The following is a 113297-nucleotide window of genomic DNA, read 5'->3' on the forward strand; positions in this document are numbered from 1 at the left end:
CCAGGCAGCAGCCGTTCCCACTCCGCGCGACGCGCCAGCAGCACCACCTGCAGCTTCTCCAGCCGCCCGGTGCGCTCCAGCGTGAAGGCGATGGGCTCCTCCGCGACGAGCGTGTCCAGCAGCGAGCGCTCCGCCAGGACGACGGAGACCTCCACCTTGCCGGCGATGAGGCCGCCGAGCAGCTCCGCCACCACGGCGTTGTCGACCTCGCCGCGCGCCTGCTTGATGGCCGCCTTGCGCTGGGTGCGCTCCTTGCGCGCCATGAACTCCGCCACCGTCATGCCGCTCTGGAGCACGCCGAAGGCATCCCCCAACGACAAGCTCGGCGTCTGGCCCATCAGCTCGTAGACCTGGTCGAAGCGCTTCGCCTCTTCGGCGTGCAGCTTGCGCCAGATGCGGGCCTTCATCTTCCCTTCCAGCTCCCCCTTGGCGATGCGCGCGGGCACATGCTCGCGCTGCGCCAGCGCGAGGATCTGCTCGGGCGTGGGCGGAGGCCGAGGCGTCGAGGAGCGGAAGCCCCCCGGCCGACCACCGAAGCCGCCCGGACGCGCGCCGGGTCCCCCCGGGCCTCCGGGTGCTCTCGGCGCCAGTGGACGGGCCCCCGGCGTCACGCTCGCCGGACGCGGCGAGGGTGCGGGTGCCGCGCCGGTGGGCCGGGGAGTGGGCAGGGGGGCGGCGGTCGTCGGCGCCGTCGCCGCGGGAGCGGCGGGGCGGGGCGAAGGACTCACCCCCGAGGGCCGAGGAACCGCCGGCGTGAGGGGGGGCGCCGTGCCGGCGGTGGGCCGGGGCGTGGGCGTGGGGCGCGGCGTGGGCGCCGGAGGGGCGGATTCCAAGGGGGACGGAGTCTGGGCGGCGCTGCCGGGCGTCGAGGCCGGCCGCCGGATGACTTCGACCGCGGGAACCACCCGCCGTGTCTTCCGATCGTTCACAGTCGTACGTTACCTGATGCGAGGAGCCCGAGCATGCCCGGCTTCACGGCTGGAGGGAGGCTGAGAGGTCCACTTTCCACCCAGACGGCTCTCGGACCATCCGGACCTCGTGGGTGCTGCCTGACGAGCGAACGAGCACGGTCGCCTCGTCGCCCGCCTCCCGGACCAGGGAGACCTCCGTAACATCCGGAGGAGGGGGGACATTCGCGAAGAAGAGGCCCAGGGGCTCGGGTTTCACCGCGCCCCCGGAGGCGTCACTCACCGCCTGGGCCCGCTTCGTCAGGGCCGTCTGGGTGGGCTGGGACAATGCGCCCCAGGCCGCGCGCAACTCGCCGCGCTTCACCAGACGGTGGAAGGACGTATACGCATCTTGCGGTGTGCCGAAGCGGGGCTGGTTGCAGCCGGCCACGCCCACCAGGAGCAGGGCCAGCAACCAGGGCATCGTCGCGGTCAGGCGCATGGACGTGGGGTTTAGGTCAAAGCGGCGCCGGGGGAAAGCCTTGGGTGCGTCCGTCTCACGGAACGTGTTGCTGGACACGGTTGCGCCCCGCTCCCTTGGCCGCGTAGAGCCCCGCATCCGCCGCGCGAAGAAGCTCCTCCGCGCTCCCCAGGTCTTCCGAGGGCACCGTCGCCACGCCGAGCGACGCCGTCAGGCGCACCTCCTGCCGCTTCCCGTCCACGCCCACGTGCTCCACCCGCAGGCCGGCGATGGCCTCGCGCACGCGCTCGCACACCTTGAGCGCGTCCGCCGTCGCCGTCTCTGGCAACAACGCGATGAACTCCTCCCCGCCATAACGCGCCAGCACGTCCACCTCGCGCAGCCGCGAGCGCGTCGTCTGCGCCACCGCCTTGAGCACCTGGTCCCCGAAGGGGTGGCCGAAGGTGTCGTTGATGCGCTTGAAGTGGTCGATGTCCAGCATCACCAGCGACAAGGGGGACTGGTAGCGCCGCGAGCGCGCGAACTCGTCGCTCAGGCGCTCCTCGAAGCAGCGCCGGTTGAACAGCCCCGTGAGCGCGTCGGTCCGGCTGAGCGCCAGGAGCTCCTCGCGCCGCCGCGCCAGCTCCTTGTTGGCCTTGTCCAGCTCCCGGTTCTTCTCCACCAGCGCGTCCTGGAGCGCCTTGAGCCGCAGCATCGACTTCACCCGCGCCGACAGCTCCAACATGTCGAAGGGCTTCACCAGGTAGTCGTCCGCCCCCAGCTCCAACCCCTCCACCTTTCCCGCCGCCTGCCGCGCCGTCATCAGAATCACCGGGATGAAGCCGAAGCCTTCCTCCCCGGAGTTCGCCTTGATGATGCGGCACACCTCCACGCCGCCCAGCCCCGGCATCTCCACGTCCATCAAGATGAGGTCCGGCCGCGCCTCGCGAATGGCCGACAGCGCCTGTGTGCCGTCATGGGCTTCCTTGAAGACGTACCCCCGCGGCGCCAGCCCCTCGCGCACATGTGCCACGTGCGATGGATCGTCATCGACGATGAGCACCGTCCGGCCGCTCAGCTCGCCGCCTGCCCCAGTCCGCCGGGCTACCTCCGGCGTCCTCTTCCTGTCACCCTCCGCCATGCGGTTGCGCCCCCAGTGCAATCATCCCGCGCTGCCAGAATGCCTGTGATTGTCTCCCGCCGACTCCAGGAAGCCAAGGGGTAGGGCAAGTCCCCGTCTTTCGGAGGCTCAGGCGGGTTTGACGAGGCGGGCCCGGTACACCGGCTCTCCCGAGGTGAGATACCGCCGCTCACGCGTCGAGGGCACCTCCTCCGGGTCATACGGATGGAAAACACCGGAACCCAAGGGGTTGTGGAAACCCACGGATTCCAGGATGGAGAGCATGTTGTGGGCGCGGTCCTCGACGTCGGTGCGCATGTCGAAGCGGCCGCCGGGGGCGAGCCTGGTGAGCAGGAGGGCGGCGAAATCCGGCTGCACGACGGCGCGCTTGGCGTGGGCGCGCTTCCACCAGGGGTCGGGGAACTGGAGGTGGATGGCGGAGAGCGAGCCGGCCGCGAAGATGCGGGGGACGGCGAAGCGGGCGTCGGACTCGACGACGCGCAGGTTCTTCATCCCGGCCTTCTGGGCGCGCTCCTGGGTGTCGCGCGCGTACTTCTTGCGCCACTCGAAGGCGACGAAGCGGATGGTGGGGTTGCGGCGGCAGTACTCCAGCGCGTGGCCCCCGGCGCCGGAGCCGATTTCGAGCTCCAGGGGGCCCGGGAAGCCGAACTCGGCGTCCCAGTCCGGAGGGGTCTCCTGGGCGATGAGGTGGAGGCCGACGGGGTCTGGCAGCAAGCGGGGGCGTGGCATGAGGAGGGCGCTCCAACCACGGCCGAGCGGGGTCTGGCCAGGGAAAAACACTGGTATAGGGGAGGGATGAAGGTCTTCCAGTCGGTGGCGGAGGCGGGCCGGGCGCTGATCGGCCGAGCGCTCGCCCTGGGCAACTTCGACGGGGTGCACGTGGGCCACCAGGCCCTCTTCGCGGAGGCGCGCAAGCACGCTTCCCCCGCGGCGTTCACCTTCAACCCCCACCCGGGCAAGGTGCTCCAGCCAGACCTGGCGCCCAAGCTGATTACCTTGCTGCCCCGCCGCCTGGAGCTGCTCGCCGACCTGGGGCTGGAGGCCACGGTGGTGCAGGCCTTCTCGCGTGACTATGCGCGCACGGGGCCCGCGGACTTCGAGGCCACGCTCTTCGACGCGCTCGGCGTGGCGCACGTAGTGGTGGGCAGCGACTTCACCTACGGCGTGGCGCGCGCGGGCAACGTGGAGACGCTGCGCGAGGCGGCGTCCCGGCGGGGCGCGCGCGTCCACGTGGTGACGCCCGTCACGGTGGACGGGGTGGTGGCCTCGTCCTCACGGGTGCGCGAGTACATCCTCGAGGGGCGCGTGTCCGCCGCGTGCCGGCTGTTGGGCCGCCCTTTCGATTTGGACGGCATGGTCGTGGCGGGGGCGGGGCGGGGGAGGACCATCGGCTTTCCCACCGCCAACGTGGACACCCAGAACGAGCTGCGGCCCGCGCCGGGCGTCTATGCCATCCGCGTGCGCTTCCTCACGGGGGAGGGCGTGGGCACCTGGCATGGGGGCGCCGCCAATATCGGCATCAAGCCCACCTTTGGCGGCACCGAGGTCACCATCGAGGCGCACCTGCTGGATTTCGCGGGGGATATCTACGGGCGGGAGCTGCGCGTGCAGTTCCTGGAGCGCCTTCGCCCCGAGCAGCGGTTCGGCTCCGTGGCGGAGCTGACCGGGCAGATCAAGCGCGACGTGGAGGCCGCTCGCACGGTGATTGCGCGGGCCGGGGAGTGACGCACGCACTTTTCCCGTGATTGTTCAACGGGTTGGCGAGTCCGGGCCCCCCAGAGGGCGCCTTGACGGATGTGCGCGGCTCCCCTCTAATTCGCTGTCAGGAACCGTGCCAAAGGTGCTGTGGGGCCCCGAGGCAACGCCCCTGTCTCCCAAGAGCGAGGCGGGCCCCCGCCCGTCTCATCCTTCTGTGCCACAAGGAAGAGGCTTCACGAATGTCCGGTCGATTGGGTGAACTGCTGGTCCGCGAGAATCTCATCTCCGTCCAGCAGCTGCGCAAGGCCCAGGAAGAACAGCAGAAGAGCGGCACGCGCATCGGCACCGCGCTCATCAAGACGGGCGCCATCGAGGAGTCGAAGCTCACCGACTTCCTCTCCAAGCAGTACGGCGTGCCGGCCATCAACCTGAAGGACTTCGACATCGACCCGGACATCATCAAGCTCGTGCCGAAGGAAGTGGCCGAGAAGCACCTGGTGATTCCCGTCAATCGCGCCGGTCCCTCGCTGATCGTCGCCATGTGCGACCCGTCCAACATCTTCGCGGTGGACGACCTGAAGTTCCTCACCGGCTACAACATCGAGACGGTGGTGGCCTCGGAGGTCTCCATCCGCGAGGCCATTGAGCGCTACTACGCGGAGAAGGGCCCCTCGATGGAGGAGATCGTCGGCGACGTCGACGACGAAGTCGAGCTGGCGAAGGAGGAGACGGAGAACATCGACGAGATGGCGAAGGCCGCGGATGACGCGCCCGTCGTCAAGCTGGTGAACCTCATCCTCATGGACGCCATCAAGAAGCGCGCGTCCGATATCCACATCGAACCGTATGAGCGCGACTTCCGCGTCCGCTTCCGGATCGACGGCGTGATGTACGAGGTCATGCGCCCGCCGATGAAGTTGCGCAACGCGATTACGTCGCGTCTGAAGATCATGGCCTCGCTGGACATCTCCGAGCGACGCCTGCCGCAGGACGGCCGCATCAAGATCAAGATTGGCGGCGGCAAGGAGATGGACTTCCGCGTGAGCGTGTGTCCCACGCTCTTCGGCGAGAAGGTCGTGATGCGTCTGCTCGACAAGAGCAACCTGCAGCTGGACATGACGAAGCTGGGCTTCGACGCGGAGCCCCTGGCCTGGTTCAAGGAAGCCATCGACCGTCCCTACGGCATGGTGCTGGTGACGGGCCCCACCGGTTCCGGCAAGACGACGACGCTGTACTCGGCGCTCTCCAGCCTCAACGACGTTGGCACCAACATCTGCACCGCCGAGGACCCGGTCGAATTCAACTTCGCCGGCATCAACCAGGTGCAGATGCATGAAGACATCGGCCTGAACTTCGCCGCGGGCCTGCGCTCGTTCCTCCGCCAGGACCCGGACATCATCATGATTGGTGAGATCCGCGACTTCGAGACGGCGGAAATCGGCGTCAAGGCCGCCCTCACCGGCCACCTGGTGCTCTCCACGCTGCACACCAACGACGCCCCTGGCACGGTGAGCCGTCTGCTCAACATGGGCATCGAGCCGTTCCTCGTGACGGCCTCGCTCAACCTCATCCTCGCCCAGCGTCTGGCGCGCCGCCTGTGCCCCGCCTGCAAGAAGCCGGCGGACAAGGTGGACGAGCAGGCCCTCATCGACGCCGGCATCCCCCCGGACAAGATGGGCACCTTCACCGTGTACGAGAAGGTCGGCTGCCGCGACTGCAATGACCGCGGCTACCGGGGTCGCGTGGCCATCTACGAGGTCATGCCCTTCTGGGACGGCCTCAAGGAGCTGGTCATCAACGGTGGGTCCGCCGCGGAGCTCAAGCAGGAGGCCATCCGTCTGGGCATGAGCAGCCTTCGCATGAGTGGCCTCAAGAAGGTGATGGACGGCTTCACCACTCTGGAAGAAGTGGTCGGCAACACCGCCCCGGACCGGTTCTAGTCACCCCCTCCCCCAGCCTCACCGAAGGACATCCCCACCGTGGCCAACCTGCACCAGCTCCTCAAGGCGATGGTCGAGAAGGGCGCTTCCGACCTCCACGTCACCACCGGCTCGCCGCCGCAATTGCGCGTGGACGGCGAGCTCGTCCCCTTGAAGACGGCGCCGCTGACGCCCGTGGAGACCAAGCAGCTCTGCTACTCCATCCTCACGGACGCCCAGAAGCACAAGTTCGAGGAGGACAACGAGCTGGACCTGTCCTTCGGCGTGAAGGGGCTGTCGCGCTTCCGCGCCAACATCTTCATGCAGCGTGGCGCGGTGGCCGGGGCGTTCCGCACCATTCCCTTCAAGATCCTGACCTTCCAGGAGCTGGGCCTGCCGCCCGTCGTGGCGGAGCTGGTGAAGAAGCCGCGCGGCCTCATCCTGGTGACGGGACCCACGGGCTCGGGCAAGTCCACCACGCTGGCCTCGATGATCGACAAGATCAACACCGAGCGTCATGAGCACATCATGACCATCGAGGACCCCATCGAGTACCTGCACCCGCACAAGAACTGCCTCGTCAATCAGCGCGAGGTGGGTGCGGACACGCGGAACTTCAAGACGGCCCTCAAGTACATCCTGCGTCAGGACCCGGACATCGTGCTGGTGGGCGAGTTGCGCGACCTGGAGACCATCGAGGCCGCGCTCACCATCGCCGAGACGGGCCACATCTGCTACGCGACGCTGCACACCAACAGCGCGGTGCAGACCATCAACCGCGTGCTGGACGTGTTCCCGCCGTACCAGCAGCCGCAGGTGCGCGCCCAGATGTCCTTCGTGCTGGAGGGCGTGATGAGCCAGGCGCTGGTGGCCAAGGCGGGCGCTCCGGGCCGCATCCTCGCCCTGGAGGTCATGATTCCCAACCCCGCCATCCGGAACCTCATCCGCGAGGACAAGGTCCACCAGATCTACTCCTCCATGCAGGTGGGTCAGGCCAAGTACGGCATGCAGACCTTCAATCAGGCCCTGGCGGCGCTGCTCCTGCGCCGGCTCATCACCCAGGACGAGGCCTTCGGTCGCTCCAGCGACCCGGACGAGCTGCGCAACATTCTTTCCACCGGGGGTGGCGGGCTCCCGGGTACCCAGCGACCAGCCGGAGGAGCGACGGGTCGTTAGTTCCTGGTTTCGAGATTCAGCGGTTAGACTCGCGCGGCGTTTGCGGAGGTCGAGCTCATGGCAGCACCGGCAGTCCAGAAGGCAACAGCTTCCAAGAAGAACACCGCCCAGTTCCTCTGGGAGGCGAAGACCAAGAGCGGGGAGACGAAGAAGGGCGAGATGGAGGCCTCGGACAGCGAGGCCGTCAACGCCCGGCTCAAGTCCCTGGGCCTCAATCCCGTCAAGGTGCGCAAGAAGAGCGCGCTGGACGGCGAAATCAGCCTCCCGGGCTTCGGCGGCGTCACGGGCAAGGACATCCTCGTCTTCACGCGTCAGTTCGCGACGATGATCGACGCGGGTCTGCCCCTGGTGCAGTGCTTGGACATCCTCGCCAACCAGATGGACAACCCCGCCTTCAAGAAGGTGGTGCTGGCCATCAAGGCGAAGGTGGAGCAGGGCAGCACCTTCGCGGATGCGCTCAAGGAGCACCCCAAGGTCTTTGACGAGCTCTACATCCAGCTCTGCGCGGCCGGTGAGGTCGGCGGTATCCTCGACACCATCCTCAACCGTCTGGCGGCCTACCGCGAGAAGGCGGAGAAGCTCAAGCGCAAGGTCAAGGGCGCGATGACCTACCCGGCCATCGTCATCCTCGTGGCCATTGGCGTGACGGCGCTGCTGCTGCTCAAGGTGACGCCCGTGTTCGCGGCCATGTTCGCGGACTTCGGCTCGGCGCTGCCCGCTCCCACCCAGTTCGTGGTGGATTTGTCCGCCTGGGCGGAAGCGTACTGGCTGCATGTGATCAGCATCATCACCGCGCTGGTCGTCTCCTTCACCTGGAGCTACAGGCAGCCCAGGGGCCGCAAGTTCTGGGACAAGGTCTTCCTGAAGTTGCCGCTGTTCGGCCCCGTGCTCCGCAAGGTGGCGGTGGCGCGCTTCACGCGCACGCTGGGCACGATGATCTCCTCGGGCGTGCCCATCCTCGACGCGCTCGACGTGACGGCGAAGACGGCCGGTAACCGCACGGTGGAAGAGGCCATCTACTACGTTCGCGGGAAGATCTCCGAAGGCAAGAACATCGCCGGTCCGCTGCTCGAGACGAAGGTGTTCCCGTCCATGGTGGTGCAGATGATTGGCGTCGGTGAAGCGACGGGCGCCATGGACACCATGCTCAACAAGATCGCCGACTTCTACGACGACGAAGTGGACACCGCCGTCAGCGCGCTGACGGCCATGATCGAGCCCCTGTTGATGGTGTTCCTCGGCGGCGTGGTCGGTGGCTTCCTCATCGCCATGTACCTGCCCATCTTCTCCATTGCCGGTGCCATCAAGTAGCTCCGCTGTCGCCAGGGCGCGCGCGGACGAGTCCGAGAGGCTCCGCGCGCGCCTGGTCTGGCTGGTGTTGTTCCGGACGGTGGCGGCGAGCCTGTCGCTCGTCATCACCGTGGGTCGCCTGCTGCTCCAGCCCCTCGAGGAGCCGAGCCGGGCAGACTCGCTCTCGCTCTCCGTCATTGTCGCCGCGTATGTCTCCACGGTGGTGGTGGGCATCCGGCTGCGGCGGGAGAAGGCCGGCCGGCTGGACGCGTGGGTGCAGGTGCTGGGCGACGTCGTCATCGCCACGGGCCTCGTGTTCCTGAGTGGTGGTTCCGACTCCCCGCTGACGTTCCTCTACAGCCTGGCCGTCATCGGCGCCGCAGTGGTGCTGGACTGGCGAGGGGCCCTCTGGGTGGCGGCGGCGGCGGCGCTGTCCTTCGCCGGGCTGGTGGGGGTGCTGCGGCTGTCGGACGTCGCGCCGCTGGGGCCGCTCTTGTCCAGCCGGGGCTTCTTCGTGCTGGGCAGCAATCTGCTCGCGCTGGCGCTCATCGCCGTGTTGGCGGGCTACCTGTCCCGGCAGCTCTCCGCGACGGGCGGCGCGCTGTCCGCGCGAGAGGCGGACCTGCGCAGGTTGGGAGGGCTCCAGCAGCAGATTCTCTCCTCCATGCCGTCGGGGCTCATCACCTGCGATGCCCAGAAGCGCGTTACATACGTCAACGCCGCCGCGCACGGCATCCTTCAGCTGGGGGACATGGTCAGCACCGGTCAGCCGCTGGAGTCGCTGCTCCCCGGAGTGTCGGGGCTCGCGCCCCGCTCGTCGCGCGGCGAGATGGTGGTGGGCACGGACGGGGGGCGTCGTCGCATCATCCTCGGGCTGTCGGTGACGCCGCTGGAGGGCGAGCCGGGGGCGCTGCTCATCGTCTTCCAGGATTTGACGGAGCTGCGGCGGATGGAGGAGGACCTGGAGCGCTCGGACCGGCTCGCGAGCCTGGGGGCGCTCTCCGCGCAGCTGGCGCACGAGCTGCGCAACCCGCTGGCGGCGATGCGGGGCTCCGCGCAGCTGCTGGCGCAGGAGTGCTCGCGGGACGTGGTGGTGCAGAAGCTCACCAACATCCTGGTGCGCGAGTCGGATCGGCTCGGGCGGCTGGTGGAGGACTTCCTGCGCTTCGCGCGTCCTCCGGAGCCCATGCGTCGCGAGGTGTCGCTGGACGCGCTCCTGGCGGAGACGGTGGACATGTTGCGGGCGGACCCCCTGGCGCGGGACGTGCGGGTGGAGGTGTCCGCGCAGGAGCGGCTGACGGCCGCGGTGGATCCGGACCAGCTGCGTCAGGTGCTCATCAACCTGGTGCGCAACGGGTTCCAGGCGGCGGGACCCAGGGGCGAGGTGCGGGTGGGGCTGGCGAGAAGCGAGAAGGAAGCGCAGATTCGGGTGTGGGACTCGGCGGGAAGCATCACCGAGGAGATGATGGGCCATCTGTTCGAGCCTTTCTTCACCACGCGGGACGGAGGCACGGGACTGGGGTTGTCCACCGCGCACTCCATCGTCCGCGCGCATGGCGGCTCCATCCGCGTGCGCTCGGACCCGGCCGAGGGAACGGAGTTCGTCGTGGGGTTGCCGCTGTGACGACCGCGCATGCAGCAGAGAGCGGAGTGAGAGGCCACATTCTCGTCGTGGACGACGAGCTGTCCATGCGGGAGTACCTGGAGCTGTTGCTGCACCGCGAGGGTTACGCGGTGACGAGCGTGCCCGGGGTGAAGCCCGCGTGCGAGGTGCTCGCGCGCGACGGGGTGGACCTGGTCATCTCCGACATGAAGCTGGGGACGGGCAGCGGCCTGGACGTGCTGCGCACGGCGCGGGCGCGCAAGGAGCCTCCGGAAGTCGTGCTGATTACGGCCTACGGGACGCCGTCCGCCGCCGTGGAGGCGATGCGCGAGGGGGCGTACGACTACATCTGCAAGCCCTTCGACAACGAGGAGCTGCGGCTGCTGGTGCAGAAGGCGCTGGAGAAGCGCACGTTGCGGCAGGAGAACATCACGCTGCGCGCGCGGCTGTTGCCCGGGCTGGGCGTGGCGGTGGGGCAGAGCGCGCGGATGCAGGCGGTGTGGTCCCTGGTGGAGAAGGTGGCGCCGGGGCGCAGCACGGTGCTGGTGACGGGGGAGAGCGGCACGGGCAAGGAGCTGGTGGCGCGTGGCATCCACATGCGCGGCAATCGGGCGGCCCAGCCCTTCCTGCCCTTCAACTGCGCGGCGCTCAACGAGGGCACGCTGGAGAGCGAGCTGTTCGGCCACGTGAAGGGGGCCTTCACGGGGGCGTTGCACGAGCGCGCGGGCCTGCTGGTGTCCGCGGGTGAGGGCACGGTGATGCTGGACGAAGTCGGCGAGATGCCGCTGGCCACGCAGGTGAAGCTCCTGCGGGTGCTCCAGGAGCGGAAGGTGAAGCCGGTGGGGAGCGCGGCGGAGGTGCCCTTCCAGGCGCGAGTCATCGCCGCGACGAACCGGCGGCTGGAGACGGAAGTGAAGGCGGGGCGCTTTCGCGAGGACCTCTTCTACCGACTCAATGTGATTACGCTGGAGCTGCCACCCCTGCGCGAGCGCGCGGGCGACATCTCGCTCCTGGCGGGCCACTTCCTGTCGAGGATGGCGGAGGAGCTGGGGCGGCCGGGCCTGCGCTTCGCGCCAGAGACGCTGGCGTTGCTCGAGCGCTACGCGTTCCCCGGCAACGTGCGGCAGCTGCAGAACATGGTGGAGCGCGCGGCCACGCTGTCCGACTCGGACCTGCTGGGGCCGTCCACGCTGCCGCCCGCGGTGCGCGGCGAGGCGGAGCCGGTGGCGCGTCCGGGCGAGGGCGGCGAGCCCCAGTTGAGCGGCGGCTTCAATCTGGAGCGCCACCTGGACGACAGCGAGCGGCGCTACCTGCTGGCGGCGCTGAAGCAGGCGGGTGGGGTGAAGACGCGCGCGGCGGACCTGCTCGGCCTGTCCTTCCGCTCGTTCCGCTACCGGCTGGCGAAGCACGGCCTCACGGACGAACTGGAGGACCCCGCGCCGGTGCGAAGCGGAGAGTGACGCTCCCCTCGCGGGCCCGGAGACCTAGAAGCCGAGCGCCGCCCTGGCGCCGTCCGCGGCCTCCAGGCCCATGCGCCAGTTGGCGTCCTGGCTGTTGTAGGAGAAGCGGCCGCCGCGGCCGATGGAACTCAGGCGCTCGAAGTTGTCGAGGTGCTCCTGGAGGGGCTGGAGGACGCGTTGGAAGCCGGGCTGGTACACCGGATAGCAGCGCGGCAGGCGCACCACGTGGAATCGCCCGACCGGGGCCGGTCCCAGCAGGCCCACGGACTCCAGCTCCTTCCTGGCGAGCGCCGCCATGGCTTCATCGGACTCGCTCCAGAGGGCCTCGTCCTGGGAGCACCAGTACTCCGCGCAGAGGATGGTGGAGCGCTCCGCGCCGTAGAGTCCGGGGACCCAGTTGCGGAAGTTGGTGACGCGGCAGGTCCTGACCGCGCGCGTGTGCATCTCCAGCCAGGACTCGGGGAACAGCCCCGTCTCGTGGACCTCCAGGTACACCAGGAGCGCGCTTCGGAAGGTGAGCACGTCGCGCGCCTCGGTGAGCGCCCGTTGCACCTCGGGGGGCTGGCCTGGAAGCTGTGCCACGAGCGGCACCAGCGGGGCGCTGGAGATGATGTAGTCGTAGGCCCGCGAGCCGTGGGAGGACTTCAGCCCCGTCACGCGGCGGCCCTCGACCTCCAGCGCCTCCACCCGGCTCTCCAGGAACACCTCGCCGCCGTGGTCGCGGACGAACTGGGCCATGCGCTCGTACACCTCTCCGGTGCCGCGCTGGGGGTAGGGGAACTGCTCGGTGACCTGCTTGACGGCGCGTGCCCGGGCGTTGCTCGCGCCCGTGCGCAAGGCGGCGAGCACGGTGTCGACCAGCGAGGCGTCCTTGGCCGCGGCGCCGGACACGCTGGCGTCCACCGCGGAGCAGGGCCGTCCGAAGAACTTCTCGTTGAAGTCTCGGAAGAACTGCTCGTAGACGCGGCGGCCAAAGTGCTGCACCAGCCAGTCCTCGAACGTTCGAACCTCCGGAAGCGGGCGCAGTTGCTGGCGCCCGTAGTCGAGCACGCACCGGATGGATTCGGTGAGGCCCACCTTGCGCACCACATCCACCACCTGGAGCGGGTAGCGCAGCACCTTCCCATCATTCCGGAAGACGCCGGGATGGGACTCGACGGTGGCCCAGTCCTCTCCCACCACGCTCTTCCAGAGCGAGTCGATGCGCGCATCCTGCGTGTGGAAGCGGTGCGGCCCCAGGTCCACCCGCTGGTTCCACAAGTCCAGGGTGCGTGACAGTCCGCCGACGACGCGGCTGCCCTCGTGGACCTCGACCTGGGCCCCGGCCTTCGCCAGGACATAGGCGGCGGTGAGGCCCGCGGGGCCGGCACCCACCACCGCGATGCGGGGACGGGGCGACAGGGGCGAGGGGGCGCTGGAGGCGGAAATGCTCATGGCGAGACGGGGCGCGGGGCGGAGCGGAAGTAGCGGGCGAAGGCGGGGTCCGCGTGTCGCGCGTGGACGTGCTCGGGGCGGTACACGCGCAACGTGTATTCGTAGAGGGGCCCCGCGGCATCCAGCTCCCAGAACCGACTCAGCTTGCCCACCACGAAGTCCAGCAGCGCGCCCGGCGGCTGATAGTACAGCTCGTCGCGCGTGTACTCGGGGTCGTGGAACGTGGTGAGGAAGTTCACCGAGAAGCCCTTCGTGCACAGCGCGTACATGGCGGCCAGCATGCCCTCGACGAAGCCGCGCCAGGCCTCGGGCGTGGCCGAGAGCCGGACGTTGAAGGTCCCCGACAGCGTCAGGTAGTCGTACCGTTCGGGCGGAAGGCTCGCGACGATGTCGCGCGTATGGAAGGTGCCCTGGGGAAACTTGCGCGCGCACGACTCCGTGAACGAGGGATGGACGTCGCTGCCGGAGTAGCGGGCCTCTGGGTGATGGTGCTGGAGGAACTCGCCGAAGTGCCCCATGCCGCACCCCACCTCGTGCACGGAGAAGGGGCCCGACGCGCCTTCGAAGAGTCGGGCCAGCCGGTGGAAGCGCTCGTATTGGGTGGCCTGGTCCCGGTGCGACAGGGCACGTGGGTCGTCTCCGTACTGGTCCAGGAGCGCGCCGTAGAAGGCGCGCTGCTCTTCAGCGATGTCCATGGAGGGTCTCCTGTCGCGCGGGCTCGGCCCGTGGCTCCGCGACGGCCAGCCTGGAGGTGCTTGTCGCCTGCCGCACCACCGCCTGGGGCTTCTGATTGATTTGGAGGAAGATGCGCGCCACGTACTCGGAGAGGATGCCCACGCCGAGCAACGTCACGCCCGAGGAGAACAGCACCGCCACGGCCAGCGAGGCCCAGCCAGGCACGGTGATGGTCCCGGTGATGCGCGAGAAGACCACCACTCCGCCCGCGATGGCGGACAGCACGGACAAGAGGAAGCCGCCGACGGAGGCGAGCCGGAGGGGGAAGGTGGCGTAGTTGAAGAGCAGGTTGAAGAACACCGTCACCAGGCGGCCCAGCGTGTACGAGCTGCGCAGCCCCTCGGGGTGCTCGTGGCGCACCTCGGCGGCGGTGATGCGGTCGGTGACCCAGGACAGGTAGATGTCGAGGATGATGTCGTGCCGCTCGCTGCGGGCGACCTCGGCGGCGACGCGCCCGGAGATGAGCCGGAAGGCGGAGATGTCGAAGGCCACCCGCATCACCCTGCGAGGGATGACCATGATGAGGCGCGAGGCCAGCGAGCGCCACCCGGGGCCCTGCCTCACGCGGGGCAGACCGTAGACGACGTCCGCGTCGGCCTGCTCGGCGCGGGCCAGCAGCGCGCCAATCTCCTCGGGCGGGTTCTGCAGGTCCTCGTCGAGCGTCACGACCCAGCGCCCACGGGCATGCCGGAAGCCGCACACCGTGGCGTTGTGTTGCCCGAAGTTGCGCATCAGCCGCACGCCCACGATGTGCTCATCCCCCTGCGCCAGCTTCTCGATGACGGCCCACAGCGCGGGCCTGGCGCTGTCGTCGACCAGGATGATTTCGAAGGGGGTGTGGCGGGCCTCCAACGTGCGGACCAGCCGCGCGCACAGCTCGGGGAGCGAGGACTCCCCACGGAAGCAGGGGACGACCACGGAGATGTCGACGACGGGTGGGCTCATGCGAAGGGGGGCGGGCGGGGGAGCCCAACGCTCGCGAATCCTACCGCGTTCCCTGGACCTGTCGCGCGGCGGAGTGCGCTCGCCTGGTCGCCGCGAGTCCCTGGGGCACCCCGAGCACGGTGTCCTCCGGGCGGGCGGGGGAGCCCCTCCGAGGCTCGAGCGGCTCCCGGAGCCCGGGAGGGTGCTGTAGCCTGGAGGCCCTCCCGCCTGCTTCATCGTGACGCCATGACCATTCCCTTCAATCGGCTGCAGATGCTCGGAGACGAGGCGAAGTACATCGAGCAGGCGCTGGCCAACAGCCACCTCATGGGAGATGGGGGGTTCACGCGCAAGTGCCATGCGCTGCTGGAGGAGCTGCTGGGCGTGAGGCGGGCGCTGCTGACCACGTCCTGCACCCACGCGCTGGAGATGGCCGGACTGCTGCTCGATTTGCAGCCGGGGGACGAGGTCATCGTCCCGTCCTTCACCTTCGTCTCCACCGCGAACGCCTTCGCGTTGCGGGGCGCGCGTCCCGTCTTCGCGGACGTGCGGCCCGACACGCTGAACCTGGATGAGCGCAAGCTGGAGGCGCTCATCACCGAGCGCACGCGCCTCATCGTCCCCGTCCACTACGCGGGCGTGGGCTGTGAGATGGACGCCATCATGGACATCGCCACGCGCCGAGGCGTGGCCGTGGTGGAGGACAACGCGCATGGCCTCTTTGGCCACTACCGGGGACGGGCCCTGGGCACCTTCGGGACCTTCTCCACGCTCAGCTTCCACGAGACGAAGAACGTGAGCTGTGGAGAGGGTGGGGCGCTGCTCATCAACGACGCGCACCATGCCGAGCGGGCGGAAATCATCCGCGAGAAGGGCACCAACCGCAGCCGTTTCTTCCGCGGCATGGTGGACAAGTACACGTGGGTGGACATCGGCTCCAGCTACGTCATGTCGGACTTGCTGGCGGCCTTCCTCTACGGGCAGCTGCGCGAGCATGAGCGCATCCAGGCGCGTCGCCGGGCGCTCTGGGACACGTACCACCGGGAGCTCTCCGCCTGGGCGACAGCCCAGGGCGTGGCCCAGCCCCACGTGCCCGCGCACTGCGAGCAGGCCTATCACATGTATTACCTGCTGATGCCGTCGCTGGAGGCCCGCACGCGCTTCATCCAGCAACTGCGTCAGCAGGGCATCAACGCCGTGTTCCACTACCTGCCGCTGCACAGCTCGGAGATGGGCCGGAAGTTTGGCGGAGAGGTGGGCGCCTGCCCGGTGACGGAGGACGTCAGCGACCGGCTGGTGCGGCTGCCGTTCTACAGCACGATGACGGAAGCGGAGCAGTCCACGGTGCTCTCCGCCGTGAGGGATTTTCGGTGCTAGCGGCCCGGCACTCCGTCGCCATCATCCAGTCCAACTACCTGCCCTGGAAGGGCTACTTCGACATCATTCACGATGTGGACACGTTCATCTTCTACGATGACGTGCAGTACACGCACCGCGACTGGCGCAACCGCAATCGCGTGAAGACGGCCCAGGGGCCGGTGTGGCTCACGGTGCCGGTGGGCTCCAGCACGGACCGGCTCATCTGCGACGTGCGAATCGAAGAGGGCACGTGGGCGCGCAAGCATTGGGAGACGCTGCGACACCAGTACGGCCGCGCGCCCCACTTCGAGCGCTATGCGCCGCTCTTGCGTGAGGTGTACCTGGAGCGGACGTGGACGCACCTGTCGGAGCTGAACCAGTTCCTGGTGCGCCGAATCGCCGAGGAGTGTCTGGGCATCCAGGTGCGCTTTCGCGACTCGCGCGAATGGACGCTCACCGGCGCGAAGCGGGAGCGGATCCTCGACCTGCTGCGGCACGCGGGCGCCACGCACTATGTTTCGGGCCCCGCGGCTCGCGACTACCTTCGACAGGAGGATTTCGACGCCGCGGGAATCCAGCTCACCTACAAGGACTACGCGGGGTACCCCACGTACCCCCAGCCCCATCCACCCTTCGAGCACGCGGTGACGGTGCTGGATGTGCTCTTCCACCTGGGGCCGGAAGCACCCGAGGCCATCTGGGGCTGGCGCCAGCGGGCTCGCTGAGGGGCTGCCTGCCCCCTGTTCGTCCTCGCGTCCGTGCTTGCGGCTTTGCCCGGCGCGCGAGGGGTGTGCTACCCCACGAGAGCGATGACTTCGGCTCGTGGCAGTACGGGATGGAACGCGGTGGCCCAGGGCGCCCTGGGGTGTTTTCTGGTGGCGGCCTTCTTCGGGTTGAAAGAGACCGCACCCGGGCTGACCGTCTCCTTCCGCATGCCCTTCAGCGCCAGCTCTTCCGGAGAGCTGTACCAGTGGCTGGGCCACGCGCTGTTGCTGGTGCCGGGAGGTGTCCTGCTGGGGCTGTCGCTCGTGCATGGGCTGTCGGCGCCAGCGGTCCGGATGTGGCGCCGACTGGAGGCGCTGAGCGCGCAGGAGCGGCGCGCTGGAGCCGTGTTGGTGGCGGTGGTGGCCTTCCTGCTCGCACGAGTCGGGCGCTTCGTGTTCCTGCTGGACCGTCCCATCACGGATGACGAGCAGGCGGCCCGCTTCGGTGGGCAGGTGCTCGCCAGCGGCAGGTTCCTGGTGAAGCTGACGGACCCGTTGGAGTCCTTCCCCACCATCTTCCTCTACGTGCGGGACGGCATGGGCTCCAGCTTCGAGTGGCTCGGGCTGCAGGTGGCGTGGGCGTTGGGGGAGCTGACGGGGACGGGCTCGCTCGTCTTCTCGCTGGCGGCGGCGGTGCCCGCGGTGGTGGTCGCCTGGGTGGCCACCCGGCGGCTGGGCCCGGCGTGGGGTGGGGTGGCCGCGCTGCTGGTGCTGCTGTCACCGATGTCCGCGCTGCTGTCGATGACCGCTCATGCGCACCTGCTGTCCCGCGCGGCCTTGTCGGTGGCGGTGGTGTGCTTCCTCCAGGCGGAGGAGAAGGGCGGGCGTTGGTGGACGTGGCTGGGGCTGGTGAGTGGTGTCTCCTTCCTGTGCCGGCCGTTCGAGACCCTCTTCTTCCTGGCGCCGTTCTACCTCTGGGTGCTCTGGCGGCTGGTGCGCCGGGAGCTGCCCGTGGGAGCGTGCCTGGGAGGGCTGGTGCTGGGCTGGTTGCCGGCGGTGGTGGCCTTCCTCGCCTTCAACCATGCGGTGACGGGGGACGCGTTGCTCCCCGCGCGCGTGTCCATGTACACCTTCCCGGCGAAGCTCTCCGCGCATGACGCCTCGATGCTGGAGCGCTTCGGCGCGAACACCAGCTACAACGCGTTGATGCTCGCGGTGTGGTTCCTCGGGCCGGTGGGGGTGCTCCTCGTGGGAGTCGGGGCGTCGTGGGACCGGCTGACGAAGCTGTTGCTCCTGTCGGTGCTGGCGCTGCTGGGGCTGGGGCTCTTCCACGACAACCACGGCATCCACTCGGTGGGTCCCATTCACTATTCGGAATGCGCGCCGGCGCTGGCGCTGGTGGCCGTGCATGGGCTGCGGAGGCTGGTGGATGTGGCCCGCCGGGCCGAGCTGCCGTCCGCGACAGTCATGGCGGGAGTGCTCGGTTCCCTGGTGGTCGGACTGGGCATCTTCGACATGCGCAACGCGCTGGCCCTGCGAGAGCAAGCCCTCATCCACGAGTCGATGGAGGCGTACCTGAATGACGCGAGGCTGGGGCGCGCGGTGGTGCTGGCGCCTCAGTACGCCGTGGCCTGGAATCAAGTGCCCGCGTTCCGGAAGGTGGGGAGCTTCGTCCTGGAGTGGCCGCCTCCGCACCCGGGCTACGAGGAGGACCTCATCGTCCTGCACGATGGGCCGGGCTTCGCGGAGAAGCTGCGACCGCGGTTCCCGGATCGCCGCTTCTTCCGAATGGTGCCCGGCAAGGCCCCGGACCCCTTCCGGCTGGAGCCCCTGGACGTCGGTGGCGCGCCTCCTCCCGCCTTGCCCGCGCCCACCGCGGAAACGGGCGGACGTTGATGCGCGTCATGCGAGCGCGCGAACGTGTGGGCGCCGCGAGTCCGTCCCTCGCGGCGTTTCAATCCGCCGTCATCCCGTCCTTCTGGCCCTGAGCTTTCGAGGCCCCTCATGGCAACCTCCGCCGCGCGCCCCAGCTCCCTCCGTCCTTCTCCGCACTCCCTCCTCGTCTTCGTCACGGCGCTGGCGGTGTATGCGGGGACGCTGCGCAACGGGCTCGTCTATGACGACATCCCGCTCGTGGTGCAGAACCCGTGGTTGCGCTCGCTGGACACGCTGGCCGAGGCTTTCCAGCGCCCGCTGTTCGCGTTCGACGACGAGCCCACCTCCCAGGTGGATCGCAGCCCCGCGGAGAGCTACTTCCGGCCGCTCGCCCACGTGCTGTTCTTCGCGCAACGCGCGCTCTTCGGCACCACGGCCTGGCCGCACCACCTGGTGCTGATGCTCCTGCATGGCCTGGCGTCGCTCCTGGTGGGATGGCTCCTGCGTGAGTGCCTCCGTCGCCCCGGGGAGAACCTCTCCGAGGCAGGAAGCTGGGCCGCGCTCGCCGGCGCGCTGCTCTTCGCCGTGCACCCCGTGCACACGGAGTCGGTGGCCTGGGTGAGTGGGTGCATGGACGTGGCGGCCACCCTGATGGTCCTGCTCTCGGTGCGCCTCATGGTGGGGAGCTCCGGCTCATGGCGATGGGGCGTGGGAGCGGGCCTGTTGTGGTTCGCGGGCCTGCTGTTCAAGGAAGTGGCGGTGGTGTTCCCCGTGGTGCTGTGGGCCACGGACCGTGCGGTGGGCACGCGTCCCGCCCGCCCGGGGCTTCGAGGGTGGGCGCTCCGATATGCCCCCCTGGGGCTGGGGCTGCTGGGGTACGCGGCCCTCCGGCTCAACGCGGTGGGCCTGTCTCTTCCCGTCCCCGTGGGGTCGGGGCGCACGGGGCTGTATCCCCTGCACATGCTGGCCCTGGCGGGGAAGCTGCTGGGCAAGCTGCTCTGGCCCCATCCGCTCGTGCTGACCATTCCCCTGCGTGTTCCGCCCGAGCCGACCCAGGTCGCCCTGGGCTCCGTGTTGCTCGTGGCCCTGCTCGGCCTGCTGTGGTGGAAGCGCCGCGACGCGGGGCCGGCCTTCGCTGGCGGCGTGTGGCTCCTGGCCCCGCTCCTGCCCGTCTTCTTCTTGCAGCTGAGGGGCGTGGAGGCCTACGCGGAGCGGTTCCTCTACCTGCCTTCCGTGGGCTTCTGCCTGTTGGCCGCAACGGGGCTGCGAGGCCTCCTGGAGCGATGGCGCGAGCATGCGCGAGCAGTGAAGCTCCTGGTGGGGGGTGTCGTCGTGGTGTGCTCCGTGCTGACGCTGGTGCGTGTGCCCGCCTGGCATGACGAGGTCTCGCTCTGGGAAGACACGGTGGCGATGACGCCTGGCCAGCCCATCCTCAGAGGCTATCTGGGCGGGGCCTATCTCAAGGCGCGTCGCCCCGAGCAGGCCCTGGCCGAGCTCCAGCTTGCCGCGGTGGAGCTGCCACGCAGCTATCAAATCCAGAGCGACCTGGCGGTGGCCTACGCGCTCCTGGGAAGGATGGACCTCGCCATCGTCCAGTTCGAGCGCATCCTCCAGCTTCGTCCTGGCGAGCCGGTGGTCATCCACAACCTCGGGCTCGCGTTGCGGCGGACGAAGCGGATGGAGGAGGCGGTTGCTCGCTTTCAGGAGGTCTTGCGGCTGGCTCCGCGTCGCGCGGATTCTCACCTGGAGCTCGGGCGTACGCTGCTGCAGATGGGACGCCCGGCGGAGGCCGTGGCTCCACTGGAGGAGGCCTTGCGCCTCCAGCCAGAGTCAGAGCCCGCTCGGCGAGGATTGCAGCAGGCCCGGATGGCCCTGGGCTCCCCGCCCTGATTCAGGTGACAGCGCGAGTGAGGGGCGGCCCATTCGGTCCGGCCCCACCTCGTCAGCGGAAGTCGCGCCGCTCGAAGATGAAGATGGCGGCGGCGGTGAAGAGCGCAGCCCAGCCCAGGCCGTAGCCCACGCCCGAGAGGAAGGTCGAGGTGTCGACGGGGAGGCCGTACGTCGCATAGGGGCGGAAGTTCATCCGCTCCAGGTTCGGCAGCAGGTAGTAGAGCGCCTTCGCGAAGGTCTTCACCGAGCCATCATCCAGTCGGTTCGCGATGTCGTAGAGGTCCGACGCCAGGTGGCCGGTGAAGTAGATGCCGGTGGTGGCGATGGCCGACACCGCGGGGCCCGTGAAGCTCGAGAAGAGGATTCCCGCGCTGGTCAGGACCAGCAGTTCGAACCAGAGACCCACCGCCGCGACGATTTGCGTGGAGTGGATGCTCACCTGGAACATCAGCAACTGGCTGGCGAAGATGAGCATCATCGCCCCCATCATCACCGCGAGCGTCAGCATGTTGCCCGCCAGCCGCGCCAGCAGGAACTGGGTGCGCGACACGGGCTTGCTCACGACGAGGAAGATGGTGCGCCGCTCGATTTCGCGGCTCAGCAGCCCACTCGACAGGAAGATGGTGAGGAAGACGAGGATGAGGCTCATCATTCCCAGGCCAAAGTCGGTGAGCACCCGGTCGAACGTGGCGACCGTCACCTCCGTAATCAACGTCGACGACAGCAGCACCACCGCCGCGAAGGCGCCGACCACCACCGTGACGCGGTTGCGGCGTGCCTCCCGGAACCCGTTCCAGACCATCGCGCCGAACGCGCTCATGTGTTGATCTCCCCGCCGACACTCGTCGTTCGTCCGGAATCCTTGAGGGCGTCCATGAAGAGCTGCTCCAGGGAGAACTGAGCCGCCTGGAGGCTGTTGACGCGTCCGCCGGCCGCCAGCACCTGGCTCAGCATCTTCTGGCTCTGGGCATCGGGCACCTGCACCCGCACACGCCCGTCCAGGGACTGGGTGGACTCCAGGGCCACGCCCAGGCTCTTCACCTGCTCCAGCGGCAGGCCTTCCACCACCATCTCCACGGTGGGCACCTGCGTGGAGAGCAGCTCCCTGACGCTGCCCTCGCGCACGCGACGGCCACCCACGAGCACGGCCAGCCTGTCACAGAGTGCTTCCACGTCCGGGATGATGTGGCTGCAGAACAGGACGGTGGTCCCCCGGTCTCTCTCGGCGAGGATGAGGTCGCGCATCTGCCGTCGTCCGACGGGGTCCAGACCGCTGGTGGGCTCGTCGAGGATGAGCATCTTCGGTCGGGCCACCAGCGCCTGCGCGAGCGCCACGCGCTGCACCATGCCCTTGGAGTAGCGCCGAATCTGGAGCTTCTCCGCGGCCCCCATCTCCACGGAGCCGAGGACCTCCGTCACGCGCACGTCGAGTTCGTGGCCGCTCATGCCGCACAGCTGGCCCGCGAGCGTCACGAACTCACGGCCCGTGAGGTACTCGTAGGGCGCGGGATTCTCTGGCAGGAAGCCCACGAGTCGCCGCGTGGCGGCCTTGTCCACGGGCTGGCCGAACAGCAACGCGTTGCCGCTGCTCGGCCGCACCAGGTTCATCAGAATCTTGATGGTGGTGGACTTGCCGGCGCCGTTGGGACCGAGCAGGCCGTAGATCTGCCCGGCGCCCACCTCGAGGTCCAGGCCCTGGAGGGCGCGAACGGTGCGGTTGAACCAGAAGCCTACCTTGTAGGTCTTCGAGAGTCCCCGGACTTGAATGGGAGGGGCGTCAGGGCTGAGGGGATTCATGGTTCTTCGCGTCCATGGGCTTTGGAACGAGGCGCTCCCCGTCCGACGTCTTCTCGTTGTAGATGATTCCCAGCCGGAACCGCGTCGCCGTGGAATAGGCGCGTCCGTCGTCACCCAGGAAGAGCTTGCCGCCCAGGGGATCGCCAGGAAGCTCGCTCAGGTCTCCTGCTGAGACGAGGGCTTCAAGGGAGCCGGGCAACTGGCCGGTGCGAGCCTTGTGGTGTTCGAGGGCCTCGTCGAGCTGCCGGAGAAGCCGCTCCTGGAGGATTTCATTCACGCGGCGCTCGTAATACGTGCGCGTCTCCTCGTCTTCGGCGCTGTCGCGCAACGTCTGCGCGAGACCCAGGCTGGTTTCGAACTCCCCGGCCTGGGCATACAACCGGGTCGCCAACCCCGAGTACCACTCCGGCGCGCCGGGCTCCCTCGCGAGCGCTTCGATGATGGCGGCCGCCTCTTGATAGCGGCGCTCGAAGAACATGAGGTTGTAGGCGAGCTGGAAGTGGATGCGCTTGTCCTCCGGCGTGTTGGCCATGCCCTTGCGGAGGATGGTCGAGGACTCCTTGACGTTCGCGTACTGCTCACGACCCATGTGGATGGGGATGGTGATTCCCGCGAACGTGTAGACCTTGGCGAACCGGGGGTCGAGGTCCGTCGTGAGGTCCGCGTAGTAGTAGACGTCGCGGTAATCAGACACAGACCTGGCCGAGCCGACCCGGTTGATCGTCAGAATCCAGAAGTAGTCGGTGACCAGGCCGAGCTGCGCCTTGAACAGTGCCTTGAGGAAACCGGGGCGCGGCAGGATGGGACGGTCACCCAGATGCGGAGGGGGGCGGGGCTGGCCAGAGAGGTAGACCACCAGAAGCAGTCCAGCAACCAGCAGCACGGTAGGCAGCTTGCGCATCATTCCCTTGAAGAAGCAGACACGGGACACCCGAGGAGCCCCGGATGTCCCGTTGATACAGCGCGGCGCTTCACCCAACCAGAGGTCCAGCGCCTACATGATTACGGGCAGCTCACGTCGTTGTACGCGTTACCCGGCTCGCCGCCACCGATCGTGCCCGGCGGGTCGATGCCGCACGTGTTGGTGAGCGCGGTGGACACCGTCGCGAGGGAGGTGATGCCCCAGGTGTCGCCGAACGCATCGTTGTCGACGTTACCGGCCGCCGTCGCGTAGAATTCGCAGTTCGGGCAGTTGCCGTCCACGCCGATCTTGCCCATGGGCGCCGCGACCGTGGGGGCCTGATTGAAGCGCGCCGAGTCCTGGCCGATGCAGCCGTTGAGATAGTCGCGCGCGTTCACGGCCTGCGCCGCCGGAGCGCAGCCCGCCTTGATGGCGTAGGTGAAGCGGTTGCCCGGCTCCGGATCAAAGCCAACGACCTTGAAGTCCGAAACGTACTTGTCCTTCTCGCCGAAGTACGCCTTCTGGGCCGTGAAGATGGCCTTCAGGTTCGTCTTGGCCTCGGACTGCTTGGACTTGGCCTGGAAGCGGATGAAGTTCGGGATGGCGATGGCGGCCAGGATGCCGATGATGGCGACCACGATCATCAGCTCGATGAGGGTGAAGCCACCCTTCTTCTTCAGGAGACGGTTCAGCATGTCGGGAGTGCTCCGCAGGTGCAGAGGGGGGTTGAACGACAGCCCGGATTCATAGCACGAACGGTGCCATGGCCAACAGTTGCCCCAACCCGGTGAATTCCCACAGCGGGGTGGGGCGGATCTCGCTCGCTCCTCGCCCGAGCTGCCAAAAATTGTCACCGCGCCTGCCGCAAATCGTCGATCCCCGATGCTGTCCTCCCTGGGCCGCGACGCTAGGATGCCCGACTCCGTGACGGACTCCTCACTCGTGCCAGGCTGGGCCGGGCCCCTCTTCACCGCCTTCCTCCTGGTCCTCGGCCTGTGTATCGGCAGCTTCCTCAATGTCGTCATCGCCCGTGTCCCTGAAGGACTGAGCATCGTCCGGCCGGGTTCGCGCTGCCCCAAGTGCGGGCATGTCCTGTCCTGGTACGAGAACATCCCCGTCCTCTCGTGGCTCGCGCTGAGGGCTCGGTGTCGTTCGTGTCACGCGCCCATCTCCCCGCGCTACGTGCTGGTGGAGCTGCTCACCGGACTGCTCTTCCTCGCGTGTTTGCGGAGGTTCGGGTGGACGTACGAGTTGTTCCCCGCGCTCGTGCTCGTGTCGTTGCTGATACCGCTCACCTTCATCGACCTGGCGCACTGGATCCTTCCGTTTTCGCTGACGGTTCCGGGCATCGCCGCGGGGCTGGTGCTCGCGGTGCCCCGAGGCGCGGACGCGGTGGTGGACGCCACGTTGGGAGCGGTCATCGGCTTCCTCGCCTTCCGCCTGATGGAGTACGTGGGCTGGAAGGTCTTCCGGAAGGAAGCGCTGGGCGGCGGTGACAAGTTCCTCGTCGCGCTCCTGGGGGCGTTTCTTTCCTGGCGAGCCCTGCTGGGCATCCTCTTCTTGTCATCGCTGCAAGGCGCGGTGGTGGGACTGGCCATGCTCGGACTCACCGGGCGCGCGGGGCCGTCGACACCTCCCGATGCCAGGCCCGTGACGCCTCCCGAGGGCGTCGCGCCACCTCCGGATGCCCCGAGCGTCAAGCCATCCGAAGGCGCGGCTTCCCCTTCCGAGGAGAAGCTCGTCTCGCACGCGACCGAGGGCGCCGCCCTGCCTCCCGGTACCGAGAGCGCGGCGCTTCCGCCTGTCGTTCCGACTGACGCGTCGTCTCCTGGCATCGGCGCGACGACGGCCGGGCCCGAGGGCACGAATGAGTCCGAGACCGAATCCACGATGACGTGGGAGTTCACCCGGCCGGGGATTCCGTTGTGGAAGCGCTTGTTGCTGGTGCCCTGGTGCCTGCTCTTCCAGCCGATTCCCGATGCGCCCATGGACGATGAAACGGGCGAGGAAGAGGAGTGGGTGCCCGGGCCCACCAACATTCCCTTCGGGCCGTGGCTCGCGCTGGCGGGCTTGGAGGTGATGCTGCTGGGGCCGTGGCTCGCGCGCGTGCTGCCGATGGACATCGCGATGTTGCTCGGGGGCGCGCCGTGAAGCGCGCGCACGCGCGATGAAGTGGCGCATCGCCAGCGTGGCGTTCCTGCTGAGCTCGCTCTGCACGGGACTCTCCTGGTTGTCGCTGCAGCCCGTCCTCATCCGGTTGTTGGAGCTGGGGCGCCGGCTCGTGTCGCCGGGGACACCGGACGCGGAGGTGCTGACGCAGGTGCGAGGCTTTCTGCCGCTCGCGCTGGGACTGGACCTGGTCGCGCTCACGTTGCTGTCGTACGTGGTGTTGGACCTGACGGTGGGCCGTCCGCTGCGCTCCGCCGAGGCCATGGTGGAACAGCTGGGGCGACTGGAACTGGACCCGCACCTGACACCCACGCAAGGCGGGCCGCTGCTGTCGAGGATGCAGCGCGCGTTGCAGCGGCTGGCGGAGGCGCTGCGTTCGGAGCAGGCCCTCACGCGCTCCCAGGTGGAGTCGCTGCGGGAGGCCAACACCCGTCTGGCGCGAGCCCAGACGGAGCTGGTCTCCGCCGAGCGGCTGGCCACGGTGGGCAGGCTCGCGGCGGGCGTGGCTCACGAGGTGGGAAACCCCCTGGCGGGCATCCTCGGGTACCTGTCGCTGGCGCGGATGAAGGCGCCCACGGAGGAGCTGAAGGACTACCTGGAGCGCATCGACCACGAGGTGCAGCGCATCGACCGCATCGTCCGGAGCCTGCTGGACCTGGGGCGTCCGGAGACGGCGTCCCCAGGACCGGTGGATGTCGGCTCGGTGGTGGAGACGTGTGTGCGGCTGGTCCGCGCCGCGCCCGAGCTCGCGGGTGTGTCGGTGGACCTGGCGCTGGAACCGGGGGTGTTCGCCCGGGCGGAGGCGGGCCCGCTGTCGCAGATCCTCATCAACCTCCTGCTCAACGCCGCGCAGGCCATGGGAGGGCAGGGGAGCGTCAGTGTGGTGACCCTTCGTGAAGAGGGAGAGGCCCGGCTGGTGGTGAGGGACCACGGCCCAGGCATTCCGCCCGAGGTCATGCCCCGGTTGTTCGAGCCCTTCTTCACCACGAAGGGGCGACAGGGCACGGGGCTGGGGCTGGCGGTGTCGCTGCGGCTGACGCAGGTCATGGGCGGGCGGCTGGGGGCGGAGAACCTGCCCGAAGGTGGCGCGCGCTTCACCGTGTCCCTGCCCGCCGTGTGAGCGGACGCTGTCCGGCCAGAAGCTATCTCCTGCCTCGGGACTGGGGGATGATGCCAGAAGGCCCCCATGTCCTTGTTCCGCACCATCCTCGTCGCCGATGACGAGCCCTCCATCCGGCACATCCTCACGTTGGTGCTCACCGACAAGGGCTACGACGTTCGCGCTGTCGCGGACGGGGAGGAGGCGCTGCGGGAGCTGGCCACGCGCGACTACGACGTCCTCGTCTCCGACGTGCGGATGCCTCGCAAGGATGGGCTCACGCTGCTGCGCGAGGCGCAGGCCGCGCACCCGGGGCTCACCGTGGTGGTGATGAGTGCCTACGGCTCGCAGGAGCAGGCCCTGGAGGCGGTGTCCGCCGGCGCGTACGACTACGTCCAGAAGCCCTTCAAGCCCGAGGAAATCGTCTTCGTCCTGCGCAAGGCCGAGGAGCGCGAGCGGTTGCTGCGCGAGAACCGGCGCCTCAAGCAGGGCGGTCTTCCCTCCGTGCCCCAGGGGCACATCCTCGGAGGGAGCGCGTCGCTGCATGCGGTGCTCAAGCAGGTGGCGCGCCTGGCACCGGTGGACACCACCGTGCTCATCAGCGGGGAGAGCGGTACGGGCAAGGAGCTCATCGCCCGGGAGCTGCACGCGCGCAGCCCGCGAGCCCCGCTCCCCTTCGTCGCCGTCAACTGCGGCGCCATTCCGGGAGGGTTGCTCGAGAGCGAGCTGTTCGGTCACGCGAAGGGCGCCTTCACCGATGCGCGCACGGCCAAGCGCGGCCTCTTCTCCGAGGCTGACGGCGGCACGCTCTTCCTGGACGAAGTGGGCGAGCTGCCGCTGCCCGCGCAGGTGAAGCTCCTGCGGGTGCTGCAAGAAGGAGAAATCCGTCCGGTGGGCGAGAACCGGGTGGAGAAGGTGGACGTGCGCGTGGTGGCGGCGACGCTGCGGGACTTGGGCAAGCTGGTGGAGAAGGGGGAGTTCCGCGAGGACCTCTACTACCGCCTCAACGTGGTGAACGTGAGGGTGCCTCCCTTGCGAGAGCGCCGCGAGGACGTGCCCCTGCTGGCGAGCGCCTTCATCCACCGCTTCAACCGCGAGCTCAACCGCGAGTCTCCCGTGGAAGGCCTGTCGCCAGAGGCCGAGGCCCTGATGTCCGCCTACGCCTGGCCGGGCAACGTGCGCGAGCTGGAGAACGCCATGGAACGGGCAGTCCTCCTGGCGGATGGCCCGCACATCCTTCCGGCCAACCTGCCCGAAAGGCTGTGGGCCGCGCCCGCACCCGGGCCGACGGGAACCAACACCGGCGGGATGCCACAGGTCGGTAGCGACCTGTCGCTCAAGCGGGCCATCCGGGAGCTGGAGGAGTCCTACATCCGGGCGGCCCTGAGACGGACGAAGGGGAACCGGACCCGGGCGGCGGAGGTCCTGGACATCAGTCACAGGGCGTTGCTGTACAAGATCAAGGAGTACGGCATCGACCCGGACGCGGAGGCCGAACGGAGCTGAAGGGGGAGATTCCGTCGGGCCGTATTTGACGGAATGCGGCCGGAGCCGGAAAATCGGGCCTCCGCGACCGTGGTGGGGGGCCCGGCGCAGTTTGGACGCAGGGGTCCCGGCCGAACGGAGAGCAGGCGGGCTCCGGGCACTTTTTAGGAGGGGTTGACGGCCAGTGCTACGCTGGCTGCCTCTCGACGGAGTCAAGCATGGCGAAGGGCAAACTGGCACTCGGTCTGGACATCGGATCGACCTCCATCAAGATGATCCTGCTCAAGGAGCAGCGCAAGCGGGGTGAGGTCGGCTTCGCGTTGCAGAGCTTCGGCATGAAGCCGCTGCCGCCCGAGGCCATCGTGGATGGCGCGCTGATGAACTCCACCGCCATCGTCCAGGCGGTGCAGGAGCTGATGTCCGAGCTGAAGGTGAAGGGCAAGGACGTCGCCATCGGCGTGTCCGGCCACTCGGTCATCATCAAGAAGATTCAGATGCCGCGCATGTCCCAGGAGGAGCTCGAGGAGAGCATCCAGTGGGAGGCCGAGCAGTACATCCCGTTCGATGTGAAGGACGTGAACATCGACACGCAGATCCTCGACGGGGGCGGCAACGACGCCACCGGGCAGATGGACGTGCTGCTGGTGGCCGCCAAGAAGGACATGATCAACGACTACACCACGGTGGTCTCCGAGGCGGGCTTGGCCCCGGTGGTCGTGGATGTGGACGCCTTCGCCGTGCAGAACATGTTCTCCGTCAACTACGACCTGCCGGAGAAGGAGACCGTGGTCCTCATCAACGCGGGCGCCTCGGTGGTGAACATCAACATCATCGCCAACGGCGTGACGGTCTTCACCCGCGACGTCACCATCGGTGGCAACCAGTTCACCGAGGAGATCCAGAAGCAGCTCAACGTCTCCTACGAGGAGGCGGAAGCGCTGAAGATCGGCGGCAACCGCGCGGACGCGGATGCCGTGGTGCCTCAGGAGGTCGAGCGCGTGCTCTCCAGTGTCGCCGAGCAGGTGGCCGGTGAAATCCAGCGCTCGCTGGACTTCTACGCGGGCACCGCGGCGGACTCGAACTTCACCAAGGTCTACCTGTCCGGCGGCACGGCGAAGATTCCGGCCCTGTTCAAGACCATTGAAGCGCGCACCGGGGTGCCGGTGGAGATCCTCAACCCGTTCCGCAAGATTGAAGTGGACAACCGCAAGTTCGACCCCGCGTTCATCATGGACGTGGCGCCCATGGCCGCGGTGGCAGTGGGACTGGCGCTCCGGCGTCCTGGCGACAAGCTGGCCTAGACCGTCCACTTCCTGGAGACGACGCACATGATGATTCGCATCAACCTGCTTCCCGTCCGGAAGGTTCAGACCCAGCAGAAGGGCCGGCAGATCCTGGTCCTCTTCGCGCTGGCGCTCATTGGCGCCGCCGTGGGCAACTACCTCTGGTTCGACGACCGCGACAGTGAGTTCCAGCGCAACGCCCTGGCCATCACACAGACGCGCGCGAAGATCGCCGAGCTGGAGAAGGTCATCGGCGAGGTGAAGAACATCAACGCCCGCAAGACCGAGGTGGAGAAGAAGCTGGCCGTGCTGGACTCGCTGCGCAAGGGCCGCAACGGTCCGGTCCGGATGATGGACGCGCTGGCCTCCGCCACGCCGAAGAAGGTCTGGGTGAAGGCCTTCGTCGAGACCAGCAGCGCGGTCGCCATCGATGGCTCGGCCGTCAGCCACGATGAGGTCGCCGAGTTCATGCGCGGCCTCAACGGCGTGGTGTGGACGCCCAAGGGCATGGGGCGCCTGGTGGATCAGCGCCGGGACACGAAGACATCTCGCGTGGAGCTCCTGACGGCGGAAGCCACCATCGAGGAGTTCCCCGCCGGGCAAATCACCCCGTTCTTCACCAACATCGACCTGACCAGCGCCGTGCAGACGAAGGGGGCCACCGGGCCCACGGGTGTGCCCTCCCTGGTTGACTTCAAGATCACCCTCACCGCGAACTACGCCATCTGACCGAGGCCACCGCCATGGACAAGTACCTGGACCAATTCGTCAAGGCGTCCCCGGCCGCCAAGTTCGGTGGCCTGGCAGCGGTCATCATCTTGATGACCGTCGCCAACTTCTTCCTGCTCATCGACCCCACCGAGACCCGCATCAAGTACCAGCTGTCCGAGCGGCGCACGCTGGACCTGGAGCTGGCGGAGAAGAGTGAAATCGCCCAGAACCTCAACGAGCGCCGGCGTGAGATGGACGTGCTGGAGCAGAAGCTCGCCGAGGCCCTCACGGAGCTGCCGGAGAAGAAGGATGTCGAGGAGCTGCTCGCGCAGATCAACGACATCGGCAAGAAGAGCGGCCTGGAAATCTCACTGGTGCAGCCCGACCGCGAATACGTGGGCGGCGGCGAGTTCTTCGCCCGCATCCCCATCCGGATGACGGTGAGCGGCAACTACCATGAGATCGGCATGTTCCTGCAGGAGATGGCGAACATGCGCCGCATCGTGAACGTCAACAACATCAACCTCGGCCAGCCGACCCTCAAGAACGAGAAGGTCGTGCTGCAGAGCACCTTCCTGGCGACGACTTTCCGGTTCGTCGAGACCAAGAACTAGAAACTTGATCCGTCCGGAAAGTAGGGCGACAAGGGGATTGAGGATGAAGATGTTCAAGGCCACCATGACGACTGCCGCGCTCGCGCTGACGCTCGCTGCCTGCGAGGAGGCACCTCCGCCCCCTCCGCCGGTGGCGGCGCCACCTCCCGCGGCGCAGGCCGCGGCGCCCGTGGAGACGGCACCGACCGCGGTCGAGGCCGCGGCCGTGGCGCCATACGTCTACAGTTACAACCCGGTGGGCAAGCGGGATCCGTTCCGCAGCCCGTTGGAAGAGCTGGGCCCGGTGGCCCAGGCCAATCCCGTCACGACGTGCATGGAGCCTTTGTGCGCGTTCGACCTGGACCAGCTCAAGCTGGTCGCGGTCGTCACGGGTGACGCCAATCCACTGGCGATGGTCGAAGACCCGCTGGGTCGAGGTCACATCGTGCGCCGCAACACCCGGGTTGGACGCCAGGGTGGCAAGGTCACGCAAATCCTTCGCGATTCGTTGACGGTGACCGAGGTGTTTTCGGGCAACGGAGAGATCATCAAGAATCCGGTGACTCTGCAGCTCAAGCCCGATGACCAGCAGGACCCTAGTTACAATCTGATGACGGGCAAAAACTACGGGGAGTAGCGCCCCCTGTGGCGCGCCCGCGGGCGGCAGCCCGCTTCCAACTTGGTGAGGGGACGCATGCTCGAGAGGAGCGCTGTGACGAGGGGCAAGTGGATGTTGGCGACCGCTTTTGCGGTCGTCCTTGCGGGCGCCAGCAGCAGTGGCGCCGAACTGAATACGCTTCGGGACCTGGATGTGTCCCGTACCGGCTCGGGCGCCCAGGTGGTGGTGACCGGAACCCGGCCCCCCACCTTCACCGTGTTCCGGCTGAGTGGTCCGGAGCGGTTGGTGGTGGACCTCTCGTCGGCTGACGCGACGGGTATCAAGGGCCACCACGACGGCTCCGGCCCCGTGGCCGGGGTCGTGGCGTCGCAGTTCTCGGACGAGCGCGCGAGCGTCGGCCGGGTGCTGCTGGCGCTGGACAAGGCGTCGCAGTACGACGTCCGGGCGGATGGCAACCGCGTGGTGATTTCGGTGGATGGCGCGACGCCCGCCGCCGAGGTCAAGCGTCCGGAGCCCGTCGCCGCTCCTGTCGCCACGGCTCCCGCTGCCCCGACGCCCGCACCGGTCGCCGAGGTCAAGCCCGCCGCGCCCACCGCCGTCATGGTGGCTGAAGCGCCGGCGAAGCCCGCCGCTGAAAAGCCCGCGCTGCCAGAGAACGTGGTCGCCGCCGAGGCGGATGAGCGTGAGGTGGCTCAGCCAGCTCAACGCATCACGCAGCTGGCCTATTCCGACGACACGCTTCGCATCCGCGCGGATGGCGACATCGCGCGCTATGAGGTGCTGGAGCTGGCGGACCCGCCGCGGCTCGCGGTGGACCTGTACGGGGTGGGGCTCTCCGCCCGCGCCCCTCGCGTGAATGGCGCGACCCTCCGGGACGTGCGTGTCGGCGCCCACTCGGACAAGGTCCGGCTGGTGCTCGACGTGCGCGGCAAGATGCCCGCCTACCGGGTGGACCGGGCCGAAAAGGGCCTGGAAGTGGTGCTGGGTGGAGCGGTGGCCCGCAAGGCCGCGCCCGAGCCCTCGCCGCAAGAGGTCATCGCGTCGGTGGCTGAAGTGGAGCCGCTGCGCCCCGCGCCCCAGCCGGTGGAGGCGCCTGTCACGGTCTCCCTGGTGGAGGTGAAGGACCTGTCCTTCCAGGAGGGTGGGGCGGGTGGTCGCGTGGTGCTGAAGCTGTCCGGAACGGCCGCCTGGAAGGTGGACCGTCCCGACCCGCGCAGCGCCGTGCTGACGCTGGACAACGCCCGGCTGCCGAAGAAGCTGGAGCGCAGCCTGGACACCAGCGCGCTGGAGACGCCGGTGAAGATGATCAGCGCCTTCAGTGTCCCCGGTGAGGGCCGCAAGGTGCGCGTGGTCGTCGCCGCCGACGGCGCCATCGAGGAGAAGGTCACCCAGAACGGCGGGACGCTCTCCTGGCGCCTGGACGTGAAGGGCGTGAAGACGGACGAGGTGTCCGTGGCGCAGCGCACCGCCGGCTTCACCGCCGAGGCGCCCGCCTACGCCGCCGAGGGCGCGCCGCAGCAGGCCCGCTACCGTGGCAAGCGCGTCTCCTTCGAGTTCAAGGACATCGACATCCAGAACCTCCTGCGGGTCATCGCGGAGATCTCCAAGAAGAACGTGGTCGTCGCGGACGACGTGTCCGGCCGCGTCACCATCCGCCTGCGCAACGTTCCCTGGGACCAGGCGCTGGACCTCATCCTGCGCACCAAGCAGCTGGGCAAGGAGGAGTTCGGCAACATCATCCGCATCGCTCCCCTGAAGACGTTGGAGGAGGAGGCCCGGCTGCGTCAGGAGCGCAAGAAGTCGCTCCAGCAGCAGGAGGACCTGCTGGTCAACCTCATCCCCGTCAATTACGCGGTGGCGTCTGAGATGGCCGCGCGGGTGAAGGACGTACTGAGCGAGCGCGGCAACGTCACGGTGGACACGCGCACCAACGTGCTCATCGTGAAGGACGTGCGCTCCAACACGGAGAAGGCCCGCGCGCTGGTGCGCAGCCTGGACACTCAGACTCCGCAGGTGCTCATCGAGAGCCGCATCGTGGAGGCGAGCACCGCCTTCAGCCGTCAGCTCGGCGTGCAGTGGGGCGGCCAGGCGCGCGCCTCCCAGGGCACGGGCAACCCCACGGGCCTCATCTTCCCGAACAACGTCGCCGTCACGGGCGGCTCCGTGGGCACCGCCGCGGGTCTTCCCGCCGCGCCGAACTTCGCGGTGAACCTGCCGGCGACGGTGGGTGAGGGTGCCGGTGGCGCGCTCGGCTTCGTCTTCGGCTCGGCCGGCGGCGCGCTGCAGCTCAACCTGCGGCTGTCCGCGGCGGAGAACGAGGGCACGGTGAAGACCATCTCCGCGCCCCGCGTGACGACGCTGGACAACAACACCGCGCGCATCAGTCAGGGTGTGTCCATCCCGTTCAGCCAGACGTCGGCCGGTGGTGTGAACACGACCTTCGTGGAAGCCCGCCTGTCGCTGGAGGTGACGCCGCACATCACCCAGGACGGCAGCATCCTGATGTCCATCAACGCCTCCAACAACCAGCCGGACCAGTCCAACACGGGAGCGAACGGGCAGCCGTCCATCCAGCGCAAGGAAGCCAACACCCAGGTGCTGGTGAAGGATGGGGACACCACGGTCATCGGCGGCATCTACGTCCGCCGTGGCGCGACCACGACCAACGCGGTGCCCTTCCTCTCGAAGATTCCGGTGCTGGGCCTCCTGTTCAAGAACTACTCGGAGCGGGATGAGCGCCAGGAACTGCTCATCTTCATCACGCCCCGCATCCTCAACCGGCAGACCATCGCGCAGAGCCTGTAAGGCATCGCGCCTCTTCATGCAGGAGAGCGTTCGCTCATGAAGCCCATCTATCTCGCCGCGCTGCTGGCGTTCGGCACGGTGTCTTGTGTCGACAACCTCCCGAAGCTCCAGATTCTCCAATCCGCTCCACCCGAAGAGGACTGCAATGTTCCGGATGACGTGGCGTTGCTGAGCGGCTCGTTGAACCTCGCGCTGGCTGGTGACTACCTCGCCGGGCTCACTGTCACCTCCAACCTGTCCGACACACCTATCGTCGTCGGGGAGGGGCCGGTCTCCGATATCGACTCCACCGCCGTCTATCTCACCGAACTCGAGCTCAGCTATCAGACGGAGCCCGAGCTCAACATCCCCAGTGCGACGGTTCCCATCTACGGGACCTTCCGTGGCAATCAGGATGGTTCCATGGTGCTCGGCCTGTTGACGCGCGACGCGCAAAGCGCACTGCGGTCCGCGGTCGGGGGAGGAGGCTCCGTTGTCGACGTGCTCGTGACTCTGCGGGTCCGAGGACACACGGTCGCTGGCGGCGACGTGGAGACGAACGAGATTTCCTACCCGCTGGTCGTGGGCTTTGCCCCCTACGTGTGCCCCAAGCCTGGCGATGTCCACGGCCCCAGCGTGGGGCCGTGTGACCCGCGCGGGCAGAATGGCGTTGTCCCCGAGTGCGTGTCGCCCTGAGCGGCGCCGCTGCCCAAGAACCCTGAGAGCCCATGTCCTTTCGCACGCACCTCGAGTCAGTGGTCAACCAGGTGGATGGAGCCCTCGCCTGCAGCGTGATGGGCTTCGACGGCATCTCCGTGGACACCTTCCAGCGCGAGGAGGCAAGCGAGCTGGACTTGAGTGGTGCCTGGGTGGAGTACGCCAACCTCCTCACGCAGCTGCGCAACGCAGCGGAGACGCTCAAGACGGGGACGGTCAGTGAGGTCAGCGTCAACAGCGACAAGGTGCTGACGCTGATGCGGTTGGTGTCACCGGAGTACTTCCTGGTGCTGGCGCTGCGCGCGGACGGCAACTACGGCAAGGGGCGCTATGTGCTGCGCGTGACGGCCCCCAAGGTGAGCGCGGAGCTGTAGCCGCGCTCGCTGTAAACCAGTCATCCAGACGACGCGCCGCTCCACTGGTTTCCCCTTCCCATGGAAGGGGGCATGGGCTAGACACCCCCGACTTTTCAAGCTTCCGCTATTTCGAGTCTGAAGGAGTCGGTCCCCATGGCCGGATTCATTGATACGTCCGAGTTTCACAACAACATGAAGATCGAAATCGACGGTGAGCCGTTCGTCATCGTCGAGTTCCAGCACGTGAAGCCCGGCAAGGGTTCCGCCTTCGTTCGCACCAAGATTCGCAGCCTCCTCTCGGGCCGCGTCCTCCAGCCCACGCTGAAGTCCGGCGAGAAGGTGGGCAAGCCGGACATCGAAGAGAAGGACATGCAGTACCTGTATGTGCAGGGTGAAGACTACTACTTCATGGACAAGCGCGACTTCGAGCAGACCTTCATCAGCAAGGAATCGCTCGGCGATGCGAAGAAGTTCCTGAAGGAGAACATCGACGCCACCATCCTGTTCTGGAACGGGAAGGCGATTGCCGTCACGCTGCCCAACTCGGTGGACCTCAAGGTCGTCAAGTGCGACCCGGGCGTGCGCGGTGACACCGTGTCCGGTGCGCTGAAGCCCGCAGAGCTGGAGACCGGCTTCGTCGTCAACGTCCCCCTGTTCATCAACGAGGGTGACGTCCTGAAGATCGACACGCGCGACGGTGGCAAGTACCTGACCCGCGTCGCCACCGCGGGCTAGCTCAGGCTCCGCTCGGAGGGACGCGAGAATGGCAACCAAGCGCAAGTCGACCCGGGCGTCCGCGCCCACCAGCGCGCCCGCCCCGGCGAGCGCGCGAGACGCGGGCAACACGTCCCTGGACGTGGAGGCCCTGCGAGAAATCGTCAACATCCTGGAGGCCTCGGACGTGACGAGGCTGGTGTGGAAGCGCGGGGAAGAGAAGCTCTTCATCCGCCGCGGCCACGCCCCGGAGACGACCATCGTCCACCACTCGGCCCCCTCGGCCGTCCAGGTGGGCCCGGCCGTCGAGTACACGGCTCCGTCGGCGCCTCGCGCCGCCCCGGTCGCCGCTGCCCACTCCGTGGCCACTGCTGCCCCCGTGGCCGAGAAGGCGCCGGAGAAGCCGGGCCACGTGGTCACCAGCCCCTTCGTCGGTACCTTCTATCGGACGCCGGCGCCGGATCAGCCCGCCTTCGTCGATGTGGGTTCGGTGGTGAAGAAGGGCCAGGTGCTCTGCATCATCGAAGCGATGAAGTTGATGAACGAAATCGAGTCCGAGGTGTCCGGTCGCGTGGCCGAGATCCTCGTGGAGAACGGTCGCCCGGTGGAGTTCGGCCAGGCGCTGTTCCGCATCGAGCCGGCTTGACGCGGCGCGCGCGCCTTCGCTTTTCGCGGGGCGCGCGCCCGAGCCGGCCGTTTCAGGAGACACCCCCGTGTTCAAGAAGGTGCTGATTGCCAACCGCGGGGAGATTGCCCTGCGGGTCATCCGCGCCTGCCGGGAGCTGGGCATCGCCACGGTGGCGGTGCACTCCACGGCGGACGCCAACGCCCTCCATGTCCGCTTCGCCGATGAGGCGGTCTGCATTGGCCCTCCGGCGTCCAAGGAGAGCTACCTCAACGTCCCGCAGTTGCTCTCCGCCGCGGAAATCACCCGCGCGGACGCCATCCACCCCGGCTACGGCTTCCTCTCCGAGAACGCCGAATTCGCCGAGGTGTGTGAGAACTGCAAGATCCGCTTCATCGGTCCGCGTCCGGAGATGCTGCGGATGATGGGCAACAAGGTCCGTGCGCGGCAGGCGGCGCGCGAGGCGGGCATGCCGCTGCTGCCCGGCAGCCCCGGCACGGTGAAGGACCCCCGCGAGGCGGAGGCGTTCGCCCGGGAGATTGGCTTCCCCGTCATCCTCAAGGCCGCCGCGGGTGGTGGTGGCAAGGGGATGAAGATCGTCCGCGAGCCGAGCGCGCTGGCCCAGGCGTTCTCCACCGCGCAGGCGGAGGCGGTGGCCTCCTTCGCCAACGGCGACCTCTACATCGAGCGGTACGTGGAGAAGCCGCGCCACATCGAAATCCAGATTGTCGCCGACGAGCACGGCAACGTCATCCACCTCAACGAGCGCGAGTGCTCGGTGCAGCGCCGGCACCAGAAGCTCATCGAGGAGTGCCCGTCACCCGCGCTCACGCCGGAGCTGCGGCAGCGGATGGGTGAGGTGTCCGTCCAGGCGATGCGCAAGCTGCGCTACAACAACGTCGGCACCATCGAATATCTGCTGGACGAGCGCGGCGAGTTCTACTTCATGGAGATGAACACGCGCATCCAGGTGGAGCACCCGGTGACGGAGCTCGTCATGGGCGTCGACCTGGTCCGTGAGCAGATCCGCATGGCCTACGGCCACCCGCTGCGCTTCAAGCAGGAAGACGTGCAGATGCGCGGACACTCCATCGAGTGCCGTGTCAATGCCGAGGACCCGATTACCTTCGCGCCGTGGCCCGGCAAGATTACCGGCTACAGCGTCCCGGGTGGCTACGGGGTGCGCGTGGACTCGGGGGCCTACGAGAACTACACGGTGCTGCCGTACTACGACAGCCTCCTGGCCAAGCTCATCGTCCACGCGGAGGACCGCGAGACGGCGATCCGCCGCATGCAGCGCGCGCTGGGCGAGTACGTCGTGGAAGGCATCCGCACCAACATCCCCTTCCACCGCGCGGCGCTGGCGGACGAGTCGTTCCAGGAAGGCAACTACGACACGCGTTTCGTCGAGCGTCTCCTGGCCAGTGAGACAGGTTCTCGCCGGCTGAAAAAAGCAGTCGAAGAGACGCCGTAGCACACGTCCGCCTACGTGGCGTTCCCGCCCGTGGGGCGGGCATGCAAGCAGGTGAGCTGGCCCCGGGGGGAGCCGGGCTGTTTCTTGACCCGCGTTGGAGGATTCCGTTAGCCTCCGACTCTCCCCCTTTTGAAGATAGAAACCCGCGAAGTTCCAAGGGGTTTCGGCTTTCCGGAAGCCCACGCTCGATGGACAAGAACAAGATCATCGAAGCCGCCGCGAAGCTCGTCGCGAAGGGCGCCTACGACAAAGCCATCAAGGAGTACCAGAAGGTCCTGGAGGTCGACCCGAAGGACATCCGGGTCCTCCAGAAGATGGGGGAGCTGTACGTCAAGAAGAACGACAACGCCCAGGCGGCGCACTTCTTCACGAAGGTCGCGGAGAGCTACTCCTCCGATGGGTTCTTCCTCAAGGCCGTCGCTCTCTACAAGCAAGTCCTCAAGCTCAATCCGAACCTGCTGGAGGTGAACCTCAAGCTGGCGGAGCTTCACCAGCAGCTCGGGCTGATGTCGGAGGCGATGGCGTACTTCCAGATCGTCGCCAACCACTACGACAAGGCGGGCGACACCAAGTCGTCGCTCGATACCTTGAAGAAGATGGTGGATCTCGACCCGGAGAACGTGGCGTCGAAGATCAAACTCGCGGAGCTCTATGCGCGCGAGAACATGACGCGCGAAGCCATCCAGGAGTTCAAGCGCGCCGCCGAGTACCTCAAGCGCAACAGCCGTGGCGACGACTGGGCCCGCGTGGCCGAGCGACTGTCCACGCTCGAGCCGGACAACCTGCCCCTGGCCAAGGAGCTGGCGTCCTCGTACTTGCAACGCGGTGACCAGAAGCGCGCGCTCGCGAAGCTGCAGGTGTGCTTCAAGGCGGACGGCCGCGACGTGGAGACGCTGTCGCTCCTGGCCCAGGCGTTCCAGGGACTGGGGCAGACGTCCAAGACGGTGTCTGTCTACAAGGAGCTGGCGAAGATCCACCAGGAGCGCGGCCGGCCCACGGAGGCGGAGGCCGTCTGGACGCAGATTGAAGTGTTGGATCCGCAGGACCCGGATCTGCTCGCCCGCCGCGCGCCCGCGCCGCAGCCCGCCGCCGCGCCGCAGCCTGCTCAGGCCCCGCAGTCCGCCGCCGCGCCGCAGCCCGCCGCTCGCGCCGCGCCGCAGCCCACGCCCCAGGCCGCTCCGGCTCCCGTGGCGCCGCCCGCGCAGCAGGGCGGACTGGCGCGCGAGCAGCTCTCCAAGCTGCTCACGGAGACCGACGTCTACGTGAAGTACGGGCTCCACGACAAAGCCCTGGAGCACCTGCGCAAGGTCTTCTCCGTGGACCCGGAGAACCTGGACGCGCACGAGAAGGCGTATCAAATCTATGTCGCGTCCGGGAACGCGGCGCAGGCGTCCGAGCAGCTGCTGAACGTGCTGCGACTGTGCACGCGCGCGGCGGACTCGACGCGCGCGCAGCAGTACCTGGCGACCATCCTCCAGCAGAACCCCTCCCACCCGGAGGTGCCGGCGTTCCTGTCGGTGCTGCGCGTGGAAGGTCCGGTGACGACGGCGCCGTCGGCCACGGTGGTGGAGTCGGTGGGCGAGGACGCCATCCTGGTGGACTCCAGCGACGACGAGGTCCTCGTCGCGCCGCCCCCCGAGGACGCGCTGCTGCACCCGCCCGGCGACGAGCTGGCGCTGGCCACGCTGCCCTCGAACGACTCCGACGAGGTCATCGACGACGACGGGGACGCCACCGTCGTCAGTGAGGAAGCGCTCGTCGGCGAGGCCATCACCTCGGGTGAGCACGACGTCTTCGACACGCCCGCGCCGGAAGACCTGGCCGCGGACTCCGCGGACGAGACGCTCGTCTCCAGTGACGACGACGGGCTGATGCTGACGGATGAGCCCGGCCTCGTGTCGTCGGAGGACGAGCCGCTCGTCGAGTCGGCCGACCTGGATGCGTCGTACGCCAGCGACGAGGGCCTGTCGCTGGGGGACTCGGACGACGAGGCCACGTCGACGTCGATGGCGGCGCTGTCGCTCGGAGACGAGGACGAACCGCCTCCGACGATGGTGCGCGCGCCCACGCGGGCCCTGCTCCAGGAAGCCGCGCCGAACACGCGCAAGCAGCCGGTGTACGTGGAAGAGGCGCAGCTCGACGTGGACGAGATGCCCACGCGGGTGGGCATCGCTCCGCTGGATGCCTCCATGCTCGACGAGCTGGAGGAGGCGCCGGGCTCGGACATGCCCTCGCTGGGGGATCCGTTCGAGGAAGAGGAGCCCACCGCCTCGCACGCCGTCGTGTCGCTGGACGACATGCCGACGGAGGACCCAGAGACCGACTTCGGCTCGGAGCCTCAGGTCGAGTCCGACTTCGAATCGGAGCCCCAGGACGAGACCGACTTCGGGTTGGAGTCCCAGGCCGAGCCCGACTTCGAGTCGGTGGAGGAGCCCGAGGAGGCGTCCGCCGAACTCGTCGCCGACAGCGCCAGCGAGGGTGACGAAGAGGAGCCGGCGGCCGAGGAGTGCGACGAGGCGGCCTTCTTCCTGGACCAGGGCCTGATGGAAGAGGCCCGCGAAATCCTGGAGACGGTGTCGATTGCCTTCCCGGGCCATGCGCGCGCCACCGAGCTGATGGAGCGGCTGGAGGCGATGGAGGCCAGTGGTGGGGCGGCGCCCGAAGAGGAGCCGCTGGAGCCCATCTCGGTGCCTTCCGTGCAGCCGGTGACGGATGCGGGCGCGGAGCGCGACGCGTTCGACCTGGCGGCGGAGCTGGCCGGCGAAATCGACAACCTGGGCGACGACACGGCGGCCGCGGCGCCCGCGGAAGAGGACTTCCAGTACTCGGTGGAGGAGGTGTTCTCCGAGTTCAAGAAGGGCCTGGCCAAGGTGGTGAAGCCCGAGGACGTGGACACGCACTACGACCTGGGCATCGCCTACAAGGAAATGGGCCTGCTGGACGACGCGCTCCACGAGTTCGAGGTGGCCCGGCAGGGCTGCGCGGGCACCAAGCGCGAGGTGGACTGCCTGACGATGATGGGCATGTTGCACCTGTTGCGCGGTGACGGCGGCTCGGCGGTGGAGACCTTCCGAGAGGGGCTCGCGAGCCCGTTCGCCACGGGTGAGGCGGCCAAGGCGCTCGGCTTCGAGCTGGCGACGGCCTACGAGGCGAACGGCGAGCCAGGCAAGGCGCTGTACCACTACCAGCGAGTGGCGGTGATGGACGCGAAGTACCGCGACGTGGGGACGCAGGTGTCCCGCATCGCGGCGAGTACGCAACCGGAAGAAGACCCCCTGCCGACCCCGGCACCCGCCGCGGTGAATGGCTCCAAGGCCCATGGTGCCGCACCCGCAGCGGCGGTGGCGAATCCCCCGGTGCCAGCGGCCGGCGCGCCCAAGGCGCGCAAGGTCGGTTACGTGTAGTTGCCCCCGAGGTCCGGCGAGCCCATGACGACCTACCTCGATTTCTTCGACCTCACCCAGGAGCCCTTCTCCAACGCTCCGGTGAGCCGCTTCTATTACAACTCGGCGCAGCACTCCCAGGCGCTCACCCGACTGATGCATGCGGTGAGCTACATGAAGGGCCTGTCCATCCTCGTCGGCGACATCGGCGCGGGGAAGACGACGCTGGCCCGCCGCATGCTCGATTCGCTGCCCGAGTCCGAGTACGAGGCCGCGCTGCTGGTCATCATCCACTCGGGCATCACCGCCAACTGGCTCTTGCGGCGCATCGCCCTGCAACTGGGCGTGGAGAACCCCGCGCAGGAGAAGCTGGCGCTCCTGTCACAGCTCTACCAGCGGCTCCTGCAAATCTACGAGTCCGGCAAGAAGGCCGTCGTCCTCATCGACGAGGCGCAGATGCTGGAGACGCGGGAGTTGATGGAGGAGTTCCGCGGCCTGCTGAACCTGGAAGTGCCGGAGCGCAAGCTCATCTCCTTCGTGTTCTTCGGCCTGCCCGAGATTGAGAAGAACCTGAAGCTGGACCCGCCGCTCGCCCAGCGCGTGGCCATGCGTTACAAGCTCGAGCCCTTCACCGCCGAGTCCACCGAGGCCTACATCAAGCACCGCCTCCGGCTCGCGGGCTGCCCGCGCATGCCGTTCTCTCCGGAGGCCCTGCTGGCGGTGCACGAGCACTCGTCGGGCTCGCCGCGTGTCATCAACACGCTGTGCGACAACGCGCTCTTCGAGGCCTTCCTCGCGCGCGCCGAGACGGTCTCCGCCGAGCTGGTGCATCGCATTGGAAAGAACCTGGGACTCCAGGGCATCAATGCGGCCGCTCCCGGAGCAGGCGAGCGGGCGAGCGCCCCGGCGACCCATCTGCCCCGAGCGTCGAACAACAAGCTCGATCTGGCGGAGATAGACCGTTACCTCGAAGGGCTGGGTAAGCTCTAGGGGCTTTGGCGACACAGAGCCGCAACGGTGCGCTTCGAGCGCTGCTGCTCGTGCTCCTCGTTCTATCGGGGAGTGTGCTCGCGTTGCGCATGCCCGAGACGTGGGAGGTGGCCTGCACCGTCGCGCGGCGGCACCTGCCGGACGTGCTCGGGCTGGACGTGGGCATCGGCCGGTGTGAGATGGATCCGCTCGGCTCGCGCGTGGTGGTGCACGGCTTCTCGCTCTTCCTCCCGGGCGAGGACACGCCGCTGGTGGCGGCGGACACCGCGGAAGTGCAGTTCGGGTTCCTGCGCCCCTTCTCCGGACGGCTGACGCTCGCGCTGGTTCGGGCCCAGCGGCCGCGCGTGACGCTGGATTTGTCCCAGCCCTCGACGGACCCGGCGAAGAAGTCGGAGGGCTGCTTCCTGGATCCACTCGAGCGGGTGCGGGTGTCCCACCTGGACATCAGCGGAGCGGAGCTGCGACTGGCGCTGCCCGAGGGCCGGCGCGTGGAGGTGGCGGACCTGGACGTGCGCTGGACGGAGCGCTGGGGCGTCATCGAGCTGGATGCGGAGGCGCGTCGCGGCCTCGTGCGGTTGGGCGCGGATGGCGCGGAGCTGGCGCTGCAGCGGCTGGCCTTCGCTGGCGCCTTGGACCCCGACGAGGCGCTGCTGGAGCTGGAGCGCGCCGAGGTGTCCCTGGATGACATCATCACCACGGTGTCGGGACGCGTGGACTCGCTGTGCCAGCCCCACCTGGCGCTGGACGCGCAGGTCTTCCTCCCGCTGCGCACGCTGTCGCAGGCGAAGCTCCTGCCGAAGCCCGCGACGGGGCACCTGTGGAGTCGCGTGTCCATCGCCGGCAAGCCGGAGTCGCCCGCGGTGTCGCTGGAGCTGTCGGGCAACGGCCTGGGGTACGACAGGTTTGGCCCGGCCAACATCTCCGCGCGCCTGTCGTACTCGGGCGATGAGCTTCGGGTGGAGGAGGTGGTGGTGCCCGTGGGTGCAGGCCGGGTGCGCGCCACGGGCAAGCTGGGGCTGACGCCGCTGTTCCCCCTCGAGGTGAGCCTCAAGACGGAGGATGCGTCATTGGCGCGCATCCTCGACAAGGCGGGGGTGAAGGGCGCGTGGGTGGACTTCGCGGCTTCGCTCGACGCGCAGCTCACGGGCAACCTGCTGCCGCGCTTCTCGCTGTCGGGACCGCTGGATTTGCGCACCAGCCGTTTCAAGCTGGCCACGCGGGCCTATGACGCGCCATCGACCGATGGAATCACCATCCTGGAGTTCGACAAGGGGCGCGCGCAGGCGCAGGTGAAGCTCCAGGCGGACCGCGTGTCGTTCAATCACGTCTCCGCGGAGGTGGGGCGCTCACGCGTCCAGGGCGACGTGGGGCTGCTCATCGGCGGCGGGCTGGGGCTCGACATCCACGGACAGGGCGAGCTGGACCTGGCGGACTTTGGCCACATCGCGGGCCTGAAGTGGGCGGGACGGGGCAACGCCACGTATTCAGTGACGGGGCCCGTGTCGCAGGTGAAGGTGGAGTCCGGGCTGTCGTTCCGCGACTTCGTCTTCTGGGGCTTCTCGCTGGGCGTGTTGCAAGGGAAGCTGAGCTACTCCGACGGGGTGTTGGCCTTCCCTTCGTTCACCGGACAGAAGGGGCGCACGCAGTACTACGGCAAGGCCGGCGTGGGCTTCGGACGGTTGCTCAACCTGCGGCTCGAGGTGAATGTCCCGCAGGGACGCACCGAGGACCTGGTGGACGTGGTGGCGGGCCTGACGCCGTCGCTGGCGGTGATGCAGGGCACGCTGGGTGGCACGGCTTCGGGCCGCGTGGAAATCGACAGTCCCATCGAGCGACTGGAGGGGCTGGTGGCCTTCGACGTGAAGGACACCACGTACTACGGACGCCGGCTGGGGGATGGCTCGGCGCGGCTGCGCTTCGTGGACGGCAAGGCGATGGTGCTCGAGCGCACGGAGCTGCGCGGTCCACTGGGGCGCACGTGGGCGGAGGGCACGCTGCTGTTCGCGGGAGGGCTGGATTACCGCTTCGGTGGAGACGGCCTGTCGCTGGCGGAGACGGTGGAGCCGGAGCTCGCGCGACGCATGGGCATCCAGGGGACGATGGTGATGGACGGCGTCGTGTCCGGAACCTCCGACGTGCCCGTGGTCGACGTCACGCTGCGCGCCCCGCGTGTGACGTTCGCCGAGCGCGGCCTGGGCGCGATGGACCTCACCGGGCGACTGGTGGGCAAGGACCTGGAGGTCTGGGGCCGCCCCTTCCAGGACGCCAACGGCCGCGTGAAGCTCAGGGTCCAGGACTCGTGGCCCTATGACGCGTCGCTGACGCTGTCGCTGCCGGAAATCCGTCCGCTGCTTCCCTCGGAGCCGCTGTGGGCAGGCGTGTCCGGCGCGGTGTCCGGCGCGCTCACGGCGAAGGGGCCGCTGATGGAGCCCGAGGCGGCGCACGTGCGGGCGACGGTGGACAAGCTCGTGCTGTCCCGCGACGACGTGCGGGGCGAGAACACGGCGCCCATCAGCCTCGCGTACGAGAAGGGTCGGTTTGAGGCGCAGCCCTTCCGCTTCCTCGGGCCGTACGTCGACCTGAACCTGGGCGGCTGGATGACCACGCGCGGGGGAATCGGCTTCACCCTGCGCGGCGGCGGAGACCTGCGCCTCCTGGAGTCGCTCCTGCCGGCGATGGTGGAGCGCTCCACGGGCCGCGTCACCGTGGACGCGGAGGCCACGGGCACGCTGGAGGCGCCGTCCGTGGTGGGCAGCGCGGAGCTGCTGGACCTGCGCCTCGCCATGCGGGACTTGCCCGTCAACATCCGAGGCATGTCCGGGCGCGTGGAGATGACGGGGCAGCGGCTGCTGCTGGAGCACCTGCAGGGGCAGCTCAACGAGGGACGCATCTCCGCCCGCGGCGACGTGCGGCTCGCGCGCTTCATGCCCCAGCGGCTGGGCCTCACGGTGCAGCTGGACGAGGTTCCCTACCGCCTCACGGAAGACCTGCCGGCGACGTTCTCCGGGCTGCTCCAGGTGGTGGGGCCGCCCCGAGGCTTCACCGTCACCGGCGGCATGGACATCGTCAAGATGCGCTACCAGAAAGCGCTGGATGTGGAGTCGCTGCTCAAGTCCATGCAGAAGCGCGCCAACGTGGCGTCGGCGGCGAACGTCATCGCGGGCGAGCAGCAGAAGCCCTGGGTCATCTGGGACGTGAACGTCCACTTCGGCGACGTCCTCGTGGACAACAACCTGGCGAAGGCGCGGATGCTGGGGGACGTGCGGCTGACGGGCACGGACCTGCGGCCGGGTCTCCTGGGCCGGGTGGAGCTGGCCGAGGGCAGCCAGGCGTTCTTCCGCAACAACCCCTTCACCATCAGCCAGGGGCAATTGGAGTTCCAGGACCCCACCAGCCTGGAGCCCGTCTTCGAGGTCCAGGCCCAGACGCTGGTGCGCGAGTACGTGGTGAAGCTGCACGCCTTCGGCAAGCCCTCGGACCCTCAGGTGCTCCTGTCCTCGGAGCCGGCGCTGGTGGAAGGCGACATCGTCTCCCTGCTGACCCTGGGCTTCACCTCGTCGGACCGGGACACGGCGGCGTCCGCGGGAGCCGGGCTGGCGGCCGAGGCCCTCTTCAACGTGTCGGGGCTGGACCGGCAGGTCCAGCGGTTCCTCCCCAGCAATCCGGTGCTGCGGGATTTGTCCCTCCAGATTTCCACGACCTACAACGACGCCACACGTCAAGCGGAGCCCACCGCGCAACTGGAGTCGAAGTTCCTCAGCGAGCAGCTTAAAATCGGTATGACTCAACCGGTGAGTGGGCGAGGAACGCGGGCGCGTGCCGAGTACCGCTTCGACGACAGACTTTCCGCGCAGGCCCAGTGGGACAACGAGAACAGCGAAGCCTCGTTTGGCAACCTCGGGCTCGAGCTGAAGCTGAGCTGGGAGGTCGAGTAGCCCGCGCCGCCATGGCGCTGGCACTGGGGCTCTGCGTCCTGTGCGCGGGCCTGGCGCGAGCCCAGCTTCGCGAGGTCGACGTTCCCGGGCCGGAAGTGGTGGCCGTGGAGCTGCACCTGCCGGGCGGTGTGGACGGGCAGGGGCTCAGCGGACTGGTGGCGGTGCGCAAGGGCCAGTCGTTGACGCCCGCGGCAGTGCGCCGCTCGGTGGAGCGACTGTGGGCCACGGGGCGCTTCGCGGATGTGGTGGCGAGCGTGGTGGACGTGCCGGGTGGGGTGCGCCTGGTGTTCCAGCTCACGCCCGTGTCGAGGCTCGCGCGGCTGCGCTTCGAAGGCAACGCGGTGCTGTCGGACGGGGAGCTGCTGGATGCCAGTGGCCTCCTGGAGGGCGGCCCCCTGGATGGCGAGGAGCTGGAGGGGGCGGTGTCCTCCGTGCTCCAGGCGTACCAGCGCAAGGGCTATGACTCCGTGAAGGTGACCGCGCGGCAGGAGCCGGTGACGGACGGCGTGGCGGTGTTGCTCCTCGTCTCCGAGGGCCAGCCGACGCGCGTGCGACAGGTGAGCTTCTCGGGCAGCCCGGGGCTGCCGCTGCCGCGCCTGCTGGAAGTGCTGGCGATGCCGCCGGGCGACGTGTTCGACCGGGCGCGGCTGGAGTCGGGGCTGGACCAGCTGCGTGCGCTGCTGCGTGAGTCGGGCCACTGGAGAGCCCAGGTGGGTACGCCCTCGGTGCTCGTGGAGGGCAGCTCCGCCTCGGTGGCGGTGCCCCTGTCAGCGGGGCCTCGGTATTCGCTGCGCTTCCATGGCAACCACCGCTTCTCCGCGGAGATTCTGGAGGGTGTGCTGGCGCATGACGCCGCGGAGCCGCTCGACGAGGTGGTGGCGGGACGGCTGGCGCGGCGGGTGGAGTCCTTCTACCGGCACCGTGGCTTCCACGACGCGAAGGTGCGCTCGCGCGAGGTGGTCCGGCCGGACGGAGAGGTGGCCGTGCTGGCCTTCGACGTGGACGAGGGCCAGCCCCTGCGCGTCAACGAGGTCCGCTTCCATGGCAACGCCTCGCTCGGCTCGGGGACGCTGAGGGAGTTCCTCGCGGAGCGCATTCGCGCGGGCGAGCTCCAGCCGGAGCTGGACCTGCGACTCCAGGACGACCCGCTGGATGCGGAGGGTCGCCATGGCCGTCGCGCCGCGGCGATGGAGCCCGTGCCGGACCCGTCCACGGTCTACGTGGAAGAGGCGTGGCTGGAGGCGACGGAGGCGATGAACGAGGCGTACCGCGAGCGGGGCTTCCTGTCCTCGTCCGTGGTGTTCCGTGGGCTGACGGTGGATGCGCGCACGCGGACGGCGGTGGCGGACTTCGACGTGGAGGAAGGGCCGCAGGCGCGCGTGACGGAGGTCCGCTACGAGGGGCTGCCGGAAGGTACGGCGCGGCTCTCAACGGGGGCGGGGGTGGGGGGGGTGCACAAGGGCCTGCCCCTGAGCTTCGAGGCGGTGGAGGCGGCGCGCCTGTCCCTGGAGCGAGGGTTGGGGCAGCAGGGATATCTCTTCGCCCGCGTCACCACGGAGTCGTCCGTTGGAGAGGACGGACGGGCGGCGACGGTGGTGTTCCGCGCGGACGCGGGGCCCCAGGTGAAGGTGGGCAAGGTGCTGGTGCAGGGGCTGACGCGCACGGACCCGGACCTCATCATGGCCAACCTCAACCTGGAGGAAGGGCAGCCGCTCGCGCTGGAGGCGCTGACGGAGGGCCAGCGTCGACTGGCCCGGTTGGGGTTGTTCCGACAGGTGGATGTCTCGCTCGCGGACCCGACTCGCCGCGAGCCGTCCAAGGACATCGTGGTGACGGTGCACGAGCGGCCGCGCCTGGATGGGCAGGTCTCCGGTGGCTACTTCCTCGTCGACGGTCCTCGCATCACCCTGGACACGACGTATCGCAATCTCGATGGGCTGGGCTTGAGCCTGCTGGCCCGCGGGAAGGTGAACTACGCGGGCTGGAGCGCGGAGGCGCTGTCCGCGGACCGGCGCATCGCCTGTCAGCAGTCCGGAGGCGCGGCCTCCGCGGGCTGTGACGTGGAGCTTCAGGGGCTGGCGGGCCTGGGAGGTCGTGGCAACCTGGCGCTGTCGCAGCCGCGCCTGTACTTCCTGCTGCCGTTCGAAGTGGGCGCGCGACTGGATTTGATTGCCGAGCGCGTGCACCGGCCCTCGTATGTGTCCGCGCGATTCGCGGCGGCCGCGGCGCTCGACTGGGCGGTGACGTCCTGGTTCAACGCCTCGCTGTCGTACGAAGTGGAGAACAACCGGCTGCGCTCGCGCGCGGGCGTGCTGGAGTTGCTCAACCGCGCCGACCAGGAGCGGCTGCGCTACCCCTACGGCGACTTCGCGCTGCATTCGCTGCGGCCGTCCATCACCCTCGACTTCCGGGACGACCCGGCGAATCCCCGGCGCGGCCTGGTGCTCATCAGCAGCGCGGAGCTCACGCGAGGCATCAGCGTGAAGCCCACGGACGTGGCGGGCAATGCCGTGGCGGCGTTCCCCATCAACAGCGTGAAGCTGGCGAGCAACCTGAGTGGCTACATTCCCCTGGGACGCAGGGCGAGTCTGGCGCTGTCGGCGCGCGCGGGGACCATCGTCCCGCTGGAGCCGGGCGCGCAGACCATCGGCTCGAAGTTGTTCTATCTGGGTGGCTCGTCGAGCCTGCGTGGTTTCCGCGAGGACGGTGTGTTGCCGGAGGACGTGCGCGAGGCGCTGCATCAGCGACTGCGGGATTGCCGCTCGCTCATCAGCCCGTCGGGGTGCTCGGGAGAGCTGAAGGCGGTGCTCGCGGGGCAGGTGCCGGGGAGCCAGGGCGGTGAGCTCTTCACGCTGGGCAAGGCGGAGCTGCGGGTGCCGGCGCTCACGTCGCTGGACCTGGGGCTCTTCCTCGAGGCGGGCAACCTGTGGTTGGACCGGACGCGGTTGGATTTTGAGCGACTGCGCTACGCGGCGGGCGTGGGCCTGCGGTACGTGACGCCGGTGGGCCCGCTGGCGTTCGACGTGGGCTTCAACCTGGACCCGGATGAGGAAGTGAACGAGGCGCGGACGCAGTTCCACTTCAGCATCGGTACGTTCTGAGGAGGCGGGATGCGCGGGTCCGCATGGCTGACGGCGCTGGTGGTGGTGGCGTGGGGCGTGGGGTGCGGCCACACGGAGGACGCGGCGATGAAGCCGGAGCGCCCCAAGTGGATGCCTCCGGAGGGAACGTGTCCGAAGGGCGCGCTCGTCCAGATGGAGCGGCTGGGGTTGAAGCCAGGGGACAAGGTCCCCGTCATTGTCGATGCCATCCAGGACCATCCGGGTCCCGCCCGGTACAACTACAGCTTCGTGATTGCGCTGCCTCGGGACGACGGGGAGAAGAAGCTGCCCGGCGCGCGCATCGGTGGACGGTTGTACGTGACGAAGCACCGGGTGTTCGGTCGCTATGACCGGGTGTTCCTGCCGGAGAGCGGCGCGATGTCGGTGCCGTTCTGCGGCATCCTGTTGGATGCGCGGTGGGACCGTGACGGCGAGGGGCTGATTGCCTACCCGAGCCCGATGAAGGGCTTCTCCGTCGTGCAGGACAACACGGGCGTCATCCTCGTCGTGGACCAGTACCCGTGAGCTGTCGCGCCTTCCCGTGAGGTACAGTCCGGGACGTGTTCTACGCGTGCGTCCGGGCCGTGGTGGCGGTGTGTCTGCGACTCTTCTACCGGGTGAAGGTGAATGCACCCGGCGCCGAGCCGGAGGGCCCGGTGTTGTTCGTGGGCAACCACCCCAATGGCCTCATCGACCCGGCCCTGGTCTTCATCCTCACGCGCCGCAAGGTGACGTTCCTGGCGAAGGCGCCGCTGTTCCGCATGCCCGTCCTCGGCTGGCTGCTCAAGGGACTCGATGCGCTGCCCGTGTACCGCAAGCAGGATGACCCGACGAAGATGGGGGGCAACGAGGGCACGCTCGACGCCGCCAAGGGCGCGCTCGTGCAAGGCCGCGCCATCACCATCTTTCCCGAGGGGAAGAGCCACTCCGAGCCCGGCCTGGCGGAGCTGAAGACGGGGGCCTCGCGCATCGCGCTGAGTGCCGCGAAGGAAGGTGCCCCGGTGCGCATCGTTCCCGTGGGCCTCACCTACGCGGAGAAGCACGTCTTCCGCAGTGAGGTGCTCATCGACGTGGGCCCCGCCATCGAAGTCGCCACCTTCCTTCCCGCGGATGCCGCCTCGGAACCTGATTCCGTGCGCGCCCTGACCGAGCGTATCGCGGAGGGGCTCCGCGCCGTGACGCTCAACCTGGAAGAGTGGGCGGACCTGCCGCTCGTGCAGCTCGCCGAGCAGCTCTTCTCCTTCAAGCAGAGGGGAACGCTGGACGCGGAGCGGCTGCGCCTGTGGGCGCGTGGGGTGCAACTGTTCCGCGCCCAGGAGCCCGAGCGGTTCGAGGACGTGCGCACCCATCTCGCGTCCTTCCAGCGTCGTCTCGCGCTGGTGCACGCGGAAGGGCCCAAGGACCTCGCGCTCGTCTACCGCACAGGCAACGTCGTCCCCTTCGTCGTGAAGAACCTGCTGGCGCTGGTGTTCGGCCTGCCGCTCTTCGCGCTGGGACTGGTGCTCTTCTGGCTGCCCTACCAGGTGCCCAGGGTGGCCAGCCGCAAGGCCGAACTCGACGTGCAGGCGACGGTGAAGTTCCTCACGGCCTTTGTCGTGGCGCTCGTGTGGTGGGCCGCGCTCACTGTCGCCGCGGGATTGTGGGGAGGCACCTTCTGGGCGCTCCCGACCTTCCTCATCGTGCCGCCCCTGGCGCTGTTCACGCTCTACTTCGCGGAGCGCTGGGATGTGCTCCGGCGGGACATCGACGTGTTCTTCACGCTGGGCAACCGCGCGCGCCTCAAGGCCCTGCTGCTCTCCGACGGAGAGCGGCTGGCCGCGGAGGTGGAGCGACTGGCGGAAGAGTACCGGCCGAAGGTCGACGCCACCGTCAGGCGGTAGCGCGCTCTCCGCACCGCAGCATCCGGATGCGGAGGGGTGCGCCCCGGGTAGGGCACCCAGCCGTCAGGCCGTAGCGCGCTCTCGCGGCACGGCCTCGCGGAACAGCCGTGCGCCGATGAGCAGGGCCACGCCGCCCAGCAGCACGGGCAGGGCATTCACGGCGATGGCGGTGCGCAGGTTCGCCGCGTCGGCGATGTTGCCGATGAGCGTGGGCGAAATCGCGTCCCCCAGCAGGTGGATGCACAGCACGTTCAGCCCCATGGCGAAGGCGCGGAACGCGGGTGGCACGCAGTTGACGATGGCGGCGTTGATGGGGCCGCTGTTGAGGAAGATGAGGAACTGCGCCACGCCCATCGCCGCGAGCGCGGGTCCCACGTCCTTCAAGTTGACGGCGAGGTACATGCACGGCGCCGCCAGCAAGAGGCCGATGCCGGACATCCACAGTCCACCACCCTCGCGCTTGCGGTCCATCTTGTCGCCCAGCCATCCGCCGGCCACCGTCCCCAGCAGGCCCGCCACCGCCGTAATCGCGCCGAAGATGAAGCCGGAGCTGTCCGCCGCCATCCCTCGCTCGCGCACCAGATAGGTCGGCATCCAGAAGCCCAGGCCGCCGATGGAGAACGTCATCAGCGTGTAGCCCGCCGTCACCGCCCAGAAGGCCGCGTTGCGACCCAGCCCCTTGAGCCCCACCATGAAGGGCAGCTTCGCCGCCGCGTCCGGACCATCCATGGCCCCGCGCTTCGGCTCCGGCATGAAGAAGGCCAGGGCCCCCAGAATCAGGCCCGGCACGCCTCCCGCGAAGAAGGCCACGTGCCACGAATAAGCCTGCGTCAGCCACCCGCCCAGCCCGTAGCCCGCCGCCGCGCCCACCGGAATGGCGATGTAGAAGAACGCGAGCATCCGGGTGCGCTGCTCGCGCGGGTACAGGTCGGAGATGATGCTCGGCGCCACCGCGCCATAGCCCGCCTCGCCGATGCCAATCACCGCGCGCGCGACGAGCAACGCGATGAAGGACGTGGCCAGTCCACTCGCCCCCGTCGCGAGGCTCCACAGCAACACCCCGCCCGCCACCAGCAGCCGGCGTGGATACCTGTCACCCAGGAAGCCACCCACCGGGGAGGCCAGCATGAACACCACGATGAACATGGTGCCCAGCAGCCCCGCCTGGGTGTCGTTGATGCCGAACTCCTTCTGGATGCCCGGCAGCGCCACCGCGACGATGTACCGGTCCAGGTAGTTGACCAGGTTGATGAGCGTGAGGACGAGCAGCGCGTACCCGGCATTCGCCGCGGGAGCGATGGGCGCGGTGGTCGGGGAGGGGGAGAGGCTCACGGAAGACGTGCTCATGACCGGGCCGCCCCGGCTCCGAAGCGGTGCGCGAGCAGTCCCCACCTCAAGCCCCTGTCACTCACGCGGCATCCGTCCAATCCCAGCGCCCTCACCGACTCCAGCAGGATGATGGCGCCCGCGGGGATGACGTCCGCGCGCTTGGGCTGCATGCCCGGCAGCGCTCTGCGCTCTTCCAGTGGCATCTGGCACAGCCGGTCCGCCAGCGCGGTCAGCTCGCCCACGGACAGCGTGCCGCCATGCACCCGCTCCGCGTCATACGGGTCGATGGCGTGTCGCACCGCGTACAGCGTCGTCACCGTGCCCGCGACGCCCACCAGCCCCGAGGCGGGAGGTGGCGGCGGCAGCGTCTTGAAGGTGTCGCGCAGGTGCGACTCGATGCGCGCCCGGTCCTCCGAGGACATCGGGTCGGAGCGCACGAAGCGCTCGGTGAGCCGCACCGCGCCCACGTCGAAACTGTGCCGGAACTCCACGTGGCCCGCGGGATTGCCGAAGATGAACTCCGTGGAGCCTCCGCCGATGTCCAGCACCAGCAGGGGCCCCGCCGCCTCGCCCGCGAAGTCCGAGTACACCGCGGCGAAGGACAGCTGCGCCTCCAGTTGCCCGGAGATGATTTCCACCGTGACGCCCGCGCGCTCCTTCGCGGCGGAGAGGAACTCCGCCCCGTTGCTCGCGTCGCGTGCCGCGCTGGTGGCGGACACCGCGATGTCCTCCGCTCCCAGCTCCCGCGCCTCGCGCGCGAAGGCCTCCAGCACCGAAAGCGTGGCCTCCATGCCCTCCGCCGACAGCCGACGGGTGGCGTCCACGCCACGGCCCAGCCGGGTGATTTCCGCGCGCTCCCGGACGGCCTCGAAGCGGCCCTCCGCCGTGCGTTCCGCGACCAGCAACAGCACGGAGTTGGTACCGATATCGATGGTGGCGAATCGCGGCATGCGCGCAAGCCTACTCAACGCAGGAGCGCTTCCAAAGCGTCCGCCAGCGCCCGGTACTCCTCTGGCGTGTTGTAGAGCTGCGCGGACACCCGGACGTGACGGTGGGGCGGCTTGGGCCAGGCGACGATGGGCACCTCGATGCGGTACTCGTCGAACAGGCGAAGGTGGACCGGGTCCAGGTAGAGGGGCGGCTCGGGCTGCTCCGGGTAGCCTGCGGACAGGGTGACCACCGCCATGCTGCCCACCATGTCCTCGGGGCAGGCGGGGGCGGTCTTCATCCGCTCGCACAGCAGTGCGCGCGCGGCCAGGGCCTTGCTCCGGTTGGCCGCCATCACCTCGGGCCAGCCTCCGGGTAGCAGGCCACCCACCACTCGCAGCGCTTCCGGGACACAGAGCGCGGCGGTGGGGTCCATGGTCCCCGTCCAGTCGAAGAGGAGCCGGAAGCGGGAGCGGTCCGTGCGGGGCGAGTTGCGCCCATGGCTCACCGCCAGGGGCGTCATGCCCTCCTGCAGGTCGCGGCGCACGTGGAGGAAGGCCGCTCCCTTGGGGGCGCACAGCCACTTGTGGCAGTTGCCCGCGTAGTAGCCCGCGCCCAGCGAGCGCAGCGACAGGGGCACCATGCCGGGCCCGTGCGCGCCGTCCACCAGCGTCTCGATTCCCTTGGCTCGCAGCTCGGAGATGAGCCGGGCCAGGGGCATCACCAGCGCCGTCTGGCTGGAGACGTGGTCCACCAGGAACAGGCGCGTGCGGGGCGTCACATGCGCGAGCACCACGTCCACGATGGACTGCGCGGAAGTCACGGGCCAGGGGAGCTTCGCCACCACGACCTTCGCGCCCCACTGCGCCGCGACGAAGTCCAGCGCGTTGCGACTGGCGTTGTATTCGTGGTCCGTGGTGAGCAGCTCGTCACCCGGCTCGAAGCGCAGCGAGCGCAGCACCGTGGTGACGCCGCTGGTGGCGTTGGCGACGAAGGACACGTCCTCCGCATCCGCGTCGACGAAGTCGGCGAGCGTGGCCCGGGCCTCGTCCAGCAGCGGCTCGATTTCGCGGTGGAGGAAGCGGACGGGCTCGGCCTCCATGCGCGCGCGCAGCTCCGACTGCTTCTGGAGCACGGCGGTGGGGCACGCACCGAAGGAGCCGTGGTTGAGGAACAGGACCTCGGGGTCCAGTCGCCAGTGGGAACGGAGGGGGGCGCTCATGCGCGGGAACTGGACCCGAGCACGCGCCCCCTGTCAACGCGCCACGAGTCCTACGGCTGCGCGTCCGCGAGCGGCGCCCAGTCGGGCGTCAACAGCGTGCCCTTTTCCGCCCGGAGGGGGAGCTGGTTGTTGCCGTCCGCCGTCATCACGAACAGCTGCGAGCCGCCTGCCCGGGTGGTGGAGAAGAGCACCAGCCGACCGTTGGGCGAGAAGGCGGGCTCCTCGTTGTTGCCCTGGTCCTGCGTCAGGCGCGTCACCTTGCCCGACTCGACGTGGATGGTGAACAGGTCGAACGCGTTGCGCTCGTCGCGCGCGGTGAAGACGATGAGGTCGCCGCGCGGAGACCAGTCCGGCGTCTGGTTGTAGTTGCCCTGGAAGGTGAGGCGCCGCACGCCCGAGCCATCCGCGCCCATGATGTAGATTTGAGGGCTGCCACCCCGGTTGGACACGAAGGCGATGCGCTTGCCGTCGGGCGACCACGCGGGGCTGGTGTTGAGGCCGTAGGGCGTGTCAGTGATGGCCTTCGCGCCGCTGCCGTCGGCGCCGGACACGTAGATTTGCGCGCTCTCTCCCTCGGCCAGCGAGTACGCCAGGCGCTTGCCGTCCGGAGAGAAGGCGCCACCGGTGGCCATCTGCCCGGCGGAGACCACCGAGCGGGCTTCGCCACTCGGACGCTGCACCCAGATGTCCGGCCGGTTCTTCCGGTAGGACGTGTACGCCACCTGCGCGCCGTCCTGGCTCAGCGAGGGGAGGATGTTGATGCCGCCCTTGGTGAGCGACACGGGATTGCCGCCGTCCCAGTCCGCCACCACCACGTCGCGGTTGTTGCCCGCCTTGCGCACGTAGGTGATGCGCGACAGGAAGGGGCTGGGCTCGCGGGTGAAGTGCCGGTACAGCGCGTCCGCCAGCCGGTGGGCCAGCAGCGACGGGTTGTTGGCCGGCGCGTCCTTGGCGACCTTGAGGTCCTCGCGGCCGGTGCCCACGTTGAACAGGCGCAGCTCGCCGCGCAGCGTGCCCGCGTCGTCCGCGAGCGACACCTTGACGAGCGCCTCGGCGCCCACGTCCGCCCAGCGGCTGAAGGTGATGGTGCCGGCGGCCATGCCTTCCTTGGGGTCGGCCGTGAAGCTCTTGCGGTCCAGCACCTGGAGGATGCCGGAGGCCACGAGGTCGAAGTTGAACGCCGTGTCGAACGTGTTGGCCTGCGCCTTGGCACCCTCGTTCTGGGTGATGGGCGCGGGGACCGCCACGGGCAGCGGGCGGAAGTTGGCGCCGGAGATTTCGATGGTCGGCGTCTGGGCGAATGCCGCGAGCGGCACGAGGACGAGGGAGAGGAGCAGGGCTTTCATAGGGCGTTGAACATCAGGTTGACGCCGTTCTTCTGCAGCGCGTCTCGGAGGTGGTCGGGAGGAGGCGAGAAGGGTGAGGCCTTGCGCACGGCGTTGAGGACCGCCGCGTCGAACAAATCGTTGCCACTGGGCTTGGTGAGGCTCACGTCCAGCACCTCGCCCGCGCGGCCCAGGCGCAGCGCGACGAGCGCCTTGAGGTGCAGACGCTCCGATTCGGGGATGGTGTCCGCGACGCTGTAGTTGCGCCGCACCTGTGCCTGGAGCATCCCGAAGTAGCGCTCGCCCTCGGCGGTGGCCGAGTCGCCGTCCGCGTCTCCATCCTCGGCGCCCTCGGGCTCTTCATCCGGCGACGCCTTGGCCGTCTTGTCGAAGGCGCCGAAGAGCCGCTTGCGGCGGTCCTCGCCTTCCTTCTCACCCTTCACGGGCGTGGGCTTGGGCGCGGAGGAGGGCTCCGGCTTGACGCCGGGGATGGGCACCGCGACGGCGGCGGAGGACGGCGGAGGCGGCGCTTCAGGCGCGGGCTTGGGCGCGTTCACCTGCTTGGGCGGCGGTGGCGGCTGCTCCTTGCGCGGCAGGAGCTTGGCGTCGCGGGGCTTGCCCAGGCGCACCAGCGTGGCGCGGATGGGCTGCGCCGTGAGGTCCACCGGGGGCGATGCGTTGAAGCGCGCATACAGCACCGCGGCGAGCAGCAGGGCGATGTGCCCCACCACCGACGCGATGACGAACGGCGACACCCGCGCGGAGCGATTGACGAGCAGGCTGTGGCTCACCGCGGAGTGCATGGGCTAGCGCTTCGCCTCCTTCGGCTTCTTCGAGGTCGACGAGGTGTTGGACGTCTTGGCCCCCGTGGAAGGGTCCGTGATCATCCCCACATTGTTGATGCCCGCCCGCTGCGCGGCCGCCATGACCTCCACGACGGTGCCGTAGGGCACGTCCCGGTCGGCGTGGAGGAACACTTCTTTATCGGCCTGCACCTTGGCGTTGGCGGCGAGCTTCGCCTCCAACTCCTCCAGGGGCACCTCGGCGTCGCCGATGTAGACCTTCTTGCCCGCATCGATGGAGAGGACCACCTTCTTCTCCGTGGCCTCCACGGGCGCGGCCTTGGTCTCCGGCAGGTTCACCTTCACGCCCTGCTGGATGAGGGGCGCGGTCACCATGAAGATGATGAGCAGCACCAGCATCACGTCCACCATGGGCGTGACGTTGATCTCGCTCATCGTGGTGCGGCCACCACTGCGATTGCCTCCGCCCATTCCCATGGTCGCGCCCGCCTAGCGGAAGAAGTGACGCTTGATGATGTTGAGGAAGTCCGCGGAGAAGTTCGACATCTCCGTGTCGAACACCTTGATGCGGCTGACGAACGAGTTGTAGGCGACCACGGCCGGAATCGCCGCGAACAGGCCCGCCGCCGTGGCGAACAGCGCGTTGCCCACTGGCGCCGCCACCGTGGCCAATGTCGCATTGCCCTGCTCGGCGATTTGATTGAAGGCGCTGAGGATTCCGATGACGGTGCCGAACAGGCCCACGAAGGGCGAGGCCGCGCCGACGGTGCCCAGGAACGACACCCGCGCCTCCAGCTCCGTGATTTGCGACGTGGAGGCTCGCATCAGCGCGCGCTCCACGTTCTCGATTCCGCCCAGCCGCTCCGCCATGGCGCCCTCGGCGCCGCCTTCCTTGGCCTGGGCCAGCTTGGACAGCTCCTCGTAGCCGGCGCAGAAGACCTTGGACAGGGGCGAGGCGTCGAGCTTCTGGGCCGTCTGGTAGATGGCCTCCAGCCGGGACGCCTTCCAGAAGGTGTCGAGGAAGGTGAGAGACTGTGCGCGGGCCTTGGCGAGCTGGGTGGCCTTCATGGCGATGAGGGCCCAGGAAGCCACGGAGACACCCATCAGGAGCAGCAGGACGGCCAGCTCGATGAAGGAAGCGTCGCGGATGATCTCCACGTAGTTCATGGCGCCAAGCGCCAGGGGCAGGTGGGGCGTCATGAGGTGGAGCGCGTAACACTCCGCTACAACTGGGTCAAACAAACGGGGACGGGGGCCGGTTGCCTGCTTGAAGTTGCTTGGCCGTACGGATGAATAATTCCCGGAGAGGGTCGTCAGAGGTGACTGAAACGGGCCGAACACCTCAACACCCCACGGACAGGTTGCCCCCCATGAACTCCAGACTGCTGGTCGCTCTCCTCTGCCTGGCGGCGGTCTCCACCGGCTGCATCATCCACGGCGAAGACGACTACGACGAGCCCATCTACCCGGGCGACGCGACGTTCCGCTGGACCTTCGGCGGACTGCGCTGCGACGAGGACCGCGACATCAAGGGCGTCAACATCACGATTCCCGGCGAGCGGCTGGCCAACGACGGCCAATACGCGTGTCAGGCCAACGGCTTCGACGGCATCGTCCTCCACGACTTCGCGCCGGGCATCTACAGCTTCAACGTGGAGGCGATCAGCTACACCAACGAGGTGCTCTACGAGGCGAGCGGCACCTTCCGCGTGGATGGCGACGTGACGGTGAGCATCGACCTCGCGCCGCTGGGCGCCCCGCCGTCCTTCGCGTACGTGAACTGGCTGTTCCCGGCGAACTCCAGCAGCGGCAACCCGAACTGCAACCAGGCGGGTGTGGCCTTCGTGGATGCCCGGGTGGATGGTGGGCAGTGGGCGCGCTTCGACTGCACGGCGGGCCATGGCGGCAACAGCGTGAAGACGCCGTACCTGGACCCGGGTGAGCACGACCTGGAGCTGGTCGCCCTCGACTCGCAGCAGCGCACGCTGTACGCCCACAGCGGGCGGTTCTCCACCCGCTACGGCGAGCCGACGTCGTACACCGCCACCCTTCGCACCACGAGCAGCGGCGCCACCATCCGCTGGGAGTTCGTGGAGGGGTCGAGCAGGCTGGGCTGCGGGCAGGCCGGCGTGACGCACGTGGAGGCCCGCATCGATGGGGGCGAATGGGTCCGCTTCAGCTGCTCGGAGGGCAGCTCGGGCGCCAGCGTCACCACGCCCACGCTGAACGCCGGCAACCACGACCTGCAGCTGGTGGCCGTCGATGGGCAGAACCGTCCCTGGTATTATTACAGCGCGCAGTTCTCGATTCAGTCCGGCGAGACGAAGCAGGTGCTGGCCCCGATGTGGGTGATTGGCGGGGCGTCCATCAAGTGGGAGCTGCGCGCCGGTGGCTCCGCGCTGAGCTGCTCGCAGGCGGGCATCACCGAGGTGGCCATCAACTTCCGCGATGTCTTCACTGGGGAGCTGGTGTACGGCATCGTCGGTGACCGGCACGGCTGCAACGACGCGCCGGTGGTCTACGAGTTCCTCCGCCCGGGCCGCTACGAGGTGGAGATGTACGCGAAGGCCGGCAACGGCACGGAGTACTTCTCGGTGAACGACAGCGTGTTCATCAATGTCGATGGCCACGTATTCCCGGGAGCGAGCAGCGCCGCGCTGGTGTCGCTGTTCCCGTAGTCGAGCCCGCTCGCTCGTGGGGTGAAGAAGAGGGTCGGGGCCACGTGCCTCGGCCCTCTTCGCGTTGCGGGGAGCCCGTGGCGTTGGCATCAAACGTGATAGGGACACCGGACATGCGGCAAGGCAGCCACAGTCCCATTGGCGTATTTGATTCAGGTGTCGGAGGGCTCACGGTCCTCAAGTCCCTCATGGAGCACCTCCCCCACGAGAGCACCGTGTATCTGGGGGACACGGCCCGGGTGCCCTACGGCACCAAGTCCGGCGAGGTGGTGACGCGCTACTCGCTGAAGAACGCGGAGTTCCTGCTGGAGCGCGGCATCAAGCTGCTGGTGGTGGCGTGCAACACGGCCTCCGCCGCGGCCCTGCCCGCGCTGGAGGCGGCGCTGCCGGTGCCGGTGGTGGGCGTCATCCAGCCAGGAGCCCAGGCGGCCCTGGAGCGCACGCGAGGCGGCGGAGTGGGCGTCATCGGTACGCCGGGCACCATCCGCTCCGGGGCCTATCAGCGCGCCCTGGAGACGGCGAACCCCGGGGTGCGGGTGAAGGCCCGCGCCTGTCCGCTCTTCGTGCCGCTGGCGGAGGAGGGATGGACCACGGGCGACGTGCCCCTGCTGACGGCGCGTGAGTATCTGGGGGAGTTCGCCCGGGAAGGCGTGGACACGCTCGTCCTGGGCTGCACGCACTACCCGCTGCTCAAGGGCGTCATCGCGGAGGTGGTGGGGCCCCAGGTCGCGCTGGTGGACTCGGCGGAGGCCACCGCGCTGGCGGTGGCGGCGCTGCTGGCTCGCAAGGAGCTGCTGGCGCCCGCGACGACGCGTGCCCCGTCTCACGCGTACTACGTGACCGACGTTCCCGAGCGCTTCATGGAAGTGGGGGCGAGGTTCCTCGGCAGGCCCATCGATGCCGCCGAGCAGGTCGACCTGAAGTTCTGAGTCCCTGGCGTCGGGGGAGGCGCTCCGCGCGGCACGCGGGCCTCACCCCTCGGCGGTCCATCGCGTGGACCTCGCTCGAGTCATCGGAACACGGGCGTCTTCCGCCCGTGGGCCGGCTCAGGCGGATGGGCGGGTGGTGGCCGTGGCGGGCGGGGCTTCTTCCGGCGTGGTGGCCTTGGTGAGCAGCTCCTTGGCGGCCTGGACGACGGGCGCCTCGGCGGCGACCTGGGCCTCCACGAGCGCGCGGGCGGCCTCGTCACCGATGTCGTCCTCGCGCGGCACCAGGCCGGTGACACGCGTCACGAGGCGCTCCGCCAGGGGGAAGAAGTGCACCAGGTTGAGCGGCCAGTTCAGCCAGCCCACGGTGATGCAGTAGTACTTGTTGAAGGGCGCGGTGTGGTGGATGCGGTGGTGCGCCGGCGGCAGGATGAGGTGCACGCGCTGCAGGAAGCCGATGATGGCCGGCGGCGAGTCCATGTGCGACCACTTGTGGAACTGGTTGGTCGCCATCACCCAGAAGATCATCGCGCCCAGGAAGCTGGCGCAGAACACCCAGCCGGAGCTGCTCAGCGGCATGGACACCGCGGCCACGGCCACGGGAAGGGAGATGAGGCAGTTGTTGCCGTTGGTCTCCACGAAGTCGTGGCGGGTGATGGCCTTCTCGTCCACGTGGTGCTCGCGGAACGGGCGGATGAGGGCCTTGCCCAGAATCGGCATCTCCGTGGAGCCCCACGTGTCGCCCATCCAGTGGACGAAGCCGGAGACGAAGTCCGCGGCGAGGTAGCCCAACAGCACCGCGCCCAGGAGCAGCCACGGGCCGCCATGCGGGTTGTTGTAGAGCCGGTACACCAGGAACAGCTCCAGCGCGATGAAGCTGACGATGGCGCCAATCTCCATGGCGCGGATGGCGGGTGAGTAGCCTCCGGCCAGGACCTGGGCGTCCTGGAGGCGAACCTTGTTCTTGATCTCGTTCGTCTTCTTCATCCGTGGAGTCCTGGACGTTGGCGCCGCTGACCACCGCACCGCATGTTCTGTACGTACCCCAGCCGCTTTCGGCTTTTCAACGGACCGGGGTCGCGTTCTCACATGAAGGGTGGGCTGCATGGCAGGCGGGCGTCGTCCGCAAGAAATGCGCGGGGTCAGCGGCCAGGCTCCCCTGGCGCGACATGCGGGGTTGACGCTTACCTTGTGTCGTGGGGAAGCGGCTGGTACGGTCCGCCCACTCGGCAATGACGAAAACCTTCGAGAAGGCCGTCACCGGCTTCAACCACAACATCAAGCACAAGGGGAAGGTTTACCACGTCCAGACCGAGGACTCGGGCGTCAACAATCCCCACATCATCACCCACCTGTTCGTGGGCGGTAACATCCTCGCGTCCAAGAAGACGTCCTACTCGGACATCCTCAACGCGGAGAATCTGGCGGAGGTCGTCCGTGAGTTGATGGAGGAGCAGCACAAGGAGATGCTGCGCAACCTCATCAACAACGTGTACGACAACTTCGAGTCCACGGTCCGGCACTATCAGCCCGGTCAGCTGGCCTCGGAGGCTGAACAGGCCCACGCGAAGCTGCAGCCCGGTCAGCCGATGGCGCCCAAGCCGGTCGTCGTCGCTCCCGTCGCGCCCCTGCCTCCCGCGCTCCCCCCCGAGGTCGCCGCTGCTCGCGCCTTGAAGGAGAAGCCGAAGATCAACGAGGTCGGCGTCGAGACGCTGTTCGGAGAGGACCTCATCTCCGAGAAGAGCCTCGACGAGGTCATCCTCAGCTACCTCGCCGGAGAAGGCGACCAGTAGCCCCCCAGCTCCCCGGTGGCGTCTCGCCCCGGGAGCGCGGTGTCGGCCAGTCGACAGTTCCAGGCTAGGGCAGCACCCACCGCACCCACGTGGCTCCGTACACCATGAGCACCGCGGCGGCGAGCAGGTCCAGCAGCACTCCCACGCGCATCATCACCGGCAGGCGCACCACTCCGCTGCCGAAGACGATGGCGTTGGGCGGCGTGCCCGCGGGCAGGGCGAAGTCGCACGAGGCCGCGAAGGTGCTCACCGCCAGCAGGGGCCGCGAGGCGGGCAGCACGTTGAGCATGACGTTCGTCGTGGCCGTGTTGGACGCGATGGCCGACAGCAGGATGGTGGCGCTGGCGACCACGCCGTGCTGCACCAGGACTGGCAGCGACTCCAGGCCGGACAGCCGTGAGGTCATCCACGAGGCCAGGCCACTGGCCTCGATGCCCGCCGCCAGCGCGAAGCCGCCGCCCAGCAGGAGCAGCGTGTCCCAGGGCACGCGCCGCAGGGCTGCCACGGACAGACGCCCCAGTACGAGCAGCGTCAGCGCGCCGACCATCGCCACCATGGCCTCGTAGTGCTTGCCCCCCAGCTTGAAGCCGTTGAAGGCGTGGGCCACGGGGCCGGCGAGCACCTGGCGCAGCGGGTCGCCGAAAATCCACAGCAACGCCGCCACGAAGAAGACGAGGCCCACCGTGCGCTCCCCCCGTGAGAGGGGGCCCAACTGGGCCAGCTCGCGGTCGATGACGTCCCCGCCCTGGCCGGGGCCCATCTTGTCGCGACGGGCCCACCTCCACAGCACCGCCCACGTCAGCGGCAGGAAGATGAGGACGAAGGGGAGGGCCGCGACCATGTACTCGACGAAGCCCACGTCGGTGCCCAGCCGGCGCGACACCACGCCCGCGAAGACGGAGTTGGTGGGGCTGCCAATCTTGGTGCCGATGCCGCCGATGTTGGAGCCGTACGCGACGGCCAGCATGAGCGCCGCGCCGAAGTGCTCCAGGGGGCGTCCTTCCGCGGCGCGGAGCTGGGAGAGCAGCGCCATGCCAATGGGCACCATCATCACCGCCGTGGCGGTGTTGGAAATCCAGAGCGACACGGCGGCGGTGGCCGCGAGCATGCCGAACAGCAGCCGCTCCGGCCCGGTGCCGACGGCGCGCATGATGAGCAGGGCGATTCTCCGGTGCAGGCCCCACTGCTCCATGCCCGCGCCCAGGGCCATGCCACCCATGAAGAGGAAGATGTAGGGGTCCAGGAAGGGCAGGGTGGCGCGCCCCACCGCGACGGCGACGTTGTCCGTGTCGAAGACGCCCAGCAGTGGAAAGAGCGCCACGGGGAGCACCGCCGTCCACGCCATGGGGACGGCCTCGGTGAACCACCAGAGGGCCATCCACGCGGCGACGGCGGCCGCGGCGGCGGGGCGGTGGTCCAGGCCAGGCAGGGTGTGGAGACCGGAGGGAATCCCGTAGATGAGGGCGGCGGCCACGGGCCCGGCGATGCGTCCCACCCACTGTCCCGTTGTCGCACGCCGCACGGCCTGCTCGCTCATAAGTCGTGGCACCGTCGCACAGGTGGCGCCGGGGGTGGGAGGGGAAAGCCCCGGCTGCGGCCCGGCGTGCGTGGGGCGCTCCCGCCCGGCCGTGGTAGGTTGGCGCTCTCCCGCGCCGCGCCATGATTCAATTCTTCCACGTCTACAAGGCGTATCCCGGCGATCCGCCGGTGCTCTCGGACATCAACCTCAGTGTGGAGAAGGGCGAGTTCGTGTTCCTCACGGGCCCTTCCGGCGCGGGGAAGACGACGCTGCTCAAGCTCATCTTCTGCGCGGAGAAAGCCACCAAGGGGCAGATTCTGGTGGGGGGCCGCAACATCGCCCGCATCCGTGAGTCCGCCGTGCCGTACCTGCGCCGCAACATCGGCGTCGTGTTCCAGGACTTCAAGCTGCTGCCGCACCGGACGGTGGAGGACAACGTGTCCTTCACGCTGGACGTGCTGGGCGTGCCGCGCGCGGAAGCGCGCGACAAGGTGCGGCGGATGCTGAAGCTGGTGGGTCTGGAGCACAAGGCGGACTCGTTCCCCCTGCGCCTCTCCGGTGGAGAGCAGCAGCGCGTGGTCATCGCGCGGGCGCTGGTCAATGACCCGACCATCCTCCTGGCGGACGAGCCCACCGGTAACCTGGACCCGGCGCTCACCGTCGAAATCATGGACCTGCTCACCCAGGTGAACATTCGAGGCACCACGGTGGTGGTGGCCACGCACGACGCCACGCTGCTGTCGCGCTACCAGAAGCGCACGGTGGGCCTGGAGCGCGGGCAGATTGTCTCCGACGAGGACGGCGTCAAGGCGGCGCGACGGATGGTGGTATGAGCGCGCTGGCGAAGACGCGGTACTTCTGGCGCTCGGCGGCGGTGGGGCTCAAGCACTCGCCCTTCGTGCACTTCATCGCGGTGACCACCATCGCCATCGCCCTGTTCTCCGCGGGGCTCGCGCGGGGCAGCGCCCGGGTGCTGGACAACCTGCTCGCGTCGCTGGGCGGCGAAGTCGAAGTCACGGTGTATCTGGCACCGGAGCTGGGACAGGACGAGGCGCATGGCGTGCGCGCCCGCGTCGAGGAGCTCAGCCAGGGCCAGGTGACGCTGGTGCCTCCGGATGCCGCGCTGGAGCGGCTTCGCACCGAGCTGGGCGACTTGGGCGAGGCCCTGTCGGAGCTGCCGGAGAACCCGCTGCCCGCGGCGCTGGAGCTGCGTGTCCCTCCAGAGCAGCGCACGCCCGAGGCGCTCCAGGCCCTGGCGAAGGAGCTGCGCGCGCTGCCCGGGGTGTCCGGCGTGGACTACGGAGAGCAGGCCGTGGAGCGACTGACGGCCATCGCCCGGGCCCTGCGCTTCGGCGCGCTGGTGGCCTTCGTCGTCGTTCTGGGCGCCACCGTGGTCATCGTCGCGGCCACGCTCCAGCTCGCCATCTATTCGCGGCGCGAGGAGATTGAAATCCAGAAGCTGGTCGGCGCCACGGACCGCTTCGTCAAGGCGCCCTTCCTGCTGGAGGGACTGCTCCAGGGGTTGCTCGGCGCGGGTGTGGCGTTGCTCGGGCTGTGGGCCTTTGGTCGGCTGGTGGGGCCCACGCTGGGCTCGCTGTTCGCGTTCCTCCTGGGCCCGGGTGTCGCCGCGCCGTGGGTGGAGCCGCGATTGGTGCTGGAGTTGGTGGGCGCGGGGTGCGGCCTGGGGCTGGGCGGCAGCTTCGTCGCGGTGGGTCGTTTCCTGCGCGTATGAGCCGCTCCTTCGTCCTCGCCCTGGCGCTGGTGCTGGCCGGCCTCCCCGCGCACGCGCAGAAGCTGGAGGAGGCGGAGCAGTCCGCGCTGCGCGAGAAGCTCGCCGCCCAGCGCGCGACGCTGGCGCTCGTCGAGTCGAAGAAGCTCACGGTGCTCGAGGGCCTGGAGCTGATGGAGGAGATGGTCGCCTTCTCCCGGCGGCGCGTGCGGGCCCTGGAGGCGGACCTCGCGGTGTTCCGCAAGCGCGTCATCCTGGCCGAGCGCGAGGAGGTGCTGCTGCGCGAGGCGCTGCGCGTGCAACTGCGGCGACTGTCCCCCCGGCTGCGCACCCTCTACCGCGTCATGCGCCGGCGGCCGCTGGAGGTGCTCCTGTCGGCGGAGGACTTCGCCGCGCTGGTGTGGCGGGCCCGCGCGCTGGAGGCGAGCATGTCGGGCGATTTGGACCTGCTGCGCGGCGTGCAGCGCGTGGCCCACCTACAGCGGCAGTCCACGCTCGAGCTGAAGCGGCTCCAGACCTCGCTCGCCGCGCGGGTCACCTTCCTCCAGGAGCAGGAGCGGCTGGCCCGCGCGCAGCACGAGGCGCTCGAGGAAGTGGTGGGCTCGCTCGCGGGCGAGGCCGAGCTGGCCCGTCGCGCGGTGAAGGAGCTGGAGCAGGCGGACGCGGAGCTGACCCAGGTGGTGCGCGAGCTGAAGGAAGCCCCCGCCACGCATGGTTTCGGAGCCCTGCGCGGCAAGCTGCCACAGCCCACGCGCGGCATCATCGAGGTGGCGTTCGGCAAGGTCGTCAACCCGCGCTTCAACACCGTCACCGTGCAGAAGGGGCTCGACATTCGCGCCGCCACCGGGACACCCGTGGTCGCCGTCGCCGATGGCACCGTCGTCTATGCGGGCTCGCTGCGGGGCTACGGCAACCTGCTCATCGTCGACCACGGCGACGGCTACCACACGCTCATGGCCCACCTGTCCGTCATCGCCCTGGAGCTGGGCGCCGCCGTGGCCACCGGCGAGGTGGTGGGCGAAGTGGGAGACACGGGCTCGCTCAAGGGCTCGTACCTCTACTTCGAGGTCCGAAAGTCCGGGCAGGCCGTCGACCCCGGGCCCTGGCTGGCCCCTGTGCCATGACGCGTTGCGGCGAAACGATTCGCGCCTTGTTATCCTGAGGCAACAGACTCCCACCACGAGAGGAGCAGGCGAGCGCATGGACCTCATGGGCGGAATGCAGAAGGCGGTACGGCGCGTGCTGGTGGCGCGAGGTGTCCAGTCCTCGACAGTCGATGTCGGGGGGCAGTCGGTGCACTTCTACTCGCTGAAGGGGCAGGGGAAGGGGCCGCCGGTGGTGCTGGTGCACGGACTGGGCGGCTCGGCCAATGGCTTCGGCCGCACCTTCTTCGGCCTGGCGAAGCGCTTCTCGCGAGTCGTCGCGCCCGACCTGCCAGGGCACGGCTTCTCCACCGAGTACTGCGGTGGGCAGGTCTGCGTGCGCAACCAGTTCGAGGTGCTGCGCGCCTTCGTGGAGCAGGAGGTGAAGGAGCCGGCCTTCGTCGTCGGCAACTCGCTGGGCGGAGCGATGGCGGTGAGCCTCGCGTCGGAGTATCCCCAGTGGGTGCGCGCGCTGGTGCTGGTGGCTCCGGCGGGCGCGGAGCTGCCGGTGGAGGAGAGCACCGCGCTGCTCAATTCCTTCAAGGTGGGCACGCCCGCGGAGGCCCGCGCCTTCACGAGGCGCCTGTTCCACCAGGCCCCGCTGCCCGCGCTGCTCCTGGCGACCGAGCTGCGCCGCTTCTATGACACACCCACCGTGAAGGCCCTCACCGCCGAGGCGATGTCCACCCGGCTCAGCCTGGAGCCAGAAGCGGTGCGCAAGCTGTCCATGCCGGTGCTGTTCCTCTGGGGTGGCAGCGAGCGGCTGTTGCCGTCACGCTCCCTGGACTGGTTCCGTGCCCACCTGCCGGCGCACGCGCAGGTGCGGGTGGTCCAGGGCTTCGGGCACGTGCCGCAGATGGAGCGTCCGGACGAGCTGGTGTCGCACCTGGTGCGCTTCGCGGATGCGTCGAGCCTCTGAGGGCCGGGTATAGACTGGGCCGCCCTTCGAGCCTCACCGCGAAAGGACGTACCGACGTGACGGGTCTCCACCAGCCATGGCGCGCGGCGCTGGCCGCGCTCCTCCTCCTGTCAGGGCCCTCGGCCGCGGAAGAGAAGAAGGACGCGGCCGCGCGGTCCTCCGCTTCCAGCGCGGTACGGGCGGAGAAGGACGACGTCACCTACCGACAGCTGGAGACCTTCGCTCGCGTGCTGTCGTACGTGGAGAACAACTACGTGGAGGGGCCGGACCAGGAGCGGCTCATCTACGGCGCCATCCAGGGCATGCTCGACACGTTGGATCCGCACACCGTCTTCATGCCTCCGGAGGTCTTCCGCGAGATGAAGATCGACACCTCGGGCGAGTGGGGTGGGCTGGGCATCGAAATCGCGCGCAAGAACGACCGCATCGTCGTCGTGGCTCCCATCGACGACACGCCGGCGGCGCGCGCGGGAATCAAGGCGGGCGACGAGCTGGTGGGCATCGACGGCGAGAGCACGCGGGGCATGGACGTGGGGCGGGCCATGCAGAAGATGCGAGGGCCCGCGGGGGGACGTGTGCTCTTGAGCATCCTGCGGCACGGCTTCAGCGCGCCTCGCGAAATCGCCATCATCCGGGACCACATCCGCATCGTCTCCGTGGAGAGCGAGCTCTACGGCGGCTTCGGCCACGTCAAGGTGAAGAACTTCCAGGAGCGCACGGACCTGTACCTGCGCAAGGAACTCGACAGGCTGCGCGGCCTCAACGGTGGCAAGGAGCTGCGCGGCGTGGTGCTGGACCTGCGCAACAACCCGGGCGGCCTGCTGGACCAGGCGGTGGCGGTGAGTGACCGCTTCCTGCCGGGCAACCTGCCCATCGTCTCCACCCGGGGACGTGACGGTCGCAACTCCACCGAGGAGCGCAGCAAGGACCGCGACACGGAGAAGAACTACCCCCTCGTCGTGCTGGTCAACGCGGGCAGCGCGTCCGCGTCCGAAATCGTGGCCGGCGCGCTCCAGGACCACGGCCGCGCCACCGTCCTGGGCACGCAGACGTTCGGCAAGGGCAGCGTCCAGACGGTCATCGAGCTGGAGGACGGCTCCGGTTTGAAGCTGACCATCGCCCGCTACTACACGCCCAAGGGCCGCAGCATCCAGGAGCGGGGCATCACCCCCGACTACGTCGTGCCGGACGAGCCGGGTGGCAAGCCGGGCCGTGAGACGCCACGCGAGAAGGACCTCCAGCGTCACTTCCGCGCCGAGTCCACCTCTACCTCCGAGTCGTCCTCTTCCGCGCCTCGCGGCCTGCCCGAGAACCTCGCGCCGTGGGACGCCACCGCGGCCCTCAAGGACTATCCGCTCAAGGTCGCCCTCGAGTATCTCAACGGCCTCAGCACCGCTTCGGGGCGCCCTCCGGCTCACGCCGAGGGTCGTTGAAGACACCTTCCCCCTTGCATTTCGGCGAGACCTCCATTTGATGGCGGGCGGACAAAGGTGAACGAGTGATGCGACCTTCGAGCAATCGCGCGATGCACGCGGCCCTCAGCGGGTGGTTGGTGGGCATGCTGGCCGTCGGCCCCGCCGCCGCGCAGTCGAGCCTCCCCCTCCGACTGACTCCCCGAGCAGTACCCACCGCCTCACCGTCCTCCGTGACGGTGGTGGCCATCTCGCTGGATGCGACATCACGAACGGAGGCGGCGCGGCTGGCGTACTGGGCGGAGCAGTCGGTGGCGCGCTCCGGACGGCTGGACCTGGTGCGGTTGTCGGACGCGCTGGACGCGCAGGGCAAGGCGGCGCGCGAGGCGAAGGCCGCCGAGGGCGCGTCGGCCATGAAGGACGGCCAGACGGCGTATGACGAATTGGACACGCAGAAGGCGCTCCAGCAGTTCGAGGCGGCCGCGCGCGCGTTCGAGGCGAGTGACTTGTCGCGCAACTTCGGCGACCTGAGCCGCGCCCGGGTGATGAAGGCGGCCTCGCAGGTGGCCAACGGCGAGGGCACGGCGGCGCAGTTGGAGATTCGCGCGGTGCTGGCGGTGGACCCCCGCGCCCAGTTCTCGCCCAACTTCTTCCCGCCGGACGACATGGCCTTCGTGGACAAGGAGCGCAAGGCGGCGCTGGCCGGCTCCACCGCGACGCTCTCGGTGCGCACCGAGCCCGTGCCCGCGCAGGTGTACGTGGACGGCCAGTTCCGTGGCGTGTCGCCGGTGGACCTCAAGGGGCTGACGCCCGCGGACCACTACGTGACGGTGATGGCGCCGGGCTTCGAGGTGGAGCAGCGCCGGGCACGCGAGGGCGAGACGACGCTCACGCTGGCTCCCGCCGCTTCCATGCGCGCGCTCCAGACGCTGACCGAGCGCATTGTGCGCAAGCCGGAGGGGCCGGAGCGTGACCTGGCCCTGCGCGAGCTGGGCACGCTCGCGGGCGTGTCCCAGGTGCTGGCCCTGCTGGTTCGCGGTGGCACGGGCACCGCTCCGCTCCAGGTGACGGGCCTGCGGCTCGACGTCGCGGACGGACACAACCTGGCCTACGCGCTGGGACCGGTTCCCGCGGGCGAGACCATGGCGACGGGCTCCGACGCGCTCTTGTCCTCACTGGTGGGCGCCGACACGGCCCGGCTCGCTGGCAACAAGCCGGTGACCCACTTCGCGAGCGGCGGTGGCTCCAACCGCAAGACGCTGGGCTATGTGCTGATGGCCACCGGCGTGGCGCTCTTGGCGGGCGGCATCTACTTCGGCATGGAGGCGTCCTCGAAGGAGGATGACTTCCGACGCGCGCCGCAGACGAGCCCCCGGGCTCAGGACTTCAAGGACACGGGCAAGACGTACGCGCTGGTCGCGGACATCGGGCTGCTCACGGGCGCGGTCGCCGCGGGACTCGGTGGCTACTTCGCCTTCTCCGGTGGCGGCAGCGGTGGCGGTGACTCCAAGCCCACCCCCGCGCCGGCGCCCGCACCCAAGCGTTCGCGTGCCACGCCGCCCCCCAAGTCCGACTCCAAGAGCGACTCGTTGAGCATGCCTCCGCCCCCCAAGGGCACCAGGCCCGTGGGCGAGTCGCTGCCCATGCCGCCTCCGCCGCCCCCGGCGAAGACGACGCCCGCGGCCCCTCCCGCGAAGACGACGCCCGTGGCTCCCGCCGCGAAGACGACGCCCGTGGCTCCCGCCGCGAAGACGACCCCGCCGCCCCCGGTGAGCGAGCCGCCGCCGCCGCCCACGACGCGCTCGCAGGACACGCGCCGCTCCAAGGACGACGAGGCCGCCCAGCGCGAAGAAGAGCTGCGCAAGCGGCGTGAAGAGGTGGAGCGCCAGCGCCGCGAACTGGAGGACCGCCGCAAGCAGGAGGAGGAGTCGGAGGCCAAGCGCAAGCGCGAGGAAGAGGAGAAGCGCAAGCGCGAGGAAGACGAGAAGAAGAAGCGGCCGTCCATCGACGAAGACGATCTCCGGAATTACTAGCCATGCGCCGTCCCCTTCGTTTCCTCATTCCCTTCGCGGCCCTGTCCCTGGGCCTGTCCGCGTGCAGCCTCCTGGTCGACTTCGACGAGGAGGGGCAGCCGTGTGACGACCGCAACCAATGCCTGGAGGGCTTCATCTGCAAGGACGACAGCTGTGTCCGGGACAGCAGCGCCGTTCCGGACTCCGGCTCGGATGCGGGCTCGCCAGGGCAGACGGACTCCGGTTCGGATGCGGGCTCGCCAGGGCAGACGGACGCGGGTCCGGTTGACGCGGGCCCGGTGGACGCCGGGCCGTAGTCGCCGCCGCGAGGGGCGGTAGTTCCTACAGCCCCTCGCTTCGCGTGGTCCGGTTGCCGCGCCGTGTCCTCGGGGACACGCCCGCCTGGCGGCCCCCCTGCCGACGCAAACCCCCGTCTCCACGGGGACTGTCGGGGCGAAGCCGGGGGGGCCACCCTCCCGGGAGGGGTTGGCATCCGCCGTGCTCTGTCGTGTGCCCAGGAGGTTTCATCGACATGGGCAAGCGCGTCGGAGTGCTGATGGGCGGGTGGGGCGAGGAGCGGGAGATTTCGCTCAAGACGGGAGAGGCCGTGGTCGCGGCGCTGGAATCCCGCGGCCATCAGGTCACCCGGGTGTTCGCGGGGCCGGGTCTGGACAGGGCGCTGCGCGCCGCGGAGCTGGACGTGGCCTTCATCGCGCTGCACGGGCGCATGGGCGAGGACGGCCGGGTGCAGGGCCTCCTGGAGTTGCTGGAGCTGCCGTACACGGGCTCGGGCGTGCTGGCCTCGGCGCTGGCGATGAACAAGCCCATGGCCAAGAAGCTCTTCCGCCTGCACAACCTGCCCACGCCCCAGGGGTATCGCGTGGGTCGCGACGACGCCGCGCGCGCCCTGGAGCTGCAAGGTGACCTGGGCTTCCCCTGCGTCGTGAAGCCCGCATGCGGCGGCTCGTCGGTGGGCCTGTCCATCGTCCGCGAGCCGGAGTCGCTCGTCACGGCGGTGGCCCAGGCGTGCCGCTTCGGCGGCGAGGCGCTGGTGGAGCGCTTCATTCCGGGCCGCGAGGTGACGGTGGGCATCCTCGGCGACAAGGTGCTGGGCAGCTGCGAGGTAGGCACTCCTCGCGAGGGCTTCGACTTCGAGGCCAAGTACAAGGGCGGCGCGCGCTACTTCCTGCCGCCCCGCCTGTCCGCCACGCGCGTGGCCAATGTGGAGGCCCTGGCGCTCTCCGCGTACCGCGCCCTGGGCTGCCGGGGGTACGCCCGAGTGGACCTCTTGTGCTCCGACACCGACAACGACGTGGTGCTGGAGGTCAACACGCTGCCCGGCTTCACCCCCACCAGCCTGCTGTCCAAGATTGCCTCCCATGCGGGCGTGGAGTTCCCGGAGCTCGTCGAGCGCATCCTCGCGCTGGCGACGCGGGACGAGGCGGGTGTCAGGGACGCGCCCGTGGTCGCCCCCGCTCCCACCATCTCCGAGCCTCGCCGCGCGGTGAGCTGACCTTCCGGGTAGTCCGAGTCCTGGCGCCGCCTCAGCCCCGGCGCCAACCCCTTGGATCTCCTCGAAGCCCCGGTAACGCGAGGTGTCACCCCGGACCTGAACGGAACGTTCAAACTCTGGGAATAATTTGACACGTCCTTGACGCCTCCCTATTGTCCGGCGCGATCAGTCCTGGATGGTTAAAGCCTTGTCTTTTCGGGCACATACGGGACGGGGGCTCAGCGGACCCAGGAGGCGGCGGTCGGCGTGAGACGGGATTCCGATGCCGCCACGCAAGGAAGGACCGCGGGCCACGGGGGCTGCGCGGGAGGGGCTGAGCGTCACTGATGACCACCGTCGAGATCATCTTCCTGGGCGTCTATTTCAGCGTCCTGTGCGTGCTGGCGGTTTACGGCTCGCACCGGTACCGAATGGCGTTCCTGTATTACCGGCACAAGTTCAAGCTGCCGACGCCCAAGAGCCCTTTGAAGGAGCTTCCACGCGTCACCATCCAACTCCCCATCTTCAACGAGATGTATGTGGTGGAGCGTCTGGTGGAGTCGGTGTGCCGCATCGACTACCCCCGCGAGCTCCTGGAAATCCAGGTTCTCGACGACTCAACGGATGAGACGTGTGGCATCGCCCGGGCGTGCGTGGAGCGGCACCGGCAGAAGGGCCACGACATCGTCTACATCCACCGCGTCAACCGCGAGGGATTCAAGGCGGGCGCGCTGGAGCACGGGCTGAAGTCGGCGCGGGGCGAGTTCGTCGCCGTGTTCGACGCGGACTTCGTGCCGAGCCCTGACTTCCTGTTGCGCACGGTGCCGTTCTTCTCCGACGCGAAGGTGGGCATGGTGCAGGTGCGCTGGGGGCACCTCAACCGTGAGTTCTCCATCCTCACGCAGGCCCAGAGCATCTTCCTGGACGGCCACTTCATCATCGAGCACACGGCGCGCAACCGCTCCGGCTGCTTCTTCAACTTCAACGGCACCGCCGGCATCTGGCGTCGCGGCACCATCGCGGACGCGGGTGGCTGGCAGCACGACACGCTGACCGAGGACCTGGACTTGAGCTACCGCGCTCAGCTCAAGGGCTGGCAGTTCGTGTTCCTCCCGGAGGTCATCTCCCCGGCCGAAGTCCCGGTGGACATGAACGCCTTCAAGAGCCAGCAGCACCGCTGGGCCAAGGGCTCCATCCAGACGGCGAAGAAGCTGCTCCCCACCATCCTCAAGAGCGACCTGCCGCTGGCGGTGAAGCGCGAGGCGTTCTTCCACCTCACCAACAACATGGCTTATCTGTTGATGGTGCTGCTGTCGGTGCTGATGCCCATCAGCATGGTGGTGCGCTTCCAGCACGGCCTCTACGGCACGCTGTTCCTGGACCTGCCCTTCTTCATCTCCGCGACGGCGAGCGTGTGCTTCTTCTACGTCGCCGCGCAGCGGGAGCGGGGCGTGACGGGCTGGGAGCGGGTGAAGTACCTGCCGTTCCTGATGAGCCTGGGCATCGGCCTGGCCATCAACAACGCCAAGGCCGTGGCGGAGGCGCTGCTCAACCAGCAGTCGGGCTTCGCCCGCACGCCGAAGACGGGCGCCGAGGGCAAGAAGGTCATCGCGGTGAAGAAGGCGTACCGCGGCAGCAAGACGCTGATGCCGGTGGTGGAGCTGCTGTTCGCGGCGTACTTCACCGGGGCGCTGTGGTTCGCCATCGACGCGCGCATCTACACGTCGCTGCCCTTCATCATCCTGTTCCAGGCGGGCTTCCTCTACGTGGGCATCTCCAGCCTGCTGCAGGGGCTCGCCGGCCGCGTGAAGCTCAGCGACGCCAGCCCCGCGGTGAATCCCGCCGAGGAGCAGGCCCGCCGCGCCGCCTGAAGGTGACTCGCGCCGCGCCCCTTTGCATCGGGGCGCGGTGGCTTGTGTCCCTAGAGGCCCGCGTCCGGCGGGTCTCGAAGCAGTATCTGCCGCAGCCTCACTGGAGGCGGACCGGAGCGGGAAGGCCGGCACCCTTCGTCGATGGACGTGCTGGCCACCGCGCGCAGCGTGAGGCCCGCGTCGTCACACGCCACCAGCTCCGTGGGGAACGCGACGGGGCAGGGTGCTCCCGAGCCGGTGAAGCCCGTGGCGCGCGTCTCGCCCACGAAACCTCCGGGTGTGCGCTCGAGGATGATGGACGCGGTGCTCGAGTCGGGTGACTCCGTGCCCGCGTCGCCGTCCGCGCGGGCTCGCACCACGGCCAGTGACAGCGTCCCGCCATCATCTTCGCCGTGGTAGCGGAAGGCCGGATTCTCGGCGTGGCGGTACTCGCCTGCCTGGCTGCTCTCGCACCCCGCGGGGACGCGCACAGGGGGCGGAGGTGGGGGCCGCGTCTCCACGGTGGGAGGAGCCTTGGCGGGACACGCCGTGAGACAGAGAACACTGAAGCCGAGGGCCAATGAGGGCAGGGCGCGGTGCATGGGGCGCGGATATTGGCTGAATGGACGGTTGGGAGGGACTTCGTTTGATTCCCCTTGGACGACTCTCTAACCTTCGGTCCGTCATGAGCATTCGACGCCTCGTCCTCTTTTCGCTGGTGGCCGCCCTGGTGGCCCCGTCTTCCGCGCTCGCGCAGGCCGATGACCTCCTGGCCCCCCTCACGCCGTCGAAGTCGTCGAAGGCGAAGGCGGGCAAGACGAAGGTGGTGAAGAAGAAGAAGGCGGAGAAGGTGACGAAGAAGCCCGCGCGCACCAAGGCTCCGGCCACCGCGAGGGGCAGCAAGAAGAAGAACCTGCCGCCTCCCGACGAAGGCCTGCTGGCGCCGCTGGCCCCGGTGAAGACGGAGCTGGCGGTGTTCATCGGCGGCCCCGTCCGGGGTGCGCGGCTGACGCTGGATGGTCGCGACGTGGGGGTGCTCACGCCGGCTCCCACGCAACTGACGGTGACGCCGGGCGAGCACACGCTGGTGGTCCGCAAGCCGGGCTACGCGGAATACACGCGGCGGCTGGACGTGAAGGAGGGCACGCAGACTGAGGTCAAGGTGGCGCTGGAGGCCACCATGGGCTTCGCGCGAGCGCTCGCGGATGTGGCCGGCACCGTGGTGCTGGTGGACGACGTCGAGGTGGGCACGGTGCCGCTGAGCGACATCCTCCTCAAGCCCGGCTCGCGCGAAATCGAGTTCCGCGCCGAGGGCTACAAGTCCCACGTCCACAACATCAACGTGCTGGCCGGGACGAACTACGAGCTGACCGGGCGGATGCGCCCGGCGGTGGACACGGGTCTGGCGAGCAACACGGCGCGTGCCGGGGACTCTCCGCGCACCCCGCCGGTGCTGGACCCCTCGACGTCGATGCCTGACGAGCCGAACCCGGCCCTGTCGTTCGACAACGACTCGCCGGACGTGGAGGTGGAGAGCTCCAGCAAGCCCTGGTACGGGCGTTGGTACGTCTGGGCGGGAGTGGGCGCGGTGGTCGCCGCCGGTACCGTGGGCGCGGTGATGGCCACGCGGGACCCCACCCTCAAGCTGCAGGACAAGAACACGCTGTGCCCCGAGGACTGCGTCTTCTTGAAGGGCGGAGCCCCACGCTCTGGTGGCGCCGGTGCGGGTCCCTTCAAGACGCCCGCGGTCGGCGGGCTGCGCTTCTAGGCTTGGGTGCTCCAGGCCGCGCCCGCGCTGCTTCGGCGGGAGCGCGGCCTGTCGGGCCTCATTCGCCGCGCAAGTCATCCTCGACGGCGCGCTGCTCCGGGGCGGTGAGCACCAGGTAGACGTCCGACACGCGGCCCACGCCCCAGGAGTCCAGGACGGTGACGCGGACCTTGAAGGGCGAGGACTCCGGCAGCAGCTCGGTGACGTCAATCTCGCCGGGCTCGAAGCTGAAGGCGCGGCGGCCCACGTTGTCGACCTGCTCGTTGCCCATGTGGACGCTCTCGGTGAAGCCCACGACGGCGCGCCGCACCACCTTCTTGCCCTGGCCGTCGAGCACTTCCAGCAGCAGGAAGTTGTCCACGCTGAAGCCGAGCGTGCCCTTGGCGTCGCCGTAAAGCCGGGCCCGCTGGCCATCCCGGCGCAGCACCGCGCTCTCTCCGAAGGTGACGACGCGAGGCGTGCGCTCGCCTTCGTCCGTGTCGACCTCCACGTCATCGCGCACCTTGTCGAAGGACTCCGTCTCCTGGGGCGGCGTGTCGGCCACGAGGCGGACGGCGCGGGGGGCCAGGGAAACAGAGGGGGTGGGGGCGGCCGCGGGGACGTTCCGCGCACACGCCATCCACCCGAGGGCAGCGGCCAGGAGAAGCGTTCGAGAGTGCATGCCCACGAAGGCTAGACGAGCCGTGGTGCCCCGGGTCAATTAGCATGCGCGCATGCGGACGCTCCTGCCTGGCCTGCTGTCGTGGTGCATGCTCCTCGGGCAGCCCGCTCGAGGAGAAGAGGTCTCCCCGGAGGTGCAGCTGAGCCTCCAGCACCTCAAGCCCGCCGAGCGGGAGCGCGCGGCGAAGGCGCTGGGGCCGCTGGATGAACTGCCGCGCTACCGGGTGCAGTTGGAGGTGGACCCTGTCTCCCGCGAGGCGAAGGGGCGGGTGCAGGTGGAGGTGATGGCCCGCGACAAGCCGCTGACGGAGCTGTACCTGCGGGTGACGCCCAACGCGCAGGGGGGCAAGCGCGTGGTGCTGTCCGATGCGCGGCTGGGGCGCCAGCCCATCGTCCTGGAGCAGCCGGAGCCCACGTTGTACCGCTATCGACTGGTGGACCCGGTGCCTCCGGGCGCGGCGGCGGTGCTGGACGTGGCCGTCCGGGCCGTCGCCCCGAAGGGGGAGAAGCCCGCGGCGACGCTCCTCGGGGGTGGAGGGCAGGGGCCGAAGGGCGACCACGGGGCCTTTTCTGTCACGGCGGACTTCATGAGCCTGGTCGGCGTCGTGCCCCAGGTTCCGCCGCTGGACGACAAGGGCCAGCCCTGGGCGGGGCCGCAGGGCATCGGAGACCTGGCGTTGTATGCGCCGGCGCATGTGCTGGCCTCCATCACCGTGCCGTCGGGCTGGTCCGTGCATGCCACGGGCGTGGCGATGGGTGAGGTGCCCGAGCGCGACGGCCGCGTGCGTTTCGCCTTCGCCGCGGGCGCGGTGCGCGACTTCCCCATCCTCGTGTCCAAGGGCTACGAGGTGTCCACGGCCACGGTGAACGGCGTCACGGTGGAGAGCCACTACGCGGTGAAGGACAAGGACGTGGGCGAGCGCGTGCTGAAGTACGCCTCGTCGGCGCTGGCGGAGTTCGAGAAGCGCCTGGGGCCGCTGCCGTACACGCACTTCCGGGTGGTGGAGGCGCCGCTGTCCGGTGGGGCGGGAGGCATGGAGTTCCCCGGCCTCATCACCGTGTCGAGCATGCTGTATCGCGGCGTGGTGGACCCGTTCGAGCTGGTGGCCGGCCAGGTGGACGTGGAGCAGTTGAAGGAAGTGCTGGCGATGCTGGGCCCCGCGGGTTCCGCGCCCCTGACACAACTGAGTGGCTCGCTGGAGCGCACGCTGGAGTTCACCGTCGCGCACGAGGTGGCGCACCAGTACTTCGCGGGCCTCGTGGGTTCGGACCCCATCCACGCCCCCGTGGTGGACGAGTCGCTGGCCCAGTACGCCGCGCTCCTCTACATCGAGTGGAAGCACGGCAAGGCGGCGGCGGAGGCGCTCCGGCGCGAGCTGCTGGTGTCGCCGTACCACATGTATCGGCTGGCGGGCGGCGAGGACGCGCGAGCGGACCGGCCCACGAGCGCGTTCGACAACGAGACGGAGTACGGGGCGCTGGTGTACGGCAAGGCGCCGCTGCTGCACCACGCGTCACGCAAGCTGGTGGGCGACACCGCGTTCTTCCAGGGCCTGCGTTCCTACGTGGACGCGTACCGCTTCAAGTGGACGTGCAAGGAGTGCTTCACCAAGGAGCTGGCCAAGGCGAGCCCTGGGAACGCGAAGGCCCTGGAGCGGCTGCGCGTGCGCTGGTGGAACGAGGCCCGTGGCGATGATGACCTGGGCCTGCCCAACCTGGACGCGGTGATGGGCACGCTGGGCGCCGGAAGCGGGTTGGACGTGGACAACCTGGACCCGCAGACGAAGGAGTTGCTCGAGTCGATTCTACCCTCGCTGCTGGGGCAGTGAGGGCAGGGCGTCAGTCGAAGAGCGCCTGGACGAACTCGTGCGGCTCGAAACGGCGCAGGTCCGCGATTTTCTCGCCCACGCCGACCCATACGACGGGCAGCTTCAGCTCGTCGCAGATGCCGATGATGACGCCGCCCTTGGCGGTGCCGTCCAGCTTCGTCAGGGCGATGGCGGTGATGCCCACGGCCTCGTGGAACTGCTTGGCCTGCTGAATGGCGTTCTGCCCGTTGGTGGAGTCCAGCACGAGCAGCACCTCGTGCGGCGTGCCGGGCATGGCCTTGTCCATGACGCGCTTGACCTTCTTCAGCTCCTCCATCAGCGGCGCCTTGGTGTGCAGCCGGCCCGCCGTGTCGGCGATGACGACGTCGGCGCCCTCGGCCTGGGCCTTCTTGATGGCGTCGAAGATGACGGAGCCCGGGTCACCACCCTCGGTGCCCTTCACCAACTGCGCCTTCGCGCGCTCGGCCCACACGTCGAGCTGCTCGGTGGCGGCGGCGCGGAACGTGTCGCCCGCGGCCAGGATGACCTTCTTGCCCTCGCCCGTGAGCTTCGCGGCGAGCTTGCCAATGGTCGTCGTCTTCCCCGCGCCGTTGACGCCCACCACCATGACGACGTGCGGCGGTCCGCCGCCTTCCAGCGAGCGCGGCACGGGCAGGTCGACGATGCGGGCGACCTCCGTGCGGATGAGGTCCTTGATGCGATGGGAGTCACTCAGCTCGCTGCGCTTGAGCTTCTCGCGTGCCACCTCCACCAACTCGCTGGCCGTGCGCACGCCGATGTCCGCCGTGAAGAGAATCTCCTCCAGCTCCACCAGCACGGACTCGTCCACCTGCCGCTGCTGGCCGAACAGGCCGTTGAGGCGGGCCATGAAGCCCTGGCTCCGCGTCTTGTCCAGGCCCTGGGCCAGCGTACGGCCGGCCTCGGCATCTACCTTGGCGCGGGCGGCGGCCTCCTCGGCGCGACGGGCCTCCTCGACGACGGCGGCCTCCCGGGCGCGCTCGTCCTCCACGAGCCGCTGGGCCTCGGCCTGCTCGCGCTTGCGCCGCTCCCGGGCCTCTTCATCGGCGGCCTTCTTCGCGCGGTACTCGGCGCGCTTCTCCTCCTCCTCACGCTCCTTGAGGACCCGGGCCTGTTCCTCCAGCCGGGCGCGCTCGCCCGAGTCGGTGGTGGTCCTGGCGGCGAGGGCGGCCTCCTCTCGCTGACGGGCCAGCTCCTGGGCGCGGGCGTGGGCCTCGTCCACCTCGCGAAGCCGGGCGGCCTCCTTCTCGGAGGGCGGCAGCTCCACGCGCAGCTCGGGCCGCTCCGCGGGCAGCGCGGGCCTCTGCTCCGGGACGGGGACGCCGGGCTTCCTGCCGGGCTCGGGGGCGCGCTTGCGGAAGAAGAGCTTCTTGGCCGCCAGAATCATCAGCAGGGCGAAGAGGGCGGCTCCGCCAATGCCCACCGCGTCGCCCGCGGTGAGGCCATCCGACGGAGGGGTTCCCGTCCCCGGTTGGGTCGTCTCCCCGCCCGGAGTGGGGGCGGGGGAGGGGGAGGGCGGCACCTGAGCGGTCAGGGCGTCGAGGGCATTGGGGGTCTTCATGTGCGCCGCTCCGCATACACCAACACGCCGGTGGATGCAGCGCCCGTGGCCGAGTAGAACCGACGTGCCATGCGCCTCAAGCTCCCCACCGTCATGCTTTCGTCGGTCCTCCTGCTGGGAAGTGCCTGCATCGTCGAGGCCCCGGGTGGTGCGAGTCCCGAGCAGCGGCGAGCCGCCACCGTCACCCAGGTACCAGCCCTGTCCGTGCGCAATGGCGCAAACCTGGGCGGCAAGGTGGAGCTGGTCGCCGCCACCGTGCAACCCGGGCGGCTGACGCCCGGGGAGCGGGCCCAGGTCACCGTCTACTTCAAGGTGCTCGAGGCCCTGGACGCCGACTACCTCATCTTCGTCCACGTCGAGGACGCCGGCGGGCGCATGGAGCGGATGAACCTGGACCACATGCCGGCCAACGGCATGTTGCCCACGTCACAGTGGAAGCCGGGCGAGACGGTGAAGGACGAGTTCTCCATCTACCTCCCCGCCGACGCCAACCCGAAGGCCCTCAACATCTGGCTGGGCCTGTGGGACCCGAAGACGGATGCCCGCCTGCCGCTGACGAACCGGGACGCGGTGCGAAACGACGGAAGGGACCGCATCCTCATCGCCCAGGTCCCCGTGGCCCACTGAAAGACGCGTCGCGTCGTGCTTCACCTCGCGGGTGGTGAGGACCCGGTGGTGGTCGCGAAGAGGTTGAGGTCGAGCACCTCCGAGAGGTGCCGGATGGCCCGCTGGCCCCTCACGCTGTTGCCGAAACGGTCCAGCGGAGGGCTGAACGCGGCGATGGCGAGCCTGCCTGGAACGACGGCGAGGATTCCGCCGCCCACGCCGCTCTTGGCGGGCAACCCGACCTCGTATTGCCACGTGCCCGTGTTGTCGTAGAGGCCGCTCATGGTCATCTCGGCGAGAATCCGGGGCACGTGCTCCGCCTTGACGGCGCGTTGCCGGGTGAGGGGGTTGATGCCCCCCGCGGCGAGGGTGGCCCCCATCACCGCCAGGTCATGGGTGGTCAGTCCGACCGAGCACTGGCGCGTGTAGACGTCCGTCGCCTCCATGGGGTCGCTGTAGAGGGTGTGGCTGCTGTCGAGCAGCCACGCGAGGGCGCGGTTGTGCTGATTGGTCGCGCTCTCCGAGCGGTAGACCTCGTCCATGACCTCGAGCTTGCGGCCCGCGAAGGCGCACAGGGTCTCGTGAATCTTCTCCCAGCGGTGCGCCGCCGAGTCCGCGGGAATCAGGCTGACGGTGGCGATGGCCCCCGCGTTGACGAAGGGGTTGAGCGGCTTGCCGTCATGCACCACGAGCGCGTGGACGGAGGCGAAGGACTCGCCGGTGGGGTTGTCGCCCACCTTCTTCCGGAGGACTTCCGCGCCCACCTCGTCGAGCACCCGCGCGAGGGTGAAGACCTTGGAGATGGACTCGATGGCGAACTCGGAGCGGGTGTCCCCGGCCTCAGTCGCCTGTCCGTCCGCGGTGATGACGACCAGCCCGAAACGCTCGGGTTGGACGCGCGCGAGCACCGGGATGTAGCTGGCGTTCTGTCCTTCCTTCAGGTCCAGGTATCGCTGGTGCGCTTCAGTGGTCGCCGCGCGGATGGTGGCGGGTGTCGTCGGTGCGCCCATCGGGTTGCCTCCTGTCGTGGGGAGTCGTGGGAGGCCAGGCCTCCTCTTCGTCTTGCGTCGGAGCCGCGCCGGGGTGGCCCGAGGCGCCGGGCTTCTCCCAGTTGAAGGGGGCCAGGTCGCGCGCCCCCGCCGCCGAGCGCCAGCTGGCCTTGCGCCGCGCATAGAGGATGAGGGGGATGGCCACGAAGAGGACGTTGCCGCCGATGAGGATGAGCACGTACGTCATCGGGCTGCCGACCTTGATTTGCGACGGCGGGATGAAGCTGAGCACGAACGCGACGAGCGCTCCGATGAGGCCCGCTCCGCCGATAACCCACATGCCCACTTCTCCACCTGGGACGCGGTACGCGCGCTTCGTGTGCGGCTCGCTGTAGCGCAGGTAGATGGCGGCCGAGAACATCAGCATGTACATGATGAGGTAGAGCGTCGACGTGAGCTGGCTGAGGATTTGATACGCCGCCTGCACCGACGGAAGGATGACGAACATCAACGACAGGAAGGTGACCACCAGCCCCTGGACGATGAGGATGTGGCTGGGCGCGCCGTGTCTGTTCATTCGTTGGAAGAACGGCGGCAGATAGCCCGCTCGGCCCACGACTCCCAGCGCCGCCGAGGGGCCGGAGACCCACACCGTGACACTGCCCAGCACGCCCAGGAAGAGGGCCGCTGCTATCACCGGTGACAGCCAGGCCATTCCAAACGCCTTGAAGAAGTCGCGGTACGAGACGAGCAGGCTCTGGGTCAGATTGATCTGCGTCTTGGGGATGATGAAGCTGATGGCCAGCGTGCCGAGCACGAAGAGCACCACCGTCGTCACTGACGCGATGAGGATGGCGAGCGGATAGGTGCGCGAGGGGTTCTTGGCATCCACGACGTGGATGGCGTTCATCTCCATGCCTGCGTAGAACAAGAAGATGGACGCGGCGAGCACCAGGTTTCCGAACTGGCTGAAGTCGGGAATCACCTTGTCCCAGCCGAGTTGAATCTGGAGCGGTCGTCCCGAGGCCATGTACACGAGGCCAAACGCGATGAGCAGCAAGGCGGGGATGATGGTGCCGATGAGGCCCGCCCACTTGGAGATTTTCGAGGACGTCTTGAGCCCGCGCAGCGAGACGAAGGTCGCCGCCCAGTACAGGCCCAGCACGATGAGAATCGTGTAGAACTTGTTGCTGGAGAGCGACTTGTCCCACGTCTGGTTGGGGCCGACGAACGCCAGCGCCACCGCGCCGTAGGTGAGCACCGTCGGGAACCAGATGGTGGACTCCATCCAGACCAGGAAGATGGCGAGGAAGCCCCACCGGGGACCAAAGGCCTCGCCGACCCAGCGAAACACACCGCCCTTCTCGGGCCAGCCCGTGGCCAGCTCCGCCGCCACCAGCGACACCGGGATGAGGAAGAACACCGCGGCGAAGGTGTAATAGAAGAGGGACGTCAGCCCGTATTCGGCTTCCGCGGGCAGGCCTCGCAGGCTGACGACGGCCGTGACGTTCATGATGGCCAGCGTGAGCACGCCCAGCTTGGGCGCCGCACTGGCGGCAATGGGTTTTCTGGTCGTCCCCGACTCCATGGAGTCTTCCCTCGGTCCTGGTTCGTGTGGTGTTTCAGTAGCGGTACTGGAGGGTGAGCTGTCCGCGGACGGCCTGTCCGGACTGGCTGTCGATGGCGCGGTTGTAGCCCCACAGCCCCTCGACGCCGACGAGGACGCCCTTCATGGGTTTGGCCACCAGGTTCAGGGACGCGTATTGCGAGCGGCGGAAGCTCTTCGCGTCGAGCGAGGCCTCGAAGTCGCGGTCCCAGAGCTTGAGCCACCCATAGGTCGCGGTGGAGCTGAGCTTGGGTGTCCATGCGTAGGCGAAGCCCGCGTAGGCCCCGAGCAGGGGCACGGCCTTGAGTGCGCCGCGCGTGTTCAGCGCGGCGTCGTACTGCGCGCCGCCCGTGTCGTTGAGGTACGCGCCAATGCCTTGTCCCCCCGCGACGCCGATGAGCAGCGTGTGCTTGTGGGAGAAGTGGTGGGCGCCGGTGAGATTGCCGCCGATGCCCAGCACCGTCTTGCTGTCCTTGCTGTCCTTGGACTGGATGCCCACCGCTCGCACCAGACCGGCGAGCTGCAGGTGGCCCCAGGCTCCCTCGGTGCGCCAGGCGAGGACTCCGTCGGGGAGCATGTCGCGCGCATCTCCCGCGGACGTGGGCACGTTGGAGCCGGGCTGCTCCAGGGCGACGTGGAGGAACATCCGCCGCTGCTTGTCGTGGGACAGGGTGTGGCTGTAGCGGGCCACGGCATGCTTGGAGAAGACGAGCGCGTTGGGGCCCTCGAAATCGAGGGTGCTCGGATAGGCATCGACGTCCGCGAAGGTCGAATCGGTGAAGCCCGCCAGCACGCCGCCCAGTTGCGCGTAGACGTAGTTCGGGTGGAAGCCGAAGGTGGGCTGAGCTTGGGCGAAGCTCGTGGTGAAGAGCAGCCGCATCGGCCCCAGCTCCGTCCTGCCGCGCATCTCCAGCGAGATGTCGGACGGGTTGGCGGTGGCTGTCGTGTGGGTGCCCGGAGAGTGGAAGAAGGGTTGTCCGCGCACGGGGATGGCGGACGTGGTGAACCAGGTGGGCGTGCCCAGGAGCTTGGAGCTGACGGTGAACGCGGTGGTGGCGCCGATGCCGAGCTTCAGGAAGACCTTCGTGCTCGGAATCCGGAAGTAACCGGGCAGCGTCGTGTCGAAGACCGCGTGGTCGGGCCGTGGAGCGAAGGCCTGGGTGTTGGAGGGGAGCTTCAGGTCGAGGAAGGGCAGCTCCGGGAGCGCCAGTTCCTCACTAGGCGACAGGGCAGCGGAGGACGTGTCTGTCTTCGCGTCCTGGCTCGTGGAGGAGGACTCCTGGGCCTGGGCGTCCCAGGCGAGGGTGCTCAGTGACGCCATCAGCGCGATGGCGACGCCGCGACCAGGGAACTGCTGTGAAGGGACTGAAGAGGTCATCGGGTCCGTTGCCGCCACGGCGAAGTGGCTGAAAACGTAGGGACCCGCTGGTGCCAGTCATCCCAGCTAGCGAGTCTTGCCCGATGTTGGAAAGCGGGCCGCCCTCTTCCCCGCGCGGATGTCGCGCGTGCGGGCCTGTCAGCGCGCGCGGGAGTGCGGCAGGCCGTGGTGATGCGATTGGATGAGCCACTGGACGAGCGCGCTGCCCGCGACGGCGACGACGGTGAGGACGAGCGAGAGCGGCTGGGTCTTCGCGGAGCTGACGAGGAAGGTGATGAGGACGACTCCCATCAGTGTCGCGCCCACGCCAATGACGGCGCGCGAGGCTCCCGTCTGGCGCGCGAGCTTCCAGCACGCGACGTGGACCGCCATGTAACAGATGAGGAAGGTCGCGCTGGCGACATTGGCGATGGCGCCCAGGCTCATGGTGTTGACCATCACCAGGATGGCGACCACGCCCCACATGAAGCCCTTCGTGCTCTTGCCCTTGAGGGGTGTGCTGAAGGCTTGGGGGAGTTGGCCGGCGCGAGCCTGCGCGGACGACACGTTGAGGGCGGCGAAGAGCGTGGCGTTGATGGCCGACGCGGTGGCGAGCAAGGCCCCGAGCGCGACGATGGTGAACCCCGCGGCGCCGAGCACGGGCCGCGCCGCCTGGGCCACGGCGGTGTCCGCGTCACGGGCGAGCTCCGCGGGGGGCACCAGGGAGAGGACTGTCACGGAGAGCCCCACGTACAGCACCGTCACCACGCCGATGGCCAGGAAGATGGCCTGGGGAATGGTCTTCTTGGGATTGGCCACATCCGACGCGGCGTTGGCCATCATGCCGAAGCCCGAGTAGGCGAAGAAGCACAGCCCCACGCTCGAGACGAGGGCGGTGAGCCCCAGGTGGGGGTGCGAGTTCAGGTGCTGCGTTCCGCCCTGGGTCATGGAGTAGATGCCCACGGCGAGCAGGCCGCCCAGGATGACGAGCTTGATGGACACGAGGGCGACCTCCGCCTTGCCCACCGCGCCCGAGCCGACGGCATTCAGGACCGACAGCAGGATGACGATGGCCGACCCGAAGATGCTGAACCAGAGGTGTCCTCCGCTCGGGAGGAAGAGGCGGGTGGCGTAGGCTCCGAACGTCTTGGCCACCATGGCGATGCTGATGGCCAGGGTGACGAGGTAGATGAGCGAGAGCGTCCCGGAGACGAGCCCTCGTCCGAAGCCTTCCTCGAAGAAGAGGGTGATGCCGCCGGAGCTGGGGTAGCGCGAGCTGAGCCTGGCGTAGGAGTAACCGGACAAGAGGGTGACGACTCCCGCGAGCGCGAACGCGAGCCAGGTCTTCGGGCCGACGAGCAGCGCGGCCTGTCCCAGCAGCGCGAAGATGCCGGCTCCCACCATGGAGCCGATTCCGAGCGCGCTGACCGCCCAGAGGCTCATCGCCGCCCGCCGCGCGGGCGGGCCCTTCGTTGGTTGCTCCGCCATGGGGGCCCTCGAGGCAGGCGTTCCACCTGGCGCCGCTCGGGCCCCCGCGGTCTGCCTGGGGAGAGCTCGAGGTGGAGCCTCGTGGGAACGTCATGACGAAGGTTGGCGCGCTGTTCACTGCCCACAAGACGGGCAGGGCAGCGCAGCGGACCTCCCGCCCACCTGACCACCCCCGGGGGAGGGGGCTGGGAGACGAGCGGGGCATTGTGCGAACAGGAAAAGCGCCGGAGTGGCCCTGTAAGCCGAGTTCTGTCCCCGCCCCTTTCGGAACGGGCGATGAACATTCATCTAGGGCCCTGGTTACCCAGGGGCCTCATCAGCGAGCAACCCGAACGCATGGGACGGGCAATCCCTGTCCCCCGGACAGCGGGGACGCGCTCCTATTGGCTCTTGCTCCAGGTGGGGTTTACCGTGCCGTCTGAGTCACCCCAGACGCGGTGCGCTCTTACCGCACCGTTTCACCCTTACCCGCCCCCTTGCGGGAACAGGCGGTCTGTTTTCTGTGGCACTTTCCTGCGAGTCGCCTCGACTGGCTGTTAGCCAGCACCCTGCCCTATGGAGCCCGGACTTTCCTCCCGCCACCCGTGACTGCGGTGGCCGGCGTTCACCCGGACCACTCCGGCACCTGTCCCTTACAACAGGCTCGGGACAGCGGTCCACTCCAGGGGGCTCGCGAGGCTTGGGGGACTACATCCGCTCGTCGATGGCGCGGTTGCTCATCTCATCCGCCTCGGCGTTCTTCGCGCGGGGGATGTGGTGGAGCTTCACCTTGGAGAAAAGTCCCAGCAGCCGCCGCGCCTCCTCGAAGAGGGGCCTCAGCGTCATGCTCTTCACCTGGTACTGCCCACCGAGCTGGCGGATGAGCAGCTCGCTGTCGGCGTAGACGTCCACCTCGCGCGCGCCCATCGACTTCGCGTGCTTCAGGCCTAGCAGGAGCCCCTGATACTCGGCGGAGTTGTTCGTCTGCGTCCCGAGGAAGCGGCCCAGTCGCGCCACCACGTGGCCTTCGGGGTCCGTCACCACCGCGCCCGCGCCCGCGGGCCCGGGGTTTCCTCTCGCGGCGCCGTCCGAATAGACGCGCACGCGAGGAAGGGGCTCGGAAGGAGGGGACGGCTGCACCGCTGTCGAGGCGGGAGCCGAGGTCGCCGTCACTCCGTCCTCGGCCCTCGAGGGAGGGCCCAGACGGGTGGCGGCTTCGTCGAGAAGCTGACCCAGTCGCTCCCGCGTGAGTCCGCGGAAGGTGCGCACCGTCGACGAGAGCGGCTCCTCACGCGCGATGTGGCGGAGGATGTCGACGAGGGACGGTGCGGGCATCGCGGCCTACTTCGCCGCCGCGGGTGTTTCCTGGAGGGCTTCCACCGCGTAGATGATGCGGTTGCAGGACGGGCAGACGTCCGTGCCCAGCGAGGTGCGCAGGTTGTTGTAGAGCTGCGGGGGCACGTTCATGTTGCAGCCCTGGCAGGTCCCCGCCACCACGCCGACCAGCGCGGGCAGCTTCTTCTTGCGGATGACCTCGTAGCGCCGCAGCAGGTTCGAATCGACGGCGCTCGCGACGCCAGAGCGACGGCCCTCGAGCGTCTTCACCTGCGCCTCGGACTCGCCCAGCTTGCCGCGCAGCTCCGCCATTCGCGCCGTGAGGCCTTGCTGCTTCGTTCCGAAGTCGGCCTCCTTCCCCTTGAGGGCCTCGCGAGCCAGGCCGAGCTGCTTGATCAGCTCCACCTGCTCCTCGGCCATCGTCAGGTTGGCCTTCTTGGCGATGTCGATTTCACGGGCGAGGGCGGAGTACTCGCGGGTGGAGCGCTGTTCGCTCAGCCGCGCCTCCCACTTCTTCACCTTGTCCTTCTCGTCCGTGATGTTCTGCTCGCGCTCCGTCTTCTGCCGCTCCATGTCAGTGACGCGCGCGCGCTCAGCCTCGATGGCGCTGCGAGCTACACCCAACTCCCGCTCCAACTCGGCAATCTGACGGGGGTGGACGTCCGCGGCCTTCCGGAGCGATGCGACCTCCAGGTCCACATTCTGAAGCTCCGCCAGCGCCTTCAATTTCTCCCGCAAAGTTGCTGCCTCCCACAGAGCCGCACCGTGTACGGCCGCGCGCTCTTCTACCAACAAGGGTGATAAGGGTCCAACGCCCAAATGGACCATGAGTCATCCCCTGGGCCCTTGGATTGCTCCTCGCCATTTGAAAGAGCTTCACGCACCCGTTAGACCGGGCACGTGCTCCGCGCCACCTTTCATCGCCCGTTGCTCCTCCTCGCGCTCGTCTCCGCCTGCCGCGAGACGCCCCCTCCCTCGGCCCCCGTCGCTCCCGCGCCGACGGCTCCCTCGCCCGCGCGCCCTGCCGCCGACGTGAAGTGGGGTGTCATCGAGGGTCGCGTTCGCCTCACGGGCACGCCCCCGGCCCCCACCTTGTCTCCCACCACCGGCACCGTTGTGTCCGTGTGCGGCGAGCAGGCGGAGGACCGCTCTCTCGTCGTCGGCGCCGAAGGGGCACTCGCCCACACAGTGGTTTCCCTCAAGTCCGGCGCCGGGCTCCCCGCACCGGCGAGCCTCCCGGCCGACCCCGTGCTGGACCAGAAGAAGTGCGTCTACGAGCCGCCCGTCCTGGCCGCCCGGGCAGGCGGCACCCTGACGCTGCGGAACTCTGATCCACTCGTGCACAACGTGCGCGCCGCCTCCGGTTCCAACCGCTCCTTCTTCAACGTGGCCATGCCGCTGGAGGGGATGACGACCCGCAAGCCGCTCCCCGCGGAGCCGGGCGTGGTGCCCATCCGCTGTGACATCCACCCGTGGATGCGCGCCGTGGTGCGTACCTTCGACCACTCGTACTTCGCCACCACCAGCCCGGAAGGGCGCTTCCGCCTGGAGGTCCCCGAGGGCACCCACACCCTCGTCCTCTGGCACGAGCGGCTGCCCCAGGCCGAGCAGACCGTGAATGTCCGCGCCGGAGAGGTCGTCGAGGTGGAGCAGTCCTGGGCGGTAGGAGACCTGAAGTAGCTGGCCCGCTCAGGCCTGTAGCAAAAGAGTCTGGAAGTTTTTCGGCGCTGCGCGTTCTACATGTCGAGGCGTGGGTGATCCGGATTTCATTTCCGCTGCGGCCGAAAAATTGCTACAATACTGGCGAGCAACACCACGAGAGGGGGGCCGAGTCATGCAGCAGGCCAAGAAGCGAACGACTCTGACGAGCCAGGCACACACCCACCAGGAGCCGACCCGCAAGGAAGTCCGGCCGGTGGGGATGCAGGAAATGGGGCCTGGCCTCTACGAGCAGATCCGCCGTGCGCTGATGGAGTTGTCGCTGGCGTCAGGGACTTGAGCGGAGCCGAAGCGTCACGCTGAACGGAGCCCTGGCGGCGCCCCTGGACGGGCGCGCCTCGCTTCAAGGCCTCGTGGGTACCACCGAGGCGCAGGGACTCCCGGCGAATGCCAGGGAGTCCCTACAACCCCACGACTCAGGTTTCTTCTTCTTCGGTTTCCGCGGTCGCGGTCTCGTCGTCATCGAACGAGTCGAGGTCTTCTTCCTCTTCCTCGCTCGCGGCGGCGGGCTCTTCGGGTTCAATCGGTTCGATGACCTTCGGGGCGGCGGCCAAGCGTCCGCGTCGTCCCTCGGGCTGGGGCTTGAGAGCAGGGCTTTCCCGCTGGTCCGCGCCGCACTTGGGGCACAGCGGGTCAGGCTTCTTCATGTCGTAGAACTTCGTCTGGCACTTGTAGCAGACGAACTTCGATCCGAGGTCCTTCGCCGGCATTCGCCACCTTCTGAATAAGGCCGAGAGAAGACAGAGGGCGGCTGCATAGTTGGCGCGCAAGACGGAGTCAACCGATGGTTTGCGCGGGAGATTTCTAGCGGTAGCATCCAGAACCCAGTCTCCCCTCAGTGAGCCGGACGCTCCCCTTGAACTTCACCTGCGACAATTGCCAGAAGCGGTACTCCATTGCGGACGAAAAAGTCCGCGGCAAGACGGTCAAGGTCCGTTGCAAGAACTGCCAGAACGTCATCACCGTCGAAGGACCCGCCGAAGAGGAGAGCACCCGCGTGGTGTCGCTCGCGGACGTGGAGCGGCTGAGAGCGCAAGAGCGCTCCCTGGCCGAGCCCGCCGCCGCGCCCGTCACCGCCGCGCCCGCGTTGGCCAAGGCGCCACCCGCCGCGCTTCAAACGCCCTGGGACGATGAGCCCACGCGTGCCGCACCCCTGCGGGCCACCGGTTCGCCCTGGTTCGTGATGGTGCGCAACAAGCAGGAAGGCCCCCTCGACGAGGGGGCGCTCCGGGAGCTCGTCGCCACTGGCACCATCAGTGGCCGCAGCTTCTTCTGGCAGCAGGGCATGGCGGACTGGAAGCGCGGCGCGGATGTGCCGGAGCTCGCTGGTCTGTTCACCCCGCCACCCGAGCCGGAGCCCCTTCCTCCACCCCCTCCGCCCGTGGCGGAGCCGCCTCCCGCCCGAGCCTCGAAGAGCACACCTGCTCGCCGGGAGCCGGAGCCCGAGCAGCAGCCCTACTTCCCCGAGCCGGAGCCGCAGTACCCCCAGGAGCCGGAGCCCGAGCAGCAGCCCGAGCCCCAGCGAGCGTGGGTGCCCGAGGAGGACCCGGACACGACGTACTTCGGCGAGCCTGATCCTCGGGGCCAGTCCCAGGCTTCGGCGCGGCGAGGGGCGGCACCGGCCGCCAGCGCGGCGCCGCTGAACGAGCTGTTCTCCGACCTGGACCTTCCAGAGCGGGGGGACCAGGACGACGTTCCCCAGGAGGACCCGCTGGCCTCGCTGGGCGGCGGTGACGAAGAGGAGCGCAGGCCTCGGGAGGACACGCGTCACTTCGCCAAGAAGGCGGGTGTCACGCGACGCAACTCCGGCTGGAAGTACGCCGTCTTCGCGCTGCTGCTCATCATCGTGCCGGTGGGAGCCGCCTACGTGTTGTCGGAGTCGCTGGGCGTCATGCCGCTGCGGGTGACGACGGTGGACGCCGAGGGCAACCGGGTGGAGCAGTCCGTCTTCACCGGTGCTGGCATGGGCGCGCTGCGCGACAAGCTGCTGGGCAAGACGCCCCCGCCAGCTCCGCCGCCTGCGACGAAGGTGACGCCCGAGTCGCCCCCGGCCGCGCCCGCCGCGGTGCAGCCCACCGAGCCCAAGGCCGCCGAGCCGACGGCCGGCACCGAGGGCGCCGCCGTGGCGGCTCCCTCCAAGGAGCAGGTCGCGGCGGTCTACAACGACACGGAGAAGAAGGACGTCGCTCCGGAGGTCCGCGAGGATGCGGACGTGGCCGCGGCGGACACCGAGGAGGTGGGCGGTCCGTCGGACGAGGAAGTGGAGCGCATCGTGGAGCAGACCCAGGTCGCGTTCCGCGACTGCGTGGACCAGGAGCTGCGCCGCAATCCGTCCTTCAAGGGCGGGAAGGTGACGCTCACCGCCACCGTGGGCACGTCGGGCGCGGTGAAGGCCGCCACGTTCAGCCGCAAGGACCTGAACGGCTCCTCGAACACGGTGGGCACCTGCATCCGGGACCGTGCCAAGCGCATGGTCTTCTCCAGCTTCTCGGGTGAGGACGTCGACCTGGAGATTCCGCTCGTCCTCTCCGGGCGGTAGTCCCAAGCCAGGGCGCCGGGCCTCTCCCTCTCGTCGAGGGGAGGCCTCGGGACCTGGCGCGGCCGCCGAGCGTCCGCCTCAGAGGTCGAAGTCGCCCGCGGGAGGCTTCTTGCCCTGCATCGCCCGCTGACGCGCCAGGCGCACTTCCTCGCGCAGCGCCTCGGTGGCTTCCGCGTCCACCCGCATCGTCTCCAGGTCCAGCACGTCACCCTCGCGCACGCCCGAGGGGAGTGACGTGAGGGGCCGCGTCACCTCGCGCCCTTCGACGATGAGCACCGCGACGTCGTCCTCGATGCGGTCCAGCGTGGCCCGCGACACGCGTGTCTTCGTCATGGGTTGCAGTCCTGGGCGGGACGTCGTTCCTGGGCCGCCGCCTCGCGCGTCTTGTAGACGATGAGGTTCTCGGGGTGGATCTTCTTCGCCCCGTCGCAGTCCGGGAAGTGGAACAGCTGCCGCTTCCGGCTGGCGTGGTACGGGCCCTTGTACTTCTTCGAGCGGTCCGTGCGCCCCTCCGCCACGGGCGCGGGCGGCTCCGTCCGGGTCGTCTGGAGCGTGTCGATGGGCCGCAGGTCCTCGGGGGGAGGGGGCGGGGGCGGGACCTTCTTCTCGGGCAGGGGCTTGCCCGCCCAGAAGTCCGGCTCCGGCGTGGGGCCCTGACCCGGGTGCGTGTAGCGCGTGTCGCTGGGGCTGCCCTGCGGCAGTCGCTCGGGCGTGACGACCAGTGACTTGCCGTCGCTGACCACCTGCACCTCGCCATCCACGTCGGTGCGGAACACCTGGACGTGCGCGGCCTTCAAGCGCTCCAACGTGGCGGCGGCGGGCGCCTTGAAGGGATTGTCGGCGCCCACGGAGATGACCGCGGCGCGGGCGCCCACGCGGGCGAGGAAGGGCGCGGTGGTGGCGCCCGCGAGCCCGTGAGCCCCCACCTTGATCAGCGTGGACTGGATGGGGACCTCTCGCGCGAGCAGGTACTCCTCCGTCTGCGCGAGGGCGTCACCGGCGAAGAGCACCGACGTCTCGCCGTAGGAGAGCCGCATGACGATGGAGTTGATCTCCAGCGTGGCCTCGGACGCCTCCAGGAGCGGCTCGCTGGGGGCTCGGGGCCAGAGGATGGTCAGCGACACGCCGTCCCCCAGGTTGATGCGCTGGGGGGCATTGGGCGTGGACGTCGGCGGCGCGGGCGAGACGACCTGGATGCGGCGCCCGCTGATGGAGGTGAGCAGGGCGTCGTACTCGCGCGGCGCCGAGGGCAATTGCGGCTCCATCAACTGTCGCGCGCCCACGCGCCGCAGCACCGGGTCCAACGCTCCGTGATGGTCGTTGTGCGGGTGGGTGAGGATGACCAGGTCCAGCTGCTTGACGAGCAGTTCCGGGAGGCGGTTCACCAGGTGGCCCGCGGCCTTCTCCGGGCCCGAGTCCACCAGCACCGTGTTTCCCGTGGGGGAGACGATGAGGGCGGCGTCCCCCTGGCCCACGTCGAAGAAGTAGACGTGCAGCTTCCCGTCGGGGGCGTTGCCGAAGTAGCGCTTGGCCTCCGTGGCACGCGTGGCGGACGGGTCCGGCGATTCCTTGCAGGCCGCCAGGGCCAGCAGGGTCCCCAGCAGGGCGAGATGGCGCGGGCTCATGGGTGACAATCCTCGGCGGGGCGACGCTCGCGTAGGGCGGCTTCGCGGTTCAGGAAGAGCGTGCGTTCAGACTTGGAACGCTTCAGCGTGGAGCACGTCTCGCGGTGGAACACCTTGCTGCCCTTGAGCCCCACGTAGGGGCCTTGTCCCTCGGTGTTCGCGGGCGTCGAGCCTCGCTCACCGGGTGCGGTTCCAGGTGAAGGGACTTTCACCTCGTCTCGCGGTTCGACGGTGCCGCGCCCTGGCCGGGAGTGGCCAGGCACGACGGGTCCGAGCGCGATGGGGCCCGGGGTGATTCCGCCCGGCACGACGAGCAGCGCGCCGGTGCCTCCGTTCGCACGCAGCGTGACGGTATGGCCGTCGCTGGCGGCGACCACTTCGCCATCCCGGTCCGTGCGCAGCACGTGCGCGCCGACGGCGTCGAGCCGCTCCAGCGTCTCTCGCGCGGGATGGCCGTAGTCGTTCTTGGCGCCACAGGAGATGACGGCGGCCTGGGGCTTCGCCGCGGCGAGGAACGCGGCCGTGGAGGAGTGCCGTCCGCCATGGTGGGCGACCTTCAGCACGGTGGTGGTGAGGTCCAGGGGGCGCTGGAGCAGGGCGGCCTCGGTGTCCGGCTCCGCGTCGCCGACGAGCAGGAAGGCCGTCCTCCCGTACGTCAGCTTGGCGACGATGGAGTTGGAGTTGGCGTCCGAGCGCGTTCCCACGAGGAAGGGCTCCTTCGGCGCGCGCGGCCATAGCACGGTGAGCGAGACGCCCTCACCCAGGCCGATGGTGAGCAGTGAGTCCGGCGTGGCGGGATTGGGCTCCGGGTTCATCACCTGGCCCACCGACTCGCCGACGAAGCCGAGCAAATCCCGGTACGCCTCGCTGGGGTGGTTGAAGCCCGGGTCCATGAAGCGCCGGGCGCCGACGGCGCGCAGCGCGTCCGTGAGTCCGCCCAGGTGGTCCAGGTGCGGGTGGGTGAGGATGACCAGGTCCAGCGGCCCCGTCACCAGGGTGCGCAGGCGGGCGGCGAGTCGTTCCCGGGCTTCGGGAGGGCCGCCGTCGATGAGGACCGTCTTGCCCGTGGGGGAGATGACGAGCGCGGCGTCGCCCTGGCCCACGTCGAAGAAGTGGACCGTGAGCGGCCTGGTGTCGGTGCTGGGAGTGGGAGGGGAGGGTGGGCCCGCGGCGATGCCTGGAAGCGCGGCGAGCAGGAGGACGAGGAAGCTGGACAGCCGGAGACGGGACATCACGGTGCGGACTCTACCGCCACGTTCCCACCCTCGGCACCTCGGGTGCGAGCAGGAAACGCACGGGTCGCCCGCGCGCTTCCCGAGGACCTCGAAGTGGGCTAAGGGGCCGCCATGTCCGACTCCGAGGACCTCTTCAAGTACGTCGAGGAAATCGCCGACCAGGCCCGCCGCCGCGTTCAGGCGTTGACGGGCGCCCGGGAGGCCCCCCCCACCGACGCCGCTCCCGACGCCTTCACCCGCCACGGCACGGGGCGCGTGGACCCGGACTCCATCCGGTCCGCCTCGGACCTGGCGCCGTACATCGACCACACGCTGCTCAAGCCCGAGGCGCGCCAGGAGGACGTGGTGAAGGTGTCCGAGGAGGCGCGTCAGCACGGCTTCGCCACGGTCTGCGTGAACAGCTCGCACGTGGCCACCGTCGCCAGAATCCTCGCGGGCTCCTCCACGGTGCCCATCGCCGTGGTGGGCTTCCCGCTGGGCGCGGCGCTGTCGTCGGCCAAGGCGTTCGAGGCGCGCGAGGCCATTGAAGCCGGGGCGCGCGAAATCGACATGGTGGTCAACATCGGCGCGCTCAAGGCGAAGGACCACACGCTCGTGTTCACGGACATCGCCGCCGTGGTGAAGGCCAGCAGCCCGTTGCCGGTGAAGGTCATCCTGGAGACGGCGCTGCTGTCGGACGAAGAGAAGGTCTTCGCCTGCCTGCTGTCGAAGGCCGCGGGCGCCGCCTTCGTGAAGACGTCCACGGGTTTCAGTTCGGGCGGCGCGACGGTGGAGGACGTGTCGCTGATGCGCGCCATGGTGGGCGAGGACGTGGGCGTCAAGGCGTCCGGCGGCATCCGCTCGTTCGAGGACGCCATGAACATGCTGCGCGCGGGCGCCAACCGACTGGGCGCTTCCGCGTCGGTGGCCATCGTCACCGGCCAGGTTTCCACCGCGAAGTACTGACCCGGCGGAGCCGACGTGAACGCGAAACAGCGAGACGAACTCAAGGCGCTGCTGCTGGCGCTGCATGCCGAGCTGACCGAAAAGACGCCCTCGAGAATCGAGCCCAACCGCACCGATGAGGCGCGCATCGGCGGCGACGAGGACGAGCAGCCCCTCAACGAAATGATGCAGGCCATCGCCTCCAACCGGAACCGGAACATGGACGGCGTGCTGGCCCGCGTGCTCAAGGCGCTGGGCAAGCTGCGCGACGAGCCAGACTCCTTCGGTGAGTGCGAGGAGTGCGGGGATGAGATTCCGCTCGGGCGGCTGCGCGCCATGCCCTACGCGGAGCTGTGCGTGACGTGCCAGGGCGGCAAGGACGGCCCCAAGGGCCGCGCCACGCGTCGCAAGCTCACCGACTACAGCTGAAAAACTCCACCGGCGCGGCGAGGCTTGTCTTCCGCGCGCGCCCAGACCGTACGAGGCTTCGAGGCTCCATGAACGACACCGGACTGAGAGAGCGGGCGGAGGCGTGGCGCCTGGCGGACCCCGACCCCGCCACCGCCGACGAACTGGCGCGGCTGCTCGCCCAGGGAGACCTCACTGAATTGGCGGACCGTTTCGCCGGAGACCTGGAGTTCGGCACCGCGGGCCTGCGTGGCGTGCTGGGCGCCGGGCCCAACCGGATGAACCGCGCCGTGGTGCGCCGCACCACCGCGGGCCTGGCGCGCTACCTCAAGGAGCATGTGCCGGACGCCGCTACCCGGGGCGTGGTGGTGGGCCGTGACGCGCGCAAGCTGAGCGCGGAGCTGGCGGAGGACACCGCCGCCGTGCTCGCCGCCGAAGGTATCCCCGCCCACGTCTTCTCACCGCCGGTGCCCACTCCGCTCACCGCGTACGCCTGCCTCCACCTCAACGCCGCCGCCGCCATCATGGTGACGGCCAGCCATAATCCACCCGAGTACAACGGTTACAAGGTGTACTGGGGCAACGGCGCTCAAATCATCCCGCCGCACGACACGGGCATCGCCGCCGCCATTGCCCGGGTGGAGCCCGCCAACCGCGTGCCCCTGCTGACGGTGGCCCAGGCGCGCGAGCAGGGCCTGTGGCGCGACATCCCGGACTCTCTGGGCGAGGACTACCTGCGCGCCATCCTCGGGCTGCGCGTGCACAAGAAGGGCTCCGACACGCTGTCCATCGTCTACACGGCGATGCACGGCGTGGGCGGAGTCTGGGCGGAGCGGGCCCTGCGCGACGCGGGCTTCCCGCGCTTCACGCCCGTGGCCGAGCAGCAGATGCCCGACGGCCGCTTCCCCACGGTGCGCTTCCCCAACCCGGAGGAGCCCGGCGCCATGGACCTGTCTCGCGCCACCGCCGAGCGCGTGAAGGCCGACCTGGTGCTGGCCAATGACCCGGACGCGGACCGGCTGGCCGTCATGGCCCGCGAGGCGGACGGTGGGCTGCGCATGCTCACCGGCAACGAGGTGGGTGTGCTGCTGGGCCACTACCTTTTGACGCAGGGGACGAAGCACGCTCGGCCACATGTCGTCACCACCATCGTCTCGTCGACGCAGCTGGGGGACATCGCCCGCTCGCTCGGCGCGGCGTATGACGAGGTGCTCACGGGCTTCAAGTGGATCGCCAACCGCGCGCTGGAACGCGAGCACGCCGAAGGCACTCAGTTCGTCTTCGGCTACGAGGAGGCGCTGGGCTACACCGCCGGCACCGTGACGCGGGACAAGGACGGCGTCGGCGCGGCGCTCGTCATGGCGGACCTGGCCGCGTGGTGCGAGTCGCGCGGCACCACCGTGCTCGGCTACCTGGAGGAAATCCAGCGCCGGCACGGCCTCTACGTCGGTGCCCAGCGCAACGTCACGCTGCCCGGCGCCGCGGGCGCGCAGGTCATCCGCGGCATCATGGACGCCTTCCGTGCCCGGCCTCCCTCCCACATCGGCACGGAGGCCGTGCGGGCCGTGCTCGACTACCAGCGGGGCGTGAATGGCCTGCCGCCGTCCAACGTGCTCGCGCTGGAACTGGAGGGCGGGGGCCGCGTCACCCTGCGTCCGTCCGGCACCGAGCCGAAGATCAAGTACTACTTCGAGCGCAAGGAGACGCCGGGTGCCGGGGAGCCCCTGGCCCAGGCTCGTGCTCGCGCCGAGGCCCGGTTGACCTCCTTCATCGACGCTTTTGTCGCGCTCGCACGTGAGCGTGGACAACCCACCTGAGTCTTGATTCACACCTCATCTCGCGCCTCGGTTCCCCCCTGGCCGCGCCTCGCGTGGCCCCCGTCGAAAGGATTCGTGTGAAGCGCCTCGTTCCTGGAGTCCTCCTCGCCTGCTGTCTGATGGCCCTTCCTGGTACCGCGCTGGCGCGGGGGCAGGGCTGGTCCGTGCTCGCCGCCGACACGCTGGGGCGGGGCAATACGGCGTTCTCCGGCCAGATTGGCTGGCCCGGCCTCACGCTGGGCGTGCTCCACGGCAGCTCGGAGCGCTTCGACATCGGCGGCAAGTTCAGCTTCAACTGGGGCCGCGAGGGTTGGGTGCGCCACACCTCGCCCGGCATCAAGCTGCAGGCGTGGATGCGGCTGGAGCTGGCGAAGACGAACCAGGTCTCCTTCGCGCTCACCTTCCAGCCCGGGCCGCTCTTCTACTTCGACGACGGCGACACGGACGTGGGCCTGGCGCTGCCGGTGGCCTTCGTCGTGGGCATCCCCGTGTCCAGCGCGCTGATGGTGAACGTGGGCATCGACATGCCCTTCCACGTCTACTTCGGGGAGGGCATCGGCCCCGTCATTCCCATCCTGGTGGGTGGCGGGCTGGAGTACTTCATCGACAGCCGGCTGGCGGCCACCTTCAACCTGCGCATGGGCCCCTCGCTCATCCCCGACTGGGATGAGAGCGAGTTCGCCATGGAAGCCCTCTTCGGCATCGCCTACCGCTTCTAGGCGACGCGCCGGTTCGGGCCTACCAGGAGGACGTCTGCTCGGGCAGCTCCACCGTGAAGGTGCTGCCCAGGTTGACGCGGCTCTGCACCGTCAGCTTGCCGCCCATGGACTCCACCAGGGCGCGCGCCACGGTGAGGCCCAGCCCGGCGCCCTTCTCCGGCGGCTTCGTCGTGTAGTAGGGCTCGAAGACGGCCTGCAGCTCGTCCTCGAAGATGCCGATGCCCGTGTCCTTCACGAACAGGCGCGGGCCGAAGTCGCCGAACATGTCCGGCAGCTCCACGCCCACGTGGATGCGACGCGGCCGGTCCATCACGTCTTCCACGGCCTCCGCCGCGTTGGCGAGGATCTCCACCAGCACCTGCTCCAACTGGCGGCGGTTGAACACGACGGCGATGGGGTCCTCCGGCAGCACCACCGTCACTTCGGCGGCGCCCAGACGGCCGTTGCCCCGCACCCGCTCCACCACCCCGGGAACCAGCTCCCGCAGGTCGAAGCGCTGGATGTCCTTGGGGTTGGTGGGGCCCAGCGAGAGCAGGTGCTGGCCGTACAGCCGCATCTGCTCGCCGGCGACACCCAGCTTCTTGAGCTCCTCCACGTCCGGTGGCAGGCCCTGCATCGCGCGCTCGCGCACGTGTCCCAGCGCCCGCTGGAGGCCCTCGCCGATGTGACCCAGGTTCTGCGCGACATCCGCCGCCAGCGTGCCCACGCGCGCCAGTCGCTCCATCTCCACCCAGCGGGTGCGTGGATCCAACAGCTCCTCGGCCCGCTGCCCACCGCGGTCGCGGTGCGCCTTGAGCTCCAGCAGCGTGTGCACGCGGACCTTCAGCTCCAGCGGATCCAACGGCTCCGTGGTCAGCAGATCATCCACTCCGGCTTCCAGCACCTGTCGCCGCGTCTGGCGGTCCGCCCTGCGGGTCAGCATCAGCACCGGCACAGACAGCGCACCCAGCTCCGCCTGGAGCCGTCGGTACGCCGCCAGCCCATCCGTCCCCGGACGCTCCACGTCCAGCAGCACCAGGTCCGCGGCCTGTCGGGCCCCGCTCCCACGCGCTGGCAGGACGTCGTAGCCCGCGGGGGCCAGGATGGAGCACAGCCGCTCCATGCCTTCTGACTCCACGTCCACCGCCAAAACGCGGGGTCTGTACGTCTCGGTCGTTCCCGTCGTATCCAGCATCACCCACCCCCGCCGTGTTGACCGGACCGACCGGGCCCGGGTTTCACAAGGAGTCCCTCCGGACCTTGCGACAGATTGGATGAAGCCTCCCCCCCGGTGGCCTGATTCCAATCCGGCGCGGCCCGACCTGACCTCATTATGCGAGGCGCGTGCCGTCGTGATTTCCGACGCCCCGTGTCTCAATCCCGGAGAAACCCGGAGTTCCATCCAATAACGGCAGGGGGTTGGAGTGTCGTCTTTCTCCACCATCCGAAGGAGAGGACGTTGGCCACCAGACACCTGGGGGTCACTCCTGACCAGGAATCATTCTATACCCGGGTATAGAATGACTCGCACTGGTTTGGTGACCTCAGCGGGACTCCTGCTCGTATGGGACGCCGAGTGAGGCAGGGGTGCTGTTGCGCTGGCCCTGGAAGGCGAGGACCAGGAGGGTGAGGAGGTAGGGCAGCGCGAGCAGGACGCCCTGGGGGACGACGTCCAGGAGGCCCGGGGCGCTGGAGGCGAGGCCGATTCGCAGCGCGTTGCCGAAGGCGAAGAAGGCCGCGGCGAAGAAGGCGCCCAGGGGTGTCCAGCGGCCGAACACCATGGCGGCCAGGGCCATGAAGCCCAGGCCCGCGGGCGTGTGCTGCTCGAAGCGGTCCAGCACGGTGGTGGAGAGCACGGCGCCACCCAGGCCCGCGAGCAGTCCACCGCCCAGCACCGCGCCCCACCTCAAAGCAGGAACGGAAAGTCCCAGGGTGGCCACCGCGTGGGGCTTGTCGCCCACGGCGCGCAGGCGGAGTCCCAGGGGCGTGCGAGTCAACATCCCCTGGAGCAGCAGCGGCAACAGCAGCGCCAGGTACGTGGGCGCGGCGTGGCCGGAGAGCGCGCCCAGCACGGGCACCGAGGCGAGCTCGGGCCAGTTCCAGGGGGCGAGCTGTTGGATGGGGGGCGTCCCGTTGGGCCCGAAGTGCGTCTCGAGCAGGAAGGTGCCGCCCGCCAGGGCCACGAGGTTGAGGGCGATGCCGGACACCACCTGGTCCGAGCGCCAGCGGATGCACAGGTAGCCGTGCACCGCCGCCAGCGTCGCGCCCGCGAGCATTCCGACGCCCACGGCCAGCGGCGTGGGCATGACGAGCGCGGCCACCGCGGCGCAGAAGGCGCCCACGCGCATCATCCCCTCCACGCCCACGGCGACGACGCCCGCGCGCTCGGAGAGCACCGCGCCCAGGGCGGCGAAGACGAGCGCGGGGGCCGCGTCCAGCGTGGCGAACAGGAGCCGGTGGATGATTTCAAGCATGGGGCACCTGCGCGGCCGGAGCAGGCGGCGCGGCCGTGGCGACTGTCGGGGTGCTTCGACGGCGCAGCGCCGCCAGCCAGATGAGGCGTCCGGCCACGAAGAGCAGCGCGAGGCCCTGGATGAGCTCGGGGAAGCTCTTGTGCACATCGAGCAGCTGCATGCGCGTGCCACCCGCTCGCAGAACACCGAAGAAGAGGGCCGCTGCGCCCACGCCCAGCGGATGGTTGTTGCCGATGAGGGCGATGGCGATGCCGTCGAAGCCGTAGGGCGCGCCCAGCGTGCCCGGATAGCGGCCCTCGGTGCCCAGCACGAGCACCGCGCCAGCGAGTCCGGCCAGCGCTCCGGCCAGCGCCATGGCGAGCCCCGCGCGCCGCGCCACGGGGATGCCCGCGGCCCGCGCCGCCTCGTCACCCAGGCCCACCGCGCGCGTCTCGAAGCCGGAGCGGGTGCGCGCAAGCCACGCCCAGACCGTCACCGCCGCCACGACGGCGAGGATGAAGCCCAGGTTGAGGCGGGAGCTGTCACCCAGCAGTCGAGGAAGCTGCGAGGTGGGGTGGATCTCCGCCGTGCCGGAGATGGAGGCGCCGGCCTCGGCCACGCCGCGCAACGGCCCGACGACGAGCCAGTTGTCCACCAGTCGCACCGCCACCCAGTTGAGCATGATGGTGGAGATGACCTCGTGCACGCCCCGGTACAGCTTGAGCGCGCCGGCAATCCCCGCCCAGGCGGCCCCGGCCACGGCCGCGCCGAGGAGCGCGGCCGGGATGTGCAGGACGCCCGGCAGGGCCACGTGCGCGCCGACCACCGCGGCCGCGAGCGCTCCGAGCAGCATCTGTCCCTGCGCGCCGATGTTGAACAGGCCCACCTTGAAGGCCACCGCCACGGACAGGCCGGTGAGGGTGAGCAGCGCCGCCTTCATCGCCGCTTCGCCCAGGGGCCGGGTGAGGACGGTGACGGCGGCGCCCTCGAGGAACCGGGGCCAGTCGCCAATGCCGCCCCAGAGCATCTCGAGATAGGCCGCCGTCGCGACCGCCGTGCCGTCCGTGTCCCGGGTGAGGGCGATGAGCTGCCAGCACACCACCAGCGACAACAGCACCGACAGCACCGAGGGCAGGGCCTGCCGTGTCCGCTCACCCATGGGCCTGCTCCGCTCCCAGCATGCGACGTCCCATCTCCCGCTCGTCGTACTCGGCCCGGGTGAACTGGCCCGTCACGCGGCCCTCGAAGAGCACATAGACGCGGTCCGCCAGGGCCAGCACTTCTTCCAGGTCCAGTGACACCAGCACCACTCCCGTCCCCTGGGCCCGCGCCTCGCGCAGCCGCGCATGCACCTGCGCCACCGCGCCGATGTCCAGGCCTCGCGTGGGCTGCACCACCACGAGCAGGCGCGGCCGGGCATCCAGCTCCCGCGCCACGACGACCTTCTGCTGGTTGCCACCCGACAGGGCCTGCAGGGGCAGGGTCGGCTCGGGCGGGCGCACGTCGTATGAGGCCAGGAGCGTCTGGGCCCGCTCGCGGCGCCCGGCGAAATCAATCCACAGGCCCCGCGCGAAGGGCGGCCCTGTGTGGCGTCCCAGGGCGATGTTCTCCTCCACGCTGAGGGCCTTCACCACCGCGCGGCGCAGCCGGTCCTCGGGCACATGGCCCACGCCGCGCGCTCGCGCCTGGGCGGGCGTGAGCCCGGTCAGTGCTCTTCCGAGCAGCGTGCCGCCACCCGCGGTCAGTGGACGCAGGCCGGTGAGCACTTCGGCCAGCTCGCGTTGTCCGTTGCCGTCCACGCCGGCGATGCCGACGATTTCTCCCTCGCGCACCGTCATGTCCACGCCGCGCAGCGCGGGGCACCCGTTGTCGCCTCGTGCCTGGAGTCCCGTTGCCTCCAGCAGGACGTCGCCGGGCTTCTCACCGCCGCCTGGCGCGGGCCTTCCGTCGTCCCCTCGCACCGGGAGCCCCACCGCTTCCATCAGGGCGTCGCTGGGGAGCTTCTCACCCGAGGCCGCGTGGCCCGTCACGGCGCGCTGGCTCTCTCCCACCATGAGGGCGGCCAGGGCCGTCGCCGAGGTCTCCGAGGGCCTCACCTCCGCCACCAGTCGGCCGCGCCGCATGACGGCGATGCGGTCCGCCACGCCGAGCACTTCCTTCAGCTTGTGGCTGATGAGCACGACGGTGCGCCCCTGCGCGACGAGGCCGCGCATGACGCGGGCCAGCTCGTCGGCTTCCTGGGGGGTGAGGACGGCGGTGGGCTCGTCGAGGATGAGCACCTGGGCGCCCCGGTGCAGCGCCTTGACGATTTCCACCTTCTGCTGCGAGCCCACCGTGAGCGTGTCCACGCGGGCGCGCGGGTCCAACACGAAGCCGAAACGCTCGCAGGTGGCGGCGACCTCCCTGACGGCGCGCTCCCAGTCGAACAGCCCCCGGCGGGTGGGCTCGCGGCCGAGCACCACGTTCTCCGCCACCGTCAGCGTGGGCACGAGCATGAAGTGCTGGTGCACCATGCCGATACCCAGGGCAATCGCGTCCCGAGGGCTCTTGAGGCGCACGGACCTGCCGTGCACGGACACCTCGCCCGAGTCCGGATGGTAGAGCCCGTAGAGGACGTTCATCAGGCTGGACTTGCCCGCGCCGTTCTCTCCCACCACCGCGAGCAGCTCGCCCGCGCCGATATCGAGGGACACGTCATCCAGCGCCGTGACGGCGCCGAAACGCTTCTGGATGTGTCGAAGGGAAATCAGGGCGCGGCGGCCTGGAAGGTGGCGAGGTCCGCCGGGACGGAAGGCACCTGGAGCTGTCCGGAGACGACGCGCTGGCGCAGCGCCTCCACCTTCTGGAGCGCCTCCGCCTTGCCCGGGAAGTCCACCCGGACCTCGGCCATGGCCACGCCGTTCTCCTTGAGGCCCAGCACCTGCTCGGTGGCGGTGAACTTGCCGTCCACCAGGTCCTTCGCGGCCTGGTAGACGACCAGGTCCGTGTGCTTCAGCATGGAGGTCAGGATGGCCTCCGGCGCCACGTGCGACTGGTCCGAGTCCACGCCGATGGCGTACACGCTCTTGCCGGCCGCGCGCGCCTCCTTCACCGCCTGGATGACGCCGATGCCGTCCGAGCCCGCCGCGTGGAAGATGACGTCCGCGCCCTTGGCGATGAGGTCCTGCGCCACCTGCTTGCCCGCGGCCATGTCGTTGAAGCTGCCGGTGTAGACGGACATCAGGGTCTGGGCCGCCTCGGGCTTCGTCGTCTTCACGCCGGCGCGATAGCCGACCTCGAAGCGCTGGATGAGGGGCACCTCGATGCCGCCCACGAAGCCCACCTTGTTCGTCTTCGTCACCAGCCCCGCCAGCGCGCCGACGAGGAAGCTGCCCTCGTGCTCCTTGAAGAGGACGGTGCGCACGTTGGGCAGCCGCAGCGTCTTTCCCTGGGCATCCAGCACCTGGCTGTCGATGAGCAGGAAGCGGGCCTGGGGGTTCTCCTGGGCGGAGCTGCGCACGGCGTTGGCCAGCAGGTAGCCGTTGCCGATGGTGAGCTGGGAGCCCCGGTCCACGAGCAGCTGGAGGTTGGGGACGTAGTCCTCCTGGGCCTTGCTCTGGAGGACGACGGGCTGGATGGGCAGGGGCTGGAGGGTGGACGCGATGGAGGCCAGGTGGCCGGGCAGGGACTTGCGCACGTCGTCGGGCGTGGCGTCCACGTACTTGCCGCCCTCGTAGCGCTTGCCGGCGGCCCACAGCTCCAGGCCGCGCAGGGCGGCGTCGTTGAACGAGTGATCACCCCGGCCGCCCACGTCGATGACGAGGCCCACGGGAAGCGGCTTCTTCGCCTCCTGCTGAGCGGAGGCGGGGGCCGGAGCGCCGGAGGGGGGCGTCTCTTCCTTCTGCTTGGAACAGGCGCAGAGGAGCGCCGTGAGGGCGAGGACCTGAAGGCGAAGCGTCATGGCTGGCTATCTACCAGATGCGGAGGCGCCTTTCGCGGAAGTGCATGGGGCCCCGGGTTCCTGGTATGGGCAGTCCCCGTGCAACCCTACGAGCTCATCAAGTCGAAGCGGGATGGGGGCCGGCTGGAGCCGGCTGACATCCGCGCGTTCATCCAGGCATATACGGCGGGAACGGTGGCGGACTATCAGATGGCGGCCATGTGCATGGCCGTCTTCTTCCGGGGGCTGGACTCCCGAGAGCTGGGCGCCTGGGCGCGCGCCATGCTGGAGTCGGGCGAGGTGTTGGACCTGTCCGACACCCCGGCCGTGAAGGTGGACAAGCATTCGACGGGCGGAGTGGGGGACAAGGTGTCGCTCAGCCTGGCGCCCCTGGCGGCGGCGTGCGGGGTGCCGGTGCCCATGATTTCGGGCCGGGGCCTGGGCCACACGGGAGGGACGCTGGACAAGCTGGAGTCCATCCCCGGCTTCAACGTGAATCTGTCGACGTCCGAGTACCGCCGGCTGGTGCGCGAGGTGGGCTGCTGCCTGATTGGCCAGACGGCGCAGGTGGCGCCCGCGGACAAGAAGCTCTACGCGCTGCGTGATGTGACGGCGACGGTGGACTGCATCCCGCTGATTGCGTCCTCCATCATGAGCAAGAAGCTGGCGGAGGGCATCGACGCGCTGGTGCTGGACGTCAAGGTCGGCAGCGGCGCGTTCATGAAGCGCGACGAGGATGCCCGCACGCTGGCCCGGACGATGATTGGCCTGGGCGCGGAGATGGGGCGCAAGGTCGTCGCGCTGCTGACGGACATGGACCAGCCGCTCGGGCGCAAGGTGGGCAACGCCCTGGAGGTGATGGAGGCGGTGGACATGCTCCGTGGCGAGGCCCCGGACGACTACACCGAAATCACCTACGCGCTGACGGCGGAGATGCTGGTGCTCGGCAAGAAGGCCGCCACCGTGGACGAGGCGCGCGAGAAGCTGCGCAAGTCCGTGGCGGATGGCAGCGCGCTGCGCAAGCTGAAGGAAATTGTCCTGTCGCAGGGCGGAGACCCGCGCTCCATCGACGACTACTCGCTCCTGCCCCAGGCGCGCTCCACGGTGGACGTGGTGGCGCCCCGTGGAGGGTATGTGACGGGCATCGACACGGAGGGCGTGGGCCTCGCGGGCGTGGCGCTCGGCGCGGGCCGTCAGCGGGTGGACAGCAAGATAGACCCCGCCGTGGGCTTCACCCTCTTGAAGAAGACGGGCGAGGCCGTGGTGAAGGGCGAGCCCGTGGTCCGCGTTCACTACAACGACGAAGCTCCGGTGGAGGGCGTGAAGGCCCGTCTGCTGGCGGCCTACCACTTCGGCGATGCCGCCCCCGCCCCCCGTCCGCTGGTGCGCGAGCGGGTGGAGTAGGGCGGCTCGGACCTCGAGCCCGCGCGGCTCGGGGTCCGGTGCCTGGCCCCTCGTGACGGTGATGGCCCGTGCGCCTACGCGCCGTGGCCGCCGTCGACGTTGAGCACGGTGCCCGTGATGTACGTGGCACCCGGGCCCGCGAGGAACACGATGCTGTCGGCGACCTCCTCGGGGCGGCCGAAGCGGCCCAGGGCGATGGCCGCGTTGATGGCGGGCTTCATCGGCTCCAGGCCGGAGGACATGTCCGTGTCCGTGAACCCCGGCTGCACCACGTTGACGGTGATGCCCTTGGGGCCCAGGTCTCTCGCCACGCCCTTGGTGTAGCCGACCACCGCAGCCTTCGTCGCCGTGTAGTCCGCCATGCCGGCCATGCCCACGCGCCCGGTGATGCTGGAGCCCACGGTGATGATGCGCCCGCCCTGGCCCATCACCTTGACCGCCTCGCGGATGGCCGCGATGACCCCGTGGACGTTGATGTTCTGCTGTCGCTCGAACGCCACCGCATCGCTTTCCGGGCTGTCGACCGCTCCTGGCGTGGCCACTCCCGCGTTGTTCACGAGGATGTCCAGCCGACCGAAGCGCTGCGTAACCGCCTGGACCAGCTTCGCTGCCTCCGCCGGTACGCCCTGGTCGGACTGGAAGGCCGCCGCCCGGACGCCTTGGGACTCCAGCTCCCTCACGAGGGCTTGGGCCTTCTCCGCCGAGGCGACGTAGCTGATGGCCACATCCGCCCCTTCTTGCGCGAGCGCCCGCGCCGTCGCCGCGCCAATCCCCCGAGAACCCCCCGTCACCAGCGCCACCTTGCCTGCGAGCTTCTTGGCCATGTTCGTCATTCCTTCCAGGTTGTGTACTTGTCGGTACTGAATTGGACACACCCAGGCGCGCTCCGCGCGGTTCCGCCCGAGCCCGGGCGCGGGATGTGTACCGATTGGTATAGATGTAGAGTCCTGGCCCGGAGCCGTCAAGGGGATTAGTATCGAACGGTATGAAACCGAAGACGGCAGCCGCCCAGGTGGGGCGTCCCCGGGGTTTCGACGTGGATGAGGCGTTGGACCGTGCGCTGCGCCTGTTCTGGCGGCAGGGGTACGAGGGCACCTCGCTGTCGGACCTGACGGAGCATCTGGCCATCAACCGGCCCAGCCTGTACGCGGCGTTCGGCAACAAGGAGTCGCTGTTCCGCAAGGCGTTGGACCGCTACGTCGAGCGCCATCTGGTCCTCTATCGGGACGCGTTCGCGAGGCCCACGGCCCGCGCCGCCGTCGAGCACCTGCTGCTCGGGCTGGCGGACGCGCAGACGCTGCCCCGGGAGCCCAAGGGCTGCATCACCGTGCAGGGCGCGCTGGTGAGCGGCGCGGATGCCGCCCCCATCCAGGGGGAGCTGGCGGCGAGGCGCGCGGCGGGAGAGCAGGCCCTTCGCGAGCGAATCGAGCAGGGGCAGCGCGAGGGGGACGTTCCGGCGCACGTCGACTGCGCGGACCTGGCGCGCTACTTCACCACCGTCTCGCAGGGCATGGCCGTCCAGGCCGCCACGGGAGCCAGTCGCGAGGACCTGCGGCGCGTGGCCCGGACCTCCCTGCTCGCGTGGCCGCCCGCCTGAGGAAGTTCGCCGTCCCCTCCGGTGGTCGAGGAGGCTTCGCTCGGTCCTTCACGTCGGCCCCGGAACGCGGCATCTTTCTGGCCCCAACGGCGGCAGGGACGCATGAACACGGGCGAAGCGCTGTATCTCCATCCAGGAGTGAAGGTCCGGCCCTGCGAGTGGGGCTTCGGCGTCTTCACCGATGAGTTCATCAAGGCGGGCGAACTCATCGAGGAGTGTCGCTACCTCAAGATGCTGCAGAAGCACACGCGGCATCCGCCACTCGACGACTACGTCTTCCAGATTCGCTGGGGAGAGCGCGAGCAGCAGCCCGCGGGGGACTGGGTCGCGCTCGTGCTGGGCTACGGCATGCTCTACAACCACGCGAAGGAGCCCACCGCCGCGTACTACCGCGCGGTGGACCGCGACATCTTCACCTTCTACGCCCTGAGGGACATCCACCCCGGCGAGCAGATCTTCATCAGCTATGGCGAGGAGTGGTGGGACACCCGGAACGAGGATATCCCCCCTTGAGCCCTCGGGGTGCGTTCCGGGGGGGCGTGAGCGGGCCCTGGGGGGCCGCCGGGTTCGACGCAGGGCGCAAAGAGGGGGCACTCCTGGTACAGGACATTCCTGGGGGAACCCACGCGGGGGATGAAATTCGGCGCCTCCCTGGCGGGTGGGCAAGCGTATGATGGGCGGCGGATGGTGCTTCATGGACACGTGACGCAGGCGGCCGTGGCCGTTCGCCGGGGGACCTGGAAGGGGGAGCCGAGGGTGGGCTTCGACCTCCCAGAGGACGCCCTGCCGGCCGGGCCCGGTGAGCCGCGCGCGTGGCCCCGGGGGCGGGCCACCTCCAAGGGGCTTCCGGCGGTGGTACGGGCATGAGCGGCAGGACTGGAACGGCGATGGCCGAGAGGAACAACTCGATGAGCGACAAGGCCGAGGACCGGCGCGACTCCCCCCGGATTCCCATGCGCCTGAAGGTGCGCCGGGCGGGCAGCTCGGCGGACTTCGAGGCACGGGATGGGGACCTGTCCCTGGGCGGCTGCGCCTGGAATGGCCCCGGACTGGAGGCGGGCGCGCAGGTGGAGGTGCGCTTCACGCTGCCCATCCTTCCCGACGAAGTGGAGGCGAAGGGCGAAGTGCTCCACGTGACGGATGGCCCGCAGGGCCCCGCCGCGCACGTGCGCTTCGTGGACCTGCCGGTGGAGGCGGAGCTGGCCATCGCCCGCCACCTGGACGACATGCGGCTCGCGGGCGAACCTCGCTGAGGCCCACCCCGTCACCTAGGAAGGCGGCGACATGGCGGATGAGATTCCCTGGGAGCGGCTGTTCGAAGAGGCCACCCGGGTGCGCGAGCGGGCGCACGTGCCGTACTCCCGCTTCCCGGTAGGGGCCGCCGTCCTGTACGCGGACGGCTCCGTGATGTCCGGCTGCAACGTGGAGAACGCCACCTACGGGCTGACGGTCTGCGCCGAGCGCAATGCGTTCGCCGCGGGCGTGGCGCAGGGCCGCTCCCAGCCGGTGGCGGTGGCGGTCGTCGCGAACACGGCCACACCCGTCCCGCCGTGCGGCATGTGCCGGCAGGTGATGGCCGAGTTCGGCACGCCGCAAATGCAGGTGCGCAGCCGCACCCCTCGAGGGGACGAGATGCGCTACTCCCTGGGCGAGCTGCTGCCGCACGCCTTCACCAAGGACTTCCTCTAAGAGAGCCTGAGCACCCGTGGATCTGCTTCTGACCGGCGGCACCGTGGTGACGATGAACCGCGAGCGAGAGGTGCTCGTGGGCGCTGATGTGCTCGTCCAGGACGGGCGCATCGCGAAGGTGGGACGGGGCCTGAAGGCCCGTGGAACGCGGCGCGTGGTGGACGTGGCGGGGAAGGTGGTGCTGCCGGGCCTCATCCATGGCCACCTGCACGCCTGCCAGACGCTGTTCCGGGGCCGCGCGGATGGGATGGAGCTGCTCGACTGGCTTCGCGAGCGCATCTGGCCCTTCGAGGCGTCCCATGACGCGGCCTCCATGCGCGCGTCGGCGGACCTGACCTTCGCGGAGTTGATCCGCTCGGGCTCCACGGCCGCGCTCGACATGGGCAGCGTGCATCACTACGACGCGGTCTTCGAGTCCGCGCGGGACTCCGGCTTCCGGCTGGTGGGTGGCAAGGCGATGATGGACGCGGGCGCCAACGTGCCCGACGGCCTGCGCGAATCCACCGCGGAGTCGCTGGCCCACAGCCTGGCGCTGCTGGAGCGCTGGCACGGCACGCACGACGGGCGGCTGCGCTACGCCTTCGCGCCCCGCTTCGTGTTGTCCTGCACGCCGGAGCTGATGCGCGAGGTGGCGAAGCTGTCGCGCGAGCACAACGTGCGCATCCACACCCACGCCAGTGAGAACGCGAAGGAGACGGACGCGGTGCGCCAGTACTCGGGCGGCCGGGACAACGTCGACTTCTTCCACACGCTGGGGCTGACGGGGCGGCACGTGACGCTGGCCCACTGCGTGTGGTTGTCCGCGGAGGAGCAGGAAATCATCCGTGAGACGCACACCGTGGTGTGCCACTGCCCCGGCTCCAACCTCAAGCTCGCCTCGGGCATCGCCAAGGTGCCGGAGCTGCTGGAGGCCGGCGTGACGGTGGCGCTGGGCTCGGATGGCGCGCCCTGCAACAACACGCTCGACATCTTCCACGAGATGCGGCTCGCGGCGGTGCTGCACAACCCTCGCGTGGGGCCTCGCGCGATGACGCCCCTGCGCGTCCTGGAGATGGCCACGCTGAACGGCGCCCGGGCGCTGGGGCTGGAGGACGAGGTGGGTTCGCTCGAGCAGGGCAAGCGCGCCGACATCACCGTGGTGGATGTGAGCGGCCTGCACTGCGGTCCCTCGGCCGAGGACATCCTGGCCCCGCTGGTGCACTCCGCGCGCGGCAGCGACGTGACGCACGTCTTCATCGACGGCAAGCCAGTGTTGAAGGACGGCGTGCTGACCACGCTGGACGCGTCGTCGGTGATGGCCAGCGCGAAGTCCAACGTCGAGCGCATCCTCCGCCGTCGGCAGCGCGCCCGGGGTTCAGGCGGTCGGTAGCCGCAGCACGAAGGACGTGGGCCAGTCCGAGGTGTCCTCCACGGAGAGCGTTCCTCCGTGGGCCTCCGCGGCCAGTCGGGAGAAGTACAGTCCCAGGCCGTAGCCCCGGCGGTTGTCTCGCTCCTGGTCGCCCTGCACGTACTTGTCGAAGAGTCGCGCGCGCAGCTCGCCTGGAATCGGCGGGCCGTCGTTGCGCACCGCAAGCCAGGCGCCCTGGGCGTCGGTGCCGCCCTCCAGCCGCACGCGGCCACCCGTGGGCGCGTAGCGCAGGGCATTGGTGGCCAGGTTCTCCACCACGCGGACGAGCAGCTCCGGGTCTCCGTTCAGTGCCAGCGTTCGGGGCGCGACGACGTCCAGGGTGAGCTTGCGGGCGCGGGCCACGTTCTCCAGCGAGCGGCGCACGTCCTCGAGCAGGCGGCCCATGTCGAGCGGCACCTTGCGGGGCTCCAGCCGGCCCTGCTCCAGCCGGGGCACGTCCATCATGTCGGTGATCATCCGGTCCAGGCGCGCGGTGACGGCCAGGCCCGTGCGCGCGGACTCGTGGAGGTGGCCCTGGGGGAGCTCCTGCTCCATCCAGGCCAGCGTCATGGTCAGCGCCGACAGGGGCGAGCGCAGGTCATGGACGAGGAACTGCGTCAGCAGCTCCTTGTCGTGCTGGAGCGCCCGGAGCTCGTCGTTCTTCGCGTGCTCCTCGTCGAGCATCCTGGCGATGATGCGCCGGGCCTCCTCGACCTCCTGGAACCGGCGGGCCTCCAGGGCGCTGTCCACTTCCGCGCGGGTGAGGGCCACCGCGAGCACGCGCACCCTCCCGGTGCCGTAGTGCTTCACCGCCGCGACCATCATCAGGGTGACGACGGCGATGACCACCGCGCCCCAGCCGACGCCCGCCTCGCGCATCAGCGCCGCCTGGGCCACCGACGACAGCGCGGCCGTGCCGTAGACGACGGTGGGGCGCAGGGCGAGCCCGCTGAGCGTCACGACGAGGGCGAAGAGGCCCAGGCTGAAGCCCGCCACCCCGGCCGGAAAGGGCGAGATGGGGAGGGCCAGGTGTTGCAGGCCATAGACGAGGGCGACGTCCACGGGGGACTGGACGATGCCCAACCAGCTGGCCTCGGGGCGGTTGCGCACGACGAAGAGCACCGTCGCCACGCCCACATAGGGCACCAGCAGGAGCGGGTAGGGGCTCCAGTCCTCGCCACCGGTCAGCCACAGCGTGGTGGTGAGAATCAGGAAGAGCGTCGCGCCGACGAGCCGCACCGCCGCGCCCGTGCCCAGCACGCTTCGTCGCTGGGCGTCCACGGCGCGCGCCAGCGAGTCATCGAAGGAGGAGTGGGTCCAACCCAACGCACTGTCCACTGGGGCAGGGTTTTCCCCGCTTCCCGGCGCCGGGGCAAGTCCCCCACTTGGGGGAGGCCGCCAGGGGACGGCTCGCGGGCCCTCACTGGCGGCGTGCGAGCAGGGAGGCGCGATGGGACTTGTGGGTGGTGGGCAATCGCCTTAGGTGAGTTCGCGTAGCACTGATCAGAGGGGTGGATGCGGCTGCTTGCTCCCCCCTGAGTTCGTGTAAGGTGGCTGGAAGTAGGTCTGGACGGAGGTAGACCGGCGATATGTGGGACAGACTCAAGAGGGCGTTGCGCAGCTTCGCGGGCTTCTTCGTCTCCTCCATCGAGGATCCGGAGCTCATCCTCGAGCAGAACATCCGTGACCTGAACGACCAGGTCCCGAAGATGAATGAGTCCATCGCCATGGTCCGGGCGAATGTGACGCTGCTGGAGAAGGAGAACACCAAGTACAAGGACGACGTGCGCGGGCTGACGGCCAAGGTGAAGGCCGCCATCCAGGCCGGTCGCGACGACCTGGCGGCGCAGTACGCGACGAAGCTCCAGGTGGAGAAGGAAGCGCTGGCGCGCAACGAGGCGCAGCTGGAGACGGCGCGGCTGGCGTACGAGAAGGCGCTGAACGTCAAGAAGGCGTTCATGCGGGAGAAGGACAAGAAGACGGCGGAGGCCATGACGGCCATTCGCGACGCGCGACGCGCCAAGTGGCAGGCCAAGGTGGCCGACACGATGGAGTCCTTCACCGTCGCCGGCATCGACTCGACGCACGACGAGATGCTGCGCAAGGTGGAGGAGCGGACCGCCGTGAACGAGGCGCGCATGCAGATGGCGCTCGAGTCGGTGGACCACCAGTCCGCGCAGATTGAGGAAGAGGCCGAGAAGATCCAGGCCAACGAGCTGGTGAAGCAGTTCAAGATGGAGATGGGGCTGATGGAGAGCCCCGCCCCGGTGTCTGACGTGAGTGGACAGACGGGGAAGACCATCGGCAAGAAGGTCGGGGTCGAGTAGGCCCCGGCGGTCGGCATCATGATGAAGGGAAGAGACCTGGGAACTGACGGATGAAGCTCCACCGTGGGCCAGGTCTCTTTCTCTTCCTGTTCCTGTGCGCGTTGGGCGCGG

General features: G+C 69.1%; 99 protein-coding genes and 1 other RNA gene (2 of these 100 only partly in view). 59 read left to right on the forward strand and 41 right to left on the reverse strand.

Annotated elements, in window-relative coordinates; genetic code table 11:
• From HUA74_RS45310 to HUA74_RS00620, 4 genes are all read right to left on the reverse strand, one after another.
• Nucleotides 1–833, reverse strand: the 5' portion of a protein-coding gene (locus tag HUA74_RS45310) for a hypothetical protein (protein WP_254624857.1). Its footprint begins 274 nt before the window's first position; the window shows 833 of its 1107 coding nt (coding positions 1–833); its start codon is at nt 831–833; the stop codon falls past the left edge of the window.
• A gap of 139 nt (nt 834–972) precedes the next feature.
• On the reverse strand, nt 973–1389 hold the full coding sequence (locus HUA74_RS00610) for a hypothetical protein (protein ID WP_141649421.1): 417 nt from the start codon (nt 1387–1389) through the stop codon (nt 973–975).
• A gap of 55 nt (nt 1390–1444) precedes the next feature.
• Nucleotides 1445–2488, reverse strand: a complete 1044-nt coding sequence (locus HUA74_RS00615) for a diguanylate cyclase (RefSeq protein WP_141649420.1) — start codon at nt 2486–2488, stop codon at nt 1445–1447.
• A 108-nt stretch (nt 2489–2596) separates the two neighbouring features.
• Nucleotides 2597–3217 (reverse strand): tRNA (guanosine(46)-N(7))-methyltransferase TrmB, encoded by a 621-nt coding sequence (locus HUA74_RS00620; protein ID WP_141649419.1) that lies wholly within the window; start codon nt 3215–3217, stop codon nt 2597–2599.
• Nucleotides 3218–3283: 66 nt separating this feature from the next.
• Between HUA74_RS00620 and HUA74_RS00625 the strand changes: the two genes are divergently transcribed.
• The 6 genes from HUA74_RS00625 (at nt 3284) to HUA74_RS00650 (ending at nt 11634) form a co-directional block, all read left to right on the forward strand.
• Complete coding sequence (locus HUA74_RS00625; RefSeq protein ID WP_174453010.1) at nt 3284–4213, forward strand: bifunctional riboflavin kinase/FAD synthetase; 930 nt, start codon at nt 3284–3286, stop codon at nt 4211–4213.
• Between the two features lie 212 nt (nt 4214–4425).
• Nucleotides 4426–6126 (forward strand): type IV-A pilus assembly ATPase PilB, encoded by a 1701-nt coding sequence (pilB, locus tag HUA74_RS00630; RefSeq protein WP_141648911.1) that lies wholly within the window; start codon nt 4426–4428, stop codon nt 6124–6126.
• A 39-nt stretch (nt 6127–6165) separates the two neighbouring features.
• A complete protein-coding gene (locus HUA74_RS00635; RefSeq protein ID WP_141648910.1) occupies nt 6166–7281 on the forward strand; it encodes a type IV pilus twitching motility protein PilT in 1116 nt (371 codons plus the stop codon).
• Between the two features lie 57 nt (nt 7282–7338).
• The gene (locus HUA74_RS00640; RefSeq protein ID WP_174453011.1) at nt 7339–8592 is read left to right on the forward strand and encodes a type II secretion system F family protein; all 1254 of its coding nucleotides are present in this window, start codon (nt 7339–7341) and stop codon (nt 8590–8592) included.
• 61 nt (nt 8593–8653) lie between these two features.
• On the forward strand, nt 8654–10195 hold the full coding sequence (locus HUA74_RS00645) for a nitrogen regulation protein NR(II) (RefSeq protein ID WP_174453644.1): 1542 nt from the start codon (nt 8654–8656) through the stop codon (nt 10193–10195).
• Nucleotides 10196–10221: 26 nt separating this feature from the next.
• Nucleotides 10222–11634 carry a sigma-54 dependent transcriptional regulator gene (locus tag HUA74_RS00650; RefSeq protein WP_281291621.1) on the forward strand — a complete coding sequence of 471 codons (1413 nt, stop codon included), beginning with the start codon at nt 10222–10224 and terminating at the stop codon, nt 11632–11634.
• Nucleotides 11635–11658: 24 nt separating this feature from the next.
• On the opposite strand, the gene HUA74_RS00655 is transcribed toward HUA74_RS00650, so the two are convergent.
• Genes HUA74_RS00655 through HUA74_RS00665 form a run of 3 tightly spaced genes read right to left on the reverse strand, consistent with a single transcriptional unit; the run spans nt 11659 to nt 14748 of the window.
• Complete coding sequence (locus HUA74_RS00655; protein ID WP_174453012.1) at nt 11659–13068, reverse strand: FAD-dependent oxidoreductase; 1410 nt, start codon at nt 13066–13068, stop codon at nt 11659–11661.
• Nucleotides 13065–13763 (reverse strand): class I SAM-dependent methyltransferase, encoded by a 699-nt coding sequence (locus HUA74_RS00660; protein WP_174453013.1) that lies wholly within the window; start codon nt 13761–13763, stop codon nt 13065–13067. The genes HUA74_RS00655 and HUA74_RS00660 overlap by 4 nt, the downstream gene beginning before the upstream one ends.
• The gene (locus HUA74_RS00665; protein ID WP_174453014.1) at nt 13750–14748 is read right to left on the reverse strand and encodes a glycosyltransferase family 2 protein; all 999 of its coding nucleotides are present in this window, start codon (nt 14746–14748) and stop codon (nt 13750–13752) included. Before HUA74_RS00665 ends, HUA74_RS00660 begins: the two co-directional genes overlap by 14 nt.
• Before the next feature lie 225 nt (nt 14749–14973).
• Between HUA74_RS00665 and rffA the strand changes: the two genes are divergently transcribed.
• The 4 genes from rffA to HUA74_RS00685 all read left to right on the forward strand — a co-directional run bounded on the left by rffA (nt 14974) and on the right by HUA74_RS00685 (nt 20555).
• Nucleotides 14974–16104, forward strand: a complete 1131-nt coding sequence (rffA, locus tag HUA74_RS00670; protein ID WP_174453015.1) for a dTDP-4-amino-4,6-dideoxygalactose transaminase — start codon at nt 14974–14976, stop codon at nt 16102–16104.
• Nucleotides 16098–16811 (forward strand): WbqC family protein, encoded by a 714-nt coding sequence (locus HUA74_RS00675; RefSeq protein WP_141642897.1) that lies wholly within the window; start codon nt 16098–16100, stop codon nt 16809–16811. The genes rffA and HUA74_RS00675 overlap by 7 nt, the downstream gene beginning before the upstream one ends.
• An 84-nt stretch (nt 16812–16895) precedes the next feature.
• The gene (locus HUA74_RS00680; RefSeq protein ID WP_174453016.1) at nt 16896–18686 is read left to right on the forward strand and encodes a glycosyltransferase family 39 protein; all 1791 of its coding nucleotides are present in this window, start codon (nt 16896–16898) and stop codon (nt 18684–18686) included.
• 108 nt (nt 18687–18794) lie between these two features.
• Nucleotides 18795–20555, forward strand: a complete 1761-nt coding sequence (locus HUA74_RS00685; protein WP_174453017.1) for a tetratricopeptide repeat protein — start codon at nt 18795–18797, stop codon at nt 20553–20555.
• A gap of 52 nt (nt 20556–20607) precedes the next feature.
• Here the strand turns inward: HUA74_RS00685 and HUA74_RS00690 are convergent, their stop codons facing one another.
• The 4 genes from HUA74_RS00690 to HUA74_RS00705 form a co-directional block, all read right to left on the reverse strand.
• Nucleotides 20608–21375 (reverse strand): ABC transporter permease, encoded by a 768-nt coding sequence (locus tag HUA74_RS00690; protein WP_174453018.1) that lies wholly within the window; start codon nt 21373–21375, stop codon nt 20608–20610.
• Nucleotides 21372–22352 (reverse strand): ABC transporter ATP-binding protein, encoded by a 981-nt coding sequence (locus tag HUA74_RS00695; RefSeq protein WP_174453019.1) that lies wholly within the window; start codon nt 22350–22352, stop codon nt 21372–21374. The genes HUA74_RS00690 and HUA74_RS00695 overlap by 4 nt, the downstream gene beginning before the upstream one ends.
• On the reverse strand, nt 22333–23283 hold the full coding sequence (locus HUA74_RS00700) for a pilus assembly protein PilG (RefSeq protein WP_371817177.1): 951 nt from the start codon (nt 23281–23283) through the stop codon (nt 22333–22335). The genes HUA74_RS00695 and HUA74_RS00700 overlap by 20 nt, the downstream gene beginning before the upstream one ends.
• A gap of 71 nt (nt 23284–23354) precedes the next feature.
• A complete protein-coding gene (locus HUA74_RS00705; RefSeq protein WP_254624900.1) occupies nt 23355–23933 on the reverse strand; it encodes a prepilin-type N-terminal cleavage/methylation domain-containing protein in 579 nt (192 codons plus the stop codon).
• Nucleotides 23934–24177: 244 nt separating this feature from the next.
• Between HUA74_RS00705 and HUA74_RS45315 the strand changes: the two genes are divergently transcribed.
• From HUA74_RS45315 to HUA74_RS00805, 19 genes are all read left to right on the forward strand, one after another.
• On the forward strand, nt 24178–25404 hold the full coding sequence (locus HUA74_RS45315; RefSeq protein ID WP_371817178.1) for a prepilin peptidase: 1227 nt from the start codon (nt 24178–24180) through the stop codon (nt 25402–25404).
• 16 nt (nt 25405–25420) lie between these two features.
• Nucleotides 25421–26542 (forward strand): sensor histidine kinase, encoded by a 1122-nt coding sequence (locus tag HUA74_RS00720; RefSeq protein ID WP_141642890.1) that lies wholly within the window; start codon nt 25421–25423, stop codon nt 26540–26542.
• 66 nt (nt 26543–26608) lie between these two features.
• On the forward strand, nt 26609–28027 hold the full coding sequence (locus HUA74_RS00725; protein WP_141642889.1) for a sigma-54 dependent transcriptional regulator: 1419 nt from the start codon (nt 26609–26611) through the stop codon (nt 28025–28027).
• 197 nt (nt 28028–28224) lie between these two features.
• Nucleotides 28225–29307 carry a type IV pilus assembly protein PilM gene (gene pilM, locus HUA74_RS00730; protein ID WP_141642888.1) on the forward strand — a complete coding sequence of 361 codons (1083 nt, stop codon included), beginning with the start codon at nt 28225–28227 and terminating at the stop codon, nt 29305–29307.
• A gap of 27 nt (nt 29308–29334) precedes the next feature.
• The gene (locus HUA74_RS00735) at nt 29335–30018 is read left to right on the forward strand and encodes a PilN domain-containing protein (RefSeq protein ID WP_174453021.1); all 684 of its coding nucleotides are present in this window, start codon (nt 29335–29337) and stop codon (nt 30016–30018) included.
• A 14-nt stretch (nt 30019–30032) separates the two neighbouring features.
• On the forward strand, nt 30033–30614 hold the full coding sequence (locus HUA74_RS00740; RefSeq protein WP_174453022.1) for a type 4a pilus biogenesis protein PilO: 582 nt from the start codon (nt 30033–30035) through the stop codon (nt 30612–30614).
• Nucleotides 30615–30657: 43 nt separating this feature from the next.
• Nucleotides 30658–31230, forward strand: a complete 573-nt coding sequence (locus tag HUA74_RS00745; RefSeq protein ID WP_174453023.1) for a pilus assembly protein PilP — start codon at nt 30658–30660, stop codon at nt 31228–31230.
• A 57-nt stretch (nt 31231–31287) separates the two neighbouring features.
• Nucleotides 31288–34017, forward strand: a complete 2730-nt coding sequence (gene pilQ, locus HUA74_RS00750; RefSeq protein WP_174453024.1) for a type IV pilus secretin PilQ — start codon at nt 31288–31290, stop codon at nt 34015–34017.
• Nucleotides 34018–34053: 36 nt separating this feature from the next.
• Entirely contained in the window at nt 34054–34692 is a 639-nt protein-coding gene (locus HUA74_RS00755; RefSeq protein ID WP_174453025.1) for a hypothetical protein, read from the forward strand.
• Nucleotides 34693–34724: 32 nt separating this feature from the next.
• A complete protein-coding gene (locus HUA74_RS00760; RefSeq protein WP_141642882.1) occupies nt 34725–35087 on the forward strand; it encodes a hypothetical protein in 363 nt (120 codons plus the stop codon).
• A gap of 135 nt (nt 35088–35222) precedes the next feature.
• Entirely contained in the window at nt 35223–35804 is a 582-nt protein-coding gene (efp, locus tag HUA74_RS00765; protein WP_174453026.1) for an elongation factor P, read from the forward strand.
• Between the two features lie 28 nt (nt 35805–35832).
• A complete protein-coding gene (gene accB, locus HUA74_RS00770) occupies nt 35833–36429 on the forward strand; it encodes an acetyl-CoA carboxylase biotin carboxyl carrier protein (RefSeq protein WP_174453027.1) in 597 nt (198 codons plus the stop codon).
• Nucleotides 36430–36496: 67 nt separating this feature from the next.
• On the forward strand, nt 36497–37882 hold the full coding sequence (gene accC / locus HUA74_RS00775; RefSeq protein ID WP_141642879.1) for an acetyl-CoA carboxylase biotin carboxylase subunit: 1386 nt from the start codon (nt 36497–36499) through the stop codon (nt 37880–37882).
• Nucleotides 37883–38070: 188 nt separating this feature from the next.
• Nucleotides 38071–41286 carry a tetratricopeptide repeat protein gene (locus tag HUA74_RS00780; protein WP_174453028.1) on the forward strand — a complete coding sequence of 1072 codons (3216 nt, stop codon included), beginning with the start codon at nt 38071–38073 and terminating at the stop codon, nt 41284–41286.
• 24 nt (nt 41287–41310) lie between these two features.
• A complete protein-coding gene (locus HUA74_RS00785; RefSeq protein WP_141642877.1) occupies nt 41311–42255 on the forward strand; it encodes an ExeA family protein in 945 nt (314 codons plus the stop codon).
• A 5-nt stretch (nt 42256–42260) separates the two neighbouring features.
• A complete protein-coding gene (locus HUA74_RS00790) occupies nt 42261–46190 on the forward strand; it encodes a translocation/assembly module TamB domain-containing protein (RefSeq protein ID WP_174453029.1) in 3930 nt (1309 codons plus the stop codon).
• A gap of 11 nt (nt 46191–46201) precedes the next feature.
• The gene (locus tag HUA74_RS00795; protein ID WP_174453030.1) at nt 46202–49291 is read left to right on the forward strand and encodes a POTRA domain-containing protein; all 3090 of its coding nucleotides are present in this window, start codon (nt 46202–46204) and stop codon (nt 49289–49291) included.
• 9 nt (nt 49292–49300) lie between these two features.
• The gene (locus HUA74_RS00800) at nt 49301–49816 is read left to right on the forward strand and encodes a hypothetical protein (protein WP_174453031.1); all 516 of its coding nucleotides are present in this window, start codon (nt 49301–49303) and stop codon (nt 49814–49816) included.
• A gap of 35 nt (nt 49817–49851) precedes the next feature.
• The gene (locus HUA74_RS00805; protein WP_174453032.1) at nt 49852–51171 is read left to right on the forward strand and encodes a lysophospholipid acyltransferase family protein; all 1320 of its coding nucleotides are present in this window, start codon (nt 49852–49854) and stop codon (nt 51169–51171) included.
• A gap of 63 nt (nt 51172–51234) precedes the next feature.
• On the opposite strand, the gene HUA74_RS00810 is transcribed toward HUA74_RS00805, so the two are convergent.
• The 7 genes from HUA74_RS00810 to HUA74_RS00840 are packed head-to-tail and all read right to left on the reverse strand — an operon-like array spanning nt 51235 to nt 57977.
• Nucleotides 51235–52518 (reverse strand): MFS transporter, encoded by a 1284-nt coding sequence (locus tag HUA74_RS00810; RefSeq protein WP_174453033.1) that lies wholly within the window; start codon nt 52516–52518, stop codon nt 51235–51237.
• Nucleotides 52515–53450: a Ppx/GppA phosphatase family protein gene (locus HUA74_RS00815; RefSeq protein ID WP_174453034.1), complete on the reverse strand. Its 936-nt coding sequence runs from the start codon at nt 53448–53450 to the stop codon at nt 52515–52517. Before HUA74_RS00815 ends, HUA74_RS00810 begins: the two co-directional genes overlap by 4 nt.
• A 14-nt stretch (nt 53451–53464) precedes the next feature.
• Entirely contained in the window at nt 53465–54649 is a 1185-nt protein-coding gene (locus HUA74_RS00820; RefSeq protein ID WP_174453035.1) for an aminotransferase class V-fold PLP-dependent enzyme, read from the reverse strand.
• A 50-nt stretch (nt 54650–54699) separates the two neighbouring features.
• Nucleotides 54700–55995, reverse strand: a complete 1296-nt coding sequence (locus HUA74_RS00825) for a DPP IV N-terminal domain-containing protein (RefSeq protein WP_174453036.1) — start codon at nt 55993–55995, stop codon at nt 54700–54702.
• Complete coding sequence (locus HUA74_RS00830) at nt 55992–56777, reverse strand: energy transducer TonB (protein WP_174453037.1); 786 nt, start codon at nt 56775–56777, stop codon at nt 55992–55994. The genes HUA74_RS00825 and HUA74_RS00830 overlap by 4 nt, the downstream gene beginning before the upstream one ends.
• 3 nt (nt 56778–56780) lie before the next feature.
• On the reverse strand, nt 56781–57254 hold the full coding sequence (tolR, locus tag HUA74_RS00835; RefSeq protein WP_141642867.1) for a protein TolR: 474 nt from the start codon (nt 57252–57254) through the stop codon (nt 56781–56783).
• Nucleotides 57255–57266: 12 nt separating this feature from the next.
• Nucleotides 57267–57977, reverse strand: a complete 711-nt coding sequence (locus HUA74_RS00840; RefSeq protein ID WP_141642866.1) for a MotA/TolQ/ExbB proton channel family protein — start codon at nt 57975–57977, stop codon at nt 57267–57269.
• Nucleotides 57978–58147: 170 nt separating this feature from the next.
• On the opposite strand from HUA74_RS00840, the gene HUA74_RS00845 reads away from it, so the two are divergent.
• Together HUA74_RS00845 and murI are read left to right on the forward strand one after the other, a co-directional pair.
• On the forward strand, nt 58148–59455 hold the full coding sequence (locus tag HUA74_RS00845) for a hypothetical protein (protein WP_174453038.1): 1308 nt from the start codon (nt 58148–58150) through the stop codon (nt 59453–59455).
• A gap of 113 nt (nt 59456–59568) precedes the next feature.
• A complete protein-coding gene (gene murI / locus HUA74_RS00850) occupies nt 59569–60384 on the forward strand; it encodes a glutamate racemase (protein WP_174453039.1) in 816 nt (271 codons plus the stop codon).
• Between the two features lie 117 nt (nt 60385–60501).
• Here murI and carF read toward each other — a convergent pair whose 3' ends face one another.
• Nucleotides 60502–61368: a plasmanylethanolamine desaturase gene (gene carF / locus HUA74_RS00855; RefSeq protein WP_141642863.1), complete on the reverse strand. Its 867-nt coding sequence runs from the start codon at nt 61366–61368 to the stop codon at nt 60502–60504.
• Between the two features lie 245 nt (nt 61369–61613).
• Here carF and HUA74_RS00860 point away from each other — a divergent pair, with 245 nt between their 5' ends.
• On the forward strand, nt 61614–62174 hold the full coding sequence (locus tag HUA74_RS00860; protein WP_141642862.1) for a nickel-dependent hydrogenase large subunit: 561 nt from the start codon (nt 61614–61616) through the stop codon (nt 62172–62174).
• Nucleotides 62175–62238: 64 nt separating this feature from the next.
• Here the strand turns inward: HUA74_RS00860 and HUA74_RS00865 are convergent, their stop codons facing one another.
• A complete protein-coding gene (locus HUA74_RS00865; protein ID WP_371817179.1) occupies nt 62239–63696 on the reverse strand; it encodes a DASS family sodium-coupled anion symporter in 1458 nt (485 codons plus the stop codon).
• A gap of 137 nt (nt 63697–63833) precedes the next feature.
• Between HUA74_RS00865 and ftsE the strand changes: the two genes are divergently transcribed.
• From ftsE to HUA74_RS00910, 9 genes are all read left to right on the forward strand, one after another.
• A complete protein-coding gene (gene ftsE, locus HUA74_RS00870) occupies nt 63834–64526 on the forward strand; it encodes a cell division ATP-binding protein FtsE (protein WP_141642860.1) in 693 nt (230 codons plus the stop codon).
• Nucleotides 64523–65425, forward strand: coding sequence for an ABC transporter permease (locus tag HUA74_RS00875; protein ID WP_141642859.1), 903 nt, complete (start codon nt 64523–64525; stop codon nt 65423–65425). The genes ftsE and HUA74_RS00875 overlap by 4 nt, the downstream gene beginning before the upstream one ends.
• A complete protein-coding gene (locus HUA74_RS00880) occupies nt 65422–66546 on the forward strand; it encodes a murein hydrolase activator EnvC (protein ID WP_174453041.1) in 1125 nt (374 codons plus the stop codon). Before HUA74_RS00875 ends, HUA74_RS00880 begins: the two co-directional genes overlap by 4 nt.
• 76 nt (nt 66547–66622) lie before the next feature.
• The gene (locus tag HUA74_RS00885) at nt 66623–67483 is read left to right on the forward strand and encodes an alpha/beta fold hydrolase (RefSeq protein ID WP_141642857.1); all 861 of its coding nucleotides are present in this window, start codon (nt 66623–66625) and stop codon (nt 67481–67483) included.
• Between the two features lie 56 nt (nt 67484–67539).
• Nucleotides 67540–68916: a S41 family peptidase gene (locus tag HUA74_RS00890; protein ID WP_174453042.1), complete on the forward strand. Its 1377-nt coding sequence runs from the start codon at nt 67540–67542 to the stop codon at nt 68914–68916.
• A gap of 68 nt (nt 68917–68984) precedes the next feature.
• Nucleotides 68985–70928: a PEGA domain-containing protein gene (locus HUA74_RS00895; RefSeq protein WP_174453043.1), complete on the forward strand. Its 1944-nt coding sequence runs from the start codon at nt 68985–68987 to the stop codon at nt 70926–70928.
• A gap of 2 nt (nt 70929–70930) precedes the next feature.
• Entirely contained in the window at nt 70931–71224 is a 294-nt protein-coding gene (locus HUA74_RS00900) for a hypothetical protein (protein WP_141649248.1), read from the forward strand.
• A gap of 215 nt (nt 71225–71439) precedes the next feature.
• Nucleotides 71440–72420, forward strand: coding sequence for a D-alanine--D-alanine ligase (locus tag HUA74_RS00905; protein WP_174453044.1), 981 nt, complete (start codon nt 71440–71442; stop codon nt 72418–72420).
• Nucleotides 72421–72746: 326 nt separating this feature from the next.
• Nucleotides 72747–74270, forward strand: a complete 1524-nt coding sequence (locus tag HUA74_RS00910) for a cellulose synthase family protein (protein ID WP_141649246.1) — start codon at nt 72747–72749, stop codon at nt 74268–74270.
• Between the two features lie 50 nt (nt 74271–74320).
• Here the strand turns inward: HUA74_RS00910 and HUA74_RS00915 are convergent, their stop codons facing one another.
• On the reverse strand, nt 74321–74851 hold the full coding sequence (locus tag HUA74_RS00915) for a hypothetical protein (protein ID WP_174453045.1): 531 nt from the start codon (nt 74849–74851) through the stop codon (nt 74321–74323).
• An 83-nt stretch (nt 74852–74934) separates the two neighbouring features.
• Here HUA74_RS00915 and HUA74_RS00920 point away from each other — a divergent pair, with 83 nt between their 5' ends.
• The gene (locus tag HUA74_RS00920) at nt 74935–76017 is read left to right on the forward strand and encodes a PEGA domain-containing protein (protein WP_174453046.1); all 1083 of its coding nucleotides are present in this window, start codon (nt 74935–74937) and stop codon (nt 76015–76017) included.
• Between the two features lie 58 nt (nt 76018–76075).
• On the opposite strand, the gene HUA74_RS00925 is transcribed toward HUA74_RS00920, so the two are convergent.
• Complete coding sequence (locus tag HUA74_RS00925) at nt 76076–76678, reverse strand: hypothetical protein (protein ID WP_174453047.1); 603 nt, start codon at nt 76676–76678, stop codon at nt 76076–76078.
• A gap of 52 nt (nt 76679–76730) precedes the next feature.
• On the opposite strand from HUA74_RS00925, the gene HUA74_RS00930 reads away from it, so the two are divergent.
• The gene (locus HUA74_RS00930; RefSeq protein WP_174453048.1) at nt 76731–78506 is read left to right on the forward strand and encodes a M1 family aminopeptidase; all 1776 of its coding nucleotides are present in this window, start codon (nt 76731–76733) and stop codon (nt 78504–78506) included.
• A gap of 10 nt (nt 78507–78516) precedes the next feature.
• Here the strand turns inward: HUA74_RS00930 and ftsY are convergent, their stop codons facing one another.
• Entirely contained in the window at nt 78517–80085 is a 1569-nt protein-coding gene (ftsY, locus tag HUA74_RS00935) for a signal recognition particle-docking protein FtsY (RefSeq protein ID WP_174453049.1), read from the reverse strand.
• A 69-nt stretch (nt 80086–80154) separates the two neighbouring features.
• Between ftsY and HUA74_RS00940 the strand changes: the two genes are divergently transcribed.
• Nucleotides 80155–80712 (forward strand): hypothetical protein, encoded by a 558-nt coding sequence (locus tag HUA74_RS00940; RefSeq protein ID WP_141649162.1) that lies wholly within the window; start codon nt 80155–80157, stop codon nt 80710–80712.
• A gap of 20 nt (nt 80713–80732) precedes the next feature.
• Here the strand turns inward: HUA74_RS00940 and glsA are convergent, their stop codons facing one another.
• The 7 genes from glsA to HUA74_RS00975 form a co-directional block, all read right to left on the reverse strand.
• The gene (gene glsA / locus HUA74_RS00945; RefSeq protein WP_174453050.1) at nt 80733–81701 is read right to left on the reverse strand and encodes a glutaminase A; all 969 of its coding nucleotides are present in this window, start codon (nt 81699–81701) and stop codon (nt 80733–80735) included.
• Entirely contained in the window at nt 81655–83268 is a 1614-nt protein-coding gene (gene gadC, locus HUA74_RS00950; RefSeq protein ID WP_174453051.1) for a putative glutamine/gamma-aminobutyrate antiporter GadC, read from the reverse strand. The genes glsA and gadC overlap by 47 nt, the downstream gene beginning before the upstream one ends.
• 34 nt (nt 83269–83302) lie before the next feature.
• Complete coding sequence (locus HUA74_RS00955) at nt 83303–84664, reverse strand: DcaP family trimeric outer membrane transporter (protein WP_174453052.1); 1362 nt, start codon at nt 84662–84664, stop codon at nt 83303–83305.
• Nucleotides 84665–84802: 138 nt separating this feature from the next.
• Complete coding sequence (locus HUA74_RS00960; protein WP_174453053.1) at nt 84803–86131, reverse strand: APC family permease; 1329 nt, start codon at nt 86129–86131, stop codon at nt 84803–84805.
• 222 nt (nt 86132–86353) lie between these two features.
• Nucleotides 86354–86751, reverse strand: an RNA gene (gene rnpB / locus HUA74_RS00965) — RNase P RNA component class A.
• Between the two features lie 67 nt (nt 86752–86818).
• Nucleotides 86819–87445 carry a ribonuclease HI family protein gene (locus HUA74_RS00970; protein WP_174453054.1) on the reverse strand — a complete coding sequence of 209 codons (627 nt, stop codon included), beginning with the start codon at nt 87443–87445 and terminating at the stop codon, nt 86819–86821.
• Nucleotides 87446–87451: 6 nt separating this feature from the next.
• Complete coding sequence (locus tag HUA74_RS00975; protein ID WP_174453055.1) at nt 87452–88183, reverse strand: zinc ribbon domain-containing protein; 732 nt, start codon at nt 88181–88183, stop codon at nt 87452–87454.
• A 162-nt stretch (nt 88184–88345) separates the two neighbouring features.
• On the opposite strand from HUA74_RS00975, the gene HUA74_RS00980 reads away from it, so the two are divergent.
• Nucleotides 88346–89125: a hypothetical protein gene (locus HUA74_RS00980; RefSeq protein WP_174453056.1), complete on the forward strand. Its 780-nt coding sequence runs from the start codon at nt 88346–88348 to the stop codon at nt 89123–89125.
• 154 nt (nt 89126–89279) lie between these two features.
• Nucleotides 89280–89444, forward strand: coding sequence for a hypothetical protein (locus tag HUA74_RS00985; protein WP_174453057.1), 165 nt, complete (start codon nt 89280–89282; stop codon nt 89442–89444).
• 136 nt (nt 89445–89580) lie between these two features.
• On the opposite strand, the gene HUA74_RS00990 is transcribed toward HUA74_RS00985, so the two are convergent.
• Nucleotides 89581–89874, reverse strand: coding sequence for an FYDLN acid domain-containing protein (locus HUA74_RS00990; RefSeq protein WP_141649469.1), 294 nt, complete (start codon nt 89872–89874; stop codon nt 89581–89583).
• A gap of 146 nt (nt 89875–90020) precedes the next feature.
• Here HUA74_RS00990 and HUA74_RS00995 point away from each other — a divergent pair, with 146 nt between their 5' ends.
• Nucleotides 90021–91703 carry an AgmX/PglI C-terminal domain-containing protein gene (locus HUA74_RS00995; protein ID WP_174453058.1) on the forward strand — a complete coding sequence of 561 codons (1683 nt, stop codon included), beginning with the start codon at nt 90021–90023 and terminating at the stop codon, nt 91701–91703.
• A 78-nt stretch (nt 91704–91781) separates the two neighbouring features.
• Here the strand turns inward: HUA74_RS00995 and HUA74_RS01000 are convergent, their stop codons facing one another.
• Genes HUA74_RS01000 through HUA74_RS01010 form a run of 3 tightly spaced genes read right to left on the reverse strand, consistent with a single transcriptional unit; the run spans nt 91782 to nt 94560 of the window.
• Nucleotides 91782–92036: a DUF3006 domain-containing protein gene (locus HUA74_RS01000; RefSeq protein ID WP_174453059.1), complete on the reverse strand. Its 255-nt coding sequence runs from the start codon at nt 92034–92036 to the stop codon at nt 91782–91784.
• On the reverse strand, nt 92033–93328 hold the full coding sequence (locus HUA74_RS01005) for a ComEC/Rec2 family competence protein (RefSeq protein WP_174453060.1): 1296 nt from the start codon (nt 93326–93328) through the stop codon (nt 92033–92035). The genes HUA74_RS01000 and HUA74_RS01005 overlap by 4 nt, the downstream gene beginning before the upstream one ends.
• The gene (locus HUA74_RS01010) at nt 93325–94560 is read right to left on the reverse strand and encodes a ComEC/Rec2 family competence protein (RefSeq protein WP_174453646.1); all 1236 of its coding nucleotides are present in this window, start codon (nt 94558–94560) and stop codon (nt 93325–93327) included. Before HUA74_RS01010 ends, HUA74_RS01005 begins: the two co-directional genes overlap by 4 nt.
• 114 nt (nt 94561–94674) lie before the next feature.
• On the opposite strand from HUA74_RS01010, the gene deoC reads away from it, so the two are divergent.
• From deoC to HUA74_RS01030, 4 genes are all read left to right on the forward strand, one after another.
• Entirely contained in the window at nt 94675–95508 is an 834-nt protein-coding gene (gene deoC / locus HUA74_RS01015) for a deoxyribose-phosphate aldolase (RefSeq protein WP_174453061.1), read from the forward strand.
• Between the two features lie 15 nt (nt 95509–95523).
• A complete protein-coding gene (locus tag HUA74_RS01020; RefSeq protein ID WP_141647633.1) occupies nt 95524–95916 on the forward strand; it encodes a TraR/DksA C4-type zinc finger protein in 393 nt (130 codons plus the stop codon).
• A 68-nt stretch (nt 95917–95984) separates the two neighbouring features.
• On the forward strand, nt 95985–97712 hold the full coding sequence (locus HUA74_RS01025; protein ID WP_174453062.1) for a phospho-sugar mutase: 1728 nt from the start codon (nt 95985–95987) through the stop codon (nt 97710–97712).
• Between the two features lie 77 nt (nt 97713–97789).
• On the forward strand, nt 97790–98431 hold the full coding sequence (locus HUA74_RS01030) for a hypothetical protein (RefSeq protein ID WP_174453063.1): 642 nt from the start codon (nt 97790–97792) through the stop codon (nt 98429–98431).
• Nucleotides 98432–98450: 19 nt separating this feature from the next.
• Here the strand turns inward: HUA74_RS01030 and HUA74_RS01035 are convergent, their stop codons facing one another.
• The 5 genes from HUA74_RS01035 to HUA74_RS01055 form a co-directional block, all read right to left on the reverse strand.
• A complete protein-coding gene (locus HUA74_RS01035) occupies nt 98451–99533 on the reverse strand; it encodes a sensor histidine kinase (RefSeq protein ID WP_254614272.1) in 1083 nt (360 codons plus the stop codon).
• A gap of 421 nt (nt 99534–99954) precedes the next feature.
• Nucleotides 99955–100884, reverse strand: a complete 930-nt coding sequence (locus HUA74_RS01040; protein ID WP_174453065.1) for an ABC transporter permease — start codon at nt 100882–100884, stop codon at nt 99955–99957.
• Nucleotides 100877–102022 (reverse strand): ABC transporter permease, encoded by a 1146-nt coding sequence (locus tag HUA74_RS01045; RefSeq protein WP_174453066.1) that lies wholly within the window; start codon nt 102020–102022, stop codon nt 100877–100879. Before HUA74_RS01045 ends, HUA74_RS01040 begins: the two co-directional genes overlap by 8 nt.
• The gene (locus tag HUA74_RS01050) at nt 102015–103556 is read right to left on the reverse strand and encodes an ABC transporter ATP-binding protein (RefSeq protein WP_174453067.1); all 1542 of its coding nucleotides are present in this window, start codon (nt 103554–103556) and stop codon (nt 102015–102017) included. Before HUA74_RS01050 ends, HUA74_RS01045 begins: the two co-directional genes overlap by 8 nt.
• 53 nt (nt 103557–103609) lie before the next feature.
• Nucleotides 103610–104803, reverse strand: a complete 1194-nt coding sequence (locus HUA74_RS01055; protein ID WP_174453068.1) for a BMP family protein — start codon at nt 104801–104803, stop codon at nt 103610–103612.
• A 78-nt stretch (nt 104804–104881) separates the two neighbouring features.
• Between HUA74_RS01055 and HUA74_RS01060 the strand changes: the two genes are divergently transcribed.
• A complete protein-coding gene (locus HUA74_RS01060; protein ID WP_141647625.1) occupies nt 104882–106186 on the forward strand; it encodes a thymidine phosphorylase in 1305 nt (434 codons plus the stop codon).
• A gap of 74 nt (nt 106187–106260) precedes the next feature.
• On the opposite strand, the gene HUA74_RS01065 is transcribed toward HUA74_RS01060, so the two are convergent.
• Complete coding sequence (locus HUA74_RS01065; protein WP_174453069.1) at nt 106261–107010, reverse strand: SDR family NAD(P)-dependent oxidoreductase; 750 nt, start codon at nt 107008–107010, stop codon at nt 106261–106263.
• 161 nt (nt 107011–107171) lie between these two features.
• Between HUA74_RS01065 and HUA74_RS01070 the strand changes: the two genes are divergently transcribed.
• The 5 genes from HUA74_RS01070 to HUA74_RS01090 all read left to right on the forward strand — a co-directional run bounded on the left by HUA74_RS01070 (nt 107172) and on the right by HUA74_RS01090 (nt 110841).
• On the forward strand, nt 107172–107783 hold the full coding sequence (locus HUA74_RS01070) for a TetR/AcrR family transcriptional regulator (protein ID WP_174453070.1): 612 nt from the start codon (nt 107172–107174) through the stop codon (nt 107781–107783).
• Between the two features lie 102 nt (nt 107784–107885).
• Nucleotides 107886–108296 carry an SET domain-containing protein-lysine N-methyltransferase gene (locus HUA74_RS01075; protein ID WP_174453071.1) on the forward strand — a complete coding sequence of 137 codons (411 nt, stop codon included), beginning with the start codon at nt 107886–107888 and terminating at the stop codon, nt 108294–108296.
• A gap of 374 nt (nt 108297–108670) precedes the next feature.
• A complete protein-coding gene (locus HUA74_RS01080) occupies nt 108671–109036 on the forward strand; it encodes a PilZ domain-containing protein (RefSeq protein ID WP_141648176.1) in 366 nt (121 codons plus the stop codon).
• Between the two features lie 31 nt (nt 109037–109067).
• On the forward strand, nt 109068–109472 hold the full coding sequence (locus HUA74_RS01085; RefSeq protein WP_174453072.1) for a cytidine deaminase: 405 nt from the start codon (nt 109068–109070) through the stop codon (nt 109470–109472).
• Nucleotides 109473–109488: 16 nt separating this feature from the next.
• Complete coding sequence (locus tag HUA74_RS01090) at nt 109489–110841, forward strand: 5'-deoxyadenosine deaminase (protein ID WP_174453073.1); 1353 nt, start codon at nt 109489–109491, stop codon at nt 110839–110841.
• Here the strand turns inward: HUA74_RS01090 and HUA74_RS01095 are convergent.
• Entirely contained in the window at nt 110827–112185 is a 1359-nt protein-coding gene (locus HUA74_RS01095; RefSeq protein WP_254624858.1) for a sensor histidine kinase KdpD, read from the reverse strand. The genes HUA74_RS01090 and HUA74_RS01095 overlap by 15 nt on opposite strands.
• 263 nt (nt 112186–112448) lie before the next feature.
• Between HUA74_RS01095 and HUA74_RS01100 the strand changes: the two genes are divergently transcribed.
• On the forward strand, nt 112449–113186 hold the full coding sequence (locus HUA74_RS01100) for a PspA/IM30 family protein (protein ID WP_141648171.1): 738 nt from the start codon (nt 112449–112451) through the stop codon (nt 113184–113186).
• A 50-nt stretch (nt 113187–113236) separates the two neighbouring features.
• Nucleotides 113237–113297, forward strand: partial view of an ABC transporter substrate-binding protein gene (locus tag HUA74_RS01105; RefSeq protein WP_141648170.1) — the 5' portion only. 1127 nt of this gene lie beyond the right edge of the window; the window shows 61 of its 1188 coding nt (coding positions 1–61); the start codon lies at nt 113237–113239; the stop codon falls past the right edge of the window.

Origin of the sequence: Myxococcus sp. CA051A (assembly GCF_013336705.1) — a bacterium.
In the GTDB taxonomy this organism is placed as follows: Bacteria; Myxococcota; Myxococcia; order Myxococcales; family Myxococcaceae; genus Myxococcus; species Myxococcus llanfairpwllgwyngyllgogerychwyrndrobwllllantysiliogogogochensis.

What these genes read in the sequence shown, in the direction of transcription:
- HUA74_RS00610 (WP_141649421.1), bottom strand. Translation starts at nt 1,389, where the DNA reads ATGCGCCTGACCGCGACGATGCCCTGGTTGCTGGCCCTGCTCCTGGTG.
- HUA74_RS00615 (WP_141649420.1), bottom strand. Translation starts at nt 2,488, where the DNA reads ATGGCGGAGGGTGACAGGAAGAGGACGCCGGAGGTAGCCCGGCGGACT.
- HUA74_RS00620 (WP_141649419.1), bottom strand. Translation starts at nt 3,217, where the DNA reads ATGCCACGCCCCCGCTTGCTGCCAGACCCCGTCGGCCTCCACCTCATC.
- HUA74_RS00625 (WP_174453010.1), top strand. Translation starts at nt 3,284, where the DNA reads ATGAAGGTCTTCCAGTCGGTGGCGGAGGCGGGCCGGGCGCTGATCGGC.
- pilB (WP_141648911.1), top strand. Translation starts at nt 4,426, where the DNA reads ATGTCCGGTCGATTGGGTGAACTGCTGGTCCGCGAGAATCTCATCTCC.
- HUA74_RS00640 (WP_174453011.1), top strand. Translation starts at nt 7,339, where the DNA reads ATGGCAGCACCGGCAGTCCAGAAGGCAACAGCTTCCAAGAAGAACACC.
- HUA74_RS00655 (WP_174453012.1), bottom strand. Translation starts at nt 13,068, where the DNA reads ATGAGCATTTCCGCCTCCAGCGCCCCCTCGCCCCTGTCGCCCCGTCCC.
- HUA74_RS00660 (WP_174453013.1), bottom strand. Translation starts at nt 13,763, where the DNA reads ATGGACATCGCTGAAGAGCAGCGCGCCTTCTACGGCGCGCTCCTGGAC.
- HUA74_RS00665 (WP_174453014.1), bottom strand. Translation starts at nt 14,748, where the DNA reads ATGAGCCCACCCGTCGTCGACATCTCCGTGGTCGTCCCCTGCTTCCGT.
- rffA (WP_174453015.1), top strand. Translation starts at nt 14,974, where the DNA reads ATGACCATTCCCTTCAATCGGCTGCAGATGCTCGGAGACGAGGCGAAG.
- HUA74_RS00680 (WP_174453016.1), top strand. Translation starts at nt 16,896, where the DNA reads ATGACTTCGGCTCGTGGCAGTACGGGATGGAACGCGGTGGCCCAGGGC.
- HUA74_RS00685 (WP_174453017.1), top strand. Translation starts at nt 18,795, where the DNA reads ATGGCAACCTCCGCCGCGCGCCCCAGCTCCCTCCGTCCTTCTCCGCAC.
- HUA74_RS00690 (WP_174453018.1), bottom strand. Translation starts at nt 21,375, where the DNA reads ATGAGCGCGTTCGGCGCGATGGTCTGGAACGGGTTCCGGGAGGCACGC.
- HUA74_RS00695 (WP_174453019.1), bottom strand. Translation starts at nt 22,352, where the DNA reads ATGAATCCCCTCAGCCCTGACGCCCCTCCCATTCAAGTCCGGGGACTC.
- HUA74_RS00720 (WP_141642890.1), top strand. Translation starts at nt 25,421, where the DNA reads ATGAAGTGGCGCATCGCCAGCGTGGCGTTCCTGCTGAGCTCGCTCTGC.
- HUA74_RS00725 (WP_141642889.1), top strand. Translation starts at nt 26,609, where the DNA reads ATGTCCTTGTTCCGCACCATCCTCGTCGCCGATGACGAGCCCTCCATC.
- pilM (WP_141642888.1), top strand. Translation starts at nt 28,225, where the DNA reads ATGGCGAAGGGCAAACTGGCACTCGGTCTGGACATCGGATCGACCTCC.
- HUA74_RS00735 (WP_174453021.1), top strand. Translation starts at nt 29,335, where the DNA reads ATGATGATTCGCATCAACCTGCTTCCCGTCCGGAAGGTTCAGACCCAG.
- HUA74_RS00740 (WP_174453022.1), top strand. Translation starts at nt 30,033, where the DNA reads ATGGACAAGTACCTGGACCAATTCGTCAAGGCGTCCCCGGCCGCCAAG.
- HUA74_RS00745 (WP_174453023.1), top strand. Translation starts at nt 30,658, where the DNA reads ATGAAGATGTTCAAGGCCACCATGACGACTGCCGCGCTCGCGCTGACG.
- pilQ (WP_174453024.1), top strand. Translation starts at nt 31,288, where the DNA reads ATGCTCGAGAGGAGCGCTGTGACGAGGGGCAAGTGGATGTTGGCGACC.
- HUA74_RS00755 (WP_174453025.1), top strand. Translation starts at nt 34,054, where the DNA reads ATGAAGCCCATCTATCTCGCCGCGCTGCTGGCGTTCGGCACGGTGTCT.
- HUA74_RS00760 (WP_141642882.1), top strand. Translation starts at nt 34,725, where the DNA reads ATGTCCTTTCGCACGCACCTCGAGTCAGTGGTCAACCAGGTGGATGGA.
- efp (WP_174453026.1), top strand. Translation starts at nt 35,223, where the DNA reads ATGGCCGGATTCATTGATACGTCCGAGTTTCACAACAACATGAAGATC.
- accB (WP_174453027.1), top strand. Translation starts at nt 35,833, where the DNA reads ATGGCAACCAAGCGCAAGTCGACCCGGGCGTCCGCGCCCACCAGCGCG.
- HUA74_RS00780 (WP_174453028.1), top strand. Translation starts at nt 38,071, where the DNA reads ATGGACAAGAACAAGATCATCGAAGCCGCCGCGAAGCTCGTCGCGAAG.
- HUA74_RS00785 (WP_141642877.1), top strand. Translation starts at nt 41,311, where the DNA reads ATGACGACCTACCTCGATTTCTTCGACCTCACCCAGGAGCCCTTCTCC.
- HUA74_RS00795 (WP_174453030.1), top strand. Translation starts at nt 46,202, where the DNA reads ATGGCGCTGGCACTGGGGCTCTGCGTCCTGTGCGCGGGCCTGGCGCGA.
- HUA74_RS00800 (WP_174453031.1), top strand. Translation starts at nt 49,301, where the DNA reads ATGCGCGGGTCCGCATGGCTGACGGCGCTGGTGGTGGTGGCGTGGGGC.
- HUA74_RS00810 (WP_174453033.1), bottom strand. Translation starts at nt 52,518, where the DNA reads ATGAGCACGTCTTCCGTGAGCCTCTCCCCCTCCCCGACCACCGCGCCC.
- HUA74_RS00815 (WP_174453034.1), bottom strand. Translation starts at nt 53,450, where the DNA reads ATGCCGCGATTCGCCACCATCGATATCGGTACCAACTCCGTGCTGTTG.
- HUA74_RS00820 (WP_174453035.1), bottom strand. Translation starts at nt 54,649, where the DNA reads ATGAGCGCCCCCCTCCGTTCCCACTGGCGACTGGACCCCGAGGTCCTG.
- HUA74_RS00825 (WP_174453036.1), bottom strand. Translation starts at nt 55,995, where the DNA reads ATGAAAGCCCTGCTCCTCTCCCTCGTCCTCGTGCCGCTCGCGGCATTC.
- HUA74_RS00830 (WP_174453037.1), bottom strand. Translation starts at nt 56,777, where the DNA reads ATGCACTCCGCGGTGAGCCACAGCCTGCTCGTCAATCGCTCCGCGCGG.
- tolR (WP_141642867.1), bottom strand. Translation starts at nt 57,254, where the DNA reads ATGGGAATGGGCGGAGGCAATCGCAGTGGTGGCCGCACCACGATGAGC.
- HUA74_RS00840 (WP_141642866.1), bottom strand. Translation starts at nt 57,977, where the DNA reads ATGACGCCCCACCTGCCCCTGGCGCTTGGCGCCATGAACTACGTGGAG.
- HUA74_RS00845 (WP_174453038.1), top strand. Translation starts at nt 58,148, where the DNA reads ATGAACTCCAGACTGCTGGTCGCTCTCCTCTGCCTGGCGGCGGTCTCC.
- murI (WP_174453039.1), top strand. Translation starts at nt 59,569, where the DNA reads ATGCGGCAAGGCAGCCACAGTCCCATTGGCGTATTTGATTCAGGTGTC.
- carF (WP_141642863.1), bottom strand. Translation starts at nt 61,368, where the DNA reads ATGAAGAAGACGAACGAGATCAAGAACAAGGTTCGCCTCCAGGACGCC.
- HUA74_RS00860 (WP_141642862.1), top strand. Translation starts at nt 61,614, where the DNA reads ATGACGAAAACCTTCGAGAAGGCCGTCACCGGCTTCAACCACAACATC.
- ftsE (WP_141642860.1), top strand. Translation starts at nt 63,834, where the DNA reads ATGATTCAATTCTTCCACGTCTACAAGGCGTATCCCGGCGATCCGCCG.
- HUA74_RS00875 (WP_141642859.1), top strand. Translation starts at nt 64,523, where the DNA reads ATGAGCGCGCTGGCGAAGACGCGGTACTTCTGGCGCTCGGCGGCGGTG.
- HUA74_RS00880 (WP_174453041.1), top strand. Translation starts at nt 65,422, where the DNA reads ATGAGCCGCTCCTTCGTCCTCGCCCTGGCGCTGGTGCTGGCCGGCCTC.
- HUA74_RS00885 (WP_141642857.1), top strand. Translation starts at nt 66,623, where the DNA reads ATGGACCTCATGGGCGGAATGCAGAAGGCGGTACGGCGCGTGCTGGTG.
- HUA74_RS00895 (WP_174453043.1), top strand. Translation starts at nt 68,985, where the DNA reads ATGCGACCTTCGAGCAATCGCGCGATGCACGCGGCCCTCAGCGGGTGG.
- HUA74_RS00900 (WP_141649248.1), top strand. Translation starts at nt 70,931, where the DNA reads ATGCGCCGTCCCCTTCGTTTCCTCATTCCCTTCGCGGCCCTGTCCCTG.
- HUA74_RS00905 (WP_174453044.1), top strand. Translation starts at nt 71,440, where the DNA reads ATGGGCAAGCGCGTCGGAGTGCTGATGGGCGGGTGGGGCGAGGAGCGG.
- HUA74_RS00910 (WP_141649246.1), top strand. Translation starts at nt 72,747, where the DNA reads ATGACCACCGTCGAGATCATCTTCCTGGGCGTCTATTTCAGCGTCCTG.
- HUA74_RS00915 (WP_174453045.1), bottom strand. Translation starts at nt 74,851, where the DNA reads ATGCACCGCGCCCTGCCCTCATTGGCCCTCGGCTTCAGTGTTCTCTGT.
- HUA74_RS00920 (WP_174453046.1), top strand. Translation starts at nt 74,935, where the DNA reads ATGAGCATTCGACGCCTCGTCCTCTTTTCGCTGGTGGCCGCCCTGGTG.
- HUA74_RS00925 (WP_174453047.1), bottom strand. Translation starts at nt 76,678, where the DNA reads ATGCACTCTCGAACGCTTCTCCTGGCCGCTGCCCTCGGGTGGATGGCG.
- HUA74_RS00930 (WP_174453048.1), top strand. Translation starts at nt 76,731, where the DNA reads ATGCGGACGCTCCTGCCTGGCCTGCTGTCGTGGTGCATGCTCCTCGGG.
- ftsY (WP_174453049.1), bottom strand. Translation starts at nt 80,085, where the DNA reads ATGAAGACCCCCAATGCCCTCGACGCCCTGACCGCTCAGGTGCCGCCC.
- HUA74_RS00940 (WP_141649162.1), top strand. Translation starts at nt 80,155, where the DNA reads ATGCGCCTCAAGCTCCCCACCGTCATGCTTTCGTCGGTCCTCCTGCTG.
- glsA (WP_174453050.1), bottom strand. Translation starts at nt 81,701, where the DNA reads ATGGGCGCACCGACGACACCCGCCACCATCCGCGCGGCGACCACTGAA.
- gadC (WP_174453051.1), bottom strand. Translation starts at nt 83,268, where the DNA reads ATGGAGTCGGGGACGACCAGAAAACCCATTGCCGCCAGTGCGGCGCCC.
- HUA74_RS00955 (WP_174453052.1), bottom strand. Translation starts at nt 84,664, where the DNA reads ATGACCTCTTCAGTCCCTTCACAGCAGTTCCCTGGTCGCGGCGTCGCC.
- HUA74_RS00960 (WP_174453053.1), bottom strand. Translation starts at nt 86,131, where the DNA reads ATGGCGGAGCAACCAACGAAGGGCCCGCCCGCGCGGCGGGCGGCGATG.
- HUA74_RS00970 (WP_174453054.1), bottom strand. Translation starts at nt 87,445, where the DNA reads ATGCCCGCACCGTCCCTCGTCGACATCCTCCGCCACATCGCGCGTGAG.
- HUA74_RS00985 (WP_174453057.1), top strand. Translation starts at nt 89,280, where the DNA reads ATGCAGCAGGCCAAGAAGCGAACGACTCTGACGAGCCAGGCACACACC.
- HUA74_RS00990 (WP_141649469.1), bottom strand. Translation starts at nt 89,874, where the DNA reads ATGCCGGCGAAGGACCTCGGATCGAAGTTCGTCTGCTACAAGTGCCAG.
- HUA74_RS01000 (WP_174453059.1), bottom strand. Translation starts at nt 92,036, where the DNA reads ATGACGAAGACACGCGTGTCGCGGGCCACGCTGGACCGCATCGAGGAC.
- HUA74_RS01005 (WP_174453060.1), bottom strand. Translation starts at nt 93,328, where the DNA reads ATGAGCCCGCGCCATCTCGCCCTGCTGGGGACCCTGCTGGCCCTGGCG.
- HUA74_RS01010 (WP_174453646.1), bottom strand. Translation starts at nt 94,560, where the DNA reads ATGTCCCGTCTCCGGCTGTCCAGCTTCCTCGTCCTCCTGCTCGCCGCG.
- deoC (WP_174453061.1), top strand. Translation starts at nt 94,675, where the DNA reads ATGTCCGACTCCGAGGACCTCTTCAAGTACGTCGAGGAAATCGCCGAC.
- HUA74_RS01025 (WP_174453062.1), top strand. Translation starts at nt 95,985, where the DNA reads ATGAACGACACCGGACTGAGAGAGCGGGCGGAGGCGTGGCGCCTGGCG.
- HUA74_RS01035 (WP_254614272.1), bottom strand. Translation starts at nt 99,533, where the DNA reads ATGGAGCGGCTGTGCTCCATCCTGGCCCCCGCGGGCTACGACGTCCTG.
- HUA74_RS01040 (WP_174453065.1), bottom strand. Translation starts at nt 100,884, where the DNA reads ATGCTTGAAATCATCCACCGGCTCCTGTTCGCCACGCTGGACGCGGCC.
- HUA74_RS01045 (WP_174453066.1), bottom strand. Translation starts at nt 102,022, where the DNA reads ATGGGTGAGCGGACACGGCAGGCCCTGCCCTCGGTGCTGTCGGTGCTG.
- HUA74_RS01055 (WP_174453068.1), bottom strand. Translation starts at nt 104,803, where the DNA reads ATGACGCTTCGCCTTCAGGTCCTCGCCCTCACGGCGCTCCTCTGCGCC.
- HUA74_RS01065 (WP_174453069.1), bottom strand. Translation starts at nt 107,010, where the DNA reads ATGGCCAAGAAGCTCGCAGGCAAGGTGGCGCTGGTGACGGGGGGTTCT.
- HUA74_RS01070 (WP_174453070.1), top strand. Translation starts at nt 107,172, where the DNA reads ATGAAACCGAAGACGGCAGCCGCCCAGGTGGGGCGTCCCCGGGGTTTC.
- HUA74_RS01075 (WP_174453071.1), top strand. Translation starts at nt 107,886, where the DNA reads ATGAACACGGGCGAAGCGCTGTATCTCCATCCAGGAGTGAAGGTCCGG.
- HUA74_RS01080 (WP_141648176.1), top strand. Translation starts at nt 108,671, where the DNA reads ATGGCCGAGAGGAACAACTCGATGAGCGACAAGGCCGAGGACCGGCGC.
- HUA74_RS01085 (WP_174453072.1), top strand. Translation starts at nt 109,068, where the DNA reads ATGGCGGATGAGATTCCCTGGGAGCGGCTGTTCGAAGAGGCCACCCGG.
- HUA74_RS01100 (WP_141648171.1), top strand. Translation starts at nt 112,449, where the DNA reads ATGTGGGACAGACTCAAGAGGGCGTTGCGCAGCTTCGCGGGCTTCTTC.